Genomic DNA, 115,343 nt, shown 5'->3' with positions numbered 1-115,343 from the left:
CGAAACGATCGCTTCCTATGACAAGGCTGGAGGCGACGATACGCTGGAGAATGGTGAACCTCTCGGCGTGGAGACAGAAGAAGGCGCAACGCTCGATGGGATCTATCGCGGTGATCTGACTCTGAGTACCACATCGCCATCCATCAGTGTTCCTTTGGTGGGAGGGCTTGAAGTTCAGCTTAACCCGGTGGAAGGGGAACTTTACGAAGCATCTGACGGATCATTTTACATGATTTCCGAAGATCCGGTGAATGACGCACGGATAGGGATTACAGCGACCGTGTCGTTGCTTGGCCTCCCGCCTGTTACTTTCGAGGGGGATTTGTCGGAGCTGGACGCGTGGCTGAACGATATTCCAGGAATAGGCCCGATTCTGAATGCCGTTGGTGACACGGGGCAATGGGTGCTGGATACTGCGGTCACGACTCTTGAGTATGATCCCGCTGGTACGCTGGTCGTCTGCTTCGTCCGAGGCACACTGATCGAGACCGAAAGCGGGATGCGTCCGATTGAAGAACTGCATGCTGGCGATCGCGTGATGACGCGAGACAACGGCATCAAGAAAATCCGCTGGATTGGCTCGACGAAGCTTTGCGCAAAAACTCTTGCGGCGAGCCACAATCTCCGTCCAATCCGTATCAAGGTCGGGGCGCTTGGCGAAAATACCCCGTCTGAGGATTTGCTGGTTTCACCGCAGCACCGCGTTCTGGTCCGTTCAAGGATCGCACAGCGTATGTTCGGGGCGATGGAAATCCTGGTGCCTGCCAAGCAGCTTTGCCAGCTGAACGGGATAGATGTTGCCGAGGACCTCGCTGAGGTCGAGTATTTCCATTTCCTCTTCGATCAGCATGAAGTGGTGTATTCGAACGGCGCCGAGACAGAGTCGCTCTATCCTGGTCCTCAGGCGTTGAAATCCGTGGGTATAGCTGCACGTGAAGAGATTTTCGCGCTTTTCCCGGAATTCAGGAGTGAAGGGTTTACCTCGATTTCGGCACGTGAACTGCCTTCGGGACGCAAGGCTCGCAAGCTGGCGATGCGCCACAGAATGAATGGGAAGCCCTTGGTGATGGGAGCCCGCGAAGCTGTGTCTAAAGCCGAATGAGTGAAGACGGGTAAATGGTGGTCAGGGTGGTGCCACACCCTGACCACCGAGCCTTCACTTCGGTGCTATGAAGGATGCAATCGAACACTTGTAGAATCCGTGTTCGTCCGCCGGGAACTTATACTCGATCACGCTCTCGTCAAACAATGGGCCGTGTCGGGCAGTAGCGGTTAACCGCCTGTCGAGCTGATCTGACACTCTGATCACGGACAGTTTTTCAATTAACAAGCGAATGGGAGGTGCGCGTTGGTACGCAGCAGATACATGGACACAACAGCTACACATGGTTTGCCCGAGGATGCCCGCAGGCCAACCATTTCTGCGGCTCACCGCCGTTCCTATGCTGAAGATCACTCGGCTCCCAGGCTGCGAGACAGCCTGGGTATCGTAAAAACCTTCCCGCCGGTCAAGACAGGCATTGTCGTGCTTGCGGGTGCATTGCTGCTTGGTTTCCTGCTGATTTGAATCGCATTTCCTAGCAGAGAAACGCGGCTGGCATGTCCATATATCATGCGGTTGTTGTTGGGCCGAATGCCGCGAAAGCGCCACGGCACCATCGCGGTTTAGCTTGACCGGTTCGATCAGGGCGTTTTTGGCCCGGGTTGTCGCGATCTAGCGTTTGCGCCCGATTTCTTTGCCGACTGTCTTTCGCTTCGATGCGGGTTTGGCCCAACGCGCTTTGCCATGTGCTGCCTTTGATGTCTTGCCTTTTGGGGGTGTGGCGGCTGGTTTTGCTGCATTATGATTCTTGCGGGCGCTCGCGGACCAACGTGCTTTTCGGGGACGTGCCTTATCGCCCTCCACTTCTGCCGGCGAATTTTGCGGGGTCTTGCCCTGCGTGTCAGGAGCCGTGCGTTCAAGGCTGGGCTGGCCGGGCAGGCGCAGCATCGTGAGCCCGGCTTCCAATTCAAGCTGATCGCCAAAGCGCGGGGCCATCTCGGTCGCGATTTGGACATAGGTTTCATTTTCACGCACGCGGATCGCGCCGATAGCATCACGAGTGATGCCACCGGCCTCGCAGATCTTGGGCAGAAGCCAGCGTGCTTCGGCACGACCGGTATAGCCGACCGACAACGAGAACCACGCGGCATCTCCGAAATCTCCACGCTCACGCGGAGCGGTGGGTGCAGGATTGCGATCTCGCAATACGGTCAGCTCCTCAGGCACCGGACGGCCCTCGCGCCACAGTCGGATGAAGGCCGAAGCGAGCCGTTCAGCACCGAATCGATCCAGCAGGGCCGTAGCAAACTCTGCCTCGTCACTAGGGGTTTCTTGCAGCGCCGGGTGATCCAGAACCCTTGCGTCGTCTCTGGCTCGGACTTCATCCGCCGACGGTGCCGGCGCCCAGGTTGCTTCGAGACGCGCGGTTTTCAGCAGGCGTTGTGCCTTCTTTTGATCGGCAGGCGGCACGATGAGCGCGGAGACCCCTTTGGCTCCGGCCCGGCCGGTGCGGCCGGAGCGATGTAGAAGTGTATCTGCGTTGGTCGGCAGATCGGCATGAATCACTAGCTCCAGCCCCGGTAAATCGATGCCACGCGCAGCCACATCGGTCGCAACGCAAACCCGCGCTCGGCCGTCACGCAGTGCAAGCAATGCGTGGCTGCGTTCTTGTTGACTCAACTCTCCGGAAAGAGCGACGGCCTTGAAGCCGCGATTGGCCATCCGTGCAAGAAGATGGTTCACATTGGCACGGGTCTTGCAAAAGACAATTGCTGTCTGCGCCTCGTACAAGCGCAGCAAATTGAAGATTGCCGGTTCGCGATCACGGGGAGCCACGTTCAGGGCGCGGTATTCGATATCACCATGCTGACGTGCTTCGCCCGCCGTGACGATTCTCAGCGAGTCCTTCTGGAAATCCTTCGCCAGTTTCTCGATTGCCGGGGGGACCGTGGCTGAAAACATGAGGGTGCGACGCTCAATCGGGGCGGCCTGAAGAATGAATTCCAGATCTTCGCGAAAGCCCAGGTCCAGCATTTCGTCTGCCTCGTCCAGCACGGCGGCTTGCAGGCCGGACAGATCGAGGCTTCCGCGTTCGATATGATCGCGCAGGCGGCCCGGCGTGCCGACGACGATATGCGCACCGCGTTTCAACGCCCTGTGTTCGTTACGGAAATCCATGCCTCCAACGCAGGTGGCAATATGCGCGCCGGCTTCTGCGTACAGCCAGGCCAGTTCGCGCGCGACCTGCAGCGCCAGTTCCCGTGTTGGCGCAATCGCCAGCGCCAGAGGCCTTTCGGCAGTTTTCAAATTGTCAGCCGCGGACAGGATGTCCGGAGCCATGGCAAGTCCGAAAGCCACCGTCTTGCCCGAGCCTGTCTGTGCCGAAACCAGCATGTCGCGCCCGGAAGCATCCGGTGACAGTACGGCGTCCTGAACAGGGGTGAGGCTGGCATAACCTTTGGCTGCCAGCGCCGCGGCCAATGGCCCAGCAATGTCGTTACGTATCATTTAATCGCCAGAAAAAGGGGGCGCCCTGCACCCGGTCAACGGCGCCTATCCCTGATGACGGCAAAGCCTGTGCCCATCACCGCAGAATCGCGGAGCCAAAGAGGGGTCTCTAAGGGTCAAGGCTCGTAAAGTAAAGCATGAAGGGGGGCTGGACAGAATGAATCCGCCGCCGCCGTCCCCTTCATGGTAAGGCCGAATAGTCCGGCCGGTAAACTTGTTCTGGGCGATGATTTCAGCTTACGACTGCCTGCTGTGATCCGATCAGAGCAGCCACCACCCAGATTTCTTCAGCGGGTTGCGAATCATCTGCTCTTTCGAGGGCAAGGCATCGCGGTCAAACATCACGCGGACCTTGTCGCGACCCTTGCCCTGATAGATCAGTTTGCGGGCTGCGTCCCATTCCTTCAGCCGCTTCTTGACCTTGTTATGCGCGATGGTGGTCTCCAGCGTCTCGACCACCTTGTCGGATTCGCGTGCGTATAGCAGCGGCAGGTTGCGGTAGTGACATGTGATTTCACCATCGAGCCCGGCCAATTCCGGCCCCGGTCGGCCGCCGCCAAATGAATGAATGACCAACGGCAGGATGATCTGGTCCAGCCAGGGATCGAGGCTCTGGCACGCCAGTTCCTCTTGCGGGTCGTCGCGCACGGCGATTGCCCAGTCCAGGAAACGGCGGCCGAATTCCTCCGGGTCGGCTCCGAAAAACCAACCGGCGTTGAAATACAGGTAACGCTCCCAATGCTCATCCGGTTGGCTCGGGTCCAACGTGCCCGCAAAGTCCAGGCCGAACCGGTCGTAGAGGGATTCCCAGATGGTGCTGTATCCTGGGCCGTAAAGCGGCGGAATTGGCCAGGTTCCTTCGCGCCGCATCGATGCGGAAGGGCGCTTGAAGTCGAATTTGATGCTGTCCAATGGGCCGGTGATCAGCGTATCGGTATCGAAAAAGATGAACGGTTCTTTCGGGGGCAGAGCCTGCAGCGCCTCGATCTTGTTGCCATATGGATAATGCGCTCCGAAATGCTGGGCGGTGAATGGACGAATCTCTGCGCCCAGCCATTCCAGCACTTCGCGGGTTTCGGGCGCGATCAGGGTGTCATGACCCGCCCACGCCCCTTCCGGCTGCGGCTCGGCAATAATCAGCCGCCCCGGGTAGTCCGGTGACGAATGGCGCAGGCTGGCGGCAAAGATCAGTGCCTCGAACTGCAAGCGTCCCCCCTGGGCAACGATCAGGAGATTCGCGGCTTTCGTCTTGGCCTTCTTCTCTGCCTTGGCCGGTTTGGGTGCTGCCTCAGCCTGCTTTGACACTGCTTTGGCCTGCTTTGGCGCCGCTTTGGCCCGTTTTGACGCTACTTTCGGACTATTTAATTCTACCATTTCCAAATCCCTTGTCCTTGCTGGGACACTAATCCATGCATGGCTGCAGCAAAAGGACGCTTCTACCATGTCGTTAATTCATGCCTGCCAGCAGTAAAAGCTCACTTTGGTAACGAAATGTGACAACTGCTGTGAAAGTTCGAAAATGCATGATCCGTGCGGAATGGTGCTTGAAGTTCGGGCAGCAGGACAAGTTGTGCGCTTGCAGCCTGTTCGCGGCCTTTCTATAGAAGGCGGCATGGAATTTCCGGTGTTCGGATCACGAATTAGCTGCCCGGTGGTGTGAGGTCTCGCGCCGCCGGGTTAGCTGTTGTCCAACTTACTTCATCCCCGAATGCCCGAGCAAGGAACGTCACGATGAGCGCCGATACACCCCGAGCCGATGCGCCCGACTACCGCGACACTGTTTTTCTGCCGCAAACCGAGTTTCCCATGCGCGCCGGTCTGCCTGCACGCGAGCCGGACTGGTTGGCCCGGTGGGAGCGTATCGGCATCTATGACCGCCTGCGGGAGCGGACAGGGGAACGTGCGCCCTTCATCCTGCATGACGGCCCCCCTTACGCGAACGGGCATCTGCATATCGGGCACGCACTGAACAAGGTGCTGAAGGATTTCATCGTCCGGTCGCAGCAGATGATGGGCCGCGATTCGCGCTATGTGCCAGGATGGGATTGCCACGGCCTGCCGATCGAATGGAAGATCGAAGAGCAATACCGCGCCAAGGGATTGGACAAGGACGCGGTCGACATGGTCGAGTTCCGGCAGGAATGCCGCCGTTTCGCCGATGAATGGATCGACGTGCAGCGCGAGGAGTTCAAGCGTCTTGGCGTGACCGGCAAATGGGACGATCCCTACCTGACCATGAACTATCATGCCGAGGCGGTGATCGCGGCCGAGTTCATGAAGCTCTTGATGAACGGCTCGCTCTATCAGGGATCCAAGCCGGTGATGTGGTCGCCGGTCGAAAAGACCGCGTTGGCCGAGGCCGAGGTCGAGTATCATGACCATACCAGCCACACGATCTGGGTGCGGTTCCCGATTCAAAGGCCGGTTGGAGAGGCCAATAAGAACGGTGTCGTATACGAAGATATTCGATGGGTTGGCGGCGCGTCGGTCGTAATCTGGACCACGACGCCATGGACCATCCCGCAGAACCGGGCAGTCGCCTATCATCCCGACATCACCTATGGGCTTTACGAGATCGGTGAGGTTGCCGAAAATTCGACCGCAAGGCCGGGCGAAAAGCTGATCCTCGCCGATGCCCTGGCCGAGAGCGTGATGACCGCGGCAAAGGTGGAAAGCCATAAGCGCCTGCGCGACGTGTCGGCGGACGAACTTGATGGCCTGACCCTCGCTCATCCGTTCCGCAGCGTCGAGGGTGCGGAAGGCGAATGGGATTACGATGTCCCGATGCTGCCCGGCGATCATGTCACCGACGAGGCTGGGACAGGTTTCGTCCATACCGCACCTAGTCACGGCGATGATGACTATCAGCTTGGCCTGAAGCACGGCCTGCCGATGACCTATAATGTCGAGCCGGATGGCAGCTATCGCGCCGATCTGCCGATTTTCGGCGGGCAGGAGATCGTCGCCGCGGATGGCAAGGACGGCCCTGCCAATGTCAGCGTCATCAAGCAGCTGGCCTATGCCGGGGCGCTTCTTGCCAAGGGCAAGATCAAGCATTCCTATCCGCATAGCTGGCGCTCGAAGGCGCCATTGATCTACCGCAATACTGCGCAATGGTTCGCGGCGATCGACAAACCGCTGGACGATGGCATGGGCGAATATGGCGACACGATCCGCGCACGTGCGCTGACCTCGATCGACAAGCTGGTGCGCTGGACGCCGCAGACCGGGCGCAACCGGATTCATTCGATGGTCGCGAACCGGCCCGACTGGGTGCTTTCGCGGCAGCGGGCATGGGGCGTGCCGCTGACCTGTTTCGTCAGGAAGGGTGCCAAGCCCACTGACCCGGATTTCCTGCTGCGCGATCAGCGCGTCAACGACCGCATCATCGCCGCCTTCGAGGCCGAGGGCGCGGATGTCTGGTATCGCGAGGGCTTCAAGGCGCAGGTGCTGGACGGAGTCGTGAACCCCGAGGAATACGATCAGGTCACAGATGTTCTCGACGTGTGGTTCGATTCCGGCTCGACCCATTCTTTCGTGATCCGCGACCGCGCCGATGGTTCGCCCGACGGAATTGCCGATCTGTATCTGGAGGGTACCGACCAGCATCGCGGCTGGTTCCAGTCCTCGCTCTTGCAGGCCAGCGCCACCAGGGGGCGCGCGCCCTATCGCGGCGTGCTGACGCATGGCTTCACGCTGGATGCCAAGGGCATGAAGATGTCCAAATCGCTTGGCAATACCATCGTTCCAGCCGAGGTCGTCAAGCAATATGGCGCGGATATCCTGCGGCTTTGGGTGGCGCAGGTGGATTATACCGTCGACAGCCGTATCGGTCCCGAGATCCTGAAAGGCACCGCCGACAGCTATCGCCGCCTGCGCAACACGCTACGCTTCATGCTGGGCAACCTGGCCGGTTTCTCGGATGCCGAAAAGCTGGACCCTTCCGAGATGCCCGAACTGGAGCAATGGGTGCTGCATCGCCTGGCGCAACTGGATCACGCGGTGCGCAAGGGCTACGACGCCTATGACTTCCAGGGCGTGTTCCAGAAGCTGTTCCAGTTCTGCACCATCGACCTGTCATCCTTCTATTTCGATATCCGCAAGGATGCGCTTTATTGCGATGCGCCCGGCAGCACCCGCCGCCGTGCCGCACGGACGGTGCTGGACATCCTGTTCCATCGGCTGGTGACATGGCTCGCGCCGATCCTGCCCTTCACGATGGAGGATGTCTGGCTGTCGCGCTTCCCGTCCGAGGAAGATAGCGTGCATCTGCATGATTTCCCGACGACTCCCGCGGATTGGCTGAACGAGCCGCTTGCCGCGAAATGGGACCAGGTGCGCCGGGCTCGTCGGGTCGTCACGGCTGCGCTGGAGATCAAGCGCAGCGACAAGACCATCGGTGCCAGTCTGGAGGCAGCGCCGGTTGTCCATGTCGAGGATCAAGAGGCGCTCACCGCGCTGAGATCGGTGAATTTCGCGGATATGTGCATTGTGTCGGACCTGTCGCTGACCGCCGACCCGGCCCCGAACGAGGCATTCCGCATGGCCGAGATTCCCGGTATCGGCGCGGTCTTCGAACTGGCGGAGGGCGAGAAATGCCAGCGTTGCTGGAAGATCCTGCCCGATGTCGGTAGCCATTCCCATCCGGGAGTTTGTGCCCGCTGTGACGAGGTGCTGAGCGGTGCGTAGATTGAAGCCTGTTCGCTGACCGGCCTTGTCCGGTCAGCTGCGGGGTGCCGCAGCGCGCTGCAGCCTGTCATTGATGGCAAGCCCCAGCCCTCGCTTCGGGATGGGGGCGACTGCAATGCTGTCTGCTCCGGTCGCATCGGCCTTGTGCATCAGGTCGAACAGGCTCCGCGCGGCCTCGTCCAGATCGCCGGAGGGGCTGAGGTTGAATACCTCGGTTGCCGCATCGATCCCCGGGATCAGGGCCGATCCGAAACCCAGCACCGCTTCGCCGGGTTCGATCTGCTCCGCGTTCAGGCGCATCCTGGCGCGTGGCGCGTAATGCGAGTTCATCATGCCCGGCGACAGCTTCTCTGCACCGGGCGTGATTCCGGTCAGCGGTGCATCCGCCACCTCGGCCAGAAGATCGGCGCTCAACGCGCCGGGGCGGAGGATGGCCACGCCCGCGTCAGTTACACGTATCACGGTCGATTCGACACCTAACGTGGTCGGGCCTCCATCCACGATCAGCGGTATCCGTTCGCCCAGATCATCAGCGACATGCTGGGCGGTGGTGGGGCTGATCCGTCCCGATGTGTTCGCGCTCGGGGCGGCAATCGGCTTTCCGAGTTGTGCAATGACGTCATGCGCGAACCCGACAGGCGCGCGAATTGCTGCCGAGTCCTGCCCCGCAGTCGAATTTCGGTCGATACCTTCGCCTGCACGCAACGGCAGGATCAATGTCAGCGGTCCGGGCCAAAAGGCTTCGGCCAGACGTAGTGAAACGGGGTCGAACTCGGCATAGCGCTCTGCCATGGCAATATCCGCGACATGCGATATCAGCGGGTTGCTCTGGGGCCTGTTCTTGGTGGAGTAGATCCTCGCAATCGCTTCGGGCGAGGTCGATAGACCTGCAAGCCCGTATACCGTCTCGGTCGGCAATGCGACCAGCTCATGCCGGGACAGGATATCGACGGCCAATGGCAAGGCATTGGAATCCGAACTGTGAATGATCATCGCACCACCTCTGCAAAGCAGGTCGCGGCTGGCCATAGCCCATGTACCGCTGCTTGCAAATACCCGAGCGATTTAACTCTCTGCCCGAACCGCCTCGACCGCTTCTCGAACCAGCGCACCGCGATGGCGGATTACCTGACGGCTCAATGCGTGCCCGGCCCGGATCGCGGCCTTGATATCGGCGTCTTGCAGTTTCGCGGCAAGATAGCCGGCATTGAAGCTGTCGCCGGCCGAGGTCGTGTCTACCGGTGTTTCACGCTCCAGATCATCGAGAACGCCTTCGCCTTCGCTGCCCCCAAAGCGGATCGCATCGCCGCCGGCCTTGACGATCACCTGACCGGCTCCGCGTTTCAGATAGCGGGACACGGTCGCCTTTGGATCGGAATCGCCGAAATATTCCCGCTCGTCATCAAAGCTGGGCAGGATCAGGTCGGATATCGTGGCGGCGGCCTCGATACGATCGCACATGGTGGTCGTGTCCGGCCACAGCTTTGGCCGAAGGTTTGGGTCGAACACGATTTTCGTTCCCTTCGCACGCGCTTCCCGCAGGGCTTGCAGCAGGGCAGTTCGGGCCTCGTCGGGCAGGATTGCCAGCGTGATCCCCGACAGATAGGCGATGCGGACATCCGCCAAAGCCTCTGCCAGCACAGTCGGATCGTCAGCCAGGCCTTTCGCAGCGGAATTGTCGCGCCAATAACTGAAGCTGCGCTCTCCGTCTTTCAGCGAAATCGCATAGAGGCCGATTTCCCGTCGTGAATCGCGGCCGACATGGGTTGCGTCGATCCCTTCGGCGGTCAGGAAGTCGACCATCTTCTGCGAGAATTCACCGGAACCGACCCGCGTGAAATAGCCCACATGCCAGTCTTTGGGCAGCAGGCGGCGCAGATACCAGGCGGTGTTGAGCGTATCGCCCGCGATTCCCACCTGCCAGAGCCCCTCGGTATCGGCCTGCGACAATTCGACCATGGCTTCGCCGATGGAAAGGATCTTCTGTGCGGGCATCTGGTCGTCTCCGTTATCGCAATGCGTAGCCTGATGCGGAACCCCTGGGCAATGACCGCGATCCGGCGATTGTGAGGACTGCATGGCCTCGAAAGCTGGCAATGACAACCCTGTCGGGCGGAGTTCCGCAGTATGCGGGGTGGTGCTGCTGCGCTCTTAACTGCTGTCTCGCAGGATGAACTTGCCGGGCATGAAGACGTCTTCATTCAGCTTTCCCTCCAGCATGTCGAGAAGTTTCTCGGTCATGCCGGTGATCGGCTGTCGGTAGGTCGTCAGCAGATATGCGGGCGAGGCAGATAGCGGAATGTCGTCGAAACCCGTGATTGCGATATCCTCGGGTACCCGCAGCCCAAGCCGGTAGCGGACTGCGTCCATCGCGCCGATGGCGATGATGTCGTTTTCGCAGACCAGTACATCCGGCCTGGTTTCAGGGGCGGAACCACCAAGCAGTTCCGTCACACCTTGGATCGCCGCACCGAAATCATATTCCGCCACATGGATTACCGGAGCGTTGTTCCCGGTCTGTCTGGCCCAATATTCGCCAAAGGCGGTCTTGCGGTGCAGCTTGGCCGATTGCGTGTCCGGCCCTGCGACGAAGGCCGGGCGGCGATATCCGGCCTCAAGCAGGTGATCGGCGATCTGCCGCATGGCGATGACATCGTCGCAGGCAATGTTCAGCGTGCTCGGGTTCTGGCTATAGCGGGCGAAGACCACCAGCTTCTTGACGCGTCGCGCGCCCAGGGCCGTGTCCAGTATCTTGTCGTCGAAGCGTGTGCCGATGACGACTGCCGCATCCACCCGACGCTGGCTGGCCGCAAGCAATGCGGCCGAGGCATCCTCGCTATCGGACATATGCACCAGCAACGTCCCCCATCCCCGCGACCAGAGAATCCGGGTCAGCCGCTCCAGCAGCACCAGCTTGTGCGGATTGTTGAAATCGTTGGTGATCAGCGCGACCAGATTGGATCGGTCCGACGCCAGTGACGACGCAAGCAGATCCGGTGCGTAGCCAAGACGCTCTGCCGCGGCGATGACTTTTTCGCGGCTCTTGCGCGAGATGGAGGCGTCTTTCTTGAAGGCGCGTGCGACCGTCCACCGTGACACGCCTGCTGCAGCGGCGACATCGTCGGCGGTAACGCTGTCGTCAGATGGTCGAGGAGGCTGCGGCGGTAACGTCATGATGGCAGACTAGCCTAGCTGTGCGGTGGGGCAAAGCAGAATGCACGCGCGTGCAAATTTTTCTTGCACGCGCGTGCAAGAAGTGTCAGCCTGCCGCCAACACATAGTTCTGTAGGCGATTCGGGGGAGTGCGGGATGCTGAAGATTGCCTTGCTGGGGGCGGGCCGGATTGGCCAGGTTCATGCGAAAGCGATGGTCGCGGGAGAGGATTGCCGTTTGGTGGCGATCGCCGATACCAACGCAGAAGCTGCCAGGAATTTGGCCGCTCTCGTCGGGGCCGAACAGAGAGCTGTCGACGAGATCATCGAAGATGACGGCATCGACGCAGTGCTGATCGCCACTTCGACCGATACCCATTCCGACCTGATCGAGCGGGCGACGGCAGCGGGCAAGGCGGTGCTATGTGAAAAGCCGGTGGACCTGTCACTGGAACGTGCCCTGAAGACGCTGGCCAATGCCGGCAAAACAGGCAAGCCGGTGATGATCGGTTTCAATCGCCGCTTCGACCCGAATTTCGCCGCCCTGAAATCTGCTTTCGACGGGGGCGAGATCGGCAGGGGCGAACTTCTGTCGATCACCTCTTTCGATCCGGCGCCGCCGCCGGTTAGCTATATCGAGGTCTCGGGCGGATTGTTCCGCGACATGATGATCCATGATTTCGACATGGCCTGCTGGATCTTCGGCAGCGTGCCTGCGCAGGTGACGGCACATGGCTCCTGCCTCGTGGATGCCGGAATCGGGGCTGCCGGGGATGTCGATACGGCCGTTGTCACCATGATCTGGGAGGATGGGCGGATCGCGGTCGTCAAGAACTCGCGCCGCGCCGGCTATGGCTATGATCAGCGTGTCGAATTGCTGGGATCGGGAGGGCTGCTTGCCGCGAAGAACGTGTTGGAAAACACGGTCGAGAAGAGTACCGCCGAGGGCGTGGTTTCTGCCAAGCCGGTTCATTTCTTCCTGGAGCGCTACATGCGGGCTTACGAGGCTGAATGGTCAGCCTTTGTCGAGGCGCTGAAATCCAATGCGCCGATGCCGGTGACATTGCGCGACGGCGTCGCCGCGCTCGCCTGTGCCGAAGCGGCGACTCTTTCGGCGCGGACCGGAGCGCCCGTGACTATCACACCAGATATGACAGGGGGCTGACATGCGTCTCCTGGGCTGCTGCACATGGATTTTCGGCGGCGAGGACCTGTCGGTCATCGCCGCGCGGGTTCGGCGCGCAGGGCTGGACGGGGTGGAACTGCATGGCGATGTCGATGGCATCGATCCGGCAGAGGCGGGGCGTATTTTCGCCGGGCACGACCTGACGATCTTTTCGATCACCCCGGCGGATGCCGATATCAGCCATCCGAACGGCGAGTCGCGGGAGAGTGCGATCACCTATTACCAGCGCCTGATCGAATGGGCGCTGCGGCTTGACCTGCCAGAAGGAGCGCCACTAATTTCCTGCCACGGGCTGGTGCAGCGGATTCGTCCGGTATCGGATCAAGCCGAAGAGGACAGGCTATTGATCGACAGCACGAAGCGCATTTGTGCAATGGCCGGGAAGGCCGGGCTGTCGGTCGTGTTCGAGATTCTCAACCGTTACGAAAGTCATCAGATCCGCAGCGTGGAGGAGGGGCTCGCCCTGATCGAGGCCGTTTCGGCGCCCAATCTGCGGCTTTTACCGGACGCCTATCACATGAATATCGAAGAGGCCGATCCGGCGGTGGCCCTGCGCAGGGGCGGCAGGCATATCGGTCTTTATCACGCGGCGGATTCGAACCGGGGGGCTATCGGTGACGGCCATACCGACTTTGCCGCGCAGATCAGGGCTCTGGACGAGATCGGCTATGACGGCCCGATCATTCTCGAGCCCGCCGCACCGGGTCCCGATCCTTTCAACACCGACAAGGGACCGGGATATCGTGATATGCTTGGGGACATTCTGGCCCGTTCCGTGCGGGAACTGAGAGCCTTGGGCTGTTGAATTCGGCGCGCTGCGCCGAAGGGCCGGGGGAAGGAGCCCTCGGCAGGAACCAAAACTGGGAGGAAAATCATGAAACACATGTTCAAAGCAATCGCCACCGCTGCGGGACTGACCCTTGCCGGGCAGGCCGGGGCGCAGGATATCGTCGTGGTCGCTCATGGTCAGGCCAATGACCCGTTCTGGTCGGTGGTCAAGAACGGCGTTGCCAAGGCCGGAGAGGATACCGGCGCCAATGTCGAATTCCGCTCGCCTGAAACCTTCGACATGGTCCAGATGAGCCAACTGATCGACGCTGCCGTGAACCAGGAACCCGACGGGCTGGTTGTCTCCATCCCTGATGCCGACGCGCTCGGGCCCTCGATCCAGAGAGCGGTGGAAGCGGGAATCCCGGTGATCTCGATGAATTCCGGTTCGGATGTCGCGCATGAACTGGGTGCGCATCTTCATGTCGGGCAGTCGGAATACGATGCCGGCAAGGCGGCGGGCCAAGAACTGGCCGAGATGGGCGGTACCAAGGCCATCTGCGTCAATCAGGAAGTGGGTAATGTATCGCTGGACCAGCGCTGCGAAGGTTTCGCCGAAGGCTTTGGCAATCCTGTCGACGTGGTTCCGACCCAAAACGACCCGACCGAGGTGCAATCGAAAGTGCGCGCGGCTCTGGAATCCGATCCTGATGTCGATACGGTTCTGGGGCTGGGTGCCAGTCTCGTGGGGGAACCTGCCGTGGCCGCGGCTGAGGCCCTTGGACGCGATGATCTGCTGATTGCCAGCTTCGATCTCTCTGCTGGTTTCCTCGAGGCCATCGCCGATGGCAAGGCGGCCTTTGCCATCGATCAGCAGCAGTTCCTGCAGGGATATCTGCCGGTCACCTTCTTGGCGCTGAACGCTCAATACGGGCTGATGCCGGGCGGCGATGTGCCTTCCGGCCCCAACCTGATCACGCAGGACAAGGCGGCGCAGGTGATCGAACTTTCCGCTCAGGGCATCCGCTGACGATGGAACCGGCCGGGCGCGCGTGACGGCTGCGCGCCCGGTGTCTATCCTAAACATGAGGGGACAAAGCCATGAACACGGACGCCACGCAGATGGCGGACGAGCGGATCAAATCCGAGTCGTTCGCGACCAGGTTGATGAGACGCCCCGAACTGGGCGCGATCGGAGGGGTAATTCTCGTCACAATCTTCTTTCTCATCACCGCCGACCGTACCATGTTCACCCTGTCGGGGATCATGAACTTCCTGACACCGGCGGCACAACTGGGGATTCTGGGGATCGCCGCGGCGATGCTGATGATCGGCGGAGAGTTCGACCTGTCGATCGGTTCCATGGTGGCCTTCACCGGGCTGATCTTTGGTGTGCTGGCGGTGAATATGGAACTGCCGCTGATCCTTGCGATCCCGTTGACCATGGCATGTGCAGCCGCGATGGGGGCGCTGAATGGCTATATCGTCATCCGTACCGGCTTGCCCAGTTTCATCGTTACGCTGGCCTTCCTGTTCATCCTGCGCGGCGCCACGCTGGTCGGCCTCAAGCTATTCTCGGGCGGTTCGACCCAGCTTCGGGGTGTGCGCAGCGCAGTCGAAGGCGATTTTCTGACACCAATTTTCTCGGGAGACGCTTTTGGCGGGTTGTTCCGCTGGCTGGCAGAACTTGGAGTGGTCGAGAAGTTCGGCTCGGGAATGCCCAAGGTTCCCGGCATCCCGGTCGAGATCCTGTGGTTTATCGGTTTCGCGCTGCTGGCCACCTATATTTTGCTGAAGACGCCCTCCGGGAACTGGATTTTTGCTTCAGGCGGAGACAGCAACGCCGCCGAGAATTCGGGTGTGCCGGTCAAGCGCGTCAAGATTTCGCTCTTCATGCTGACCGCCTGTGCTGCCGCCCTGGTTGCCGTGATCACCGTGATTGACGCCGGCTCGACCGATGCCCGTCGCGGCTTTATGAAGGAATTCGAGGCGATCATCACGGCCGTCATAGGTGGCTGTCTGCTGACCGGGGGATACGGTTCGGCCATCGGTGCCTTCTTTGGCGCCATCATTTTCGGCATGGTGACGATCGGGCTGACCTATACCAATTTCGATCAGGACTGGTTCCAGGTTTTCCTGGGTGGGATGCTGTTGCTCGCCGTCATCTTCAACAATGTCATCCGCAAGCGTGTGACGGGGGAGCGTTGAGATGTCCGATCCGATCATCCACATGGAAAACATCAAGAAGCATTTCGGCAATGTCATCGCCCTGAACGGCGTGACCTTCGATGTCCGCGCGGGCGAATGCCATTGCCTGCTGGGCGATAACGGCGCGGGGAAATCCACCTTCATCAAGACCATGTCGGGCGTGCACAAGCCGACCGAGGGAACCATCAGTTTCGAGGGTAGGGAATTGAGTTTCGACAGTCCCCGCGATGCGATGGAGGCCGGCATCGCCACGGTGTTCCAGGATCTGGCGATGATCCCGTTGATGAGCGTGACCCGCAATTTCTTCATGGGGCGGGAGCCGACCAAGGGTTGGGGGCCGTTCAAGCGTTTCGATACAGAGAAGGCGAATGCGACCACCATGGAAGAGATGCGCAAGATGGGGATCAACCTGCGCGCGCCCGATCAGGCCGTCGGTACCCTGTCGGGGGGCGAACGCCAGACCGTCGCGATCGCGCGGGCCGTCCATTTCGGCGCCAAGGTGCTGATCCTGGACGAGCCGACCTCAGCGCTCGGGGTGCGGCAGACCTCGAACGTTCTGGCGACCATCGACCGGGTGCGCAACCAGGGCATCGGCGTGGTCTTCATCTCGCATAACGTGCGCCATGCGCTGGCGGTGGGCGACCGTTTCACGGTGCTGAACCGTGGCCAGACCCTGGGCACCGCGAAAAAGGGCGAGATCGACGCCTCGGAATTGCAGGACATGATGGCAGGCGGCCAGGAAATGGCGCAGCTTGAAGGTTCGCTTGGCGGAACGGTCTGAGGAGGGCGGGATGCTGCAGATGCCGGACAAGCCGCTTGGAGTGGCCCTGATCGGAACGGGCTTCATGGGCAAATGCCACGCCATGGCATGGCGGAACGTCGCCACGGTGTTCGGCGGCGCCCATCCCCGGCTGGAACTGCTCTGCGATGCGCCCGGGGAACGGGCGCAGGCATTTGCCGCGCAGTTCGGCTTTGCCCGCGCGGAAGCCGGCTGGCAGGCGGCAATCGCCGATCCGGCTGTCGATGTGGTCTCGATCACCACGCCCAACGGATTGCATCGCCCGATGGCCGAGGCGGCGCTGCGTGCGGGCAAGCATGTCTGGTTGGAAAAGCCCATGGCGCTGACGCTGTCGGATGCGCTGGCGATGGCCGATCTGGCCGCCGATCATCCCGGCCAGATAACTCTGCTGGGCTATAACTATCTCCGCTCGCCCGCCTTTCAGGCCGCCCGGAACATGATTTCCGAAGGCGTGATCGGTCGCCCCCTGGCGTTCCGCGGCGTCTATGACGAGGATTACTCCGCCGATCCGGAACTGCCGTGGTCCTGGCGGATGACTCACGAGGCCGGGGGGCTGGGCGCGCTTGGCGATCTGGGCTGCCATCTTGTCAGCCAGATGCTGGAGCTGATGGGTCCGGTTTCCGAGGTCACCGCGATGACGCAGATCGCGGTGCCGCAGCGCCCTTCGCCCGAAGGTCCGCGTGCGGTCGAGAACGAGGACAGCGCGCTGGCCCTGATCCGTTTCGCCTCGGGGGCACAGGGCTCCTTTGCGACCTCACGGGTGGCGCGGGGCCGCAAATGCCGCCTGCAATGGGAAGTGCACGGATCGGAAGGCACCTTGGTTTTCGATCAGGAGAACATGAACGAGTTATGGCTTCACCGTGCGGGAGAACAGGGCTTCACCCGCCATCTGACCGGGCCACAACAACCCGATTTTGCGGAGTTCTGTCCTGCGCCGGGCCATAATTTCGGTTTCAACGAGCAGAAGGTGATCGAGGCCCGCGACCTGCTGCGCGCCATATCGGGCGGGCCTGAGGCGGGGCCGGATTTCGCACAGGGCCTGATCATCGAACGGATTATCCATGCCATGGCGGAGTCGAACGGCCGCCCGGTGCGGATCGAGGAGAAGACATATGAAACCGCTTGACGTGATCACGATCGGCCGGAGTTCGGTTGACCTTTACGGCCAGCAGGTTGGCGGTCGCCTGGAGGATATGGGGAGTTTCGCGAAGTATATCGGCGGCTCTCCGACCAATATCGCCTGCGGGACCGCGCGGCTCGGGTTGAAATCGGCGGTGATCACCAAGGTCGGTGATGAGCATATGGGCCGCTTCATCCGCGAGCAGCTTGTCCGTGAGGGCGTCGATGTTCGCGGCGTCGCGAGTGATCCCGAGCGCCTGACGGCGCTGGTGCTGCTGGGCATCCGCGACGAGGACAGTTTCCCGCTGATCTTCTACCGCGAGAATTGCGCCGACATGGCGCTGAGCGAGGACGATATCGACGAGGGATTCATCGGTGAGGCTCGGGCCGTGGTGGCGACGGGGACGCATCTGAGCCATAAGCGCACCGAGGGCGCGGTACTCAAGGCGCTGGAGCTGGCGCGGAAACATGGCGCGAAGACAGCGTTGGATATCGACTATCGCCCGAATCTCTGGGGCGTGGCAGGGCATGGTGAAGGCGAGAGCCGCTTTGTCGAAAGCGCCGAGGTGACGGCCAAGCTGCAATCGGTGCTGCATTTCTTCGACCTGATCGTCGGCACCGAGGAAGAGTTCCATATCGCCGGAGGCACCACCGACACGGTGGCTGCGCTGCGTGCGGTGCGCGGGGTCTCGGAGGCCACGCTGGTCTGCAAGCGCGGGGCGGCCGGGGCGGTGGCCTTCGAGGGCACGATCCCCGACAGTCTGGACGATGGTGAAAGCGGGTCGGGCTTCCCGATCGAGGTGTTCAACGTGCTGGGCGCGGGGGACGGGTTCTTCTCGGGTCTGTTGAAGGGCTGGCTGGATGGTGAGGACTGGCCCACCGCGCTGAAATACGCCAATGCCTGCGGAGCCTTCGCGGTCAGTCGCCATGGCTGCACGCCGGCCTATCCCTCGCTGGCCGAGCTGGAATTCTTCCTCACGCGCGGGGTGATCCGCCCCGATCTGCGCAACGATACCGAGCTGGAGCAGATCCACTGGGCGACCAATCGCAGCGGCGACTGGTCCAGCATGCGGGTATTCGCCTTCGATCACCGGATGCAGCTTGAGGACATGGCCGGTTATACCCCCGAGAAGGGCGAAGCCTTCAAGGAATTGTGCCTGAAGGCGGCGCTGCAGGTGCAAGGCGGGCAACCGGGTTATGGGATCCTTTGCGACAACCGGATCGGGAAGCGGGCGCTCCATGCGGCCTCGGGCACCGGGCTGTGGATCGGGCGGCCCTGCGAATGGCCGGGCTCGAGGCCGCTGACGCTGGAGCCGGAACTGGGGCCGGATTGCGGCGGCTTATCGGAATGGGCACGCAAAAACGTGGTGAAGGTTCTGTGTTTCTGCCATCCCGATGACGATGCGGCGACCCGCGCGGATCAGGAGGCTACGGTGAAACGGCTGTTCACGGCGGCACGGCGGAACGGGCTGGAATTCCTGCTGGAGATCATCCCCTCCAAGGTCGGTCCGGTGGATGACGAGACCACGGCCAGGCTGATCCGGCAGTTCTACGCGGCAGGGATCTGGCCCGATTGGTGGAAGCTGGAGCCGCTGAAGACACGCGCGGCCTGGGCGAATGCCATCACAGCCATCGAGGAGTATGACCGGCATACGCGCGGTATCGTGGTGCTGGGGCTGGACGCGCCGGAGGACGAACTGGCGGCCAGCTTCGAGGTCGCAGCCGGGTTCGATCTGGTGCGGGGCTTTGCCGTGGGCCGGACGATCTTCGGCGAGGTGGCGCGGGACTGGCTTGACGGGCGGGTCGGCGACGAGGATGCCGTGGCGCGAATGGCGGAACGCTATGGGCGGCTTTGCGGGATCTGGGATCAGGCGCGTATTCGGGCGGCAGCGTGAGATTGGCAAGGAAAGGCAGGGGCGCTGCCCCTCTTGGCCTGCGGCCAATTCACCCCGGGATATTTGAATGAAGAAGAAGGGGCTTGAGATGGGGGAAACGGTTCGGCTGACGGCGGCTCAGGCCATGACGCGCTGGCTTTCGGTACAGATGACCGGGGAGGGTGAGCGCTTCATCGAAGGGGTCTGGGCGATTTTCGGGCATGGCAATGTGGCCGGGATCGGTGAGGCACTGCACCGGATCGGCGATGCCCTGCCGACATGGCGCGGGCAGAACGAACAGACGATGGCCCATGCCGCGATTGCCTATGCCAAGGGCAAGTCGCGCAGGCGGGCGATGGCGGTTACGAGTTCCATCGGGCCGGGGGCGACGAATATGGTGACTGCGGCGGCCCTGGCGCATGTAAACCGGCTGCCGGTGCTGTTCATCGCCGGTGATGTCTTTGCGAACCGCAGGCCGGATCCGGTATTGCAGCAGGTGGAGGATTTTGACGACGGGACCGTCAGCGCGAATGATTGTTTCTGCCCGGTGGTGCGTTATTTCGACCGCATCACCCGGCCCGAGCATCTGCTGACCGCGTTGCCGCGCGCGCTGCGAGTGATGACCGACCCGGCCAATTGCGGGCCGGTCTGCCTGTCCTTCTGCCAGGATGTGCAGACCGAGGCCTATGACTGGCCCGAGACGTTCTTTGCGCCGCGCGTCTGGCATATCCGGCGGCCCGAGCCGGATGCGCGTGAGTTGGAAGAGGTTGCGGGGCTGATCCGGGCGGCGAAAGTCCCGGTGATCGTCTGCGGCGGCGGGGTGATCTATTCCGGGGCGGAGGCTGTTCTGGCCGAGTTCGCCGAGCGTCACAATATACCCGTGATCGAGACGCAGGCGGGGAAATCAGCGCTCGCGCAGGCGCATGAGATGAATTACGGCGCGGCGGGGGTCGATGGCTCGGCGGCGGCGAACCGGATGGCGGCGAAGGCCGATCTGGTGATCGGGGTCGGCACGCGGTTGCAGGATTTCACCACCGGATCGCGGACCCTGTTTGGGGAGGCGAAGCTGATCGGCATCAATGTGCAGCCTCATGATGCCGCCAAGCATGGCGCGGTGAGCCTTGTCGCCGATGCGAAAGTGGCGCTGGAGAAGCTGACGGCAGAGCTGGGCGATTACCGGGCCGATGCCGCCGATCCGCAGGCGCGCGCCGAATGGCTGGCGGCGGTGGATGCGCATTGCGCGGCGCCTGCCGGGGAGAACGAGTTGCCGACGGATGCGCAGGTGATCGGGGCGGTGCAGCGGGCCTCGACCCCGGCCAGTATCGCCATGTGTGCAGCGGGCACCATGCCGGGCGCCTTAAAGCTGCTGTGGCAGCCCGCACAGGGCGGCTATCATATGGAATATGGCTATAGCTGCATGGGCTACGAGATCGCGGGCGCGATGGGGCTGAAGCTGGCGCAGCCGGACCGCGAGGTTCTGTGCTTCGTGGGCGATGGCAGTTACATGATGGCGAATTCCGAACTGGCGACGGCGGTGATGCGGCGCATCCCCTTTACCGTGATCCTGACCGACAATCGCGGTTATGGCTGTATCAACCGGCTGCAACAGGGCTGCGGCGGGGAAGAGTTCAACAATCTCTACAAGCACTGCAATGTCGAGGCGCAGCCGCAGATCGACTTTGTTGCACATGCCGCCAGCATGGGCGCTCATGCGGTGAAGGCAACGGGCATCCCCGATCTGGAGGCGCAGATCGCGGCGGCGCGAACCCGCGACATCCCGACCGTGATCGTGATCGACACCACCGCTGCGCCGGGGCCGGGCGACGGTCTGGAAGCGGCGGGCCATTGGTGGGATGTCGCCGTGCCGGAGGTGGCCGGCAGCGAGAAGCTGAAACGGGCCTATGCCGAATATCTGGGCCATGCCGCACGGCAGAGCCTTGCGAATTGAGGGAAACGCGATGATTTTCTATGGCACCAATCCGATTGCCTGGTCGAATGACGACGACCACTCGATCGGCGATCATCTGAGCCTGGATGACTGCCTGTCCGATTGCCGCGAGATCGGTTTCGACGGAATCGAGAAGGGCCACAAGATGCCCTCGGAGGGTGCGGCGTTGAAATCGGCGCTTGGCGCTTACGGGCTGCGCTTTATCGGTGGCTGGCATTCGACCAATATTCTTGCCGATGGTTCGACGCTGGAATCCGAGAAGGCGGCGATGGATGCGCATATCGTCATGTCGAAAGCGGCGGGGACGGATATTCTGATCGTCTGCGAATGCTCGAACACCGTGCATGGCCGACCGGATGTGCCAGTGAATGACCGGCCGGTCCTGTCGGATGGTGAATGGGATCGTTTCATGGCCGGGATCAACGCGCTGGCCCATCACGCCAGCGCGCAGGGGATGCGTTTCTGCTATCATCACCACATGGGGACCTGCGTGGAGAGCGCGGCGGATATCGACCGTTTCATGGCGGCGGCGGGGCCGGAGGTGAAACTGCTGCTGGATACCGGGCATTGCCTGTTCGGCGGCGCGGATCCGGCGGAAGTGGCGCGGAAACATATGGACCGGGTGGGGCATATCCATTGCAAGAATATCCGCCGACCCGTCATGGAGCAGGTGCGCGCCGAGGGGCTGAGCTTTATCGAGGGGGTAAAGCGGGGCGCCTTCACGGTGCCGGGTGATCCCGAGGGCTGTGTCGCCTTCGAGCCGGTGCTGAAGATCGCCGCCGAGCATGGTTACCGGGGCTGGCTGGTGATCGAGGCCGAGCAGGATAGCGCGATCCGCGAGCCTCTGCATTATCAGCGCATGGGGCATGAGGCGCTGCGTCGCATGGCGGTCGAAGCGGGGCTCGACCGGGAAGCCGCCGCGTGACCATGGGCGAGGGGGCGCTCGCGCCCCCTCTTGGCCTGTGGCCAATTCACCCCCGAGGATATTTGGATGAAGAAGAAAGGGACGAGGATGAGTCAGCTACTGCGCAGACCATTCGGCAGCCATGGCAAGATCCACCAGATCACGCCAGCGGATGCGGGCTGGCGATACGTGGGATTTTCCCTTTACCGGTTGCGGCCCGGAGAGAGCGCCGAGGAGGCGACCGGCAGCAACGAGGTGATCCTGGTCATGGTCGAGGGCAAGGCCTCCTTCCAGGCTGCGGACCGGGACTGGGGCGTGCTCGGCGAGCGGATGGATGTGTTCGAGAAGACCCCGCCGCATTGCCTTTATGTGCCCAATGGTGCGGAGTGGCGCGCCGTGGCCGAGAGTGATTGCACCATCGCGGTTTGCGCCGCCCCCGGCCGGGGCGGGCATGAGGCACGGCGGATCGGGCCGGACGGCATCAGCCTGACCGAGCGCGGCAAGGGCGGCAATACCCGCTATATCAACAATATCGCCATGGAGGCCGAGGATTACTGCGACAGCCTGCTGGTGACCGAAGTGTTCACGCCAGCCGGGCATTGGTCCTCCTATCCCAGCCATCGCCATGACGAGGACGATTTCCCGCGCATCACCTATCTGGAAGAGACCTATTACCATCGCCTGAATCCGGGGGATGGCTGGGCGGTGCAGCGGGTCTATACCGATGACGGCAGTCTCGATGAGGTGATGGCGGTGCGGAACCATGACGTGGTGCTGGTGCCGCGTGGCCATCATCCCTGTGGGGCTCCCTATGGGTTTGAGCTGTATTACCTCAATGTCATGGCGGGGCCGCGCAGGAATTGGCGCTTCGTGCCGGCGCCGGAAGTGGAGGGGGTTATTGCTCAGGATGCAGAGTGACGCCGCGGCGTTGATGAGCGGTGTTTTCCCTTGATCCCTTGCGCGCCGGCGTGATCTGTGGCCTCGTAATCCAAAGCCTGAGATGCGTAGGAGCAAGGGAATGACCGTCGAGTTGGAGAAGCTGCAATCGTCGCAGACGCATCCCGTTCCGGCGCGCATGGATTCCGACAAGGAGCCTGCGCGCAATGCGGGGATGCCCCTTGCCACCGAGATGTTCGAGGGCCACGCGGTCAATCGTTCCGCAGCCGAGCGGCGCGCGGCAACGATCGGCACGAGACGCTCGGTCAAGAAGGCTTACCAAGCGGCGTGGCTCGTCAATGCGGTTCGCTGCATCGACCTGACAACGCTTGCGGGCGATGATACCGCCGCACGGGTCCGTAGGCTTTGCGCCAAGGCGCGCAACCCGATTGCCCCGCATGTGCTGGAGGGTTTGGGGCTGGCCGATATGGGGCTGACCACGGGCGCAGTTTGTGTCTATCCGACGATGGTCGCGCATGCGGTAAGCGCGCTGGAGGGCTCGGGCGTGCCGGTGGCCTCGGTCGCGACGGGTTTTCCGGCCGGTTTGATGCCGCTGCATTTGCGTCTCGAAGAAATCCGATATGCGGTGGGGGAAGGTGCGCAGGAGATCGATATCGTCATCACCCGTGAGCACGTGCTGACCGGCAACTGGCAGGCGCTTTACGACGAGATCGCCGCGATGCGCGAGGCCTGTGGCGAGGCGCATATGAAGGCCATTCTTGCCACCGGGGATTTGCAGACTCTGCGCAATGTCTATGCCGCCTCGATGGTGGCAATGCAGGCGGGGGCCGATTTCATCAAGACCTCGACGGGCAAGGAGGGTGTCAACGCGACGCTGCCTGTCAGCCTGGTCATGATCCGTGCGTTGCGCGACTACGGACAGGCGACGGGATACCGCATCGGCTTCAAACCGGCGGGCGGGATAAAATCCGCCAAGGACGCGCTGACATGGCAAATGCTGATGAAAGAGGAACTGGGGCGGGATTGGCTCAATCCCGATCTGTTCCGCTTTGGCGCCTCGTCAATGCTTGGCGATATCGAACGTCAGCTCGAACACCATGTCACCGGGCGTTACGCCTCATCTAGCCGGCACGCCACTGCCTGAAGGAGCACAGGAGCTCATGAACACGATTACCGAGATTCTGGACAGCATGGATTACGGCCCGGCACCCGAGGACAGTTCCGCCGTCAGGACATGGCTGGAAAGCCATGCCGAAGGCTTCGGGCATTTCATCGATGGCAAGTTCACCATGCCGGGTAATGGCTTTGACGTCATCGAGCCAGCAACCGGAGGCAGGATCGCCCATGTCTCCCAAGGCAGTCAGGCGGATGTGGATGCCGCAGTCAAGGCGGCGCGACGGGCTCAGCCCAAATGGGCAGGGCTGTCGGGGCATGACCGGGCCCGCCATCTCTATGCGCTGGCACGGCATGTGCAGCAGCATTCCCGTTTCCTGGCGGTGCTGGAAAGCCTGAACAACGGCAAGCCGATCCGGGAAAGCCGCGATATCGATCTGCCTTTGGTGGCACGGCATTTCTATCACCATGCGGGATGGGCGGAACTGCTGGAGGATGAATTCCCCGGCGCGGGTCCAGTAGGGGTCTGCGGTCAGGTCATCCCGTGGAACTTTCCGTTGCTGATGCTGGCGTGGAAGGTCGCGCCCGCACTGGCGGCAGGCAATACGGTGGTGCTGAAACCGGCGGAATATACGCCGCTGACGGCACTTGCCTTTGCCCAGATCGCGGCGGAATGCGGGCTACCCAAGGGGGTGCTGAACATCGTGACCGGCGATGGACAGACCGGCGCGGCGATTTGCGGACATGCCGGCGTCGACAAGGTGGCTTTCACCGGCTCGACCGAGGTGGGAAGGATCATCCGTCGCCAGATCGCGGGCTCGGGCAAGAAGCTGACGTTGGAGCTGGGCGGTAAATCGCCCTTCGTGGTCTTTGCCGATGCCGATCTGGATGCTGCCGTCGAAGGCGTGGTGGACGCGATCTGGTTCAACCAAGGAGAGGTCTGCTGTGCCGGCGCACGAATCCTCGTGGGCGAAGCGGTTGCCGAGCGGTTCGAGGATCTGCTCAAGGCTAGGATGAAGACACTTCGCGTTGGCGATCCGCTGGACAAATCCACCGATGTGGGCGCGATCGTGCATCCCGTGCAACTGGACCGGATTCGCGAGCTAGTCGAACAGGGCGTCGCGCAAGGAGCCGTACTGCACCAGGGCACAGCACCCGAAGGATGCTTTTACCCGCCGACCGTGGCGACCGGAGTCGAGCCCGCCAGCGTATTGGCGACCGAAGAGGTTTTCGGACCCGTGGTCACCCTGACCTCGTTCCGCACTCCTGACGACGCGGTGGCGCTGGCGAACAATACCCGGTACGGGCTGGCTGCCTCGATCTGGTCCGAGAATGTGAACCTGTGTCTCGACATCGCGGCGAAGATCAAGGCGGGGGTAATCTGGGTCAACTGCACGAATGTCCTCGATGCGGGGGCAGGCTTCGGCGGTTATCGTGAAAGCGGCTTCGGTCGCGAAGGCGGTCGCGAGGGCATGTCGGCCTATTTGACCTATCCCGGGCCCAAGGCGAAAAAAGGCGGCGAGGCCGCGCTGCCCGAGCCGCAGGTGACCCCGCATGGCGACGGGACTGGCGAGGGCATAGATCGTACGGCCAAGCTGTATATCGGCGGCAAGCAGGTCCGGCCCGATAGCGGCTATTCCTATGTCGTCAGCGGATCTAAGACTGCCGTGGGTCTTGCGGGGCTCGGAAACCGCAAGGATATCCGGAATGCGGTCGAGGCGGCGCATAAAGCCAAGGGATGGGGGAAGGCCACAGGCCACAACCGGGCACAGGTTCTCTATTATCTGGCTGAAAACCTGTCGGCACGTCATGTCGAGTTCGCGGACCGGCTGCGCAGTCTCGGCGCATCGAAAGAGGCCGCCCGCAAGGAGGTGGAAACAGCGATACGGCGCTGCTTCTGGTATGCCGCGCAGGCCGACAAGTTCGATGGCGCCGTGCATCAGACGAAAAGCGCGCATGTCACACTTGCCATGCCTGAAGCGCTAGGGGTTATGGGGATCGCCTGTCCGGTGACCCAACCGTTGCTGGGATTCGTTTCGACCGTGTTGCCTGCGATTTCCATGGGCAATGCCGTGATCGCGATCCCCTCGCAAATCCATCCGCTGGCAGCGACAGACTTCTATCAACTACTTGAGACCTCTGACGTGCCGGACGGCGTCGTGAATATCGTGACCGGTCTGCGCGATGAGTTGGCAAAAACGCTCGCCCAACATGACGACGTCGCCGGTGTCTGGTATTTTGGAACATCGCAGGGCTGCGCCATGGTCGAGACGGAAAGCGCCGGAAATCTCAAGCAGACTTGGGTTGAAGATGGCGCTGTTCGAGATTGGATGACCCCGGAGGGGCAGGGGCGCCTGTTCCTTGAGCGCGCCACGCAGGTAAAGAATATCTGGGTGCCTTACGGCGAGTGAGCTCCATTCCGGTGCTGCGGTAGGGCAAGTGTTAACACTAGGTAAATTTACTTGCGTAATCACCCGAATATACGAGCATGATCCGGTTCGCTATAAAAATCTGGTCGTCAAAAGTTGTGTAAGACGACAGTTCACGAGTGATTTTTTACGCAAGCAAATTTGTCTATTCCGGTTATTCGGGTGGTGGGTGACCGCACGGTGCCGGGCAATTTTGAAAGAAACTTTTTAGCACTTGGCCGTCGGGGATTGGCATGTTCTGCTGAACCCCGGCGGCTTTTCACTGCATCGACCTTGTCATCGATGCGCAGGGCTTCATACAATTATGCGCCCGCAAACCCGTGTTTGGTTTTCCTGTGCCGGTCGCTCCGCCTATCGCGTCAATGACACGAGTTCCACCACCGAACCTATTTCCAGTTTTTCCAGGATCCTTGCTCGGTGATTGTCCACGGTTCTTGGGCTGATATTCAGATGCCGACCGATCTCCTTGCTGGAGACCTCGGATGGGCGCGAGAGCATGTGATTGACGATCTCCTTTTCACGCGGTGTCAGTTTGGAGAGACGCTCTTGCAGAATCCGATTCTTTTCGATGGTCGCGTGCATAACCTCTGCCATGCTCAACGCGTTTTGAATACATTCGATCAACTCTGACTGGCGGAATGGCTTTTCCAGGAAATCAACCGCTCCGCCTTTCATGGCCTGAACCGATTCGGGTACGCCTCCATGTCCGGTGATGAAGATGATGGGGATGGCGCAGCCTTTTTCCTTGAGATGCTGCTGCAGCTCCAACCCCGTCATGTCGGGCATGCCTTGATCGAGGATAAGGCAGCCGATCTGGCTACTGTCATAAACCTCTAGAAACTCGGCGGCAGAGGCAAAAGCCTGCGCTTCAAATCCGCGAATGCGAAGGGCGCGCAAGAGCGAAGACCTGATATCCGGATCGTCGTCCACGATGAAAACAATCTGGGTCGTATCAGACATCTCGTCATCCCTCCTGCCATGCGGTTGCCGGATTTGAATTCAGGCAATCGCAGTGGTTCAATACCGTTCGGCGCTATTCCTGTATATCAGCTTCGTTTCTCGGATCCTGCTTCATCTTCAGGGCTATCCTGATGCACTGGCAAGGTGAAGCAAAAACGCGCTCCGCTCGTGTAGGTTGCATCATGCCAGAGTTTTCCACCATTTGCTTCGATCATCGTGCGGCAAATCGAAAGGCCAAGCCCCATGCCATTTGTCTTGGTTGTTTCGAATTCGGTGAACAATTCGATTTCGTCACTGATGCCCGGTCCCGTATCCTCGACAGATATTTCCAGATGAGAAGCGATCTGCTGGACAGTAACAGTGATTTCACGACGGACAAGATCGCTATCGCCAATGGCCTCGACGGCATTTCTCAGAAGGTTGACGATAACCTGCGCGACCTGGATCCGATTTGCACTGACCATCGGGGGGGAACCCTCTGGCGGGGTGATCGTGACGCCGGCTTCGGTTGCTTCGGGCTGGACCAGCCGCTTTGCCTGCCTGCTTAGTGCGACGACATCGAACGAGATTGCGCTGGCTGCGTCCTTCATGATGAAGCCACGCAATGCCCGGATGATGTCACCCGCCCGCAATGATTGCTCTTCGACCTCCGTCAGGATCTCCCGCAATTCGGGTGGGCTGTCCTGAAGAGAGCCGACGATCAGCAATGCAGTATCCGTGTTCTGGGCTATGGCGGCAAGGGGCTGGTTCAGTTCATGGGCAAGACCGGCTGCCATCTGTCCCAATGTATGTCCTCGCGACATGTGGATCAGATCGCGGTTCAGGCGGGCAATCTGGTTTTCCTGGGCTTTGCTTTCGGTAATATCATCCAGGGTCACAACCGCATGCAGCGGGTTGCCATTGTGGTCGCGTATCAGGATGGCGTTCACGGCGACATCGATGCTCTCGCCGTTCTTGCGGATGAAACGGACCTCATGCCGTGTCGCAAAGCTGTCGCCGGCAGCAAAGAAATCCGAGTTGAAAAGGGTGCGATCATCGGGGTGGATCAGGTCGACATAACGCATATCCTTGACGTCGTTCGCGTTGTAACCGGTGATTTCACAGAATTTCGTATTCACCTTTAACAGCTTGCCGGTTTCAGGGGCGGTTTGGGCCATTGCCCGGGATGACAGGTCGAATGTCTGCCCGTATTCGCGCTCAGCTTTCTTGCGTGCGACGATCTGCTGCATCAATGTTTCATTGGCGTGGGCCAATTCCCGGTAGGTGCTGGGCATAGGCTCGGAGGGATCGATTTCACCTTGCGCGACAAGTGCCGATCGAACGGCAAAGGCGCGGACCGGACGATAGATGTAGTTGGCCAAAGCCAGCCCTGCGACTCCGGTTGCAATGGCGACGAGCACAGCGATCCAGATGCTGATCGCCCGGCTGCGCTTTAGCCCGCCGATGAAGTCGATCTCCGGCGCGTATACGGCAATGGTCCAAGGCAAGTTGTCGCTGATGACCGGTGTCAGTGTCGAGATGTAGACTTCGTTGTTGAAGGTGAACTTGGAAAAGGCTTCCTTATGCGTCGGCGGATCGAAACCGTCGCCTAGCCATGAAAATGCCTCCCGCGCGATCTCGTCTTCGAATTCCCGGATGTTCTGAAAGCGCAGGGTGCCGTCGGTATCCTTGGTTTTGAGCAAGTCGCGATTTGGATGCGCGATGACATCGCCGTTGCGATTGATGATCAGCGCCTTGCCGGTATTGCCGATGCTCAGGTTCGACAGGAATTCAGAAATGCTGCTGATCTCGATATCCACCCCGACGACGCCGCGGATGTCCCCGTCATCATTCTCGCGAACCGGCGCTGCCAGCGTGATTCCGGGCTGTTGGGAGGTGAAGAAGATGTAGGGGTCGGTCCAGATTGTATCCAGGGTATCGCGCGCGCGGGTGTACCAGGGGCGAGTTCTTGGATCGAACCTGTCGGTCGGATCCACCTCGCTCTTGATTTCCTCGAAATTCGCGTTCCGCCAGATTTGTTCGCTACGCCGTGTTTCGCCATTCACTGTAATGATCTTTGTCCGAAACGGTATCTGTCCGGGATCGCGCATGACGAAGACGAAACTGCCGTCCTCCGAGCCGTAATAGAGGCTCGAGAATTGCGGCGTGACCTTGAGTTGCTGGAAGAGAAAACGCTCCAGGATCTTGGGATCGTCACTGGCCAGGATGCGATGTTCCGAAAGCCGTGCGGCGAGTTCCGCCGCGCCGCGCGCGGGGCGCAGAAAGCCCTTGGAATGCTCTGTCGCATTTGTCCCCACATCGCCGAGGATCTTTTGCGCATGGCTAAGCATCGCCCGTTCCGACGTGACATAGGATGTGAACACGACGGCAAGGACCGCGACGAGTTGAAGACCCGCCAGGCCAATTGCGAGGAGCGCACCAAGCGAGTTTTTCATCTGTAACATCTTCCAGTCAGGCCGCGCTTGATAATACAGTCATAAAGTCTTCACTCAGTACCGCAAACGGGTGGCAGCGCCAAGAACCGGAGGTTGCAACGGTCAATGCGGTTTCACTGGCGAGTCATATCGCCGACGGAAATATCGAGGTTTTCGAAAGCAACCAGCTTCACAAGGCGAAAAGATTTTTCAGAATATGAAATCATCCTCCGTCAGCCGCATTCGTCCGGTCAGGGTGAAGGCCATGTCTGCCTGCCCATTGCCATCCAGATCCACGCTGACATAGGTCTGTTTATCCCTCAATTCCCATCGTAGCTGCCGATCGCTCGTGAATGCCTTATTTCCGATATAGGCCAGATCCAGCCCTGACAGGTCGATATCATCCCATCCCGGCCTGAAATCGCTGATGGTATCCGGTGCGCCGACCTTGCTGGCCGAGAATGAGTTGAAACGAAAAACATCCCTGCCGACGCCACCGTTCAACCTGTCGGCGCCCAATCCTCCCACGAGCGTATCGTTGCCGTCTCCGCCATTGATGATGTCGTCCCCTCGCTCGCCGATCAGCAAGTCCTTGTGATGGTTTCCCCACAGTTTGTCATTGCCCTTGCCGCCCCGGATGCGGTCATCTCCTGCGTTGCCATGAAGGATGTCGTTTCCATCATGACCCGTGATCCGGTCTGCGCCCTGCTTGCCGGCAACGACGTCATTTCCAGTCCCGGCTTCGACAAGATCCCGTCCGGTTCCGCCGATGATCCGGTCATGCCCTTTCATGCCCCAAAGCCGGTTCACACCCTCGGTGCCGATCAACGTGTCATCGCCGCTTCCGCCATGAAGGGTGTCGTTTCCCTGCCCGCCGACCAGCTTGTCCTTGTGGTGGTTCCCGTGCAGTTTGTCGTTACCTGCGCCGCCCCAGATATGGTCATCCCCTTCGGCGCCGATCAGGAGGTCATCGTCACCTCCGCCATATAGGGTGTCATTGCCCAAGCCGCCGGCCAGCCTATCCTTGTGACGATTTCCGAACAGCTCATCATTTCCCCTGTCGCCGTGCAAATGGTCGCGGCCATCCGAGCCTGTCAGGCTGTCGTAGCCTGCTCCACCGTAAACTGTGTCGTTGCCCCAGCCGCCAATGCCCTTGTCGTTGCCTCTGCCTGCCTTGATCGTATCCACGCCGGAACCACCGTGAAGGAGGTCATTCCCGGAGCCACCGGCCAAACGGTCGTGACCGTCATCTCCATGCAAGCTGTCGTTCCCGGCACCGCCTGAAACAACATCATTGCCGTGACGTGCCACGAGCATGTCCGAGCCGTTCGCGCCCGACAGACGGTCGTTCTTGCTTGTGCCGAAAATATGCCGGCCGACGGTTGTCGGAGGAAGAGCGACATCGATTTCGCTCACATCGAATTTGGGCGCGGTATAGTGAGCGATGGGAAACAGGTCGTTCGAGAAATCCGCTTCGGTAAGAGTCGTACCGTCATTGGTGATAATATCGATGGTGACATCCTGAAACTCCAGTTTGATGCCACCGGCGCGGGGTTTGAACTTGATCTGGTGAAAACTCCGGATCATGCCGAGTTGGCTGAGGTCCAGATGATCCAGTCCGACTTCGAAACCCTTTATCAAGTTTCGACCGCTAGTGTTGGCCGGAACGAAGATATCTGCACCGGGTCCGCCGAACATTTTTACGCTCGAGGTTGTTGCAATGAGAATGTCATCGCCTTCCCCTCCCCAGATCATGGAGGTACCCGGTCGGGCAATCAGAAGGTCATTGTCTGCGGTTCCGGTCGCACGATCCGCCGATGTCGAGCCGGTCATGCCGATCTTGCCGGGATCGAACACGAGTTGTGTGATGCCGGTTTCGCTGGCCGAGCTGACGAAAAGCGCAATCCTGTTCTCAATGACCCTGGCCTCGATGTCGCTTACATCCGCCAAGGTCATGTCATCCCTGTCCGCAAGGGTTTCCAGATGCAGAAGCCGTCCATCGGGCTGCAGGGTGAAAATGCTGATGCCATCATCCACGCCACCGGTGAAAATGAAGGCACGGCCATCGATCCTGACGGTCTCGAGCGCGGTGATCGCTTGAAAGCTGGTATATCCCTCGTCAAGCACATGGTCGGTTGGTTTCAGCCTGCCGTCGGCGAACAGCCGAAACACCGTCAGGGTCGAGGACCCCGCCGAGGCGACAATGACGTAACTGCGCCCCCCGACCTGAACCGCTTCGATATCGGTGGGAACCGTGTAACCCGCTCCCATCGCGCTGACATGCAATCCCGTATGGGCAATATCGCCCGAATTGGTGACGCGATGCGTTGAAATGAAATCGCCTGATTTTGAAATCGCCACCAGGAAACGGTTGCCTCCGGCATGCGTCTCGATGATTTTGTCCAATGAACTGCCTGGGGGAGCATTGCTGGATCGAAGGGAGACGCTGTCTGATTTGGTAAGCTGCCCTTTGGTGCCGATTTTATGCACCGTTATCTTGAGGTCATCCTGATGAGCGAGATACAGGAAACTTCCATTCGGACTGGTGTATTGACCCAGCGCGGAAATGGGCTCAGCGATTCCGCTGCGTGCAAAAATCGGTTCGAAACCATCCAGAACGCCTGTCGGTGCAAGGCGGATACCCAGATGCTCTGCACCTCCCAGGTGGCTGTGATGGATGAAGGTTTCACCCCTCACATTCAGCAAGCTGATATCCGGTTCCCGCTGATAGGTGAATTTCGGAAGGAAGGGCTGGGCATCAATCAGCCTCGGCGGTTTGTCGGGGGCAGAGATCGTATAGGAACTGACCCCGGCCCCCCTGAACTCGGTCGTGGCCAATAGCAGCGTTCGCCCGCCTATCGTGAGGATTTCGAGGTCCGATATATCGGACAGCCATTTCTTGCGTGTGACACCAAAGGTGCCCACATGATGATAGGTCAGCATGGTCGGTCTGTCTGTTGTTTCCTGCCGACGTCATCGGATTCGCGTCGGTCGGGTTATCAAGCCATGAACCGGGCCATGAATGCACCAAATTTGAATGGCGCATTTTAGTAAAAACAGATTGTTACGATGCCGAATTCGGGACATCGGATTGCCCCTTCTGATCTCGGAAGGCCAGCGGACCATAGAGGATCAGCCCCGGTTGAGTGACCTCGGCGTTGCGCATCATCTCTGCTAGCTCGCCGACAGTTGTATGGACAAGCCGTTGATGCGGATGGCCGACCGCCTCTGCGAACAGCGCAGGTGTCGAAGGGGGCAGGCCATGGGCGCGCAAGCCATCGGCCAGTTTCGGAAAACTGCGCTGCCCCATGAAGACGACGGTCGTCACGCCGGGATCGGCGATGGCTGCCCAGTTGATATCTTCGGGCAGATGGCCCGTGACATCGGCACCGGTCACGAATTGCAGGCGGCGCGCGGTCAGGCGGCGGGTCAGCGGCAGACCGGCAGCCGCGGCGGCGGCGCTGGCCGAGGTGACGCCGGGAACGATCTCGAACGGGATGCCCGCCTCGGTCAGGGCGATCAGCTCTTCCTCCAGCCGGCCGAAGATGCCCGCGTCGCCGGATTTCAGCCGGACCACCCGGCGGCCTTGCCGGGCATGCCCGACCAATAGCGCATTCACATGTTCCTGGCGCGCGGACGGGCGCCCAGCACGTTTGCCGACGGCGATCAACTCGGTTTGCGGTCCCGCCTGCTCCAGCACCGGCCCCGAGGCCAGGTCGTCAAACAGGATCACATCGGCCTCGGCCATTCGGCGGGCGGCCTTCAGCGTCAGCAATTCAGGATCGCCGGGGCCCGCCGAGACGAGAGAAACGAAACCAGTCGATTGGGCAGGAGCGGTCACGGGTGGCGGCCTTCCGGTCTGTGGTGAGGGTTTCCAGCTATATCACCGGGGCATGTGGTGACAACGTATTTGATCGTCCGCCGCAAGACAAAGCCCGGCGCGGCAATACTTGACATGTTTAGTCGGAAACATTAGCGCAGTCCCGTCGTTAACCATCTAATAGCCGATCTGGCCGGAGCATATACGTGAAATTCATTCCGAGAAACGCTCTTCCCGCCCGGGTCGGTCGCCGATACCGGAGCCTTCCTGCCTGCCTTGCCGGTAGCCGGCAATCCAACAACACCCCAAGACCAAACGCATTTGGCGGCCCCTTCGATGGCCCCACGTTCTCTTGGCTACGGAGCATGCCATGCCTGAACTCTCCTCGACTCTCTCGACACTGCCGCTGGTGGAAATGATCCGCGATGGCGGTTGGACGATGTGGCTGATCGCGTCCCTGTCCGTCGCCACCCTCGCCATCGTGCTGTGGAAATTGCTCTCGCTGTCGCGCCTGGGGGTCTGGGGTGGCAGCCATTCGCGCCGCGCCATCGCGCTTTGGGCGAAAGGCCGCCGCCGCGAGGCGATGGAAGAGGTGCGCGGACGTCCCTCCGCCCGCGCCCGCGTCGCACAGGCAGCCATCGGCACTTCGCTCGATCCGGCAATCGACGACAAGACCGCGCGCGAGGAAACCGCCCGGATCGCGCGCCAGACCCTCTATCGTGCCCGCGAAGGGCTGCGCGCGCTGGAACTGATCGCGACCATCGCGCCGCTGCTGGGATTGCTGGGCACCGTGCTGGGCATGATCACCGCTTTCCAGGTCTTGCAGGAATCGGGAAATCAGGCCGATCCTTCGGACCTGGCGGGCGGTATCTGGGTGGCCCTGTTGACCACGGCGGCAGGTATGGCGGTGGCGATCCCGGCCGGCGTCGCGCTTAGTTGGTTCGAATCTATCGCCGACCGGCTGCAGGCCGATCTGGAAGACCTGGCGACGCGCATCTTCGTCAAGGCTGACGCTCCGGAGCAGCCCACTCTGCGGCTCGAGGCGGCGGAATGAGCGAGGAAAGCTTCGATCTGGGGCCGCGCCGGCATCCGCGAAGGATGTCGCTGACACCGATGATCGACGTGGTCTTCCTTTTGCTGATCTTCTTCATGCTGGCCTCGCGATTCGGCACGGATGCGGTGCTGCCCATCGCGGGCGGGTCCGAGGGATCGGGCAGCGAATGGCAGGGCGCGCCGCGCCTTGTCGATATCGGGCCTGACAGCATCGCGCTCAACGGCTTAGATACGACCGAGGCCGACCTGCCCGAAGCGCTGGCCGCCCTGATGCCCGAAGAGGGCGCGGCGGTGATCCTGCGCTCACGCGAGCAGGCCGATCTTCAGCGCCTCGTTGCGGTCATGGACGGGCTGCGTGCGGCAGGTTTCAACAACATGATCCTGGTCGAGTAAGCCATGCGTATCGACATGCCTCCCCGTCGCCCGAAAGGCGAATCGATCATCCCGATGATCAACGTGGTCTTCCTGCTGCTGATCTTCTTCCTGCTGACCGCGCAAGTCACGCAGGCCCCGCCCTTCGAACTGGAGCCTCCGGAAAGCGAGGCGGAGATCTCGGCGCGGGATGGCGACGAGGAAAGAGATCGCAACGTGCTCTATGTCTCGACCTCCGGTGAACTCGTCTATAACGAGACACACGGAGAGGATATCTGGGCAGAGATCGGCGCTCGGGACGGGGATGCACCGCTGGAAATCCGCGCCGACAAGGGCGCAGATGCCGCAATGGTCGCAGCCTTGCTGAAACGTCTGCGCGAGATCAGCGACACCGGTGCGCAACTTGTCGTCAGCGGAGGTTGAGATGGCAGCCTGGCAGAAATGGGAAATCGCCGGTTTCGTGACCATCGCCGTCGCGCTGCATGTATCTGCGGCGGCGGTGCTGATGCCAGAGCAGATCGCGATGGGGGCGGATATACCGGCGCCACCCGCGCCGGTAGCGGCAGGATCTGGCAAGATGTCGGATCTGATCGAGCAATGGGAAAATCCGCCTGAGGCGGTGACGGAACCCGAATTGACCGAGCCCGAAGAGATAGCCGAGCCTCAGATCGAGCAGCCCATGCCCGACGCGGCACCCGACAGGGCGCCGGAGGTTTCGCAGGTCCCTTCCGCGCCCCAACTCAGCGCCGCCAAGCCGAACCTGCCCGAAACGCCCGAGCCTCAGCCCGAGGTGGTGGAGCCCGAACTTCCCGAATTGCAAAGCTTCGAGCCACCCGAGATCAAGTCCGAATTGGCGCTCGATACCTCGACGCGCCCCGACCACAAGCCCGCGCGGCCCAAGCCTCAACCCAAGCGTCAGGCCGCCAAGCCGCAGCCCGAGCCGAAACGCCAGGCGGCCCCGCAGCAACAGGCGGCCAAGCCCCAGCCTGCGACGCAAGGGGGAGGTGCCCGGGGCAATTCCTCGGCACGCGCCGCAGGCGGCGGGAGCGGCGGTGTCAGCGCGCAGCAGCGGGCTAGCCTGCAAAGGCAATGGCAAAGTCAGCTCGGCGCCTGTATCGTCAGTGCTTCCCGGCGCGCAAATACATCCCGCAGGGGAAATCTGCAGGTCAGTGTCTCGATTGCGCCCAATGGTGCTATGCAAGGCGTCGGCTTGGACCTTTCATCCGGAAATACCAGGGATGACCGCGCCGTCATGCGAGCCATCCAACGCGTCGGCCGTTGCCCTGCCGCACCAGCTGCGGCGGGAGTCACAGAGTCGATACTCATTCAACTGCCGATAAAGATTCGTTAAGTCCTCTCGGGTTCATGAACTACGCACATAATCTTCGCGGATTATTTGCGAACAATTCATGATATCCCGTGCAACGTACGCTGGCTGTGTATGTTCTGTGTACAGGTTGTGTACGCCCAGTGTATGCTCTGTGAAGCCAAAAACCCAGCATTTGCTGGGTCAAGATTAACTTGCTGTTGTCACCTGTGCCGTTGCAACGCACGCTGCTGTTGCATTCGTGGCTGCGCGGCAACCGGAAAGGCGGTGTTTCAGTGCTGCCCCGCCATCCGGATCAGGCCCGGTCCGCCGTGTCCAGCCAGATCGTCACCGGCCCGTCATTCAGCAGGCGAACCTTCATGTCCGCGCCGAAGCTGCCCGTCTCGACGGATATGCCCAGATCGCGCAGGCTCTCGGCGAAATGCAGATACAGGCGCTCTCCGTCCTCAGGCGGTGCTGCCGTAGAAAAACCCGGGCGATTTCCGCTACTTGTATCGGCGGCCAGCGTGAACTGGCTGACCACCAGCGCCCCGCCCGAGACATCCGCAAGCGAGCGGTTCATCCGTCCCTGATCGTCCCGGAAGATGCGCAGTTTGGTGATGCGGGCGGCAAGCTTCTCGGCGGCGCTTTCGTCATCGCCCCGCATCGCGCAGACCAGCACCACAAGCCCCGGCCCGATCTGACCGATGACCCGCCCCTCGACCTCGACCGACGCCTCGCCAACCCGCTGAACCAGCGCCCTCATCCAAGGATGATCCCCAGCACCACCGCCATCAATCCAAGCGCAGAAATCACCAGCGCGCCCATATTGACGGCCAGAATGCCCTGCATTCGTGCGCGAAAGGCGTTCTCGTCCAGCCCGGCACGCCGGATGCGGATGACGGTGACGATGCACCAGAGCAGCGCGGCAAGCCCTAGCAGCGTCAATGCAGCGCCGCCCCAGACCAGCATATCGAAAATGTCCATCTCGCGCCCTCTTCTGATCGTCTCCGGAACTCGCCGCCGGGCCTAGCCTCGATCTGGGCGCGAGGCAAGCCACGGCTATTGCATTGGAGGGCGATCCCGATGTCGCATGTTACGGCTTGCGGTAGGCGGAAAGTATCCATGCAATTTAGTCGGGAATTGACCCCGAATTCCCGAATGCTTAGGTCGGGCTCGACACGGGACCATGTAAAGAGGATAGCCATGCGTCAGACTGCAGAATTTCCGACGGCCCGCGGCCCGCAATTGCTGGCCACCATGTCCAAGCATTTCGCCAACAAGATCGGCGTTGACATGCAGGATGACCGCTCGCGCTTCCATTTCGAGATGGGCGAGGCAGAGATCGAGACGACAGCCGAGGGCTTGCGCCTGACCGCCGAAGCCCCGGAAGAGGGAGGCATGGACCTGCTTCGCAACGTGCTGGAAAGCCATCTATTGCGCTTTGCACATCGCGAGGACCCGCAACCGCTCGACTGGAGCAGCGCCACCGGTTGACGGGCCGGGTCTGGTGCCACAAACAGGCAGTCCCCGCCAAAGGAGAGCCGAATGAGCGCCGCGAACTGGATTGCCGCCGAATATGACGGTAAACGCCTGCGTATCTGGTCCATGCAAGGGGCCGAGATATCCGCGCGGCAAGAGCTTCCATGCGGTTCGCGATCCGCGCTGATCGAAACCTTGCGGGATCGATCCGATCTTCCGGTGCTCCTAGCCGATCTGACCGGCGAATTTTCTGCCGGTGGGGCTGCCGCCCCCGCTCCGGCAAATCTTCAGGTGACGCGGGATAATGGCAGCGCCCTGCAGATTTGGGTGGCGCAGGGAGTCACTCAGACAACCCCAAATGCTGCGCTGCGCGGTCAGACGGCGGCAATCGCCGGGCTTCTCGCGGCAGAGCCGCAATTCGACGGGGTGATCTGTCTCCCGGGTCGTCAGAGCCACTGGGCGCGGATTTCGGCGGGCGAGATTTGCCATTTCCAAGGGTATCTGACGGGTGAATTGCTGGAACAGCTTTCCGGCACCACGGGCTTGACAGACGCAACCACCGATCCCGATGCGTTCATCGCGGCGCTGGAGGATGCGCTCAGCCGTCCGCATCGCGCCTATGGCCGGTTGCTTGCCCTGCGCGGCGCAGCGGGGGCAGGGATGTCGCAGCTTGCCGGTCTGCTGATCGGCTGCGAACTGGCAGACGCAAAGCCCTACTGGCTCGGCGAGATGGTCGCGGTGACCGGTCACGCGCCACTCGCCGATCTCTATTCTGTCGCGCTGCAGCGTCAGGGTGTTTCCGTCCAGCGTCCGGAGCCCGATGCGGCCTTGCTGGCCGGGCTGCATGGGGCATGGAAGACGCTGGCGGAGGTTCCTCCCAAGGGCAGACTGCACTGATCGGGGGCATGCAGGGGCGATATCCCGGCTTTCCCATCAGCCAATATGCTTGCACACGCGATTATCAGTTGCCGCTTGGGGTGAATTGCGCGATTTTGTGAATGCGCTTTCATGCACGATGAATAGAGCGCAACCGTCGCCGGCGTTGCCGCACCCGCGCCACCAGGAGAGGAAGATGCGAGCCCTCAAGGCTGTCCTTGGATTATTGGTCGTCCTTGCCGCGGCGGCGGGTGGGCTATACGTGACCGATCGGCTGCTGGCTTCGCCCGATGCGACCGGACCGTCCGGCGGCAGGTCGGCTGCGCCGCTTGCCGTGGAAACCATCCCGGTCGAGACTCTGGCCTTCTCGGAGACAGTCAGGGCTGTGGGCACAGCGCGCGCGCGCAAGGCTGTCGATCTGGTGGCAGAAGCCAGCGGCCGCATCACCCGCATCGCATTTCACCCCGGCGCCGAGGTCGCGAAAGGGGATATTCTGCTGGAACTGGACGACAGGGCCGAACAGGCTGATCTCAAGGCCGCAGAAGCGACATTGACCGAAGCTCAGGCCGCATTCGCGCGCCAGGAGCAATTGAACAGGACAGGTAATGCCTCGGATGCTGCATATCAGACCGCCAAGGGGGCGCTCTTGCGGGCCGAGGCAGAGCTTGATCGCGCGGCCGCACTGCTGGATGATCGGCATATCCGTGCACCATTCGCGGGCGTGGTCGGGCTGACCGATCTGGTCGAGGGACAGATGGTGGATGCATCGACCGCGATTGCCACCCTGGACGATCTGTCCGTGATCGAGGTCGATTTCAGCATATCGGAAACCCTGCTGTCGCGGCTGGAAACGGGGCAGCAGGTCAAGCTGACCTCGGCGGCATGGCCCGACCGGATCTTCGAGGGCGAGATCAGCCGGATCGATACACGCGTGGATGCGGCAACCCGGTCCATCGCATTGCGCGCCGAGATTCCCAATGATGATCGCGCCTTGACCGGGGGAATGTTCCTGCAGGTGGAACTGGTGCTGGACGAACGCCGGCAACTCGCGATTCCCGAACAGGTGCTTAGCGTCGATGGTGATCGGAACCTGGTGCTGCTGGCCAGGGACGGTGTTGCGGAACAAGCCGAGATCGAGATTGGCCAGCAATCGAACGGAATGGTCGAGGTGGTCTCGGGACTGGCAGCGGATGCCCGGATCATCGTGACGAACCTGCATCGCGTCTCGCCGGGAATGGAGGTCGAGGCAACAGCCCGCGACCGCCATGCCCAGAGCCCGCTACCCGCCGGTGACGAGGGATGAGCCTGCCCAACCTGTCATTGCGTCGCCCGGTCCTGGTCACGGTGTTGAACCTGTTGATCGTGCTGATCGGTGCAGTGGCGATGACGCGACTGCCCGTGCGGGAACTTCCGCAGGTCGAGGCTGCGCAGGTGACTGTGCGGGTGAATTACACCGGAGCGGCCCCGGATGTCGTGGACAGCCAGGTCGCGACGGTGATCGAAGGCGCGCTGGCCGGAGTGTCCGGGGTCACCTCGATGTCGACCGAATCCGAGCGTGGGAGCATGCGCACGGTGTTGGAATTCAATCCTTCGCGCGACATCGATTCCGCTACCAATGACGTTCGGAACGCGGTGGAACGGGTGGTCAACAATTTGCCTGACGAGGCAGACCGACCCCGGATCGACAAGAATGACAGCGAGGGTGACCCGGTCCTGCGGCTCAGCCTTTCCAGCCCGAACATGACCTCGCTTGAACTGTCGGATTATGCCGATCGCTATATCAAGGACCGTCTGGCGCGGCTGCCGAACGTGGCCAATACCGTGATATATGGCGAGCGCGCGCCCTCCATGCGGATCTGGCTGGACCAGGCGCGCATGGCGGCGCATGGGATCACGACTTCGGACATCATATCCGCCCTGCAGGCCAACAATGTCGAATTGCCCGCCGGAGAGATCGAAACCGGCGCTCGTCAGTTGCAGGTGCTTGCGCAAACGCGCTTCACCTCGCCCGACGCGTTCCGGCAGATGGTCGTCCGCGATGACGGCGTCAGGCCCCTGCGCTTGGGCGATGTCGCGAAAATCGATCAGGGGGCGCAGCAGACCGAGTCGAATTTCCGCACGAACGGGGTGACCGCCCTTGGCATGGGGGTTCAGCCTCAGGCGCAGGCCAACACGGTCGCCATCTCGAACGCCGTCCGGGCCGAGCTGGAGCGTATCCGCCCGACCTTGCCCGACGGAATGGAGCTTGGAATCACCTCCGACGAGGCGGTGTTCATCGAAAGCTCGATCAAGCAGGTGGTCAAGGTGTTCACCGAGGCGGTGCTGCTGGTCACGGCGGTGATCTTCCTGTTCCTGGGATCGGCGCGGCTGTCACTGGTGCCGGTCGTGACGATCCCGATTTCCGCCTTCGGGGCCGGGCTTGCGATGATGCTGCTGGGCTTTTCGATCAACATCCTGACGCTCTTTGCGCTGATCTTGGCCATCGGGCTGGTGGTGGATGACGCCATCGTCGTGCTGGAAAACATCCAGCGCCACCGCGCGATGGGCGCAAGCCGGGCCGAGGCCGCCCGGCGCGGTGCGGGGCAGGTCAGTTTCGCGGTCATCGCGACCACCGCCGTCCTGATCGCGGTTTTCCTGCCGATCAGCTTCATGGAAGGCCAGATCGGCCAGCTATTCGCGGAATTCGGCATCGTTCTGGCCGTTGCCGTGGCCGTGTCGGGCTTCGTCGCATTGACGATTTCCCCGGTGCTGGCATCCAAGGTGATGCCGCGCGAAGATCGTCCGGGCCTGCTGACTCGCGGCGTCGACCGGTTCATTCACTGGCTGGAACGAGGCTACGGCGCGTTGCTTGGCCGGATGATTGCCCGACCCATCCCGATCCTCGCCATCTGCGCCTTCGCCGTCGCCTCTGCCTTCGCGATCTATCAGAACCTGCCACGGCAACTGACCCCGGACGAGGATCGCGGCCAGTTCCGCATCTATGTCTCGGCGCCGCAGGGTTCGAACCTCGCCTATACCGACGCCGCCACAAGACGGATCGAGGCGATGCTGGAGCCGATGCGAGAGGATGGCATCGTCGACAATGTGACCGCCATCGTCGGCACCTGGGGAGAGCTGCGCCGGGCGATCATGTTCGTCACGCTCAGCCCATGGGATCAGCGTACGCGCAGCGTCGAGGACGTGATCTCGGAACTGCGGCCCCAGCTTGAACAGGTCACCGAAGTGGCCACATTCCTCCGGCCATCCGGAGGGCTGGGCATTGGCGGTGCGCAGGGAAGTGTCCGCTGGATGCTGGGTGCCCCCGATATCGAGCGTGGCGTGGATTGGGCCGACCAGTTGGCGAGTTCGCTGGAGGATTATCCGGGACTGGCCGCGGTCGAGGTCAATTATTCGGCCAACCAGCCGGGCGCGACCCTGTCGATAGATCGGGCCCGTGCGCAGGACCTGGGGCTTGCATCCGATACGATCGCCCAGACCCTGCAGGTTCTGTTCGCCTCGCGCAGCGTCGGTGAATACAGCACGGATGGCCGTCAATATCCCGTCGTCCTTCAGGCTGCCCCGGAGGATCGCGATTCCGTCGAGGACATGTTGTCGGTGCTGTTGCGCAATGACCGGGGGGACCTGATCCCGCTCTCGGCCTTCGCGTCGATCCGGACCGGCGCAACCGCCCCCGAGATCAATCGCTATGACCGGCTCATCTCGGTCGAGATGGAGGCCGATCTGAGCGAAGGGACCGATCTCGCGACCGCGATGGAGGCGGTGCGGGACGCGGTCGGGGAATTGCCGGTCGGGGCGACATTGGCATGGCAGGGACAGGCGGCGGATTACCTGGAATCCTCGGGTGGGCTTGCCATGGTCTTCGCGATGGCGCTGGCGATCGTCTTCCTTGTGCTTGCCGCGCAATTCGAAAGCTTCCGGTCGCCCCTGACGATCATGCTGACCGTGCCTCTCGGGCTGGGTGGCGCGGCGGTTACGCTTCTGATCACTGGCGCGTCGGTAAATATCTTTTCGCAGGTGGGGATGATCCTGCTCATCGGGATCATGGCCAAGAACGGCATCCTGATCGTCGAATTCGCAAATCAGTTGCGGGCCGAAGGCCGCTCGATCTCCGATGCCGCCCGCGAAGGCGCAGTCACCCGGCTGCGTCCGGTCATGATGACGACTATTGCCACCGTTCTGGGCGCAGTGCCGTTGGCCCTGGCTTCGGGTGCGGGCGCCGAAAGCCGCCGGGCCATCGGCGCGGTGATCGTGGGCGGCCTCAGCCTGGCCTTCATTCTGACCCTGCTTCTGACCCCGGTCATCTATGTGTTGATCGAGAACCTGCGCCGCAGCCCTGGCGAGCAAGCCGAGGGCGAGGGAAAGCCGACCTCTCTGCCGGCCGAATAGCACATCGCCCGCTTGCCGGGCTTTCGCAGGATCCGCTACCCGATCTTTCCTTGTTTGCCGCCCTTTCGGGTGATGTCGACATTCCCCGTGCCAATGCGAGGGAATGGACCTGGTATTCGTATCCGCTGCGATTGGGAGGCTCTTGTCGCAATAAGATTATCACATTTATAAATCACAAAATCACAGATATAATGTTGATAATTGTGAGCGACTGTTATAATACCATCGCGTCAAAGCGGAATCAGTTGAAGAGGTGCGATGTGAAACGGGATGAACGCAGGCAGGCGATCATGGATCTTGTGATCGAGGCTCGGGCGGTGGATTTGGACGATCTGGCTGGGCGTTTCACGGTTTCGAAAATGACCATCCACCGTGATCTTGACGATCTGGAACAGGCCGGGCTGCTGCGGAAGGTGCGCGGCGGCGCGACCATCGAGACGGGGACCCAGTTTGAAAGCGATTTCCGCATCCGCGAATTGCAGGATTCCGACGCCAAGACCCGGATGGCACGGGCGGCGCTTGATCTGGTCGAGCCGGGCATGACCGTGATGATCAATGACGGCTCCATGGCGGCCCTCCTGGGGGCTTGCCTGCCCGACAAAGCCCCGCTGACGGTCATCACCAACAACGCCGCCGTGATCGAGCGGCTCAAGGATACGCCGCGCGTGACCTTGATCGCGCTTGGCGGCGTGTTCAGCGCCAAGTTCAACGGCTTCTTCGGCGTCGTGACAGAGGCGGCGCTGTCCCGTCTGCGTGCCGATTTGGCCTTCATCTCGACCCCGGCGCTCGCGGGGCTGCAGGCCTTCCACATGGATGATGCCGTGATGCGGGCCAAACGCGCCATGATATCCGCCGCCGAACGCAGCGTGCTGCTGGTCAATCATCACCGCTTCGGTCGCTCGGCCCTGCATGTGCTCGCCGATCTGGCGGAATTTTCCGCGATCATCACCGATGCCGACCCCGCCTCACAGGATCGCGCCGCGATCGACCGGGCAGGAATCAGGCTGACCATTGCCAAGGACTGATAATATGACGAAATTCTGGATCGGCACCAGCTGGAAGATGAACAAGACGCTGGCCGAGGCGCGCAGCTTTGCCGCCGCACTGGCCGCGGCGGATGGCAGCCGCGACCCCCGCATCCAGCGCTTTGTCATCCCGCCCTTCACCGCTATCCGCGAGGTCAAGGCGATGCTGGCGGATACCAGCGTCAAGGTCGGTGCGCAGAACATGCATTGGGCGGATGAGGGCGCATGGACGGGCGAGGTCTCGCCCCCGATGCTGACCGATTGCGGCCTCGATATCGTCGAGCTGGGCCATTCCGAGCGCCGCAAACATTTCGGCGAAACCGACGAGACCGTCGGCCTGAAAACCGAGGCCGCCATCCGCCACGGCCTGATCCCGCTGATCTGCATTGGCGAGACCATGGACGAACGCGAAGCGGGCAGGGCGCAAGAGGTGCTGGAAACGCAGGTCCGGGGCGCGCTCGGGAAACTCTCCGGGGACCAGAAAACTGCCGAGATCCTGCTGGCCTATGAACCTGTCTGGGCCATCGGGGAAAACGGCATCCCGGCGACATCGGACTATGCCGATGCAAGGCAGGCCGAGATCATCGCCGTGGCGCAGGATATGCTGGGGCGGCGCATCCCCTGCCTCTATGGCGGCTCGGTCAATCCGGGGAACTGCGAGGAACTGATCACCTGCCCGCATATCGACGGGCTGTTCATCGGGCGCTCGGCGTGGAAGGTCGAAGGTTATCTCGACATCCTCGCCCGTTGCGCCGCCAAATTGTGAAGGAGAGCGACATGAAACTGGCAATCGCAGGCGACAGCGCGGGCGAAGGGCTGGCCAAGATCCTGGCCGATCATTTGAAGGACAAGCACGAGGTAGCCGAGATTTCACGCACCGATGCGGGGCCGGACACCTTCTATGCCAATCTTTCGGACCGCGTGGCGAGCGAGGTTCTGGCCGGCACCTATGACCGCGCCATCCTGGTCTGCGGCACTGGCATCGGCGTCTGCATCTCGGCCAACAAGGTGCCGGGCATCCGTGCCGCGCTGACCCATGACAGCTATTCCGCTACCCGCGCGGCGCTGTCGAACAATGCGCAGATCATCACCATGGGCGCGCGGGTCATCGGGACCGAGCTGGCCAAGAGCATCGCCGATGCATGGCTGGCCGAGACGATGAATTTCGACGCGAATGGCCGCTCTGCCGGCAATGTCGACGCCATCGATCAGGTCGATGCGAAATATAACAAGGCCTGATCGGATGATGTCATGATGCTGAAACTGCCCGATGACGGCCCCGCGCGGGGTCGCCCGCTGGAAGAGGTGCTGCCGGACGATGGCCCCGGCGCCATCGCCAAGGCGATCTTTCGCGCCCTGCCGCCGCTTGCAGCGCGCCTCGCGGCGGGCAGGCTGCATGGCGATCCCGATGCCATCGTCGGCACCAATGACAGCGGGGACCGGCAGAAGGCGCTCGATGTCGCCGCCCATGACCACATGATCGCCGCCCTGCGCGCGGCGGGCGTGCGGCAGGTCCTGTCCGAAGAGGCCGAGGATGTCGCGCTGCTGAATCCCGATGGTGCCTATGATGTCGCGATGGACCCCATCGACGGCTCGGGCAGCATCGGCATCGGCGCGCCCCTGGGCATGCTGTTCAGCATCCTGCCCGCCGCGCCCGAAGGCTTCCTGCGCCCCGGACGGGCGGCGGTCGCGGCTGGCTATGCGTCTTTCGGCCATTCCGTCGATATCGGCTTCTCACTGGGCCACGGCGTCAGCATCGCCACTTTCGACGCCGAGATCAGCGGCTTCCGCATCGCGCGAGAAAGCGTGACGCTGAAACCCTCCGCCCCTGTGCTGGCCTATAACGCCTCGAACGAGCGCAACTGGCCCGAGGGATTGCAGACATGGCTGCGCGATGTCCGGGCGGGGAAAGACGGCCCGCTGAGACGCGATTTCAACATGCGCTGGCTGGCCGCCGCCGTCGGCGAATTGCACCGCATCCTGCTGCAGGGTGGCGCCTTCCTCTATCCCGCCGATCGCCGCCCCGGCTATCAGGACGGCAGGCTGCGTCTGATCTATGAATGCACCCCCATCGCCTTCCTGATCGAACAGGCGGGCGGAACTGCCTCGGACGGGCAGGGCCCGGTCCTCGACCGCCTCCCCGACAGTCATCACGGCCTGAGCCCGCTGATCTTCGGCAGCCGCGAAGAGGTCGAAACCATCCTCTTCTATCTCTCACGCGAACCCGCGGAAAAAACCTGACCTTGTCCGCCTCCCTTCTTCTTCATGAAAATATCCCGGGGGTCGCCGGCAGGTCGCGCCACTGGTTCGAGAACCAGTCGGCGACGGGGCTGGACCCCGGTTCGGCCGCAGACCTGCCTTCGCTCGAAAGACCCCCCTTCATGTTTCAAGGATAAACCCAATGGCCATGATCACCCTCCGCCAGCTTCTCGATCACGCAGCCGAGCACGGCTACGCGGTTCCCGCCTTCAATATCAATAACATGGAACAGGGGCTGGCGGTGATGACCGCCGCTCAGGCCACCGACTCGCCGGTCATCCTGCAGGCCAGCCGGGGCGCGCGCGCCTATGCCAATGACCTGGTGTTGGCCGGTCTGATCGACGGTTTCGCCCGCGCTTTCCCCGATATCCCGGTCTGCATGCATCTGGATCACGGCAACAACCTGGCGACCTGCGCCACCGCGATCCAGAACGGCTTCACCAGCGTGATGATGGATGGCTCGCTGCGCGAGGATGGCTCGACCCCCGCCGATTACGCCTATAATTCCGGCATCACCGCCGAGGTGGTGCGGATGGCCCATGCCTGCGGCGTCTCGGTCGAGGGGGAACTGGGCGTGCTGGGCAGCCTGGAAACCGGCATGGGCGATCAGGAGGACGGCCATGGTGCCACCGAAAAGCTGGAAGAGGACCAGCTTCTCACCGATCCCGCCGAGGCAGAGCGTTTCGTGACCGATACCGGGGTCGATGCCTTGGCAGTGGCGATGGGCACCAGCCACGGTGCCTACAAGTTCACCCGCCAGCCCGATGGCGATATCCTCGCCATGCATGTGATCGAAGAGATCCATCGCCGCTTGCCGAACACGCATCTGGTCATGCATGGCTCATCCTCGGTCCCCGAGGATTTACAGCGCATCATCAATGATCATGGCGGCGATATCCGCCCGACATGGGGCGTCCCGGTCGAGGAAATCCAGCGCGGCATCAGGTCTGGCGTGCGCAAGGTGAATATCGACACCGATAACCGGCTGGCCATGACCGCCGCGATCCGCAAGACCTTGGCGACGGATCCCTCGGAATTCGACCCGCGCAAATATCTCAAACCGGCGATGGCGATGATGGCAGAGGTCTGCAAGGCCCGGTTCGAGGCCTTTGGCACAGCCGGTCACGCGTCACGCATCCGCCCCCTGCCTCTGGCGGCAATGGCGCGGCGGTATTGAGCTTTCCAGGACATTCTTGCGCCCCGCTCCGGCATCTCCGTTGCTGCAGGAAAAGTTTTACCGGCTCATCACGGTTTCCGCGCAACGCGTACAAGCTGTGTACGGCCTGTGTACAGGCTGTGCACGTTCTGTGTACGGTTTGTGCAGCGGAAAACCCGGCATTTTCAACGTTCTGCCGTGCCCCTGTTGCGGCGGGGCAGGGTGCGGCGTTCGGTGCCGTTGCACGTGCCCTTGACCTATCTTAGTCCAGCAGCGCGCGGGCGGTCATCTCATCCGTGATCAGCCCCGACAGGCGCCCGCTGTTCAGCACCGCCCGGATCGCCGGAACCTTGTCCGTTCCGCCCGCGATGGCGACGATCCGGCTGCCTTTCGGCCCCTCCAACCCGGCGGAAAGGGTACGCAGGCTCAGCGTGGTTTCCAGCACCCGGCCCTTCGCGTCAAAGAAATGTCCCATCATTTCGCCTACGGCGCCGACGGAATTTATCTCTTCGATTTCATGCTGTTCGATCATCCCGGAAGCCACGAGCTGAGCATCCGCATCCGTCGTCCCTATACCCGCGATCTTCAGCGCCGCGCCGTTGGACAGATCGAAGATCTCGCCTACGCCGGGCTGGGCCAGCAGGATCTCGCGGTCCTTCTCGGAATTGGCGAAAAACGGCACCGGAAGCACATGCGCCTGCGCACCGGTCTTGTAGGCGAGGCTATGCATCACGTCATGCGGATTGGCCGCGTAATGCCGGGTCAACCCGCCCAACAGGGACACGAAGCGTATCCCCACCGCACCGAAGCGCGGCAATTGATGCACCGCCGCCGCCAGGGTGCGCCCATGACCAAGCCCGATCACCTCGTTTCCGCCACGCTCGATCTCGCGCCGCAAGAAACCCGCCCCGGCCAGCCCTAGCGCTCGCAGCGGTAGCCCGGCTTCTCCCAAATCGGGTGCGACTTCGCAATAATCCAATTTGTATCTGTCACTTAGCTGGTTTTCCAACATGGCGCATTCGACGATCTCACCGTCGATCGAGACCTTCACCACCCCATCCGCCACGGCCCGTGTGATCAGCCGGTGCGTCTTGACCGAGGTCAGCCCTAGCCGCTTGGCCACTGCCGCCTGCGTCAATCCGCCGACATAATGCAGCCATGCAGCCCGTATCGCGATGCTTTCGTCGGGATCGGTCCCGCCTTGTTTTGGCATGGAGTAAGACTTTCTTTTTGTTATATTTTCAGCTTGTCGGCGCCGCTGTCCAGATGCGGCGTCCAGAAGGCCACGCTTTCGGCGATTTGCCCGATCACCTCGCGGTCATTCGGTTCGCGTTCCTTGAAACTCAGTTCAAGGCAAATCTCGTTATCCACCGCCCCGCCCTCGGCGAATGCCCGCAGCAGCGGTTCGGGCTGGATATTACCCTTGGCGTTGAATTCGGCGGTGAATGGGCGATGCCCGCCCTTGTCCATAAGAGATTGCTTTATATGGATGATCGGAGACACCGGCGGCACCGCCCGAGCCCAGGCATAGGGGTCGTGATCGTCGGGATTGTCGCTGGTGACATTGCCATGATCGATATCGGCCATCATCCACATGGGCACGGCCATCCCGGCGGCACTCAATCGATCCTGCAACTCCATGCTTGCGGCGATGGTCTCGCCGAATTCACGCCCGATGCTCATTGGCTCCCAGAAAACATAATCGAGACCCGCAGCCTTGGCATGTTCTGCCACCTCTGCCCAGCAATCGATGGCGATCCGGATCAGCTCCTCGCGCCGTGCCGGGTCGTCATAGTCGCGATAGGTGAAGATCGCGAATTGCGTGCCGACGGAATGCCCGCCAAGATCCGCGATGATATCGGCAAAACCCTTGAACCAATTCACGTAATAGCGCCGCACATCGCGGTCGGGATGCCCAAAGTGATTGAGCCGCCCATAGGGTCCGGTCATGCCGCTAGTCACGCGGACCCCGGTGCGGTCAAGCGCGCGGCCCATCTGGCGGGTCAGGCGGCGTGTCACCGGGGCGGGCCATGACGGGTTGATGAATTCGTGCGTCAGTTGCAGGTCGCGGATGCGAAGATCGCGGGCGACGGTGTCGATCAGATCATCCGATTCGGCAAAGCGATTGACCAGCGGGTTGGTGTTCAGCGACAGGGTCAGGGACACGGTGATCTCCTTATGCCGCCCGAGACAGGCCGGATTGTTCGAACCATTCGGTGAATGCCGCGCGTTCGGCCTTGCTCAGATGCAGGTAATGCTTGGTCCGCCGCCAGAGGATATCCTCGGCGGTCAGCGCCCATTCCTTGCGGACTAGGTAACGCGCCTCGGCCTCGTAAAGCAGACCGCCAAAGTGCCGGCCCAGATCCTCAACGCTCAGCGCCCCTGCGACCACCTCCTTGGTGCGCGCGCCGTAAAGCCTCCCGTAATGATGCACCAGTTTGCGTGGCATCCACGGGTGCAGTTCGCGTAACAGGTTGGCATAGCTTTCATAATCGGCATTGGCGATCTCGCCGCCCGGCAGCGGTGCGGTTTCGGTCCAGTTCGGTCCCATATCCGGGAAGACCTCTTTCAACCGATGCATGCCGCGCTCTGCCAGTTCGCGGAAGGTGGTGATCTTGCCGCCGAACACGTTCAGAAGCGGTGCGCCACCGTTCCGGTCAAGGTCAAAGACATAATCCCGCGTCACTGCCGAAGGGTTGCCCTGTCCATCGTCAAACAGGGGGCGAACCCCGGAAAATGTTTCCAGAACGTCCGAGCGGCGCAGCTTTTCCTTGAAATAGCGGTTCACGGCGGCCAACAGGTATTCGATCTCGGACTCGTCGGCCTGCACCTCCTCGGCCCGGCCATCATAGGCGATATCGGTGGTGCCGATCAGCGCCTTGTCGCCCTCGTAGGGGTTGATGAAGATCACCCGCCTGTCGTGGTTCTGGACGAGATAGGCGTTACTGCCCTGCCAGAATTTCGGCACGATGATATGGCTGCCCTTGACCAGCCGGACATTGCGGCTGGAATTCGCACCGGCCACGCGCCCGATGACGTCGCTGACCCAGGGGCCTGCGCAGTTCACCACGCAGCGGGCGCGGAAGCTGCGGGTTTCGCCGGTGATCTCGCTGCGGGTCTGCACCGTCCATGCGCCATCCTCGCGCCGGGCCGAGATGCAGGGGCTGCGGGTCAGGATCTCGGCCCCTTTCTCGGCTGCATCGACGGCGTTCAGCACCACAAGGCGGGCATCGTCCACCCAGCAATCGGAATATTCGAAGCCCTTGGCATATCGATCCAGCAGGGGGGCGCCCTCGGGGTCGCGGCGCAGATCCAGCGTGCGGGTGCCCGGCAGTTTCCTGCGCCCGCCCAGGTTGTCGTAAAGGAACAGGCCAAGCCGGACCAGCCATGCCGGGCGGTCCTGCGGGCTGTGGGGCAGCACGAAACGCATCGGCCAGATGATATGCGGGGCAGAGCGCATCAGCACCTCGCGCTCGATCAGGGCTTCGCGGACCAGCCGGAACTCGTAATATTCAAGATAGCGCAGCCCGCCATGCACCAACTTGCCCGAGCGGGACGATGTGCCCTCGGCCAAATCGCCCTTCTCGCACAGCACGACCGTCAGCCCTCGGCCGGCGGCGTCACGGGCCATGCCCGCGCCATTGATCCCGCCGCCGATCACGAAAAGGTCGATCATCTCGCTGTCGGTCGTCATATCAGTCTCCTTTCGGGGTCGTCTGTGCGGCGCGGGCGCTTGCAAGCGCATCCCATGCCGGGGGGAGCGCCTGTCGTGATGCGGTGAATGCGGGAAAGAGCCGCGCATAGGCGGTGACCAGCTCGGGGTCGGGTGGCTCGGCTTCGCCCAGAAGCGGGGTGACCCATTCGCTGATGCAGGCCTCCATGTCGGGGTATGCGCCGATCGCCACTGCGGCCATCATCGCCGCCCCGGCTGCACCCGCCTCGTCGCGATCAGAGACACGCACCGGCGCGTTCAGCGAGGCTGACAGGATGCCGCGCAACCCCGGAGAGCGTGTCGCGCCGCCCGTCAGGCGCAGTTCCGAGGGCAGGGAGCCCATCGCGGCGTAACAGTCGCGCATCGCCATCCCCAATCCTTCGGCCACGGCGCGCAGCAGGTCAGGATAACGGTGATGCTGCGCAAGCCCGACAAAGCTAGCCCGCGCATTGGCATTGACGAAGGGGCCGCGTTCTCCGGCATCAGAGATATAGGGATGATAGACGATCTGGCCGGGACGGCTTGCGGCCAGCCAGCCCTCGATATGATCGACAAGGTCGCGATGGCTGACGGATCGGCCCATATCCGACATGATTCCGGCAGCCATTCCCAATGCCCAATCAAGGTTCAGCGTCGCCGCCATATTGGTCTGGACCTGCGTCACGATTCCGGGGACCGGAAGGCAGATGACGTAACCGGTGCCCTCGACGTTCAGATGCACATCCGAGGCCGCTACCGCACGCAGATGCACGCCGGTCGAGCCGACGGTCGAACAGGCCACGTCACCCGCTCCGCCATGAACCCCGGCGCCGAGCGCGGTCATGACCATGTCGACATAGCCAAGGCTGACAGGCGTTCCGGCGCGCAGCCCGGTCCGGGCGGCGGCTTCTTTGGTCAGCGGATGGGTGATCTGGCTGCCATCCACGATCTCGGGCAACAGGTTGCGGCGGTGGGTCAGGCCAAGCGCGGCAATCACTGTGTCGTCATATCGGCGGTTGCGGAAATTGCCGAAGGTGAAGCTGGCCTCTGATGGGTCGGTCGCCCGGATGCCGGTCAGGTTCAGGTAAAGCCAGTCCTTGCAATGTAGCGCGACCTCGGCCCGGTCCAGCAATTCGGGCGCGTGGAGGTCCATATGCGCCATCTGGCTGCCCTGCTGGCAGGTGTTCAGCCCGGTTCCGGTCGCCTCGAATCGCGCGCGGTTGGCAGCGCTGCCCGCCAGTCGCTCGACTGTGGGCGCGGCACGGGCATCCAGCCAGATCCATGCGTCGCCCACCGGGCCGTCCCGGCCCACCAGCCATGTGCCATCCCCCTGCGCGGTAACCGACAATGCGGCGGTGCGGGCGGCGAGATTGTCGATCCGATCGCCAAGCTGTCGCAAGGCGGCGGCGCAATCCTCCCATGTCTGATCAAGATTCTGCGTGGCCGAGCCGTCCGCTCCCGTCACATAGCGATTCGGAACGGAGGTTGTCGCAAGTTGCCGTCCTTGCAAGTCGAAGCCCACGGCCTTGATGACCGAGGTGCCTGCGTCGATGCCGATCAGAATATCAGTGCCGGGCATGGGATTCCTCTGCCGTTTCCCTGGCTTTGCCATTCATTGCTCTTCCCCTCCGCTTGGGCGTCGCCGAGTTCTTGGCGGCCCGCTAGGCTTGCGGATATTTATATATCATAATTATCTCACAGTGAATGTATTATTTTGCAGACCTAGAAATTAATTTCAGGTAATCTCGTATCAAGGAGGGGTGTGGCGTGATTCGAGGGGAATGCCGCCTGCCCTGGAGGGATAAGGTGCTATGCAAAATTTACCGAATATTGCATTGTATGTGAGGGAGGGGCCGGTGGGTAGCGGTTCCGTGGTTGCCGGTTTTGCGATCGATGGCTGCTTCTCGAGTGCGGCCGATTTCTGGGGTATATTTATCTCTATTGACTGTGATTATATCATTGTTATAGCATGAATGCCGGTTCGCGTGCGCCGAGGAGGGTGCCGCATCCGGCTTGTAGGGAGGAGATCATGCGTATGCCCAGAATATCCCGTGCCAACCGGTTCTGCGCTTGCCGCGCCGTCTCCGCCCCCAATCATTCCGAGGCTGTATCATGACCCAGAGCACCGCCCCGACCTCGTCCACCCCGGCCCCGAAAGCTCCGGCGTCCTCGCGGCGCGGGTTGATCGTCAGCCTTGCGTTCGCCGCTGCTGTAGCCGTTGGCATCGTAGTCGACACAACTGTCGTACAGATCGGTTCCGAAGCCGATGCCCGTCAGCAGGCCTTCTCGCCCGATAGCTATGGAGAAGGGGAGTTCCCGCGCATTCAGGCTTTCGTACAGGAAAATGCCGTCGATGCCGCCACCTTGGCCCCTGCCGTGCTGGCCGACAAGAACGCGGCCGCCGAAGAATACGGCACCCCCGCCTCGACCGGGGCGATCTTGCCAGTCACGGTGACGGGCGTTGTGGGTGAGGGCAAGTCCGGGGTGTATACGCTGACCGCCGAAGGGGTGTCCGAAGAGATCACCGTCCGCGTCCAGACCGGCCCGGCCATCAACGGCACCGAGTTGCGCGACGCGCCGGGCGATATCGCCTTTGGCCAGTTCAAGAACCAGATCGAATACCAGGACGCGGGCTCTGCCATCAACCGCGCCATGAAAGCTGCCGTTCTGGACGGGATCGATACTGCCGGCCTGTCGGGTAAGACCATCACCGTCACCGGTGCATTCCGGTTGATCAACCCAAAGAACTGGATGATCACCCCCGTCGCGCTGGAGGTAAAATGAGCCCCGAAGCCCCCATCCCCGACGCGCGCCCCGACCTGCAGGAGGTCGTGCTTGCCGCCCGCAATGTCGCCAAGTCCTATGGCAATGTCCACGCGCTGAAAGGTGTGAACTTCGACATCCATCGCGGCCAGGTCACCACGCTGTTCGGTGAAAACGGTGCCGGTAAATCGACGCTGATGAAGGTCCTTTCAGGTGTGATCCAGCCGACTTCCGGCGAAATCATCCTTGATGGCCAGCCCGTAACTTTCGGCAATGCAGCCGGTGCCCGCGACCTCGGCATCTCGATCATCCACCAGGAACTGTCGCTGGCTCCGAACATGACGGTGCGCGACAATATCTTCATGGGGCGCGAGATCAGAACCACCACCGGCGTCGATTTCTCCGAGGAAGAACGGCAGACCCGAAAGCTGATGGAAGAGCTTGAAGAGGATATCGACCCGCTGACTCCGGTTGAGGAACTGCGCCTCGGTCAGCAGCAGATCGTCGAGATCGCCCGCGCCCTGTCGGTCAATAGCCGCATCCTGATCATGGACGAGCCGACCTCGGCGCTTTCGGCCAGCGAGGTCGAGGTGCTGTTCAAGGTGATCCGCGATCTGACCGCAAAGGGCGTGTCGATCGTCTATATCTCGCATCACCTGGAAGAAGCGCTGACCATCACCGATCACGCGGTGGTACTGCGCGACGGCAACATGACGGCCTATGCGCCGCGCGCCGAGATCGACCTGGAATGGATCGTTCGCAACATGGTGGGCGAGAATTACGATCTGGGTTCCCCGCCAGAAGGCTATGACAAGGGCGAGGTCGCATTGTCGATCCGCAACCTGTCGGTCCCGGACGCTTCTGGTGTCGATCTGGTGGACGGGATGTCCCTGGATGTCCGCGCGGGCGAGATCGTTTGCATCTATGGACTGATGGGGGCGGGGCGGACCGAATTGCTGGAGGCTGTCGCCGGGCGATTGAAGGCCACCAGCGGCGAGATCGTGCTGGAAGGCCGCGAAGTGTCGCATCTGTCCATCGGCGAGCGGATCGCGCGCGGTCTGGCACTGGTGCCCGAGGATCGCCAGCGCGACGGGCTCGTGCAGACCATGAGCGTCGGGCAGAACCTGTCGCTTGCCTCGATCCGCAGCTTCACCCGTGGGCTGTTCACGCAGACCCGCGCCGAGAAGGCGCTGATCGGCGACAGCATCCGCGAGGTGACCGTCAAGACCGATGGCCCTGACGCGTCTATAGGTTCGCTGTCGGGCGGCAACCAGCAGAAGGTGGTGATCGGCAAGATACTGGCCACGAAACCCCGCGTCATCATGCTGGACGAACCGTCGCGTGGCATCGACATCGGTGCCAAGGCCGAGGTGTTCAGACTGCTGGCCGAGGGGGCGAAACAAGGGCTTGCGGTGCTCTACTCGACCTCGGAGGTCGGCGAGTGCCTGTCGGTCGCGCATCGGATCATCGTCATGCACAAGGGCCATGTCTCGGCCGAATTCGATTCCACCGTCACCAAGGAAGAGATCATGGCCGCCTCGGGCGAGTCCGTGGCCGCCTGAAGAACGAGAGCGAGAGGGAATTACCCCATGTCGGATACCACAACGAACCGCGCCTCGGACGGACAGGCGAAGAAACTCGATATCGCCCGCCTGCTGCTGGAGGGGCGGGCCTTCTTCGCGCTGATCCTGATCATCGCGGTGTTTTCGCTGATGTCGCCGAATTACTTCACCATCGGCAACTTCCTGATCATGTCCAGCCATGTGGCGATCTATGGTCTGCTTGCCATCGGCATGCTTCTGGTCATCCTGAGCGGCGGCATCGACCTGTCCGTGGGCTCGATCCTCGCATTGGCGGGCGTCAGCGCCGGCGCGATGATGCAGGGGATCGAGTTGCAGGCTATGGGCGTGATCTTCTATCCGCCGGTCTGGGCCGTCGTCGTGCTGACCTGCGTGCTGGGGGCGCTGGTCGGGGCGGTCAACGGTGTGCTGGTCTCGATCTTCAAGGTCCCGGCCTTCGTCGCCACGCTTGGCGTCATGTATGTGGCCCGCGGCATCGCGCTGCTGATGACCAACGGCCTGACCTATAACAACCTGTCGGGGCGGCCAGAACTGGGTAATACAGGCTTCGACTGGCTCGGCTTCAACCGCATCGCGGGCATCCCGATTTCGGTGCTGGTGCTGGCGGCGATGGCGATCATCGCCGGGTTGATGCTGTCGCGGTCGTCCTTCGGGCGCTGGCTCTATGCCTCGGGCGGCAATGAACGCGCCGCCGAACTGTCGGGCGTGCCGACCCGCCGGGTCAAGATCACCGTCTATACGCTGTCGGGCGTCCTTTCGGCCATTGCCGGGCTGGTCCTGTCCTCGCAACTTACCTCGGCTGGACCCACTGCGGGCACCACCTATGAGCTGACGGCCATAGCCGCCGTGGTGATCGGGGGTGCGGCCCTGACCGGTGGCCGTGGCACCGTGCGCGGCACCATGCTGGGGGCTTTCGTGATCGGTTTCCTGTCGGACGGGCTCGTGATCATCGGCGTGTCCTCCTATTGGCAGACCGTCTTTACCGGCGCCGTGATCGTGCTGGCCGTGCTGATGAACTCGCTGCAATACGGGCGCGGCGGCCGCAAGAGCTGACGCTCCGGGAATCATCGCCCGGGCAATGGCAAGCCCGGGCGCCACCCCCTGTCCGGTAAAACGGCAGAACCACCAACCCGAAGGGAGAGAGACAATGATGAAGATGACGCGCCGCCTTATGCTGGCCGCCACCGCAAGCCTGCCGCTGATGGCAGGCTCGGCATGGGCCGAAGGACTGATGACGATTATCGTCAACGATCCGGCAAACCCCTATTGGTTCACCGAGGGCGAGGTCGCAAAGGCGACCGCCGAAGAACTGGGCTATGAGGCCAATGTCGCCGCGCATAAAGGCGATACCAATACCGAAAGCACCTTGATCGACACCGCGATCACCAACCAGTCGGCGGCGATCATCCTCGATCCGGCCAATGCCGATGGCTCGGTCGGTGCGGTCAAGAAGGCCGTCGATGCGGGCATCCCTGTCTTCCTCGTCAATGCCGAGATCAACCAGGAAGGTCTCGCCGAGGCGCAGCTTGTCTCGAACAATGCGCAGGGTGCGGCACTTGGCGCGCAGGCATGGGTCGAGGCTGTGGGTGACAGTGGCAGCTATGTCGAACTGTTCGGCGCGCCTTCGGACAACAACGCCGCGACTCGCTCGAACGGTTTCGAGACGGTGCTGACCCAGTATCCGGACCTGGAAAAGGCCGATCAGGAGGTCGCCAACTGGGATCGCACCCAGGGCTATCAGAAGATGCAATCCATGCTGCAGGCTAATCCCGACATCATCGGGGTGATCTCGGGCAATGACGAGATGGCGCTTGGCGCCATCGCCGCGCTGAAAGAGGCGGGCAAGCTGGATCAGGTCAAGGTCGGCGGTTTTGACGGCTCTCCCGATGCGGTCGAGGCGGTCAAGGCCGGCGAGATGCAATATACCGTCCTGCAGCCCGTTGCGGTCTTTTCCGAAGAGGCGGTCCGCCAGGCCGACAATTTCATCAAGAACGGTGAAACCGGCGTCGAGATGGAGAAGCAGCTTTTCGACTGTATCCTGATCACCGCAGACAATGTCGATCAGATGACTTCGCCCTTCGTGCTTGAACAGTGACGGGCAGGGGGCGCGGTTAGCTGCGCCCCTTTCCCTTCCGGCGGGTCAGGCTATCCTGTTATGGCATTGCCACCGGATGACGGGCAGGAGAAAGACGCATGACAGACAGCCCGGATCAGGCCCCGATAGAACGGCTTGTCACTGATGACCTGCCCAGTGACAGCCGCCAGGCCCGCCAGATCGCCCGTCGCCAGATGATCGCCGAGGCGGTCATGGCCGAGGGCACGATGCGGATCGAGGACCTGACCGAGCGTTTCGGCATCAGCCTGATGACCGCCCATCGCGACCTGGACGACCTCGCCAGCCGGGGGCTCTTGCGCAAGACGCGCGGCATCGTCTCTGCCGCCCCCACCAGCCTGATCGAGGCCAGCGACGCCTATCGCGACACGAGGCAGGCCGCCGAGAAATCCGCCATCGCCGCCGCCGCCGCCCGGATCATCGAGCCAGGGCAGGCGGTGTTCTTCGACGATTCCACCACCGTGTTCCGCATGGTCCCGCATCTGGCCGCCAAGGTGCCGCTGACTGCCATCACCAATTCCATCGCCCTGATGAACGCGCTCAAGGATATTCGTGATCTCACCTTGCTGGGGCTGGGCGGACAGTTCCATCATTGGTGCAACGCATTCATGGGGCCCGGCACCACTGCCGAGATCCGCCGCCTGCGGGCCGATCTGGTCTTCCTGTCGATGTCCGCGATTACCGATGGAATGGTTTTCCATCAAAGCCCGGACATGGTCGAAACCAAGCGCGCCATGTTTGACAGCGCCGCCAAGCGCGTGCTGCTGGCCGATCACACGAAATTCGAGCGCCGCGCCCTCCATGCCATGGAGCCGTTGGAAAAATTCGATCTGGTCATCGTGGACGACGGCACGCCCCCGGCGCTGATCGAACAGATGAAATCGCGGGATATCGATGTGATGCTGGCCAGCCCCGAACGCACCGGTTGACCCGGCGCGTTCGACAAGACCGCGTCAGGCGGTCCCCCGATGGGTCAGCGCCGCCTCGACCCCGCGCAGTTCGGCCAGCCCCTTGAGGCGCCCGATGGCCGGGTATCCCGGCTGCCCCCCGCGGCCGATATCGTCAAGAATGTCCTGCCCGTGATCTGGCCGCATCGGGATCGCCGCATCCGCGCGGCCGGTCTTGCGCCGCCGTTCCTCCTCGCGCAGAACCGAGGCGACCAGCGCCACCATGTCGGTCTGACCACCCAGATGTTCGTCCTCGAAGAAAGAGCCGCGGATCGCATCGCCATCGCGCCGGACATTGCGCAGATGCAGGAAATGCACCCGCGCGCCAAAGCGCTCCATCATGCCGGGAAGGTCGTTATCGGGACGCGCGCCCAGTGAACCCGAGCAGAGCGTGATCCCGTTCGCGGACAGATCGACGGCGGCAAGGCGCTCGGCGTAATCGGCCTCGGTGGACATGACGCGGGGCAGGCCGAGCAGGCCGAAGGGCGGATCGTCGGGATGACAGCACAGCCGCACGCCAATCTCTTGCGCGACGGGGGCGACCTGTTCGAGAAAATCATGGAAATTCCGGCGCAGCACCTCGTCGGTTACGGGCGCATAGCTGTCCAGAAGATCACGCACATCCTGCAGGCTGAAATTCTCCGCCGCTCCGGGTAGACCGAAGACCACATTCCCGGCCAATTGCTCGCGCCGCGCTTCGTCCATGGCAGCAAACCGGCGGGCAGCCTCGTCGCGGATATCCTCGGGGAAATCCTCGGCGGCGCCTGCGCGCTTGAGGATATGGATGTCGAAAGCCGCGAAATCGGTGAAATCGAAGCGCATGCAGGTCGCACCATTTGGCCGCCGCCATGCCAGGTCCGTGCGGGTCCAGTCCAGCACCGGCATGAAGTTGTAGCAGATCACCTCGATGCCCGCCGCCTTCAGGTTCCGCATCGAGGCGATCCAGTTCTCGACATGCGCGCGCCAGTCTCCGCTTTGCGTCTTGATCGCCTCGCTGACCGGCAGGCTCTCGACCACCTCCCATTTCAGGCCGGATGGCGTGCCATCCTTCATCGCGGCGATCTGCCCTTGCCGCATTGCGATTTCCTCGGGCGTCCAGAGCGCGCCGCTTTGAACATGATGCAGCGCGGTCACCACGCCCTGCACCCCGGTCTGCATCATGTCATCGATGGATACCCGATCATTCGGTCCGAACCACCGCCAAACATGTCTCATCTCATTCTCCTCAACGCAGCGGATCGCAGATGCCGGATCCGCTCTTCTTCTTTGCCCAAATACCTTCCGGGGTTGCCGTCAGGCGCGCCGCCGGTTCTAGAGAACCACCGGCGACGGGGGCAGACAGCCCCCGGCCGTTTTATGCCGCGAAATCCAGTTGCACCTTGACCGCCCGGGCCCGATCCCCGGCCAGGTCGAAGGCCCGCACAGCCTCGCGCGCGGGCAGTACCTTCGTCACCATCGGCGACAGGTCGATCCTACCCTTGGAGATCATATCGACGGCATCTGCAAATTCTCTGTCGAAACGATGGGTGCCGAAAAACCGCAGTTCCTTGCCGACGATCAGGTTGAGGGGCAGCGGAACCGTCCCGCCGACGCCGATTTGCACCACGCTGCCCTGCGGACGGGTAACGCCGATCGCCTGCGCGATGGCGTGCTGATTGGCGGAACATTCCAGAACCACGTCGATCCGGCCCTTGCCGGTTGCGTATTCGGCCAGCCCGTCGGGTTTCCGCGCCACGTTTACCACCCGGTGGGCTCCCATTTCTTCGGCAATCCCCAATGTGAAATCCTGCACATCGGTCACGATCACCTCTTCCGCCCCTTGCAGGCGGGCCAACGCGGTACAGATCGCCCCGATCGGTCCGGCACCGGTGATCAGCACGCGCTGCCCCTCCAGCGAAGGCGCCAGGGACAGCGCGTGCAGGCAGACCGCCAGAGGTTCCGCTCCTGCCGCGGCCTCTGCCTCGACGTGATCGGGCAAGGGCAGGCACTGCGCCACGGGATGGGCCAGCCGGGTGCGGAACAGTCCGTTTTCATGCGGCAGCCGCATGGCAGAGCCGTTAAACCGCATCTCGATGCAATGCCGCTCCTGTCCTGCCTGGCAGAATGCGCATTCTCCGCAAGGGCGCGAAGGCGACAGCGCGACCAACTGCCCCGGCTTGAGCGGCGAACCCGCAGGTGCAGCCTCGATCACCCCGGCGGCCTCGTGGCCCAGGATGATCGGTTCGCGGACCCGGACGGGGCCAAATCCACCATCGTGATAATAATGCAGGTCCGATCCGCAGATGCCTCCCCGAAGCACGCGGACCACCGCCATGTCGGGCGTGGCATCGGGTTCGGGCAGATCTTCAATGCGCAGATCATGGGCCGCATGCAGGCGGCAGGCGAGGTCGTTCATGTCATTTGTCCATCAGGGAAGGCAGCCAGGTGCTGATTGCCGGGATATAAGAGACCAGCAGCAGCACGAGGATATTGGTTATCAGATAGGGAACCAGCGCCCGGATCACCGGTGCCAGCGGCAGCCGTGCGATATTCGCGCAGACGAACATGCAGACCCCGACCGGAGGCGTGGTCAGCCCGATCATCAGGTTCAGCACCGCGAATACCGCGAAATGCAGCGGATCGACTCCGACAGCCTGCGCCAGTGTCATCAGCGGCACGAACAGGATGATGAGGGCGGCGATGGTCTCCATGAACATGCCGACGATCAGCAGCACGACATTGATCAGCAGGATCACGAGGAACCGGTTGTCTGTCACCGACAATACGCCGTTCGCGATCATCTGCGGAATCTGCTCGCTGACCAGGATCCAGCCAAACACATTGGCCGTGCCCACCAGCGCCAGGATTCCCGCCGAACTGATCGCGCTGTCGATCAGGATTCCCGGCACCCGGACCAGAGGCAATTCGCGATAGATGAAGGCACCCACGACGACGGCATAGATCGAGGCGACGACGGCGGTCTCGGTCGGCGTGACATAGCCCGACAGCATCCCGCCCACGATCAGCGCGGTCATTGCCAGTGCCCAGAAGGCGCCAAGGAAGGATATACCCAATTCTCGCCATCCCTGCCACGCCTGGCGCGGGAAATCGCGGCGCACCGCGATGATATAGGTGGTGATCATCATCGCGCCGCCCAGCATCAGGCCGGGCACCGCCCCGGCGATGAACATCTTGCCGACCGAGATCCCGGCCAGCGAGCCCACGATGATCATCGGCACCGATGGCGGAATGATCGGCCCGACGGTCGAGGATGCCGCCGTCACCGCAGCCGAGAAATCCGCCGGATAGCCCGCCTTCTTCATGCCGGGGATCATCATCCCCCCGATCGAGGCCGCATCCGCGACCGCCGTGCCGGAAATGCCCCCGAACAGCATCGACGAGGCGACATTGGTCTGCGCCAGCCCGCCGCGGATCCAGCCCACCAGCGCCTGTGCGAAACGGATGATCCGCCCGGTGATTCCGCCGCCATTCATCAGGTTGCCCGCAAGGATGAAGCCCGGAATGCACAGCAACACGAAGCTGTCCATCCCCGCATACATCTTTTGCGGGATCACCACCAAAGGCATGCCGTTCCACAACAGGTAAGCCGCCGAGGAAAGTCCAAGTGTGATCGCCACGGGCAGACCGATGACAAGTCCCAGAAGAAATGTCAGTCCAAGGATCGCGAGGCTCATTCGAACTCTCCCTTCAGGTTTTCAGGCCGCCCATCGCTCGCGCCGGTCAGCATCCCGACACCGCGCAGCAAGGCCGCCAGCGCCAGCACCGCCAAAAGCAAAAGCACGCTGCCATGCGCGTAATTCATCGGCATGCCCATGGCCGGAGAGGTCTGCATCGCGCCGATCCGGGTAAAATGCATCGCAGGACCGATCACGAGCAGGCAGAAGACCAGAACCAGTCCCGCCGAGATGAGCCGCGAAAGCCATGACAGACGCCCCGGCAAGCTCTCGCTGACCAGGTCGACATTGACCAGATCGCCGGTCAAAAGCGCCAGCCCGGTCCCGAAGCCCGCCAGATAGAGCAGGGCGAACCGCGTCAGTTCCTCGGTCCAGACCGGCGAGGCGCCGACAAAGCCGCGCCCGACCACCTGCACGGTGACGGCGGTGATCAGCACCATGAAGGAAACCCCGGTGCCCAATCGCAAAAAGGTCCGCATCCAGCGGATCAAGATGGTCATGCTTCCTCCATGGCAAATCTAGCCTTCGGATCGTCAAGCTTGAAAAAATCCGGGCGGCCGGCTCCGATACCGGCCGCCCGCAGGATCAGCTCTGGGCGGCGAACAGCTCTTCGACCACCGGCTTGATCTCGTCGCCGACATTGGCCAGCACGGCGTCCTTGGCCTGAGCCGCAAAAGCTGCCTTGTCGCTGTCGACGAAGGTCATGCCCTTGTCCTGCAAGCTCTTGGTCAGACGATCCTCGTCGGCCAGGAACAGCTCGCGCTCATATTGCTGCGCGGTCTCGGCGGCCTGCGTCACGGCCTCCTGGTCCTCGGCGGACAGGCGGCCCCATGTCATCTCCGAGATGGTCAGGTAGATCCATGACCGCACATGCTCGGTCTTGTTGACGAATTTCTGCACCTCGTTGAAATTCGCCGACTCGATCAGCGCCAGCGGGTTCTCCTGCGCGTCGATCGTGCCGTTCTGCAGCGAAGTGAAGACTTCGCTGAAGGCCATCGGCGTCGGCTGCGCGCCAAGCGCTTCCCATGTTTTCACGAAAAGCGGCACATTCGGCACGCGCAGCTTCAACCCGTTCAGATCCTCGGGCGTCATCACCTCGCGGTTCGAGGTCAGGTTGCGTGGCCCGCGCGCGAAATAGGCGATGGGACGGATCTGGGCCTTGGCAAGGATTTCTTCCTTGATCTGCGTGCCGATATCACCCGCCGCGACCTCGTCCATCTGCTCCAGCGTCAGATAGGCATAGGGAACCGCCAGCAGCGCCGCCATCGGCGCCCAGTTCTGCAGGCTCTCGCCGGTGATCGTCATGTCGGCGGTGCCAAGCTGCATGCCGTTGATCAAGTCGATCTCCTTGCCAAGCGATTCATTGGGGAAAACCTGGACCTCGACGCGGCCTTCGGTCAGCCTGGCGACTTCCTCGCCGAATTTCAGCGACGCCTTGTGCCAGCTGTTTTCCTCGTTCGCCAGGTGACCCAGCTTGATCGTCACATCGGCGGCATGGGCGCGGATCGCCGGCGTGGCCAGCAGGCTGGCCCCGGCCAGGGCGGTGAATTGACGGCGGTTCAGTTTCATGAGGACTCCTCCTGTTTCATTCCGTGAAGAATTCGGGTTTGGCGGCAGCGATCTCGGGCAGGTCGTTCAGCACTTCGCGCAGATGCAGGCGCATCGCCTGCTCCGCGGCATCCGTGTCGCCCTCGCGCAGCGCCTGCACGATGGCCCCGTGCTGCTCGATCAGCTTCTGGTGATCAAAGACCCGCGCGGTGATATAGCGCAACCGGTTCATCTGGGATTTCAGCCCTTCCAGGACATCCCAGACATCGCCATGCCCCGCCGCAACGGCGAGGCTGTGATGGAACCTGTCGTCCAGCGCGATGAAGGCTTCGACATCCTGTTTCTCGCTTGCGTCCCGCTGTGCGGCAAGCTGCTCGTCCAACTGGTCAAGCAGGGCATCGCCGGGATGGGCCGAGACCATGCGGATCAGGTCGCTCTCCACCGCCTCGCGGATCAATCGTGCCGAGAGCACGGCCTTGATCGAGATCCGGTCGATGAAGGTGCCACGCTGTGGGCGCACCTCGGCCAGCCCGGTGGCGGTCAGACGAATAAAGGCTTCGCGCACCGGCTGCCTGCTGACCCCCGCCTGATGCGCGATCTCGGTCTCGCTGAGGCGTGCGACGGGTTCCAGTTCGCCGCGAAGTATGCGGCCATGCAGCCAGGCATAGACCTGCTGCGCCGTCGAGTTCCCCGATGTGACGATGTTGATCTGATCCACGGTGGCCTCCCTGGTGAACATTATTATACCATACTTCCATACAAGTCAATCGGGAGCGATGGGATTGCGTCCCGCGATGGCCGGGGGGCTGTCTGCCCCCCGGCACCCCCCGAGGATATTTGCATGAAGAAGAGAGGGCGCGTCATTTTCATCGCAGTCCGATCTAGTATGTTTTTCGTACTGGATTTGGCGCGCCGGTTCTGGGTTCGGGTCGCCGAGGTCTCTTCTTTCGCGCGAATGCGGGTGAATCGCCGCGCAACGCGCGCTGCCGGTGTACGTTCTGTGTACGAACTGTGCACATTCGGTGTACGGGTTGTGCAGCCAGATTCCCAGCATTTGCTGGGTAAAACGCCTGCGTGTTGTGGGCTGTGCCGATGCAACGCGCGCAAGTGTTGCATCTGCTTCCTGTGGGAGATCACATTGTTCGGATTGTTGCCGGACTATGGCTGCAGTGCCAGTCGAAGCAGAGCCCAACGGGCGGCATCCGCGACCGCCTCATCGGGGTCGTTCACGAGTGGCCTTGCGGCCTCCGCCAATCTCGGCTCTTCGGAATTTCCTATTGCATAAAGGACGTTACGGACAAAGCGATCGCGCCCGATCCGCTTGATCGGACTGCCGGAAAACCGGGCCCGGAACCCGGCATCGTCCAGAAGGGCGAGTTCTTCCAGCGGCGGTGCCTCGACAATGCCGCGATATCGCATCTCGGTTCCGGCCTGCGCGAACTTGTTCCAGGGGCAGACGGCAAGGCAATCGTCGCAGCCATAGATCCGGTTGCCCATCAATTCCCGCAGCTCAAGGTCCACCGGCCCCTTGTGCTCGATCGTCAGGTAAGAGATGCACCTTCGCGCATCCAGTTGAAATGGCGCGGGAAATGCGTTTGTCGGGCAGATGTCCAGGCAGGCGCGGCACGACCCGCAATGCTCGGCTTCCGGCTCGTCCACGGGCAGTTCCAGCGTAGTGAAGATCGCCCCGAGGAAGAACCAGCTTCCCAGGTCCCGCGACAGCAGATTGGTATGCTTGCCCTGCCAACCCAACCCCGCCGCCTCGGCCAGGGGCTTCTCCATCACCGGGGCTGTATCGACGAAGACCTTGATTTCATGGCCTTGTTCTTGCTCCAGAAGCCATCTGCCCAAGCGTTTGAGCCGTTTCTTGACCAGGTCGTGATAGTCCTTGCCCTGCGCGTAGACACTGATCGCGGCCCGGTCCGGCTGCTCCAGGACTGCCAGCGGATCGTGATCCGGCGTGTAAAGCTCTGCCAGCATGATTACCGACCGCGCTTCGGGCCAAAGCGCCGCCGGATCGCCCCGCCAATGCGTGCGTTCGGCCATCCAGTTCATCTGCCCGTGCCTGCCAGCTTCAAGAAACGATTGTAATCGCTGAGCAATTTCCGGCACCGCATCTGGCGCTGTCACCCGCATCCTGGCAAAGCCGATTGCCTCGGCCTCGGCAGCGAGATCGGCCTTGATCTTCGTCTTTGTGGAAGTCACCGGAGGGTCGCCGGTTGGTGCGCTATCGGTCCGGGAACCGGCCGACGACCGGGGCTGCCCCCCGGCCGTCGCGGGGCGCGCCCCGCGTCCCTGGGGCTTATCCGAAGTCCAGCTCGGCATAATGCGGAGACGGATGTATTCCCGGAACTTGATCGGCCAGAACCGGGCGGAAGGCCGGGCGCGACTTGATCGTCGCATACCAGTCCCGCACCATCTCTGAGCGGTCCCAATCCACGTCCGAGATGTAATCCAGGCAGGAAAAATGCGCCGCCGCTGTGAAATCGGCAAGCGAGAGCGTGTTTCCGGCCAGCCAGCGACGCGCTTCCAGCAAGCTGGTCAGGTAATCGATATGCTCCTTGATGGCCCTGAGGCCATCCTTGACCACGCGACTGTCCGGATATCCCGACCGCATGATCTTCTTCCAGACGCGCTCCTCCATGATGGGGCGCGTCACCTCGGCGTTGAACTTGTCGTCGAACCAGGCGCAAAGCCTGCGCACCTCGTGCCGTTCCATCGGGGTCTGCGGCATCAGGGACGGGTTTGGCACCGTTTCGTCCAGGTATTCGATGATTGCCTGACTTTCGGCCAACATGTTGCCGCGATAGCGCAGGACGGGCAGCTTGCCTGCCGGGTTGCGGCGTTTCAGATCGGGGGGGCTTTCCCAATACCGCTCCTCTACCAGTTCCACCTCGATCTTCTTCTCTGCCAGAACCAGCCGCACCTTGCGGCAAAAGGGCGACAGCATCGAATGGTAAAGTCGCGTGGTCTGCGTATTGTTGTTCATTGGCTGCTCGAGACCTCTTTGTTGCGCAACGACATCTTGATAAGGCTGTGGCAGCGTTGTTTCAACCTGATGAGCGTCTAAAGGCAATCGGCGCGCCCGTCCCGGGCAATCGTGGCCGCGCCATCGGCAATCGACCGCGAACGGCGCGACGCCTGATGCGGGTTCCGGGATTTCGGGGCGGGCAGGATCGCGGACAGTCTTGCTGCCTGCACGGGGGTCAGCTTGTCCGGCGTCGTGCCGTAATACTCACGCGCCGCGGCCCCCACGCCGAAGATGCCCGGCCCGAATTCGGCGATGTTCAGATAGACTTCGAGAATCCGCTGCTTGGACCAGAGGGCCTCGATCAGCGGTGTAAAGGCGGTTTCCAGCAGTTTGCGTGCCCAGCTTCGATTTTGCCACAAGAATACGTTCTTGGCCGTCTGCTGGCTAATGGTCGAGGCTCCGCGTGAGCTGCCAGAGGCGACGACTTTGCGAATTTCGGTCATGTCGAAACCCCAATGCCGGCAGAAATTCGCGTCCTCGGCCGCGACGACCGAGCGCCGCATGACAGGCGCGATCTCCCCTATATCCGCCCAGTCACGGGGCTTGATCGGGTGGCTGCGGGACTCGGCCACGATGGTCCATGTGGTCGGCGGGTTCACCAGGCCATAGATCGCCACCAGCACTGCCATCAGCAGGAAAACGCGCAACAGAAACCAGCGAAGCCAGATGGCTAGCCGGCGCAGGGGGCGCCAGCGCGTGCGCTTGGCTCCCGTTTCGGCGGTTTCTGGCGCAGGGGTTTTGAACAGCAGGCGCAGGATCATGATCGGGCTTTGTCACGCTCTTTGCCGTGCAGTCAAGCATCGGGTTCCGGATTGAAGAATGCGGCCGGGAAGGCCGCATTCAGGATTTGCGTTATTTCCGCTATTTACTCTGCCGGAACAGCGTTTGCGTCATCGACCGCTTCGATCGGATGAGGCAGATGCGGAAGCATCTCTTTCGGGCAAACCTGCAGGAAATTCGCCTTTTCGCGATCCCAGTTCTGCAGGATATCCTCTGCCCGGCGAGACATCGTCTCCTGGTGATGACGCTCGATCAGGGCTTTCAGTTCGGCCTCCCAGTGATCCTGCGTGACCGGGCACATCACCAGAGTTTCCGGGTTGATATAATCGCGCGCCAGGCCTTCGGGATCATAGAGATAGGCCATGCCGCCCGTCATGCCCGCCCCGAAATTCGCACCGATCCGGCCAAGAATCACCGCGATGCCGCCGGTCATGTATTCGCAGCCATTGCTGCCGCAACCCTCGATCACCACGCGCGCGCCGCTGTTGCGGACGGCGAAACGCTCTCCGGCGCGGCCGGCGGCGAACAGGTAGCCGTCGGTGGCGCCGTAAAGGACCGTGTTGCCGATGATGGTGTTGTCGGCGGCGGTCAGCGGCGAAGCCATGGGAGGGCGCACCGTGATAGTGCCGCCCGACAGGCCCTTACCGACATAGTCGTTGGCATCGCCCGAGACTTCCAGCTTCAATCCCGGAGCGGCGAATGCGCCCAGGGATTGTCCGGCGCTGCCGGTCAGGCGAACGGTCAGATGATCGGGTTGCAGATTGTTCCGCATCCCGAATTTCTGCACGATCATGCTGGATGTCCGTGTGCCAATCGTCCGCAGCGTGTTCCGCACCGCATAGGAGAGCTGCATCTTCTCGCCATCGGAGAAGAACCGCTCGGCATCGCGGATGATTTCGGCATCCAGCGTGTCCATTACCGCGTTGCGGGGCTTGGACCGGTCATAGACGATCTTGTCCCAGCCATCGACGGTGATCAGCAGCGGGTTGAGGTCGAGATCGTCCAGATGCGCGGCACCACGGCTGACCTGCGTCAGCAGATCGGCGCGGCCGATCACCTCGTCGAGGCTGCGCGCCCCGATGGAGGCCAGGATCTCGCGCACTTCCTGCGCATAGAAGGTGATCAGGTTCACCACCTTGTCGGCGCTGCCAGTGAACATGGCGCGCAGTTTCTCGTCCTGCGTACAGACGCCGACGGGGCAGGTGTTCGACTGGCACTGGCGCACCATGATGCAGCCCATGGCGATCAGGGCGGCGGTGCCGATGCCGTATTCCTCGGCCCCCATCATCGCGGCCATGACGATGTCCCGCCCGGTGCGCAACCCACCATCGGTGCGCAGCGTCACACGTTCGCGCAGCCGGTTCATGGCGAGAACCTGATGCGCCTCGGTTAGGCCCATCTCCCATGGCAGGCCGGCGAATTTCACCGAGGTTGCCGGGCTGGCACCCGTGCCGCCATTATGGCCCGAGATCAGGATGACATCGGCCTTGGCCTTGGCCACGCCCGCCGCGATGGTGCCGACTCCGCTGGACGCCACCAGCTTGACGGTGATCTTGGCGCGCGGGTTGATCTGCTTCAGGTCATAGATAAGCTGCGCCAGATCCTCGATCGAATAGATGTCGTGATGCGGCGGCGGCGAGATCAGCGTCACGCCGGGGGTCGAATGCCGAAGCTTGGCGATAAGCTTGGTCACCTTCATGCCGGGAAGCTGACCGCCTTCGCCGGGTTTGGCACCCTGCGCGACCTTGATTTCCAGCTCTTCGCAGGCGTTCAGGTATTCGGCGGTGACACCGAAACGGCCCGAGGCGACCTGCTTGACCTTGGCACAGGGATTGTCGCCATTCGGCAGCGGATGACTATGCGCTGGATCCTCGCCCCCCTCGCCGGAATCGGATTTCGCGCCGATCCGGTTCATGGCGATGTTCAGCGTCATATGTGCCTCGGGAGACAGGGCGCCCAGGGACATGCCTGGCGTCACGAAGCGCTTGCGGATCGAGGTGATCGATTCGACCTCTTCGATGGGCACCGGCTTGCCGAGCGGCTTCATGTCCAGAAGGTCGCGGATATGGATCGGCGGGTTCGCCCGCATCGCCGCGCTGAACTGTTTCCAGATGTCGTAGGAGGCCTTTTCGCAGGCCATCTGCAACATCTTCATCGTATTGGCTTCCCAGGCATGTTTCTCGCCCGTGCGGCGCAGCTTGTAGAAGCCGCCCACCGGCAGCAATTCGACATTGTCGGCATGCCAGCCCTTGTGGTGGATATCCTCCAGCTTGTCTTGCAGCCCGTGCAGGCCGATACCGCTGATCCGGCTTTGCATGCCAGGGAAATACTCGGCCACCATGGCGCGGGACAGACCCACGGCCTCGAAATTAAGCCCGCCACGATAGGAGGACAGCACCGAGATCCCCATCTTGGCCATGATCTTGAGCAGACCGGCATCTATGGCGTCGCGGTAACGGCGCATGTTGTCGATCAGGCTGCCTTCCAGCAAACCACGCTCGATCCGGTCATTGATCGAATCCTGCGCGAGATAGGGGTTCACCGTTGTCGCCCCGGCACTGATCAGTACCGCGAAATAATGCGGATCGATGCATTCGGCGGAGCGGACATTGATCGAACAGAAGGTGCGCAGGCCCTTGCGCGTCAGCCATGAATGCACCGCGCTTGTGGCAAGGATCATCGGCATGCCGATCCGATCCGAGCCCTGATGCTCATCCGTCAGAACCAGATGGCCGGCACCCGAGCGCACGGCATCCTCGGCCTCGGCCCTGATCCGGGCCAGTCCCTCTCCAAGAGCGTCCTGCCCGGCACCATCGGCGAAGCTGCAGTCGATATAGGTGACGGCATCGCCGAACATCTTGCACAGCTCGGCATATTCGCCATTGGCGATGAACGGGCTTTCGAGGATCAGGATCTCGGTTTGGGACGAGCTTTCGTCAAGCACGTTCTTGAGATTGCCGAACCGGGTCTTGAGGCTCATCACCCGCGTTTCGCGCAGGCTGTCGATGGGCGGGTTCGTCACCTGGCTGAAATTCTGCCGGAAGAAATGGCTCATCGGCCGATATTGTTTGGACAGAACGGCGGGCGGGGTGTCATCGCCCATCGAGGCGATTGCCTCCTTGCCATCCTCGGCCATGGGCGCGAGCACATGCTCCAGCTCTTCCATCGTGTAACCGGCGGCGACCTGGCGGCGGCGCAACTCGTCTCCGGAGTAACGGTGCTCCTCGGGAAGTTCGCGCATGATGTCGTTCAGATCTTCGACCTTTTCGAGCCATTCGCCGAAAGGCTGGCTTGCGGCCAGGCGATCCTTGATCTCGGTATCATGGTAAAGCTTGCCGTCCCACATATCGACGGCGATCATTTGTCCCGGCCCGAGCGCACCCTTTTCGCGAACACTGCCCTCGTTGATCGGCACCATGCCGACCTCGGAGCCCGCAATCAGCAGGTTGTCACCGGTCACGACATAGCGCATCGGCCGCAGCCCGTTGCGATCCAGCCCGCCGCAGACCCAACGGCCATCGGTCATCGCCAGAGCGGCAGGGCCGTCCCACGGTTCCATCACCGAGTTGCAATAGGCATACATGTCGGCCCATGGCTTGGGCATGTCGGTCGTCGCCTTGGACCAGCTTTCCGGGACCAGCATTGTCTTGGTCATCGGCGCGGAACGGCCAGAACGCACCATCACCTCGAACACGGCATCCAGGGCCGCTGAGTCCGACGATCCCGCCGGCACGATCGGCTTGATATCCTCGGCCATCTCGCCGAAGGCAGACGAGGCCATGCGGATTTCATGGCTGCGCAGCCAATTGACATTGCCTTTCAGCGTATTGATCTCGCCATTATGGGCGAGCATGCGGAAAGGCTGCGCCAGCCACCATTGCGGGAAGGTATTGGTCGAATAGCGCTGGTGATAGATCGCGAACGAGGACTCGAAGCGCTCGTCCTTGAGATCGGGATAGAACTCCGCGACCTGCTCGGCCAGCATCATGCCCTTGTAGATGATCGAGCGGCAGGAGAGCGAGCAGAAATAGAGCTGTGGCACCTGCGCCGCGATCGCGGCCTTCTCGATCCGGCGGCGGATGATGTAGAGTTCGCGTTCGAACTGGACGTGATCGATATCCTTTTCGCAGCGGATCAGGATCTGTTCGATCTCGGGGCGGGTGGCATTGGCCTTGTCGCCAAGCACCGCAGTATTTACCGGGACATGCCGCCAGCCATAGATATAGTGGCCCATCCGCAGAACCTCGGATTCCACGATGGTCCGGCAGGATTCCTGGGCGGCGAAATTCGTGCGCGGCAGAAAGACCTGGCCGACGGCGATCAGCTTGTCGTTGTCGGGCTCGTGTCCGGTGCGTCGGATCTGGTCATAGAAGAACGGCACCGGGATCTGCACATGGATGCCTGCGCCGTCACCGGTCTTGCCATCAGCGTCCACTGCGCCGCGATGCCAGATCGCTTTCAATGCGTCGATGCCGTTCTGCACGACCTGGCGGCTTGGCTTGCCGTCGAGATCAACCACGAAACCCACGCCGCAAGAGGAATGCTCGTCTTCCTGCCGGTAAAGGCTGTTCTCGGCCATCCAGTCGCGGCGGGCCTGTTCATCTGCTTGCCAATCCTTGCTCATAGCTGGGCCCTTTCATGATTGATCTGCGCCAATATCTGGCCGCAGTCGAATTGTGGGGTGGTTTCGCCGAAACCTTTCTCCCCCGGGAAACTGAAGAGGGCGGGGCTGTCATTCGTTTCCTGCCGCTGCCCGGTCCAGTCGCTTTGTGTCTCTATGCCGCCGAAAAAGCGGCCCATCGCGCGATTGATGAATTGCTGGCCCGACCGTTCGATCAGCACCTCGCCATTGGCGTCGGTGGTGGTCAATTCGAACCGGGTCTTTTCCAGCTTGATCCCATCGACGGTAACCGTCTCGCCGGTCAGTTCGTCATGGCCGACATGATGCAACCGTTCCCCGGTATTGGATTCTGTCCAGAAGTCGAAATCATCATGGCCAGTCTCGATCAGGGTGCTGAAGCTGGCGTGATCCTTGGCCTCGTCGACCAGCCGGTCTTCGATGCCGGAATCCGGATCGCGGCTTTCGATCCAGCGTGTTTCGGAATCGATCCGCGAGATATGGGTCGGCCCGTCCTCGTTGAAGATCGCGCTGCGCTGATGCCCATCCGGGTCCGCTTCGCAGCGATAGATCTGGCTGACCGTGCAGCCGCGATTTTGCACAGTCACCTCGAGTTTGCAGCCTTGGGGCGGCGTGAAGGTGCCGGCATGGCCGGGCAGGGCACCCAAAGGCAATGCCGCGGCCAATGTCAGAAGGGACAGTATAAGCACCCCTTTCTGGGGCCGCCGCGAGTCTTGTGCGATATCGGCGCAGGCTTTGTGTTCCATGGTCACAGCCTCATTCAGCGGCGACGCGTGCGTCGCCGATCAGGAAGTTGGAAATCGATTCAGCGGCCTCTCGCCCGTCCCGGATCGCCCAGACCACGAGGCTGGCGCCGCGAACGATATCCCCGACCGCATAGACGCCGGGGATAGAGGTGCGATGAGTCTGGAAATCGGCCTTGATCGTGCCCCAACGTGTCACCTCCAGCCCGTCGACGCCCCAGAGGCGCGGCAGCTCCTCGGGTTCGAAGCCAAGAGCCTTGATGACCAGTTCGGCGGGCTCGTCGTAATCGGCGCCCTCGATCAGTTCCGGTGATTGACGGCCGGTGACATCGGGCGCGCCAAGCCGCATCTTCTGCACCCGAACGCCTCCGACTTGGGCGGCACCATCGACATCGCGTTCCTGCGCGGTGGCGGCCTCGCCGGTGACATGACCGGTAAAAGCGCCGGGGGCAGAGAGCCATACGAATTCGACGCCTTCCTCTTCGGCGTTCTGAACTTCGCGCTGAGAACCCGGCATGTTCGAGCGGTCGCGGCGATAGAGGCATTTGACTGATTGCGCGCCCTGCCGGATGGCGGTGCGGACGCAATCCATCGCGGTATCGCCGCCGCCGATGACGACGACGCGTTTGCCCTTGGCGTCCAGCTCGCCATCGTCGAAGTCAGGCACGTCATCGCCGAAATCGACCCTGTTCGATGCGGTCAGGTAGTCGATGGCACGGACCACGCCGCCGGCCTCTGCGTTGTCGATATCCAGATCGCGGGTCTTGTAGACGCCGGTGGCGATCAGCACTGCGTCATGCTTGCCCCGGATCGCGTCGAAGCTGATATCCTCGCCGACATTGCAGTTCAGCACGAATTCGACGCCGCCATCCTCAAGCAGCTTGTTGCGGCGCATGACGATGTCTTTTTCCAGCTTGAAGCCGGGGATGCCATAGGTCATCAGCCCGCCCGCGCGGTCATAACGGTCATAGACGGTGACCTGGAAACCCATCCGGCGCAGCGCGTCCGCCGCCGCCAGACCTCCCGGTCCGGCACCGATGATCCCGACGCTTTCGGCACGTTCCTGACGGGGCGAGACCGGTTGGACCCAACCGTTTTCCCATGCGCTGTCGGTGATGTATTTCTCGACCGCGCCGATGGTGACGGTGCCGTGGCCGGATTGTTCGATGACGCAATTGCCTTCGCATAACCGGTCCTGCGGGCAGATCCGGCCGCAGATTTCCGGGAATGTATTGGTCGATTGGCTGACCTCGTAGGCTTCCTTCAGGCGCCCTTCGGCGGTCAGATGCAGCCAGTCCGGAATGTTGTTGTGCAAAGGACAATGCGTCTGGCAGTAGGGCACGCCGCATTGGCTGCAACGACCAGCCTGTTCTGCCGCCTTTTGCCCGGCGTATTCCCGGTAAATCTCGTGGAAGTCCTCGCTGCGCTCAGCGGCACTGCGCTTCTCCGGCATCTCGCGCGGGGTGGATACGAATTTAAGCATTTTCTGCGTGGCCATGGCTGCGCAACCTTCCGAATGTCAGGAACTCCCGCAATTCGGATAAGCCAAGGCGCTACAAATGAAAAGTCAGCAGTGCTGACCTAAATAGAGATTTTTCAATGCGGCGAAGAAAAAAATTGCCAATTAAGTCCTAAATTAGGTCACTAGTGCTTACATACCTGCTGCGAGAGCCAACAAAACAAGGCTTCCGGCAATGATTCGCCACCAGCCAAACAGCGCGTAGCCCTGCTTCGAGACATATCCCAACAGCCAGCGCACCACGAACACCGCCGTGATCATGGCACAAACAAAGCCGATCGCTATGTTTCCCAGTGCCGCGACGTCCAGAACGTCGCGATTCTTGTACAGGTCATAGGTGAAGGCGCCGAGCATCGTCGGGATTGACAGGAAAAACGAGAACTCCGCCGCCGATCGCTTGTCGGAACCTAGCAGCAATGCCCCGACAATCGTGGCGCCAGATCGGGATACCCCGGGTATCATTGCAAGGCATTGGATGACGCCGATCTTGAAGGCCATTGCGAGGGGAAAATCCTCGGCCCGGTGGTAGACTGGATTCTTCGCCCATCGATCCACATACAGGATGACGATTCCCCCCAGGATCAGCATGACCGCTATCAGCACGGGCGTCTCGAACAGGACCGTCTTGATGATGTCATGGGCCAACACGCCGAGCACGACCGCGGGCATGAAGGCCAGCAATACCGTCATGATAAAGCGTCGTGATTGCGGATCATGGGGGGCGGTGGAAAAAATATGCCACAATCGTTCGGCATAGACTGCCAGGATTGCCAGCACCGCGCCAAGCTGGATGACAACCTCGAATGCCCGGCCGGGCGAGATGAAGCCCATGAAATGACCGGCCAACAGGACATGGCCAGTAGAAGAGACCGGGATGAATTCGGTCAGGCCCTCGAGAATGCCGAGGACAGCGGCGACAATCGTGTTGGTTTCCATCAGGGAGTGCGCAGGTTCTTGGCCGAATTCTTGATGTCGTCATACTGCCCCGATGGGCGGAAGCGCCAGAGATAGTCCTCGATGACGGCCTCGGCCGCGCTCGGATGAATCCCGAATGCCGCAAATCCTTGGGCATCTTCGCTGACGACATTGTCCTGGCGCAGTAGCGCGAGTTGATCGCTGCTCAGGATCTTGTTGGTGAACAATCCGCCCGTCAGGTATTGGGCAGTGTCCAATATCCCTGCGCCGATACTGGCCATCCAGAATGGCATGTTGAGTGCCAGTCGGCGGCGGTAGGTCACCTTCAGCACCTGTCCCACGATTTCCCGCACTGTCAGTACGTCGGGTCCGCCCAGTTCATAGATGCCGGGCGTGACCTGCCCCTCTGCAGCCAGAACGGCGGCCAGCGCCACGTCATCCACATGAACCGGCTGCAACCGGGTGCGACCACCAATGACCGGCATGATAGGGCCGAATCGCGCCAGGCTTGCGAAACGGTTATAGAAGGTGTCGCCTGTCCCGAAGAGCACCGAGGGCCGCAGGACGATCGCGTCGGGACGGTTCTCCAACATCGCGGTTTCGCCCCGCGCTTTAGCGGCGATATACTTGCTGGATGAAGCGGCATCGACGCCGAGACCCGAGATATGCACGACTTGCGGGATGCCCATCTCTTGCGACAGCTGCGCAATATTGCGTGCGCCATCCTCGAAAACCGTCTTGAACGTACTTTTCCCCTGCTTTGTCAGGATATTTACACAATTCACGACGGCATCGGCTTCGGACATGGCCGCCCGAACCGATTCCTCGTCACGGACATTGCAGAGCACCGGAACGACCTGTCCCACAGCGCCATAGGTGCGCGTGAAAAGCGCCTCGTTCGGACGGCGGACAGCGATCCGCACCCTCCAGCCGCGCTTGGCCATCAGCCGTGCCACCTGACGCCCCAGGAATCCCGAGCCGCCAAAGATCGTGACCAGTTTTGCCATGGGCTCTTCGCCTCCTTCGTGCCGCGTCATAGCCTCAATACTCAAGGCGAGGTCGCGCGACAAGCCGCCCCGCCGGGGTCAAACGTCGCAGCGCTGCAATTTTCAGGTAAAATTTGTGCAAATACGGCCGCACATTCGTCGCACCCACGGGCTTTTATTCCGGGAACGAATTTTTTGCAGACATCCCATTGACGCCCCCATCGACTGGTTATAGTTACCCCGCTCACACCACCTGCCCAGGTGGCGGAATTGGTAGACGCGCACGGTTCAGGTCCGTGTGCCGCAAGGCGTGGAGGTTCGAGTCCTCTCCTGGGCACCAAATAGACTCGAAAAGCTGCGCAATTTCGGTAAATTGCGCAGCTTTCGTTTTTTCTGCCCTCGCTATTGCCCCACCCACGCTTTCCGCAACGCGTGGTTGGGAAGGTGACGCGTAGCTTGATCGCTTGCTTCACGCCGCGCATGGCCGACTATACCACTACCACTACCACCACCCTCTGGGCCATCCTCGAAGGTCATCCCGAGATCCGCATAGAGGACCTCAATCCCTGGCGCCTCCTTTCATCCACGCGAATGGATCGCTCCATCTGATCATGGGATCAAGCACCTGGAAGCGCCATGATGAATAAGAGCCGACGAGCAGATCGGGTGGCGGATGCCACCGGTTTTTCCGGAAATCCTCCAGGGAAGCCTGCTCAAAAACTGAAGCCAAGCCGCAGGCCGAGAGACGTGATGTCTGGCACCGAGGAGTCATCACCGAAATCATATTTCACCATTTCAATGCCCGAACTGAGGCGGGGCGTGTACTTGAATTCGATGCCGGCGCCATAGGTGATGCCGGAACGCGCGTTCTCCTCATCGTGCTTCGCAGACCCTGCGAAGACATAAGGGCGGAGGCGTTCCTCGAATTGAAACCCGGCCATGGCCCGCAGGCTGGTGACATCGAAACCCGTGAGTCTTTCACCGCCATTCTTGTGCTTGAGCTGCGCACGGCCGAGTTCCACGCCAATATTTGGGACAACCATCTCGCCACCCAGGGCGTTGAGGTTTTTGACATATCCGAGATAGGCGCCATTGATTTTGTAGCTGCCATGGCCGGTGTCACGGTTCTGATCGTCGCTGATATTCGATCCGAGTCCCCAGCCCACCCCCGCATAGATACCATCCCGAGTGATAGTGCCAGCGGAGGCGAGCTGTGGCGCGACAGCTATCAGCGCTGCGGCGAGAAGAAAGGGTTTTACGTTCATATCAATAAGACCTTGTTGATGTACCAGCAGGTTGAGTGGTCGGAACTTGAGAACCCGAATTTGAACCATCCGAGTTAAGAAGTTCTTGAGATCACCCTGCAGGGGAGGCGGTTCTTCTGCCGAGTGATATCCGCCTTTCTTCGCTGCAATGCGGTCCGCGAGCGCCGTGGTGGCCAAAAGGTCCAAACTGGTCAGCGCCTCGGCTCATTCCTCGCCTTCCGAGGCAATCACCGGAATATCCGCCGGGGCGGCAGCGAGTCGATCCAGGTGGCCGCCACCCGAGTTGTGGCCGCATTGGCAGGTATCTTGCGCTTTTCCGGGGCACGGGGGCGGATACCGCATTGATTGAGGACATGGCGCAGTCAATTGGCATCCCTCCCATGCGTTACCATTTTCACTTGGACCAGTGGCGTTCCAATGGAGACACGCCCAGGGTTCGCTTGGCGGTTAGCAAGTACCGCGGAAACACGAGTACGCCCGATCGCTTGTGGAGAAACCTCCGTCAGGAAAACGATTCCACGGGAACTGTTTTTCCCAACGAATGGCTGAATGCGCCGCATCTGCCGGACACACAGCCGGAAAAATCGCTGGTCTCTGTTGCCCATGGCTAGCATGGATGACTCAACACGCTGCGATTCAATGGAAATTTTAGGACAGGCTCAAAGCTTCTCGCTGCACAAACTGGCGGCCGCATCGGTGTTGCAGTTCATGCCACGCATTGGTCTGGTATCAACGCCGCCGGTTTGATTTGAAACGTTATGCCTCGACCACCTGCAGCTCACCGCCTCCGGCCTGCCATGCGTTCACGAAGCCGGAATCCGGTGAGCAGTCGGTATAGATGGTCCGATCGGGTGCGGGTCCTGCAACGTGATCGAGGTCGTTCCGACCGAGCTTGCTGTGGTCGATCAGGAATACCGTCCGCGTCGCCTGCGCCATCATGGCGCGCTTTACTTCGGCAAATCCGGGCACCGCTTCGCTGATCCCCTGCTCGCTCGCGGCGGAGGCGCCAAGAAAACAGCAATCAACATTGTGCCGGGCGATATATGCCAATGTGTCCGGGCCGGTCACGGCTGCCTCGGGCGCAAGCATGTCACCTGGGCAGAGCCGCAGATACACCTTTGGTACGGGGCCGAGAATCATCGCCACTGGCAGGCTATTGGTGACGACCTTCAGCTTCAGATCCGCGACGGCGAGCCTGAGGGCGAGCGCAATGGTGGATGCGCCCGCGTCGATCATCAGCGAAGTGCCATCGGCGATGCGGCTGGCAGCGAAACGGGCAATGCGCTCGCGTTCTTCGACCTGTGATCTCTGCCGTTCGTCGAGGCTGGGCTGGCTGCCCGGCATGCGGGCCGAGGCACCGCCATGGGCGCGGTCGAGTTCCCGCGCTTCGTTCATCGCATGCAAATCGCGACGGATAGTCTCGGTCGAGACGCCGAATTGTTCGGCCAGTTCCGCGACGCGCACATGCGGCTTCCAGCGCAACTCCATCAGGATCTGCGCCCTGCGCTCCGATTTGCGTATGCGATCAGGCGCTGAAGTCATCCGGTGAGTCCCACTATTGGTGTTTTGTAGCTTGTTTCCAGATTTATGTGACAATTTTGTTGCAATAGCCACATATTCATGTTGGAAATTCCAATAAGAGGCTGTGCAACTCTGGCTTTGCCAGCCCGAGGAGGAGGTTTCATCATGTCCAATCCCGACAAATATTTTGGCGCCGTGATTGCCGTTGCCCTGACTTTCGGCTCTGCGGCGCATGCGCAGGATTGCCCCGATCGCGGCGCCCTGGACCCGAACTATTGCGATGCCAATGGCGATCTGGTGGCTGACGCCCCGGCAGATGCGGGCGAACTGGTCGATCCGGACACGTTGGTCTTCGCCTATACACCGGTCGAGGACCCGGCGGTCTACGAGGATATCTGGGAACCTTTCATCGCCCATCTGTCCGATGTGACCGGCAAGGATGTGCAGTTCTTCGCCGTGCAATCCAATTCGGCGGAGGTGGAGGCAATGCGCTCGGGGCGCCTGCATATCGCGGGCTTTTCCACTGGTCCGACACCCTTTGCCGTCAATCTTGCCGGCGCTGTGCCTTTTGCACTGATGGGCTCGGATGACGGCCGTTTCGGCTACACCTTGCAGGTCTATACACAGGCTGACAGCGAGATCCAGGAGATGCCTGATCTGGCAGGAAAACGCATCGCCCACACGTCGCCAACCTCGAATTCCGGCAATCAGGCACCTCGGGCGCTGTTCCCTGCACTCGGTGTCGTGCCGGACGAGGATTATGAAGTGACCTATTCCGGTTCGCATGACCAGTCCATGCTTGGCGTCGTGGCGGGCGATTATGATGCCGCGCCCGTGGCGTCGGAAGTCGTGGACCGGATGGCCGAGCGCGGACTTTACGAACCCGCCGATGTCCGCATTGTCTGGGAAAGTGAACCGTTCCCGACCACCTCCTATACCTATGCTCACAACTTGGCGCCCGAGTTGAAGGAGAAGATCGAAGAGGCGTTCTTCAGCTTCGATTTCACCGGCACCGCCCTGGGCGAGGAATTCGACGGGGTCAGCAAGTTCATCCCCATCACCTACAAGGACCAATGGGCGGTGATCCGCGAGATTCAGCAGGCCAATGGCGTTTCCTACACGCCCGAGGGGCTCGCGGCGGAATAAGCCCTTTCGTCGGATTTTTCCCCTGTCCGGCCGATTGCCGGGCCTTTCCGGAGGGCTGCCATGCTCAAGATCACCGATCTGGTCAAACGTTACGCAGGCGGTGACCCGGTTCTCAGGAATCTCGACCTGATGGTGGAAGGCGAGAGCGTCGTTTCCATCATCGGCTCGTCCGGGGCCGGCAAAAGCACGCTTTTGCGCTGCATCAATAAGCTGGTCGAGCCAAGCTCGGGCAGCATCGTCCTGAATGGCATGGAACTGACTGCCCTTAAGGGACGCAAATTGCGCGAGGCTCGCCGCAAGATCGGCATGGTGTTTCAGGGCTTCAACCTCGTCGACCGGCTGACGGTGATGGAGAATGTGCAATCCGGGCGGCTTGGCTATATCTCGACCTGGGCGGCGATCACGCGACGATATCCCAAAGAGGATATCCGTCGCGCTTATGAGCTGATGGAACGGGTTGGCATTGCCCACTATGCCGACAAGCGGGCCGACGAACTTTCAGGGGGAGAGCGCCAGCGCGTCGGTGTGGTGCGTGCGTTGATGCAGCAGCCCGAGATCCTGCTGGCCGATGAGCCTACCGCCTCGCTCGATCCCAAGACCTCGGAACAGATCATGCAGTTGCTGCGCGCTCTGGCGCGGGAACTGTCGCTGCCGGTGCTTATCAACATTCATAACGTGACGGAAGCGAGACAGTATACGGATCGCATCGTCGGCATGCGCTATGGCCGGATCATCTTCGACGGCCTCCCCTCGGATCTGGACGAAGAGGCCATGGAGCGGATCTATTCGGGCAGCCCGGCTGCGGACAGGGCCGTTGCCGTTGGAGAGCCGGAGAGCGTCGCATGAGTGACGTGCGGGATAGCTGGCGCAAGCCTCCGATGATTGCCAATCCGGTCCTGCGTTGGGTCACGATCCTGGGGATCGCAGCTTATATCGTCTGGTCCGTCGCAACCCTTCCCATCGACTGGCAACGGGTTGCCGAGGGGCTGGTGCGGGCTCAACGGATTTTCAACGGTGCGATCCCGCCCAGCTTCGAGCGGAGCGGACTGCTGATCGACGGTTTCCTTGAAAGCCTGAAGATCGCCATTCTCGCGACATTCGGCGGTGTATTGCTGTCTATTCCGATTGCCTTCATGGCGGCGGGAAATATCGCCCCGCGCCCGATCTTCTATCTCGGTCGGGCGATCATCATCATCGCCCGTAGTTTCCACCCGGTGATCGTCGCCATCATCTTCGTCAAGGCCGTCGGTTTCGGTCCGCTGGCCGGTGTTCTGACCCTGATCGTCTATTCCATCGGCTTTGTCGCGAAGATGTTGGCCGAACGGATCGAGGAGATCGATTTCGGGCAGGTGGAGGCGATGCGCGCCGCCGGAGCGTCGTTTCTGCCGACATTGTGGTATGCCATCTTTCCGCAGATCCTGCCGCGTCAGATCGGGCTGACAATCTATCAGCTCGACAGCAATCTGCGTGCCTCGGCCGTTGTCGGCATCGTCGGGGCCGGGGGGATCGGCGCAACGTTGGCCAATGCTTTCGGGCGCTATGATTACGATTTCGCACTGGCTATCACCATGGTTATCATCGGCGTGATCCTGGTCAGCGAGGCCGTCAGCGGCCAGATCAGGAAGCGGATATGAATATGCCGGACATGGACCGCGACGACTGGAGTCGATTTACGCCGCGCCAGCGGCTGGCGCGCTATGGCAGCCTGATCGTCACCTTGCTGGTCATTGCATGGTCGGTTACCAGCATCGATGTCATCTGGGCCTGGGTATGGGGCGCGCCGAGTCAGATGGGGGATCTTCTGGCGCGGATGTTTCCGCCCGATCCCTCCAACCTGCCAAGTATCCTCGAGGTCTTGTGGGAAACCGTCAATATCGCCACCATCGCGACCTTCTTCGCGGTGCTGATCTCGCTCCCCGTTGCGTATCTGGCAGCGCAGAACACCACGCCCAACCGGGCCACGCTGTGGTTGGGCCGGTTCATTCTGGTATCGTCCCGGTCGATCAACACCATCATTTGGGCGCTGCTGTTTGTGGCCATTTTCGGTCCCGGCGTAGTGGCGGGCATCGTGGCGATCATGTTCCGTTCGGTCGGCTTCATCGGCAAGCTTCTGGGCGAGGCGATCGAGGAAATCGACCGCCGCCCGGTCGAAGCACTGGAGGCCACGGGCGCGTCGCGCCTCAAGATCATCGTCTATGCTATCGTGCCGCAGATCATGCCGACCTTCTGGGCGGTGAGCATCTTGCGTTGGGACATCAATTTACGCGAGTCCACCGTGCTCGGGCTGGTCGGGGCTGGTGGTATCGGTATCATCCTGCAAGGCGCCATCGATACTTTCAACTGGCCCGAGGCGGCCATGGTCTTGCTGGCCATCCTTGCCCTTGTCATCCTAGGCGAGATCGTTTCGGCCATGTTACGGCGACGTATCCTGTAACTGTCCGCCCACCATTTACTGCTGGCGACGATCTTCCGTATCGGAGACGTATATTTGCCGAACCGTGCGCCGCATGATCAGCTTTGGCTCCAGGAGCACTTCCTCCGCCTCGTTCTTTTGTTCACCCGATATCAGCCAATCCACGCTTTTTGCTGCGATCTCCTCGATAGGTTGGGAAAAGGTAGTCAGGGCATATCCTTCCCATCCTGCCTGTGCGATATCGTCGAAGCCGATCAGTGACAGATCATCCGGGATCGCGATACCGAACCGCCAGCGTGCGACATCGATAATCCCGCAAGCCATCAGGTCCGTCGTACAGAAGATGCCATCGGGCCGGTTGGGCTGCGTGAGCAATGCCATGCCCAGCTCCTGCCCGGTTTCATAGGATGTCGGGCCACGCCGTTCTTCGATGAACTCGGCCCCTGCCGCCGTGGCAGCCTCGCGGAACCCGCGTTCGCGTTCGGTCAGGCTGGGCGTATCGGCGGCGGAACTGGCCAGCCCCAGCCTCTTGCATCCCGCAGCCAGCAACAACGCCACCGCGCGCCGTCCGGCCTCGGCGTCGTCCAGTCGCAGCCTGAGAGAGCCGGGACGTTCCTCGTCACGGTTGATCAATACCAGCCGCATGCCATTGCGCAGGCAAGTCTCGGCCAGGGATCGCGCAGGCATTCCGGACAGGAAGATCGCCGCATCGGTGCGATAACTGATCGCGTGGCGCAATGCCTGTTCGACACTGTCATCCGAGCGGTCTGTATTGATCATCAGCGCCACTTTGCCAGCCTGCTGCAACCTTTCGGTAAGGGCCGACAGCAAATGCGAACGATAAGGCGTCGAGATCTCGGCGGCGATCAGGGCAACGATGCCGGTCTCGTTGCGGATCAATCCGCTGGCCAGGCGGTTGACCTGATAGCCAAGCTGATCGGCCGCCTGCAAGATCCGTTCTCGTGTCTTGGGTGAAAGACTGGCTCCCGGTGTGAAACAGCGCGAAACCGCCGCCCGTGAAACCCCGGCAAGCTCTGCTACATCCTTGGCGCTGGCGGCTTTCCTGGCCAATACTTACCTCATATTGCACAGCCTCTCAAACTGCTTAGCATTATATTATTCAGTGAAAAATAGAAAATATTCTGCTTTCTATTGACAGGTTTCCGATTCGGATCAAGATTTATTGCACAGCTTTGCAAAAGCTATCCCTATGGGGGAATTGGGAGGAGAAGAGATGAATATCAGAACCGCAGCCATTGCGGCTGGCGCTGTCGTGACACTCCCGGCCTGGTCCGCCAGCGCCGCCGAGCTGAACCTGATCTGTTCCGCCGATGTGGTGATCTGTGAACGGCTCGTATCGGAATTCGAGGCATCGCATTCCGATATAGGTGTGAACATGGTCCGCCTGTCGTCCGGCGAGGCTTACGCCAAGGTCCGGGCCGAGGGACGTAACCCGCAGACCGACCTGTGGTGGGGCGGCACCGGCGATCCGCATTTGCAGGCCGCCGCGGATGGGCTGACAGCGGAATACGAATCGCCCATGCTGGCGGAGTTACGGGATTGGGCCGTCAGGCAGGCTGAAATCTCGGAATACCGCACCGTTGGGGTCTATAGCGGCGCGCTTGGCTGGGGTTACAACACCCAGCTTTTCGAGGAGAAGGGATTGGAGGAACCGGCTTGCTGGGCCGATCTGCTGGATCCGGGCCTGAAAGGCGAGATCCAGATCGCCGATCCCAACTCGTCCGGTACGGCCTACACGACGCTGGCCACGCTGGTGCAGCTGATGGGCGAGGATGAGGCGTTCGAATACCTGAAGAAGCTGGATGCCAATGTCTCGCAATACACGAAATCCGGCTCGGCCCCGGTCAAGTCGGCTGCGCGGGGAGAAACGGGGCTGGGTATCGTCTTCATGCATGACGCGGTATCGCAAAGTGTTGAAGGTTTCCCCATCAAGACCATCGCACCCTGCGAGGGCACCGGCTATGAGGTCGGCTCGATGTCCCTGATCGAGGGCGCGATGAACCCCGACGAGGCCAAGATCTTCTACGATTGGGTGCTTGGCGTGGATGTGCAGAACATGATGCCCGATGCGGGTTCCTATCAGATCCCGTCGAACAAGGAGGCGGTGGCGTCGGAACATTCCCCGGACCTGTCGCAGATCAAGCTGATCGATTACGATTTTGCCGAGTTCGGTTCGTCCGAGCGTCGCAAGGCGCTGCTGGCTCGGTGGGATGCCGAAATCGGTGGGCAAGCTTCCGAGTAGAAAAGGGCCGGGATGGCGTATGCCGTCCCGGCGACTTTACGACAGGTGAATGGATGACCTCGGATGAATGCTGACGACAGGCGGCTGGACCGGACCCTTGCGATGGCGTTTCTGTCGTTGCTGGTTCTGCCCTGGTACAAGATCCGAGGCGGTTTCTTCGGTTTCGACTGGCTTGGCGATATCTTCACCAAGCCCGACCTGTGGCCCGGCGCCTATCAGGCCGCCACGGGTCGCTGGCAGCTTTGGCCCGTCCTGTTGCTGGTCGTGGTGGCGGCAGCGTTGCGCTTTTCGATGCCCTCAGGGCCGCATCGAGGGCGCTGGCTGATCCGAATAGGTGTGATCGGCCTGATCTGGCTGAGTGCCGAGGGTCTCGCCTCCGGCATGCGGGGCTGGAACTGGGGCCTGCTAGAGGGGCTCTTTGGCGAGATTGCCGGTCAGCCCGCTTTCGGCGCGGGTGCGGTTGTTCTGGGGCTTGTTTTCACCTGCCTGATCTCGTTTGGAGCCGCCGAGCGGGGCGTGTTGAAGGGCGACGCATTCGTGCTGACCTCGATCGCCGTTCTGATCCTGCTGGTCACGGTCTTCGTCTTTTACCCGATCCTGTCGATCTTCACCGGCGCCTTCCAGGATTTCGACGGCTCTTTCACGACCGAGGGCGTGCTACGCAATATCGATGATCCGAAGATCTGGAGCCTCTCCTGCCTGACCGGCGGGCGATGCGGAGTTGCGTGGCGGACGCTTTTCCTGGCGATCTGTACGGCCAGCGCCACGACCTTGCTGGGGCTGGCCTTCGCATTGGTGGCGACGCGCACCCGCTTTCCTTTCAAGAAAAGTCTCCGCCTGCTGACGATCCTGCCGATCATCACGCCTCCTTTCGTGGTCGGCCTTGCGCTGACCATGCTGTTGGGCCGGTCGGGTACGCTGACGCAGTTGATCGAAGCGGCGACCGGATGGGAGCTGGGCCGGTGGCTCTACGGCCTCGCGGGGATCTGGCTGGCCCAGGTTCTCAGCTTTACGCCGATCTCCTTCCTTGTCCTGATCGGAGTGGTCGAGGGGGTGAGCCCTTCGATGGAGGAAGCCTCGCAAACCCTGCGAGCCGGACGCTGGCGGACATTCCGCAAGGTCTCACTGCCCCTGATGGCACCGGGACTGGCCAATGCCTTTCTGATCGGTTTCATCGAAAGCATGGCCGATTTCGGCAACCCGCTGGTGTTGGGCGGTTCGGGTGGCGTGCTGTCGACCGAGATCTTCTTCTCGGTGGTCGGTGCCCAGAACGATCCGTCTCGTGCCGCCGTGCTGGCCGCGGTCCTGCTGTTCTTCACATTGTCGGCCTTTCTGGCGCAGCGGCTTTGGCTGAGCGGTCGCAACTTCGCGACCGTCGGCGGGAAAGGCGATGGCGGCGCACATGCGCTCTTGCCGGCGCGCGTCGCCTTTCCGGTGATCGGCATCGTGGCGCTCTGGAGCCTGTTTACCGTGATCGTCTACGCGATGATCCTGTTTGGCGGTTTCTTCAAGCTGTGGGGGCTGGATCACACGCTGACGCTGGATCACTACATCCGCGCCTTCGGGGTCAGTTTCGAAGGTGGTTTCCGCTGGTCGGGCGTGGCATGGAACAGCTTCTGGACCACCATGCTGATCGCATTGATCGCGGCACCGCTGACGGCAATAGTCGGGCTGTTGACAGGCTGGCTGATCTCGCGCCAGCGCTTTCCCGGCAAGGCCGTTTTCGAGTTCGTCCTGATGATGAGCTTCGCCATTCCCGGCACGGTTATCGGGATCAGCTATATCATGGCCTTCAACTTGCCGCCGATCCAGATGACCGGCACCGCGCTGATCCTGGTTGCCTGTTTCGTGTTCCGCAACATGCCGGTCGGCGTGCGTGGCAGCGTTGCCGCGATGGCCCAGCTTGACGGGAGTCTAGACGAGGCCTCGCTGATCCTTGGCGCGAATTCCGGTCGCACGCTGAGACGGGTGATCTTGCCGCTTCTGCGCCCGGCGATCATGGCGGCACTTGTCTACAGCTTCGTGCGCGCCATCACCTCGATCTCGGCGGTGATCTTCCTTGTCTCGGCCAAGTACAACATGGCGACCGCCTATATCGTCGGGCTGGTCGAGAATGGCCAATACGGGGTGGCCATCGCCTATTCCTCGGTCCTGATCCTGGTGATGATCACCGTGATCGGCGGCTTTCAACTTCTGGTCGGAGATCGCCGCCTGCGCCGCAGGCCGAGTCTCCCCGTCTCCAAGGAGGCAGCAGCGTGAACAATCCCGAAAGAGGTGCGGTCGAGTTCCGGTCCGTGCGCAAGGATTACGGCGGCTTTACCGCCATCCCCGAACTCGATCTGCGGATCGAGCCCGGCGAACTCGTGACACTTCTTGGTCCGTCCGGCTGCGGTAAGACCACGACCCTGCGAATGCTCGCTGGACTGGAGACGCCGACGAAGGGTTCGGTTCTGATCGGCGGGCAGGATGTGACGCGCATGCCGCCCAATCGCCGTGATGTCACGATGGTGTTCCAAAGCTATGCGCTGTTTCCGCATATGACCGTGGCCGAGAATATCGCCTATGGGCTGGAATCGGGCGGGATGAAACCTGCCGAGGCGCACGATGCGGGAAATGCCGGGCTGGACCTGGTCGGTCTCACCGGTCTTGGCGACCGACTGCCCTCGGAGCTTTCCGGTGGACAACAACAGCGGGTTGCTGTGGCCCGCGCACTGGTTCTGGAACCGCAAGTTCTTTTGCTGGACGAGCCGCTGTCCAATCTGGACGCCCGGCTGCGCCGCCGCGTTCGCACGGAGATCCGCGAGCTTCAGCAAAGATTGGGTTTTACAGCGGTTTACGTCACCCATGATCAGGACGAAGCGCTTGCCGTCTCGGATCGCATCGTAGTCATGAAGGACGGAGAAATTGCCCAGTCAGGCAGTCCGCGGGAACTTTACGAGGCCCCGGCTTCGGAATTCATCGCGGATTTCATCGGCGAGGCGAATGTCATCGATTGCGAGGTTCGGGATCTGGCCGAAGGGCAGGCACGTATCTGGGTGGGCGACGAAGAGTTGACCCTTCCCGCCCGCGGTATCCTCCCTGGCCCCGCCCGGCTGGCCGTCCGCCCCAATGCCTTTACCGTCAATCTCGGCGGCTCGGGCATTGAGGGCCGCGTCGTCAGCGCCGCCTATCTGGGCGATCATATCGAATACGAGATCGAGGGCCCTGCTGGTCGTCTTTTCGTCATCGATGGCAGCAGCACCGACGCGTTTTCACCCGGCACATCGGTGCGGCTACGATTCCATGGCAGCGGAGCGGCGCTGATCGCATGAAGCTGGAAGAGGACACCGCAAGATGACGACCGACATTGATCTGACAGCCCGGTTGGCGCAAACCGAAACCATTGCGCGGCTGGCAGGGGCTCGCGCATGCGACCATTTCCGCAGTCGCGACAGCCTTGCCATCGAAACCAAGCGCAGCCTGACCGACATGGTCTCGATCGCCGATCGCGAGGTCGAAACCCTGATCCGCGAAGAACTGCAATCCGCCTTTCCCGCTGACGCGATGCTGGGGGAGGAATATGGCCACCTAACCGGAGAGAGCGGGCTGACATGGGTGGTCGATCCCATCGACGGAACTGCTCCCTTCCTGAATGGCCTGCCGGGCTGGTGCGTTTCCATTGGTCTGATGGATGATAAAGGGCCACTGCTTGGTGCCATCTTCGCCCCGGTCCTTGGCGAGATGTTCCTCGGCGCGCGTGGAAATGGCGCATCGCTGAACGGACAGCCGATCCAGGTTACGCGACGTTTCGACTTGTCCTCGGGTCTTCTCGGCCTGGGCGGCAACGACCGGGTGCCGCCTGCTCGTCTCGGGCAGCTTCACGGTGAATTGGCCGCCGAGGGGATAGCCTGGGTGCGGTACGGCTCTGGTGCGCTGATGCTGGCTTATGTCGCCGCAGGTCGGCTGGTCGGCTATTGCGAACCCCGGATGAGCCTTTGGGATTGCCTCGCCGCCTATGCTCTGATCGAGGCTGCAGGCGGCAAGGTGCTGCCCATCCCGCCTATGGCACTGCAGGGGGCGCCCTTCGGCGTCATGGGCACGACGGTTGCGGATTACCAGCGGCTCGCGGCACTGACCCGCTTCGAGGCGCGGGATTGGGAAAACCAGGACTGCCTCTGAAGGACGTATCGCTCATTGATTGTAGGTCCGGCCAAGTGGATTTTTTAACTCCATGAGGTGAGGTCGAACTCGAAAGTAAGTGTCAGGCAAGCAGCTCCTTGCGTTTCCATCGCATACCAGGCGACGAAAGCATTTGCCTTCAACCTGCGACATATCGAGCAGTCTTGAAGTAATTCCGGCATTGTTGCGACGAGAACATGTCGCAAACTTCGGAGATGGCATCGAAGACCTGGGTAGAGCTGTCCACGCCGCCCCGACATTACGGTGGGCGGCAAGGTTGTCGAGCATGACAACGGTGCGGGGCGCGAGTTCCGGCACCAGCACGTTGCGGATGCAGGCGGCGAAAGCATCGCCATTCGTGCTCCCGAAAGAATGAAAGCATGAAACCCCTCGTTCGGGAATCCCCCGATTCAGGTTTCGAGGATAGCGCTTTAGCTGTGTTCCTCAGCGGCGGTTTCGGCCAATGCCTGGTTCAGCGCGCGCAGGGCGTCAATATGATACACGACGCCGATGATCTCGGGATCGGGGAGATCGCTTGCCTCTTCCTCGGTTTCCGAAGGTTCCGGAGGGCGGATTACCGGCAGGAATGCGGCACCGGTTCGATCGAATTCGCGCAGCGCCTCGTCGAGCCGGGTTCCCTCGGTCAGGGCCTGACCGGCAGCCAGCAGGTTGCGGACCAAGTCGGGCGAAGGGGCGTTCTCGGCGTCCAACGGGCGCCGGATGGCGGTGATCCGCATCTTGTGCGGCAGCCAGACTTGCGGCCCCTCGGCAACATGGACACCGCGATTTTCAAGCTGTGTCAGGAAGAAGGACCGGTGAACCAGCCGTGACGCCAATGCGGAACTGAGCGAGACGGCGGTCATCACGGCAATGCCTGTCTGCCAGTCTCCGGTCATTTCGAACACGATCAGGGCAGTCGAGATTGGCGCCCCCAGGACTGCGGCTCCGACCGCGCCCATGCCTGCGAAGGCATAGAGATTGACCGATCCGGAGATGTCAGGCAGCAGCGATGTCGCGATGATGCCGAAAGCCAGGCCCGTCAGCGATCCCATGACCAGCGCAGGTGAGAATATGCCGCCGCCCATGCGACCGCCGAAGGTGATTGCCACGGCAATGGCCTTGACCACGGCGAAACTGATCGCGGCCAGCAATCCGATATGCCCGGCTAGCGCCGCCGCGGTCGTTTCATAGCCGACCCCGATGATATGGGGGAACGGGATGGCGATCAGACCCAGTAACAATCCGGCGATGGCCGGGCGTGACCAGCGGGGCCAGCCGATCCGGCCCATGACCCGGTCTCCGATCTTCTCGGCCCGGAAGATTGCCTTCATCATCGCTGCCGCCACCAGTGCCGAGACAAGCCCCAGCAACATGAATGCGGGCAGTTCGACATAGAAGGCAAGGTCGATCTCTTGCTGGAGGTCGAATTCGGTCAGTCCGCCGAATTGCAGGCGGTTGATCACGGTTCCCGCCACGGCGGATATGGCGATGGGGGCAAAGGCGTGCAAGGCGAAATGACGCAGCACGACCTCATGCGCGAAGAGCGCCCCGGCGATGGGGGCGTTGAAGCTGGCGGCGACCGCGCCCGCGACCGCGCAGCCGAGCAGATCGCGCCCGGTCATTGGGCTCGCCTTGATGCGGCGGGCGACCGCGGTCGAGACGACCCCTGCCAGATGCACGACCGGTCCTTCGCGGCCCGAACTTCCGCCCGTTCCGAGGGTGATCAAGGAGGCCGCCGCCGAGGCAAGCCCCTCGCGCGTTTCGACCCGCCCCCCTTCCAGCGCCGCGCCTTCGATGACATCGGCCACGGCGCGGACGCGCCCGTCGGGGGTAAAGCGGTCCAGTATCAGCCCGACGATCAACCCGCCGATGACCGGCACGATCAGCACCCAGTACCAGGGGAGCCGCTCGGCCATGGTCGCCAGGGTCAGATCGTCGGCGCCATAGATCCGCCGTTGCAGCGCGCCGATCCCAAGTCGGAAACCCAAGGCGGCAAACCCCGCGCCGATGCCGATCAGCAGTGCCAGAAGCCAGAATTGCACCTGGCTTGGGCCGCGTTCGCGCATGATTCGGGTGGCCCGGCTGCAGCGGCCATGAAAATAGCGCCAATTCAGTTTCCACCACGCCGGGCGACGCCGTTTCTCGCTGCCGTTTCTGTCGGAAGGCCCGTTATCCATTGCTGTTTAGCCGATCTGCCCCTGTCGGGACAGCGAATCACAAATGCGGGGCCGGGTCCAGCATTGCGGGCAGACTGGCGCGGAGCATGCCGATGCCTCCGGGACGCCAGCCTATCGCGGCAAGCCTGTCGCATCGCATCACTCGCAGCGCGTTGGCATCCGCTCGAGGGGGCAGGGGAGAGTCGCTGCCGGTCAGGCGCTGGACCTCGGCCAGCAGATCATGACGGTCGAGTATCAGGTCACTGGCATTCACGCTTGGTGGTGGCGCGTCCTGATCCAGCAAGAGCAGCATTGCGTGAGCGAGATCGTCGCCATGCAGCTCTGTGCTGACGCGTGGGGCGATTGTCTTTCCGGTCAGGTAATCCGTGAACAGTTCGCGCCATTTATGCGCGGGACCAGGACCATAGATGCCGGTTGCACGGATGGCCGTACCGTGCAGATCGAGGCTGTGCATATGATCTTCGGCCCGCGCCTTGACCTCACCATAGAGATTCGCCGGAGATGCGGGCAGGTCATCGGTCAACTCGATATCCGGGGGATGGCCGTCATAAACGGCGCGGGAGGACAGGAACAGGATGCGCTTTACACCCGAATCCGCGGCCGCATCGAATAACCGGATCGAGCCTTCCAGATTCGTCCGGCGAAAACCTTCGGGATCGTCGCCTTCGCCGCCGCGATAGCGACCGGGCTGATGCGAGAAGGCGCAATGGATCAGGGCATGATGCCCCGACAGGTCGGGCGTATCGCCAAGGGTATAGCCGTTGCGACGGTCCAGAATGGTGACATCATGCCCGGCAGCACGCGCGGCGTGCAATGCGAAGCCGCCGACTACTCCGCTTGCTCCGGTCAGCACGATCCGCATCAGGCGGCAGGGCGGGCCTGGGCGGAAAGATCCGGCATAGGCTGGCCAGAGGCGATTGCGCGCCACAGATCGATCAGGGGACGCAGCAAATGCACTTTGTCGTGATCCTGCCACGGCTTTTCATATTGGAAATGGAGGATGCGAATATCGTCCCAGCTCCACAGCTCGGGCATGTTGAACCAGACATATTGCAGCATGTTGTGATGAATCGACAGCCCGTGCCAGTCGGGGAAGTAGTCCTGCAGGAAAGTCTGGTCGGTCCTGCGCCAGAAGACTCCGGGCTGGTCCAGCCGCGCCAGCATGTCACGATAGGAGCGGATATCCGGATGGGCGGTGAACACGCCGGAATTCATCCTGTGAAACCCGTCCAGTCCGTCATAGACATTGGGTGCGGCGCAGAACTCCGGCAGTTCGAAGAGCTTGTCCACCGGGCGAAGGACCACGGCGTCGGCATCAATGAAGACGCAACGCTCGTAATCAAGCTGCCACAGGCGCAGCTTGACGAAATTGTCCAGCGGGGTGTGAAAATCGGGCTTGCCGCCACGGGTGAAGGCGGCACGCTTGTGCAGGGCATCGCGGGCATGCGTGGCATCGAAGCTGTGGGATGTCGGCAGCAATTCGGCGGCGATCAGCCGTGCCCCATGAACCCTCAGCCGCGCCAGATGCGCTGGGGAAAGGCCACGATGCATTACCACCAGATCGGCCTTTGTTCCGGTCAGCCGCAGGGATCGCAGCAAGGCCTCGGCTCCCGGCAGGTAATCGGGATTGCTGACCAATGTCACATAGGCATGATCGGATTGCCGTGGCGTCTCTGCAACCAGGCCCTCGGGCAGTGTCCGGCTTGCATTTTGCAGGCTGGTCGGGCGAAAAGAAGAGATGCGGGTGGTATCCATGTAGAACTGCGTCCTGCCTTTGATCCTGCAAATGCGAGCGCCATGCTATGGCAATTCCATGACCAGTAGATGACAGAACATATGGGGGTTTGCCAAGTTTCATCATAAGGCTAACCTCCCGGCGACAAGCGGAGGATTGCCGATGACATTACCACCTGACCTCGTCCAGAAGCTGGAATCGCTCTTGGGCTCGCGCCTGTCGCAGGGCGCCGCCGATCGCGATCACCACGCGGAATCGGCGAGCTTCCATCGCGCGCCACCTCCCGATGCGGTCGTCTGGCCTGAGAGCGCGGAAGAAGTGTCCCAAATCGTCCGGGGCTGCGCGGATGCGGGCGTACCGGTGGTCCCGTGGGGCATGGGGACGTCTCTGGAAGGGCACGCGCTGGCGACGCGCGGCGGTGTCACGATCGACCTGACCCGGATGGACAATGTCGTCGAGACGCGGGCCGAGGATATGCAGGTCAGCGTCCAACCCGGTGTCACGCGCGAGGCGCTGAATACCGAATTGCGGGCGACGGGCCTGTTCTTTCCGGTCGATCCGGGTGCCAATGCCAGCCTTGGCGGCATGGCGGCGACCCGTGCCAGCGGCACGACTGCAGTGCGCTATGGAACCATGCGGGACAATGTGCTGGGGTTGCAGGTCGTGCTGGCGGATGGGCGCATCATCCGGACCGGAACAAGGGCGGCAAAATCCAGCGCGGGATATGACCTGACCGGGCTGTTCGTGGGCTCGGAAGGAACCCTTGGCATCATCACCGAACTGACCCTGCGCCTGCATGGCCAGCCCGAGGACGTGGCCGCGGCAGTCTGCGCCTTCGATAGCCTGGAACATGCGGTCGAATGCGTCAGTGCGACGATCCAGTCGGGAATTCCGATGGCGCGGATCGAGTTCGTGGATGCCGCCGCTGCCCGGGCCTTCAATCTTTACGCTGGCACAACTCTGCCCGAGACCCCGCATCTGATGGTGGAGTTCCACGGCTCGCCCTCGTCCGTGCGCGAAGATGCCGAGCGTTTCGGCGAACTGGCCCGCGAATTCGGAGCGCAGGGCTTTGACTGGGCCACCTCGCCCGAGGACCGCACCCGGTTATGGCGTATGCGGCACGGGGCATATCACGCCTGCCTGGCCCTGCGGCCCGGTGCAACCGGCGTTGTCACCGATGTCTGTGTGCCGATGTCGCATCTGCCCGCCGCAGTCAGTGCCGCAGCCGAGGATATCCGCGAGGCCGGGTTGATCGGGCCGATTGTCGGCCATGTCGGGGATGGTAATTTCCATTCGCAACTGCTGGTCGAGCCGGGCAATGAGGTGGAGCTTGCCGCAGCCAAGCGCATCGCCACCCGCATGGCCGAGCGCGCATTGGCAGTCGGGGGCACGATCACCGGCGAGCATGGTATCGGCATCGGCAAGCGCCCGCTTATGGCGGCTGAACATGGCGAGGGCTGGCAGGTGATGGGAGCAATCAAGACAGCGCTCGATCCTGATAACATTCTGAATCCCGGGAAACTGGTCCCGGATCGTAACTGACGCTTTCGTGACCGTCACGGCCCGGTGACTTTATCTCACGGGTTTGCGATAACAGGCAAAAGTCGCGGCAAACGCGGCGTGGTAACAGAGGCAGGAGCGAGGGCAGCAATGCGCCATTTTACCAAGGTACTTTTAGGTCTCATGCTGGTATTGGCAGTGGCCTGTTCGCGGTCGCCGTCAGGTGGCGGATATGGCGCGCGGGGGCCGGGGGCCAATCCGCAGCTGGGTGACAGCGCGCCGCATGACTGGGGTAGCGGACATCCTTACAATCATCAGGTGCATGGCATCGACATCTCCCGCTGGCAGGGTGATATCGACTGGCGGCGCGTGCGTGGCGCGGGGATCAGCTTTGCCTTCATCAAATCGACCGAAGGCGGCGACCATCTCGATCCCAATTTCAACCGTTATTGGCGCGAGGCCGCCGGTGCGAGGATTCCACGCGGCGCCTATCACTATTATTATTTCTGCCGCAGCGGGGCTGAACAAGCGCGCTGGTTCATCCGCAATGTCCCGCGAGAGCGTGGTTCGCTGCCGCCGGTGCTGGATATCGAATGGACCCACTCCAAGACCTGCCCGCGCCGTCCCCCGGCATCCGAGGTCAAGCGCGAGGCGTCGATCTTCCTGGATATCGTCGGGCGTCACTATGGGCAGCGGCCGATCGTCTACACCACCGTCGACTTTTACCGAGATAATAATCTGGGCGATTTGAGGGCCGAATTCTGGTTGCGTTCGGTCGCCGATCATCCGCGCAATATCTATCGGGGCCAGCGTTGGGCTTTCTGGCAGTATACTGGTACGGGAATCGTTCCCGGAATTGACGGGAATGTGGATCTGAACGCCTTTGCAGGCTCTGCTTCGGATTGGTCACGATGGTTGCAGACACGTCTGACGCGGTAAGACCGCGCCTACGGCTGATGGCCGAATTTGCGGCGCTCTATATCGGGGCGCCGCTGGCGATTGCGCTGTTCCTGCCTCCACAGCGGATGTTTACCGCCCTGTTCGTCTTCAGCGTCGCAGGGATGCTTTTGCTCTGGAGGACGGGCGGCTTTCGCTGGCGCAATCTTGCACGCGGTCGGCGTATCCCGTGGTGGGAGGTTCTGGGCATTGCCCTTGCAACCGCGATCTCAGGCATCGCGATCCTGTCACTGGCCCGCCCCGAGGCATTGTTCGCAATCTTGCGGACGAACCCGGAATTCCTGATCGTGATCTGGTGTTTCTACCCGATCCTCTCGGCGCTGCCGCAAGAACTAATCTTTCGCCCGCTGTTCTTTCATCGCTACGGCTCGCTATTGCCCGAGGGTAAGGGCGCAATCGCGATCAATGCACTCATATTTTCCTTTGCGCACCTGATGTACTGGTCCTGGGTGGTGGCTGCGATGACATTCATCGGCGGTTGGGTATTTGCCCGCGCCTATCTCCGTCATGGCTTTCCCGCAGCCTGGATATTGCATGCGGTGGCCGGAAATATCCTCTTCGCGGTCGGAATGGGCTATTATTTCTGGTCCGGCAACGTGGTCCGGCCCTTCTGAACGGTTGACTTCCCCGCCGCCAAAAGGTTCATGCGGGTGCTGAACAACCTGAGGACCGATCATGCACGCCTATCGCAGCCATAACTGCGGCGATCTGACTGCCGCCAATGCCGGGGAAACCGTCCGCCTGTCGGGTTGGGTGCACCGCGTTCGCGATCATGGGGGTGTCCTCTTCGTCGATCTGCGCGACCATTACGGTATGACACAGGTGCTGGCCGACAGTGACAGCCCCGCCTTCGCCGCGATGGAGCGGTTGCGGTCCGAAACCGTCATCCGCATCGATGGCAAGGTGAAGCTGCGTGACGCGTCACTGGTCAACCCCAAGCTGCCCACTGGCGAGATCGAAGTTTATGCGGCGGAACTCGAGGTACTAGGTCCTGCCGAGGAATTGCCGCTGCCGGTCTTCGGCGATCAGGATTATCCAGAGGAAACCCGCCTCGCCTATCGGTTCCTGGACCTGCGCCGCGACAGCTTGCATGAGAATATCATGCTGCGCTCAAAGGTGATCCGCAGCTTGCGCAATCGCATGTGGGACCAGGATTTCAATGAATTCCAGACCCCGATCATCACCGCGTCCAGTCCTGAAGGCGCGCGGGACTTCCTGGTGCCCTCGCGTCTGCATCCGGGCAGGTTCTATGCGCTGCCGCAGGCTCCGCAGCAGTTCAAGCAGCTGATCATGGTTGCCGGCTTCGACAAGTATTTCCAGATCGCCCCCTGTTTCCGCGACGAAGATCCGCGCGCCGACCGTTCGCCGACCGACTTCTACCAGCTCGACCTCGAGATGTCCTTCGTCGAGCAAGAGGATGTCTTCGCCGCCATTCAGCCGGTCATTCAGGGTCTGTTCGAAGAATTCGGCAACGGTCGCCCGGTCGATGCCGACTGGCCGCGCATTCCCTTTGCCGAGGCGATGCTGAAATATGGCAGCGACAAGCCCGACCTGCGCAACCCGATCGAGATGCAGGTGGTGAGTGACCATTTCCGCGGTTCGGGATTTGCGATTTTCGCCAAACTGCTGGAGCAGAACGGCACCGAGGTCCGCGCCATTCCTGCACCGGGTGGCGGCAGCCGTAAATTCGCCGACCGCATGAATGCCTTCGCGCAGCGAGAGGGTCTGCCGGGCATGGGTTATATCTTCTGGCGCAAGGGAGAGGATGGTCAGACCGAGGCCGCCGGCCCGATTGCGAAAAATATCGGTCCCGAACGTACCGAGGCAATCCGGCAGCAGCTTGGATTGGCCGAAGGTGATGCGGCGTTCTTCCTCGGCGGCAAGCCCGATTCCTTCGAGGCGGTGGCGGGCCGGGCCCGGAACGAGATTGGCCGTGAATTGGGGCTGACCGACGAGAACCAGTTCAAATTCGCATGGATCGTCGATTTTCCGATGTATGAGAAGACCGACGAGGGCAAGATCGACTTCAGCCACAACCCGTTCAGCATGCCGCAGGGCGGGATGGAGGCGCTGGAAGGCGATCCTCTGCAGGTCAAGGGCTATCAATATGACCTTGCCTGCAATGGCTACGAACTGGTTTCCGGGGCGATCCGAAACCACAAGCCCGAGATCATGTTCAAGGCGTTTGAACTGGCTGGCTATCCGGCCTCTGAGGTCGAGAACCGTTTCGGCGGCATGGTCAAGGCTTTCCGCTATGGTGCGCCTCCGCATGGCGGCTGCGCGGCAGGGATCGACCGGATCGTGATGTTGCTGGCGGATGAGCAGAATATCCGTGAGGTCATCATGTTCCCGATGAACCAGCGCGCCGAGGACCTGATGATGGGCGCGCCGAGCGAGCCGACGAATGAGCAGTTGCGCGAATTGCGCCTTCGGGTGCTTCCAAGCGAGTGAATAAGAGGGATGGCATGAGCGGCGCAGGAAAGACGATTTCGGGTTTCACGCCGCGGCCCGCGCCGGGCAACCCGGAAATCGATGCGGTCTGGGCGCGGCTTGAACGGCTTGATCCCGGCCGTCATGCCGAGCCGATTTTCGAGGCGGTCCAGGGTGCCGATCATGTCTGGGACTATCTGGCTATCGGTCCGTTTCCCGATCTTGACGCCTATCGTGAGTGGCAGGCGCAGATGGCTGCAGCCTCTGATCCATGCTTCTACGCCGTTGTCGATCCTCGGACGGGGTTGGCGATGGGCGTGGCGTCTTTCATGCGCATAGATCCTGCCAATGGTGTGATCGAGATCGGCAATATCATGTTGAGCCCCGCTCTGCAGCGCAACCGGATCGGCAGCGCTGCCCTGATGGCGATGATCCGGTGGGCATTCGAAGCGGGGTATCGCCGGGTCGAATGGAAATGCAACGCCCTGAACGCCCCGTCACGCCGAGCAGCGCTGCGGTTCGGGTTCCGTTTCGAGGGTGTGTTCCGCCAGCATATGATCGTGAAGGACTGTAACCGGGATACGGCGTGGTTCTCGATCATTGACGGCGAATGGCCTGCCCTGGACGCCGCTTACCGGCAGTGGTTGGCACCGGGTAATTTCGATGCCGAAGGATTGCAGCGTCAAAGCCTGTCCTCGCTGACCGCTCAGGCGTTACCCGGCCGCAGCGGTGACTGAAGCAAACTGGCGGGCGGTTGGTTCCGATATTATGCGGTTCGGGTGAGCCTGTCCTGCACCATGGCGCTTAGTCGCGCCAGTTCGGTCGCAACTGCCCGCCCCGCCCGATGATCTTTGGCCAGTGCGTTGGCTGCCTCCTCCAGGGTTTGGTCATGCGCCGAGCGGGCCACGCCTCCCAGAAAGCGGGCGATATAGTCGATGCGAGACGTGTCGCTGACGGTGGAGAGGATATCTGCTACATGGGTCAGATCTTCACGCAAGGATGTGCCGTCGGGCATGATCAGGTCATTGGGGACTGGGGTCGGGCTCCAGTGTCGCAGGTTCGCGGGCAGGGCCGACATGATCGCCTGCTGAAACATCGCGAGGTTTTCCACAGGTTTTGACAGGAAACCATCCGCCCCGGCCGCGATTGCCTCGTCGCGTAGTTCCGGATCGCCGGAGATGCCGAGAATCACCGGAAGCCGGGGGGTGGCGTTGGCCAGGTTGCGGATCAATCCCGTCCCGTCGCCATCAGGCAGGCCGAGATCGATGATCGCTACGTCCGGACGATAGCTCTGCAAATGCCGGATGGCCGAACGAAGACAGTCCGCCCGCCGGATACGCGCGCCTGATCGCATACAGAGAAGCCGCATGGCCTCGCTCGAATAGCGCGAATCCTCGACCGCAAACACCGTCAATCCGGCGAGAGGGCGTCCAGGCTGCGCCATTATCCGCATCGGTAAAGGAGCGACCGGATCCATCGTGACTTCTGACAACATTTCTTTTACCCCGCGATTCTCTGACGATAGGAAGAGTTTGCTTCCGGGATGCTAACGCCGGGTTAATCACAACGGGTTTTGCTTTTACTCAGGCCGTACAAGGCCTAGAAATACGTGCAAACGGAGGTTGATATGATCGGACGCCTGAACCATGTTGCCATCGCCGTGCCCGACCTGCAGGCGGCGGCGGCCCAATATCGAGACACGCTCGGAGCGAATGTCCGCCCTCCGCAGGACGAGCCCGATCACGGTGTGACCGTCGTTTTCATCGAGCTTCCGAATACCAAGGTCGAGCTGCTTTATCCCTTGGGCGATGACAGTCCGATCCAGGGATTTCTCGAGAAGAATCCATCGGGCGGCATTCATCACATGTGTTACGAGGTTGAGGATATTCTTGCCGCGCGTGACAAACTCAAGGCCGAGGGGGCGCGGGTTCTTGGCAATGGCGAACCAAAGATCGGCGCGCATGGCAAGCCGGTGCTGTTCCTGCACCCCAAGGATTTCAACGGTTGCCTGATCGAGTTGGAGCAAATCTGATGAATCTGACCGGTGGGATCGTTCTATATACCGTGCTGTGGTTTCTGACATTGTTCATCGTCGTGCTGTTCGGTCAGAGGTCGCAAGCCGATGCCGGAGAGATCGTTCCCGGCACGCCAGCGGGCGCCCCCGCGAATTTCGTGATCGGGCGCAAGCTGATCTGGACGACGGTGATCGCGGCGGTGATCTGGGCTCCCATTGCCTGGGTGATCCTCAGCGGCGTGATCAGCCGCGAGGAACTGGAGAGCTTTGACCAGTTCTTCCGCGGATAAGATGGAAGAGGTGGGTAAAGGCCGCAGCCGCCAGAAGCGGGCCTATTATATTCACCACCGGTACCGTCAAAAGCACCGCAATCAGCGCACCTGCCACCGTGATCTTGCCACTGTTTTCTTTGCGCAATGCGGTGGCTTGCAGCCCATGCAGATGCCGTCTTGCGGCCATCTGAAAGAATTCCCTGCCCAGTGACCAGCCGTTCAATCCATAAAACAGGATCGGTGCGAGGGGGCCCAGAAAGGGTGTCAGCGCCAGCGACAGGATTGCTACGCCGATAATGGCAGCCATCAGGACCATCGTTTCCAGTAACCCGTCCAGGAAATCCATGGGCTGGCCCGTGGCCGAGGGATAGTGGATGCGTTCGACCGCCTCTGACACGCGCTCGGCAAAGAGGCCGCAGAAACCCGCGGCAACGGGGGCCATCAGGAAAAAGCCCATCAAGGGAAACAGCGCCAGCGAACTCCATGACAGCGCGTTGCCGATATCGATCGCACCGATCCAGGGCAGGGTGAAGCTACCAGGGGTGAATAGCCGGATCAGCCAGAACGCCCCTGCCTGCAAGGCGACGAACAGCAGGATCGTCAGTCCGATCCCTGCCAGCACCAGCGAGAGGATTCGCGGTCGCAGCAAATCGCTCCAGGCGCGAAACAATGCCTTTGCGACAATCATTCCAGCCAGCTCGCCTTCTTGGTGATGTCAGGGCGGGGACGTTCAGGCGGCGTATTGCCGCGCGTGCCAATATGAACCAGCCCGGCCACCTGTTCATTGTCCTTCAGGCCCAGATGGGTTCGCGCAAACTTTTCGTTGATCGCCGCAAAACCCGTCAGCCACGCCGCTCCCCAGCCCGAGGCAAGCGCGGCATTCACCAGACCCAGGCAGACCGCGCCGGCGGACAGAACCTGCTCCCATCGCGGGATCTTGTCGCTCTCCACGGGCGAGGAAATGACTGCAACGATCACGGGGGAAGCGAAGGTAGAAGCGGCTTTTTCTGCCGCCGCCACATCCTGTCCTTCCGCCAGAACCTCCTGCCGCAGAATCGGCTGCAACCGGTCAAGTGTCGCGCGGCCAAGCACGACGAATCGCCAGGGCTCGAGCTTGCCGTGATCGGGTGCCCGGGCGGCCAATGTCAGCAAATCCGACAACTGATCGCGATCAGGCGCGGGGTGGGTCAGCAACTTTGGTGGATGCGAGCGGCGGGTTGCCAGAAATTCCAGCACCGCTTCGTTGCGATATTCCATGCAGATCTCCTTTGGCCGACCACAGATAGGGCAGCGCAGGTGGTTTTCCCAGAGCCCGTGCGGCTGCGCAAGCGGCAAGGGATTGCAGGCGGACGGTTTGGACGGCATTTTGAGCGGCATGACCGATCTTAGCCATCTTGCCCGTGAGGGTGCTGAAATTCGCTTGCGTGTGACGCCCAAGGCGCGGCGCAATGCGATCAGCCTTGATGACGGTGCGATCCGTGTGCATGTGACAGCCCCGCCCGAGGACGGAAAGGCGAATGCCGCAGTTGTCAAACTGCTTGCGAAATCGATGGGAGTGGCAAAATCACGGTTGACGCTTTTGCGGGGTACAGCTTCGCGCGATAAGGTTTTTCGGCTGGATTAATCCTCTTTTTCTATTCGGTAGTTCCCCTCCGGCAGGTTCAGCGCCAAGCGTAATTCGGCGAGCTGATGCATCGTGAAGGTAACTCGGGCGACCTCTTCGCCATCGGGGTTCATCTGTTCGACAACCACCCGGTCATCGAAAGTCAGGATCACCACATCCTCGTTCAGCGGGCGGGTATGCGGCTTTGTCTCGTCTATGAGGGTTATGACCGTGGCGTCGAAATCATGCTCGATGGTGAACATCTTGGCCTCCTTGGTTCACCCGACAATCGCGTGAAACGATGGGGTGAACAAGGGTCGGGGCTTGCACGGGCGTAGCGTCGGGATAAAGTGGCAATCAAGCGGTGGGGCAACCGCGTCAAATGAGACGAGGGAATACGTAGGGATGAGCAGAGGCTTGGGAAAACCGCAGATTGTTACAGTGGTTCTGGCAGGGCTGATCGCCCTGTCTGCCTGTGCGCCGCTGCCGCCCGAAGTGCAGGAGCCTCCCCGGCCAACCGCGACGCAGCCGCAGTCCGCCCCGGCGACGAACACCAACTCTCCCGATGCGGCTGCCCGAACCTTCGTCGGTGTGATGCGCCGGATGGAACCGGCGGTCGAGCGTGAATGCCTGCAGCGGCGCACTCAGCCGATCAACTGCGATTTCCAGTTTGTCGTCGATGATCGTCCGGGGTTAGAGCCGAATGCTTTCCAGACCATTGATGACAATGGACGCCCGATCATCGGTTTCACCCTTTCCCTGATTGCCGCGACCCGCAACGCGGATGAGATCGCCTTTGTCGTCGGGCATGAAGCCAGCCATCACATCCTGAACCATCTGGATCGCAAGGCTGGGGCGGCAACAGCTGGTGCAGTGATCTTGGGAAGCATTGCCTCGATTTATGGCAGCAACGAATCGGCTATTGCGACGGCGCAGGAAATCGGGGCCTCGGTTGGGGCGAACTACTATTCCAAGGATTGGGAACTTCAGGCGGATTATCTGGGCGCGATCATAACACTGAACGCGGGCTTTGATCCGAGGAACGGTGCCCGATTCTTCGAACGCCTACCCGATCCGGGGAACCGAGTGCTTGGGAGCCACCCGCCCAGAGCAGCGAGGCTCGCGCAGGTTGAGCGGGCGATCTCGGATGTACGTAGCGGAAAGACGCGCTGAACAAGCCTCCTTGCGTGTTGCCACCCTTTGCGATCGCATTGTCGAGTAGGGGTATTTTTAAGGTGAAAAAATCCGAAGCAGCTCATCTTTGGGTTGTGCCGGCGGGATTCACCCCCTATGTGCTGCGATCAGTACGAGGAGCGTGCGACTGTGGTGTTGTTCGATTTCCGTTCAGAACTATTTCAGACCCGGAATGCTATCGTGATCACGAGAAGTGCCCCAGCAGCCCCACATGTCAGGGCTGCAAACGCAGAAAAGAAGGAATGCCAATGATCGGCGTGGTCATCTGGGACAGGGAAGAGAGTGAACGCGCCGTGATCTGGTGCGAAGAACAGGCGTCCCTTGCCTATCTCCAAGGGCGTGGGCAGTTGCGAGATCCGTCCTATTGGCCCAAACTCGGGGATCTGGTCGAGCTCGAGGATGAGCTTGTTGGATCCTTGCGCCATGCCCGACGCGTGTCACATGTTCCGCAGGAGAAAAGCACAACGATCCCGCAAGAGCTGAGATGCCCATACAATCCCAATTGCACGAGCCTTGCATTTCCAGTGTGTGACTACACCTGCCCGCCCTGCAAGACACGCTGCGGATAAAACCCGGCGCTTTCAGCGGCAGCGGGAAACGCCATCGCTGAAATGGCCTCAGATTCCCCGCGCCAATGCCGCGACCCCGGTCCGAGCCAGGTCGGATAATCCAAGCGGACGCATCAAATCGGCAAAGGCGTCGAGTTTCGAGGGCATTCCCACGAGTTCGAAGACAAAGCTTTCGAGTGTCGAATCGACGACATTGGCCCGAAAGATCTCGGCAATGCGCAAGGCTTCGACCCGCTTGTCGCCCTGACCATGGACCTTGAACAGGCCCAACTCACGCTCGACCGACGGCCCTTCGACCGTCAGGTCATGCACGTCATGCACCGGCACGATCCGTCCAAGCTGGGCCTTGATCTGCTCGATCACTTCCGGTGTCCCGCTGGTGACCAGGGTGATCCGCGATTGGTGGCCGGTATGATCGACCTCGGCCACGGTCAGGCTGTCGATATTATAGCCGCGCCCCGAAAAAAGCCCGATCACGCGCGCCAGTACGCCCGGCTCGTTTTCGACCAGCACTGCAAGGGTGTGGCTTTCCTCGACCTGTACATTCGGATCGCGCAGATCATAGGCCGAATGACTCGACGCGCCCTTCTGGATGTTCAACGCATTCATGATTCGCCCCTGTTCTTCTTCATGCAAATATCCCGGGGGTGCGGGGGCTGGCCCCCGCCCGCAACTGGTCAGACCAAGGCCGCTCCGGCACCTTGAATCGCCCCTTGAGTCTCGGCTTCGCCCAACAGCATCTCGTTATGCGGCTTGCCCGAGGGGATCATCGGGAAACAATTTTCATGTTTCTCGACCAATACATCAAGGATGAAGGGTCCGTCATAATCGATCATCTGTTGGATCGCGTCATCCAGATCCTTCGGGTCCCGAACCTGTGCGCCCTTGCAGCCAAAGGCCTCAGCCAGCTTGATGAAATCGGGCAGGCTGTCCGACCAGCTTTGGCTATATCGCTCGCCATGTAGCAATTGTTGCCATTGCCGGACCATGCCAAGCCGCTCGTTGTTCAGGATGAACTGCTTGACCGGCAGACGGAACTGCACTGCGGTCCCCATTTCCTGCATGTTCATCAGCCAGCTCGCATCGCCGGCGACATTGACGACCAGAGCATCCGGATGGGCCATCTGCACGCCGATGGAGGCGGGCAGGCCATAGCCCATCGTCCCGAGCCCGCCCGAGGTCATCCAGCGGTTCGGCTCGTCAAAATGCAGGAATTGGGCGGCCCACATCTGGTGTTGACCGACCTCGGTGGTGACATAGCGGTCGCGCCCCTTGGTCAGCGCCTCCAGCCGTTCCAGGGCGAATTGCGGTTTGATGATCGTGTCGCTGCCGCGATAGAACAGGCAGTTCTTGCTTTTCCAGCCCTCGATCCGTTCCCACCATTTGCCAAGCGCGGCGCTATTCACTTTGCGGCCCCGCGATTTCCAGATCTTCAGCAGATCCTCGAGCACATGACCGACATCGCCGATGATGGGGATGTCAACAGGGATCACCTTGTTGACGCTGGAAGGATCGATATCGATATGCGCCTTGACCGAGCCGGGGCTGAACTCGGCGATCCGGCCTGTGATCCGGTCGTCGAATCGTGCGCCGATATTGATCATCAGGTCGCAGCCATGCATCGCCAGGTTGGCCTCGTAGAGACCATGCATTCCCAGCATCCCGATCCAGTTCTTGCCCGAGGCCGGATAGGCGCCCAGTCCCATCAGAGTCGAGGTGACCGGAATGCCCGTCGCATCGGCCAGCTCGCGCAGCAACTGGCTCGCGCCGGGACCAGAGTTGATGACCCCGCCACCGGTATAAAGAATTGGTCGTTCGGCCTGTTCGATCAACTCGACAAGCCGGGTGATTGCCGTGACATCGCCCTTGCGCACGGGTTGATAGCGCGGTGGATCGATCTGCTTCGGCCCTTGATACGCGTCCTCGGCAAACTGGACATCCTTGGGGATGTCGATCAACACCGGCCCCGGACGACCCGAGGTGGCGACATGAAATGCCTTGTGGATGGTTTCCGACAGCTTGGCCGTGTCCTTCACCAGCCAGTTGTGCTTGGTGCAGGGACGGGTAATGCCGACCGTGTCGGCCTCCTGGAAACCATCGGTGCCGATCAGGAAGGTCGGCACCTGCCCCGACAGGACGACCAGCGGGATCGAATCCATCAGCGCATCGGTCAGTCCGGTGACGGCATTGGTCGCGCCTGGCCCCGATGTGACCAGGACCACCCCCGGCTTGCCGGTCGAGCGGGCATAACCCTCGGCCATATGCACCGCGCCCTGTTCGTGACGGACCAGGACGTGGGTAATGTCGTTCTGTTGGAAAAGCTCGTCGTAAATGGGTAGTACCGCCCCGCCCGGATAGCCGAATACGGTATCGACGCCCTGATCGCGCAGCGCTTCGATGACCATTCTCGCACCCGTCATGATTCGGGACATCTTCTCTACTCCATCTGACAAAATCCCGCGGCGCACGAGCAGGGCCCGCCGCCGCGTCGGCGCAAATTATGGTCGCGGCCGGGAAGGGTCAATGGGATTCGACGGTTAAAATGACGCTATTTGGCCCAAAATTGAAATTTTCTTTCGCGAGTCGCGTAGCTGTTCAGCGATTGAACTGCGGTAAGGAGATACGCGCAACCTGCTCGACGATGGGATCGATGGACAGGGGATGCGCCTCGTTGGAGTGATCCTCTGCCCGTCCGAGCGTTTGCCAGACACCGCCCTTGTAGATCTCGAGCGCCGAAAAGCGGGCCTTGTAATCCATCTTGCGGCTGCCTGGCACCCAGTAACCCAGATAGACATAGGGGAGCCCGCTCGCGCGCGCGATCTCGACATGATCGAGAATGATATAGGTGCCAAGGCTCGCCGATTGCAGCGCGGGATCGTAGAAGCTGTAGACAAGGCTCAGCCCGTCATCCAGCACATCGGTCAGGCAAACCGCCGCCAGATGATCGTCGCCTTTTGCGAGCTTCTCGGGTTCGGCCCCATCGCAGCGATATTCGATGATACGGGTCTGAACCGGTGTTTCCTCGATCATTGCTGCGAATTCGAACACATCCATATCCGCCATGCCGCCATCGGCGTGGCGGCAATCCAGATAGCTGCGGAACAGCTCATATTGCTCTTCGGTCGCCCAAGGGGTCATGTTCACGCGGCTCAAACCGGCGTTGCGCCGCAACAGCCGCCGTTGCGTTCGGGAAGGTTTGAAATCAGCGACCCGTATCCGCGCCGACATGCAGGCCATGCAGCTTTCACAGCTCGGCCGGTAAAGGACATTCTGCGAACGCCGGAAACCCTGCCGCGACAACGCATTGTTCAGTTCAGCCGCGTTTTCGCCCTGAAGAGCGGTGAACAGCTTCCGTTCTGCCCGGCCATGCAGATAGGGGCAGGGCTGCGGAGCAGTCACATAGAACTGGGGTGCATGTGGCAAACTGTGGCGCATCAAGCCTGTCCGATATGGTGAATTTGGGTGTAGGTGCCAATCATGCGCGTGTGGACCGAAAAAAAACGTCAGGATACTGTTACAGGACAAAGCCTAACAACCTTTCCCGGACAGGCCAAGCGCCGAAAGGCATGATCGACGCGATGTTTGCGCGTTGACGAGGCGAGGGCTTTGGATAGTGTGACCGACATGGATTTCGCAGCCCGTATCACTCGCAAGCCATTGCCTCTGGATCGGAACCGCGCAAAGTCGGTGCGTGGATTGTTCCCTGATCTGCCGCGTTCCGTGCAGGAACTGATCGAAGGCGTGGCGGGCACCAGCCCCTATCTTGCCGGCCTGCTGGAACGCGAGGCCGAATGGCTGCCCGAGGCCTTGCAGCATGAAGACGTGGTGGTGCGGGAAACCGACGGGTTTGAGGCGCTCGATGCCGGCGAATTGGCGGCCGCGCTACGCCGCGCGAAGCGCAGGGTCGCGCTATTTGCCGCGCTGGCCGATCTGGGCGGGGTTTGGACGCTGGAGCAGGTCACCGGCGCATTGTCCGATTTGGCTGATTGCGCCGTTGATCTGGCGCTGCGGGTGCATGTCGCCCATGAAATCCGACGCGGCAAGCTGCCCGAGACACAGGCGGATGTGGGGGGCGTTTTTGCCCTGGCCATGGGCAAGGGCGGCGCGCGAGAGCTGAATTACAGTTCGGATATCGACCTGATCGTCTTGTATGACGATGCGGCCTATGCCGATGACGACCAGCACGAGGCCCGCGCCGCACTGATCCGCGCTACCCGCAAGATGGCGGCTACATTGTCGGATGTGAACGAGCACGGCTATGTCTTTCGCACCGATCTGCGGCTGCGTCCGGATGCGTCGGTGACGCCGGTCTGCATTTCGGCCTCTGCCGCGCTGGCATATTACGAGGCGGAGGGACGCACATGGGAGCGTGCCGCCTTCATCAAGGCCCGGTCCGCAGCGGGCGATATCGCGGCAGGCGAGCGCTTCCTGCAAGAGCTGCGACCTTTCGTCTGGCGCAAGCATCTGGACTTCGCTGCCATTCAGGACGCCCATGACATGCGGCTGCGCATCCGCGATCACAAGGGACTGGGCGGACGGCTGGACGTTCCCGGCCACAACATGAAACTGGGGCAGGGCGGGATCCGCGAGATCGAGTTCTTCACCCAGACCCGTCAGTTGATTGCGGGTGGTCGCGATCCCGATCTGCGATCGCGCGATACGGTGGGCGGGTTGGCGGCCTTGGCGGCGAAAGGCTGGATTCCGGAAGATGCTGCGCAGGAACTGACCGAGCATTACCGTGAACATCGCGATATCGAGCATCGTATCCAGATGGTGAATGACGCACAGACCCACAGCCTGCCCAAGGATCGCGACGGGCTGGCGATCGTCGCGGCAATGATGGGCGAGAGCGACGTGGAGGGGTGGATCGCCCGGCTGAAATCACGGCTAGAGCGGGTGCATGAGCTGACCGAATCCTTCTTTGCGCCGGGTGACAGCCGCGAGCGGCCCGAGCTGTCCGAAGAGGCGCAGGCGATCATCGCGCGATGGCCGAGCTATCCCGCGATACGCTCGAACCGTGCGCGCGAGATTTTCAAACGTGTCGAGCCCGAATTACTGTCGCGCATGGCTCGCTCGGGCCATATGGACGAGGCCCTGGTGCGGTTCGACAGCTTTCTCGCCGGGCTGCCTGCCGGGGTGCAGTTATTCTCGTTATTCGATGCCAATCCGCAACTGATCGAGCTGATCGTCGATATCTGTGGTACGGCACCGGGATTGGCCAACTATCTGGCACGTCATTCTGCGGTTCTGGACGCGGTTCTCGGGGGAAGCTTCTTTGCGCCATGGCCGGGGGCGCAGGCCTTGCGCGAAGAGCTGACACAGGCGCTACAGGTGGCGCTGGCCTCTCCGGACGGTGGCTACGAGCGAGCGCTGGATGCGGCCCGGCGATGGGCGCATGAATGGCATTTCCGTATCGGCGTGCATCACCTGCGCGGACTGATCGATGCGGATGAGGCCGGGGGGCAATATGCCGATCTGGCGGATGCCTGCATCGCGGCCATGATGCCGGTGACGGCTGCGGATTTCGCCAGCCGTCATGGCCCACCGCCGGGACGGGGCGCGGTGGTTCTGGGCATGGGCTCATTGGGTGCGCGGCAATTGCATGCGAGTTCGGATCTCGATCTGATCGTGATCTACGACGCTGACGGCGTCGACGGTTCCGACGGTCCGCGCCCGTTGGCGCCCCGACCCTATTATTCGCGACTGACACAGGCGATGATCACCGCGATCTCGGCCCCCACCGCCGAGGGGCGCCTTTACGAGGTAGATATGCGGTTGCGCCCCTCGGGGCGACAGGGCCCGGTGGCGACATCGGTACAGAGTTTCGAGAATTACCAGATGACCGAGGCCTGGACATGGGAGCATCTGGCACTGACCCGTGCCCGGATCGTCGGAATGGCCGGTGAGCAAGCTTCGGGGTTGGCCGAGCAGGTCGAGGCGCTGCGTCTCTCGGTTCTGCGGGAACGTGGACAGGAGCCACGCGTCATGCCCGATCTTGCGACGATGAGGGAAAGGATTTTCGCTGCCAAATCCTCGGGCGGGGCATGGGAGACGAAAATCGGCCCCGGGCGGTTGCAGGATATCGACCTGATCGCGCAATCCTGCGCGTTGCGGGCAGGAGATCCGGCGCGCGGCACCGTCGCCCAGTTGCGGGCAGGCCGTCGCTCGGGGGTAATGGCAAGCGAGTCTGCCGATCAGCTGTCATCGGTCCATCGTTTCTTGTGGCGCCTGCATGCCTCCGTGCGTTTGCTGACCGAGAAAACGATGAATTTCGACGAGATCGGCCAGGGCGGGCAGGAATTCCTGTTGCGGGAATGTGATTGCGCCGATCCGGAAGAACTCACCGCGCGATTGAAGGATGTCACATCCCGGGCCGCCAGCACGATCACGGATGAACTGCCGAATGACGCGGGATCAGACAGTTGATATGCAGGCTACCCGGCGCGTGACATGGGGGGTGGGCGGTTGACTGCCGCACCGGTTCGATCCTCGATCTTGGCCGAGGCAGCCGCTTCCACCGATGTTTCCTTGCCGATATGCCCCAGAACCGGAAGCGTGACCGTCTCTGACGATTCCTCCGCTGCGATCTCCGAATTGGTGGCGGCAAAGATGCCATGCGCGGTCTTGTCCCAATAGAACGGCCGCCTGAGCATTTCGTGGATCGCCTTCCAGCTCGCGATCCACGCCAACGGGAAATATACCTGCATCGTCAGCACCCATGGCCGCAGGTGGCGATGTTTCCGCTTGCGAACCGCGAACATCCCGACAGCGATGTTGAGCATTTCCGAACCGAGCAGCAGCCCGAGAAACAAAGGTATCGCGGCGGCTCCGAACATGGCCTCCAGCGGTTCCCGAAGCGGATAGGATAATCCGATACACAAGAGCCAGAAGCCCCAGACTGCCGGGGCAAGCAGATATTGGGTCAACATGAGCAGGAACTGGACCTGAAACCCGACGAAACGCCACGTTCCGAGATCATGCCACAATTGTCTCGGAAATCGCATATGGACCGCCCATGTCATGGCAAAGCCCTTGAACCAGCGGGACCGCTGCCTGATCCAGGGCAGGGGGCGGCAATTGGCCTCTTCATCGGTGGTGGTATCGATAATTTCCGTCCGCCAGCCGCGCCGGGCAAGGCGCACCCCCAGATCCGCGTCCTCGGTGACATTCCAGGCGTCCCAGGCATCGACATCTTCGAGTGCCTCGCGGCGGAAGAAACAGGTCGTGCCGCCCAAGGGCAGCACGAGGCCCAGGCGTCCGATCGCAGGCAGAAGAACACGGAACCACGCGGCGTATTCAATGGTGAAGCAGCGAGCCAGCCAATTGCTGCGAGGGTTGTAGTAGTCCAGTGCCCCCTGAAGGCAGCCGACCTCTTGAGGCGCGATATGGAAATGCCGCGCGATATGGTGCAGTTGATCGGAATCGGGACGATCTTCGGCGTCCCAGATGCCGATAATGCTTCCTTTGCAAAAATTCAGCGCATAGTTGAGCGCGCGGGGTTTGGTTCGGATGGGCCCGTCCGGCACCTCGATCACCCGGATCCAGCGGGGCAGATGGGCCGCGGCCAAGGCATCCCTGGTGACCTTGTCGTTGCTTTCGACGACCATCAGGATATCCATGAGCTCTCGCGGATATCGGATGCGCGATAAACGCTCGACCAGGGATCTGGCCACGTCGCTTTCCTGAAACAGCGGCACCAGAACCGATATGATCGGCAAGGGCAGGGCCTGATCCCGATGCCGGGCTTCATGCTTGGCAGGTAATTCAAGCTGTCGTCGCTCATGCCGGGCGGCTTGCAATGCGTTTACGAAGCATATCAGCTTAAGCCCGGTCTGTGCGATCAGCCCGAATGTGCAGATGGCCGTCAATGCCAACAGCGTGGACCAGGGGGTTTGCCAGATACCCAGTGCCAATGCCGCCATGACCGCAGTAAAGACCCATCCAAACATCCGGTGATTTCGTGTCCGGCAGCTTTCCCCGGCGGGAACACGGGCTTCGGCCCTGCGGATCAATTCGGTTCGGCGAAGCGAGAGTATGGCGGTCTGTATCTGGTCTTCACGGCATAACAGCATGCGTATCTTGCCGAGTTCCGGGGGCAATTCGGCGATCACCTTCTCGAAACGCTCGGGCTCGCAGGTGGCGATCCACGTCATGTTGCCCATGCGACGCAACGGCAGAATGTTATGGGCAAGGCAATACCCGGCCCCGGCGATGTCGATCAGGCGTGGATCAGGGGGTGTGTCATCCGGATCGACCACATCCACGCGCCACTGCCGGGATTGCGCCCGGGCCAGCGCTTCGGCTGTGACCCAGCCATTGATCAGCAGGATGCGCTCAAGCGACGCATGCTGTCGATGGCGCATCACCGCGGCTTTCATCAGGTGGGCCGGATCAACCGCGCCGTCATTGATGAGGCATTGCCCGAGAGAAATCGCTGGGGTCGGAAAACTTTGCGGTTCTGCCGAGGATATATCCTTCGGGACGGATGAGTCGGCTAACGGGGGCGTATGATGAAGACTGGCCATGAGACGAGATGTCCTTTCGGGAACATCCCGTCGTCGCACGGCTTCAGCTAAGATCGGGTTAAGCCGCTCGTAGCCGCAGATCAGGTTCTGCGGCTACGCATCGAATCGATGAAGCGGCGGAACAGGTACATGCTGTCCTGCGGCCCCGGAGCGGCTTCCGGATGATACTGGACCGAGAAGACCGGCTTGTTGGCGACGCGGACCCCGCAATTGCTGCCGTCGAACAGGCTGACATGGGTTTCGATAACGTTCTTGGGCAGAGTCTGCGAATCGACGGCGAAGCCGTGATTCATCGAGGTAATCTCGACCTTGCCGGTCTCGTTGTCGCGGACCGGATGGTTGGCACCGTGATGGCCATGGCCCATCTTGACCGTCTGCGCGCCCAGCGCCAGTGCCAGCATCTGGTGGCCCAGGCAAATGCCGAAGATCGGCATGTCGCGGTTCAGCAACTCTTGTATCATGGGCACGGCATAGCTGCCGGTGGCGGCAGGATCCCCCGGGCCGTTCGACAGGAAGACCCCCTCGGGCTCATGCGCCAGCACCTCTTCGGCGGTGGCGGTCGCGGGCAAGACCGTGACATCCGCTCCATGCGTGACCAGAGAGCGCAGGATGTTCCGCTTGGCGCCGTAATCCAGTGCCACGACCTTGAAGGGCTTGTCCTCGGGGCTGGTGCCGAAGCCCTCGCCCCATTCCCAGCTGCCTTCATTCCAGTGATAGCTTTGCGCGCAAGTGACATCCTTGGCCAGATCGAGCCCCACCAGTCCCTTCCAGGCGCGGGCCTTGGCGATCATCGCCTCGAGATCGAAATCGCCTTCGGGATCGTGGGCAAGCACCACATGCGGCGCACCCTGCTGCCGGATCGCGCGGGTCAGACGCCTCGTGTCCACGCCGCCAATGCCGATCCGGCCGCGCCGCTCCATCCAGTTCCACAACTCACCGGCCGAACGCCAGTTCGAGGGTGTCGTCGGATCCCAGTGCACGACGATACCGCTTGCGACCGGATCCTGCGCCTCGTCATCCTCGGGCGTGATCCCGGTATTGCCGATATGGGGAAAGGTGAAGGTGACTATCTGACTAGCATAGGACGGATCGGTCATGATCTCCTGATAGCCGGTCATCGCCGTGTTGAAGACGAGTTCTGCCACGACCTCGCCGGTGGCCCCGAAGCCTCGACCGTAGAAAACGGTCCCGTCGGCAAGCACAAGGCAGGCGGTGGGTTTTGTGGCCATGTCGGCACCTCTGTCATGAATCAGCCGGTGAATAGGGGGGGCAGCGCCCGAGGTCAAGCGCTGGCGTCCCTTTTGACGGCGATGACAGCTTGAATTTTGCGCACTCTTTGCCTAGATCGCCATCTTTCCGCCTGCCCCGGCCAGGGGCCAAGGCCTATGGGTTTATCCCGGGAGACGATCATGGACCTGCGAGCCAAATTGCAAGCTGCCACCAAAGAAGCGATGAAGTCCAAGGACAATGCACGGCTGTCGACGCTGCGCCTGATTTCCGCCGCCATCAAGGACAGGGAGATTGCCGCACGCGGAGAAGGCGGCGACGAGGCCGGGTTGAGCGATGCCGATCTGATCGCGATCCTGTCGAAGATGGTCAAGCAAAGCCAGGAATCGGCCAAGGCCTATGAAGAGGGGGGGCGTCTGGAGCTTGCGCAGAAAGAGGAAGACGAGATCAAGGTCGTGCAGGAATTCCTGCCGCGTCAATTGGACGATGCGGAAATCGCGCAGGCCGTGGATGCCGTGGTATCGGACCTGGGCGCATCCAGCATCCGCGACATGGGCCGCGTGATGGCTGAATTGCGTGCGCGCCATGCCGGGCAGATGGACTTCGGAGCGGTCGGCGCAATGGTCAAGAAACGCCTGCTGCATTGATGCCGGAACGGCGCCACCCTGTCTGTGGCCGGATTTTGCGTCCCGCTATGGCTGGGGGTTTCACACCCCGTCGCCGGCAGATCTCTCGAACCAGTGGCGCGACCCGCCGGCGATCCCGTGGGATATTTTCAGGAAGAAGAAGGGCCTAACCCGCCTTGAAGTGGTCTTTGGAGAGGCGAGTACTGCTTCTATGGCATCCGATGCCGTCGGGCTTGGAATGAACGCTACCGGTTAGGGTAGTTCCAGCGGAGTGCGATGCACTTCTCGACGAGACATTCGATGACAATCGATAGATGCGTTCGGGGGCCGATGAACAATCGAGGCGTTGCAAGTCATTCTGGAAAAAAGCAGGCGGCTCGGTCTGCGACTACCCCGAGTTCGGGCCTCTCCTTGCGGCAGCGTTCTTGTGCTTTCCAGCAGCGCGGTGCGAATGCACAGCCCGAGGGAAGGTTCAAAGGCGAAGGCAATTCGCCTTCCAGCTTGATCCGATCGGGTTTTCCCTGAGGATCCGCGACGGGCGTGGCCGAAAGCAGCGCCTTGGTATATGGGTGGCGGGGATGTGCGAATATGGCGTCCTTGCTGCCCATTTCGACTGGCCGGCCCAGATACATCACGATGATGTCGTCGGCCATGTGCTTGACCACCGACAGGTCGTGACTGATGAACAGATAGGCAAGGCCGAGCCGCTCCTGCAGATCTACCAGCAGGTTCAGGATCTGGCTCTGTATCGACAGGTCCAGCGCCGAGACAGGTTCGTCCAGCACCAGCACCTTGGGTTCCAGCATCAGCGCACGGGCAACCGCGATGCGCTGCCGCTGCCCGCCCGAGAACATATGCGGATAGCGGTCGTAATGCTCGGGCCGCAACCCCACCAGCGCTAGCATCTCGCGTGCACGGCGAGAGCGTTCCTCGGCCGTGATGTCGGGGCGGTTTATCTTGAGCGGCTCTGTCAGGACGGCGCCGATCCTCTGGCGTGGGTTCAGCGAGCCATAGGGATTCTGGAACACGATCTGCACATCGGTGCGCAACTGCTTGAGGTTGGCCGGGTTGGCA

The 115,343-nt window shown here is 61.6% G+C and carries 97 protein-coding genes and 1 tRNA gene (2 of these 98 cut by a window edge); 53 read left to right on the top strand and 45 right to left on the bottom strand.

Annotated features, from left to right (window positions below; genetic code table 11):
- Together JHX88_RS17460 and JHX88_RS17455 are read left to right on the top strand one after the other, a co-directional pair.
- Positions 1-1,102, top strand: partial view of a Hint domain-containing protein gene (locus JHX88_RS17460; protein WP_076528716.1) — the 3' portion only. The gene continues 101 nt to the left of window position 1, outside the view; the window shows 1,102 of its 1,203 coding nt (coding positions 102-1,203); its start codon lies beyond the left edge, outside the window; it ends in the stop codon at positions 1,100-1,102.
- A 246-nt stretch (positions 1,103-1,348) separates the two neighbouring features.
- Positions 1,349-1,567: a hypothetical protein gene (locus JHX88_RS17455; RefSeq protein WP_141225944.1), complete on the top strand. Its 219-nt coding sequence runs from the start codon at positions 1,349-1,351 to the stop codon at positions 1,565-1,567.
- 147 nt (positions 1,568-1,714) lie between these two features.
- Here JHX88_RS17455 and JHX88_RS17450 read toward each other — a convergent pair whose 3' ends face one another.
- Both JHX88_RS17450 and JHX88_RS17445 read right to left on the bottom strand, forming a co-directional pair.
- On the bottom strand, positions 1,715-3,550 hold the full coding sequence (locus JHX88_RS17450) for a DEAD/DEAH box helicase (RefSeq protein ID WP_084203320.1): 1,836 nt from the start codon (positions 3,548-3,550) through the stop codon (positions 1,715-1,717).
- A 261-nt stretch (positions 3,551-3,811) separates the two neighbouring features.
- The gene (locus tag JHX88_RS17445; RefSeq protein WP_272848084.1) at positions 3,812-4,855 is read right to left on the bottom strand and encodes a hypothetical protein; all 1,044 of its coding nucleotides are present in this window, start codon (positions 4,853-4,855) and stop codon (positions 3,812-3,814) included.
- A gap of 426 nt (positions 4,856-5,281) precedes the next feature.
- Between JHX88_RS17445 and ileS the strand changes: the two genes are divergently transcribed.
- On the top strand, positions 5,282-8,239 hold the full coding sequence (gene ileS, locus JHX88_RS17440) for an isoleucine--tRNA ligase (RefSeq protein ID WP_076528712.1): 2,958 nt from the start codon (positions 5,282-5,284) through the stop codon (positions 8,237-8,239).
- 33 nt (positions 8,240-8,272) lie between these two features.
- Here the strand turns inward: ileS and JHX88_RS17435 are convergent, their stop codons facing one another.
- The 3 genes from JHX88_RS17435 to JHX88_RS17425 form a co-directional block, all read right to left on the bottom strand.
- Positions 8,273-9,232, bottom strand: coding sequence for an L-threonylcarbamoyladenylate synthase (locus JHX88_RS17435; protein ID WP_076528744.1), 960 nt, complete (start codon positions 9,230-9,232; stop codon positions 8,273-8,275).
- 72 nt (positions 9,233-9,304) lie between these two features.
- Positions 9,305-10,234 carry a sugar kinase gene (locus JHX88_RS17430; protein WP_076528710.1) on the bottom strand — a complete coding sequence of 310 codons (930 nt, stop codon included), beginning with the start codon at positions 10,232-10,234 and terminating at the stop codon, positions 9,305-9,307.
- Positions 10,235-10,390: 156 nt separating this feature from the next.
- Positions 10,391-11,413, bottom strand: a complete 1,023-nt coding sequence (locus JHX88_RS17425; RefSeq protein WP_076528708.1) for a LacI family DNA-binding transcriptional regulator — start codon at positions 11,411-11,413, stop codon at positions 10,391-10,393.
- A 135-nt stretch (positions 11,414-11,548) separates the two neighbouring features.
- On the opposite strand from JHX88_RS17425, the gene iolG reads away from it, so the two are divergent.
- From iolG to JHX88_RS17365, 12 genes are all read left to right on the top strand, one after another.
- Positions 11,549-12,556 carry an inositol 2-dehydrogenase gene (iolG, locus tag JHX88_RS17420; RefSeq protein WP_076528706.1) on the top strand — a complete coding sequence of 336 codons (1,008 nt, stop codon included), beginning with the start codon at positions 11,549-11,551 and terminating at the stop codon, positions 12,554-12,556.
- A gap of 1 nt (position 12,557) precedes the next feature.
- A complete protein-coding gene (locus JHX88_RS17415) occupies positions 12,558-13,382 on the top strand; it encodes a sugar phosphate isomerase/epimerase family protein (protein ID WP_076528704.1) in 825 nt (274 codons plus the stop codon).
- A 69-nt stretch (positions 13,383-13,451) separates the two neighbouring features.
- Positions 13,452-14,375: a sugar ABC transporter substrate-binding protein gene (locus JHX88_RS17410; protein WP_076528703.1), complete on the top strand. Its 924-nt coding sequence runs from the start codon at positions 13,452-13,454 to the stop codon at positions 14,373-14,375.
- Positions 14,376-14,446: 71 nt separating this feature from the next.
- Positions 14,447-15,553: an ABC transporter permease gene (locus JHX88_RS17405; protein WP_076528701.1), complete on the top strand. Its 1,107-nt coding sequence runs from the start codon at positions 14,447-14,449 to the stop codon at positions 15,551-15,553.
- A 1-nt stretch (position 15,554) separates the two neighbouring features.
- Positions 15,555-16,334 (top strand): ATP-binding cassette domain-containing protein, encoded by a 780-nt coding sequence (locus tag JHX88_RS17400; RefSeq protein WP_076528700.1) that lies wholly within the window; start codon positions 15,555-15,557, stop codon positions 16,332-16,334.
- Positions 16,335-16,344: 10 nt separating this feature from the next.
- Positions 16,345-17,478, top strand: coding sequence for a Gfo/Idh/MocA family protein (locus JHX88_RS17395; RefSeq protein WP_076528698.1), 1,134 nt, complete (start codon positions 16,345-16,347; stop codon positions 17,476-17,478).
- Entirely contained in the window at positions 17,465-19,366 is a 1,902-nt protein-coding gene (locus JHX88_RS17390; RefSeq protein ID WP_076528696.1) for a bifunctional 5-dehydro-2-deoxygluconokinase/5-dehydro-2-deoxyphosphogluconate aldolase, read from the top strand. The genes JHX88_RS17395 and JHX88_RS17390 overlap by 14 nt, the downstream gene beginning before the upstream one ends.
- Positions 19,367-19,454: 88 nt before the next feature.
- Positions 19,455-21,293 (top strand): 3D-(3,5/4)-trihydroxycyclohexane-1,2-dione acylhydrolase (decyclizing), encoded by a 1,839-nt coding sequence (gene iolD / locus JHX88_RS17385; protein WP_272848281.1) that lies wholly within the window; start codon positions 19,455-19,457, stop codon positions 21,291-21,293.
- Between the two features lie 10 nt (positions 21,294-21,303).
- Positions 21,304-22,218 carry a myo-inosose-2 dehydratase gene (gene iolE / locus JHX88_RS17380; RefSeq protein ID WP_272848083.1) on the top strand — a complete coding sequence of 305 codons (915 nt, stop codon included), beginning with the start codon at positions 21,304-21,306 and terminating at the stop codon, positions 22,216-22,218.
- Positions 22,219-22,305: 87 nt separating this feature from the next.
- Positions 22,306-23,115, top strand: a complete 810-nt coding sequence (gene iolB, locus JHX88_RS17375; RefSeq protein ID WP_076525034.1) for a 5-deoxy-glucuronate isomerase — start codon at positions 22,306-22,308, stop codon at positions 23,113-23,115.
- 157 nt (positions 23,116-23,272) lie between these two features.
- Positions 23,273-24,238, top strand: coding sequence for a deoxyribose-phosphate aldolase (gene deoC / locus JHX88_RS17370; RefSeq protein ID WP_076525032.1), 966 nt, complete (start codon positions 23,273-23,275; stop codon positions 24,236-24,238).
- A 16-nt stretch (positions 24,239-24,254) separates the two neighbouring features.
- The gene (locus JHX88_RS17365) at positions 24,255-26,618 is read left to right on the top strand and encodes an aldehyde dehydrogenase family protein (RefSeq protein ID WP_076524973.1); all 2,364 of its coding nucleotides are present in this window, start codon (positions 24,255-24,257) and stop codon (positions 26,616-26,618) included.
- A 369-nt stretch (positions 26,619-26,987) separates the two neighbouring features.
- On the opposite strand, the gene JHX88_RS17360 is transcribed toward JHX88_RS17365, so the two are convergent.
- From JHX88_RS17360 to cobA, 4 genes are all read right to left on the bottom strand, one after another.
- Positions 26,988-27,596, bottom strand: coding sequence for a response regulator transcription factor (locus JHX88_RS17360; RefSeq protein WP_076524971.1), 609 nt, complete (start codon positions 27,594-27,596; stop codon positions 26,988-26,990).
- Between the two features lie 86 nt (positions 27,597-27,682).
- Entirely contained in the window at positions 27,683-30,031 is a 2,349-nt protein-coding gene (locus tag JHX88_RS17355; protein ID WP_076524970.1) for a cache domain-containing protein, read from the bottom strand.
- A 189-nt stretch (positions 30,032-30,220) separates the two neighbouring features.
- Positions 30,221-32,953 (bottom strand): calcium-binding protein, encoded by a 2,733-nt coding sequence (locus JHX88_RS17350; protein ID WP_076524968.1) that lies wholly within the window; start codon positions 32,951-32,953, stop codon positions 30,221-30,223.
- Between the two features lie 121 nt (positions 32,954-33,074).
- The gene (gene cobA, locus JHX88_RS17345) at positions 33,075-33,851 is read right to left on the bottom strand and encodes a uroporphyrinogen-III C-methyltransferase (RefSeq protein ID WP_076524966.1); all 777 of its coding nucleotides are present in this window, start codon (positions 33,849-33,851) and stop codon (positions 33,075-33,077) included.
- 349 nt (positions 33,852-34,200) lie between these two features.
- On the opposite strand from cobA, the gene JHX88_RS17340 reads away from it, so the two are divergent.
- From JHX88_RS17340 to JHX88_RS17325, 4 genes are read left to right on the top strand one after another with little or no spacing between them, the layout of a single operon-like run.
- On the top strand, positions 34,201-34,884 hold the full coding sequence (locus JHX88_RS17340; protein ID WP_076524964.1) for a MotA/TolQ/ExbB proton channel family protein: 684 nt from the start codon (positions 34,201-34,203) through the stop codon (positions 34,882-34,884).
- Positions 34,881-35,276: an ExbD/TolR family protein gene (locus JHX88_RS17335; protein WP_076524962.1), complete on the top strand. Its 396-nt coding sequence runs from the start codon at positions 34,881-34,883 to the stop codon at positions 35,274-35,276. The genes JHX88_RS17340 and JHX88_RS17335 overlap by 4 nt, the downstream gene beginning before the upstream one ends.
- A 3-nt stretch (positions 35,277-35,279) precedes the next feature.
- Positions 35,280-35,678 carry a biopolymer transporter ExbD gene (locus tag JHX88_RS17330; protein WP_076524960.1) on the top strand — a complete coding sequence of 133 codons (399 nt, stop codon included), beginning with the start codon at positions 35,280-35,282 and terminating at the stop codon, positions 35,676-35,678.
- A 1-nt stretch (position 35,679) separates the two neighbouring features.
- Positions 35,680-36,606, top strand: a complete 927-nt coding sequence (locus tag JHX88_RS17325) for a TonB C-terminal domain-containing protein (protein WP_076524959.1) — start codon at positions 35,680-35,682, stop codon at positions 36,604-36,606.
- A 271-nt stretch (positions 36,607-36,877) separates the two neighbouring features.
- On the opposite strand, the gene dtd is transcribed toward JHX88_RS17325, so the two are convergent.
- A complete protein-coding gene (dtd, locus tag JHX88_RS17320) occupies positions 36,878-37,327 on the bottom strand; it encodes a D-aminoacyl-tRNA deacylase (protein ID WP_076524957.1) in 450 nt (149 codons plus the stop codon).
- A complete protein-coding gene (locus tag JHX88_RS17315) occupies positions 37,324-37,548 on the bottom strand; it encodes a hypothetical protein (RefSeq protein WP_176011421.1) in 225 nt (74 codons plus the stop codon). The genes dtd and JHX88_RS17315 overlap by 4 nt, the downstream gene beginning before the upstream one ends.
- Positions 37,549-37,767: 219 nt before the next feature.
- Here JHX88_RS17315 and JHX88_RS17310 point away from each other — a divergent pair, with 219 nt between their 5' ends.
- The 9 genes from JHX88_RS17310 (at position 37,768) to fba (ending at position 47,766) form a co-directional block, all read left to right on the top strand.
- Positions 37,768-38,058: a DUF2218 domain-containing protein gene (locus tag JHX88_RS17310; protein ID WP_076524955.1), complete on the top strand. Its 291-nt coding sequence runs from the start codon at positions 37,768-37,770 to the stop codon at positions 38,056-38,058.
- Positions 38,059-38,109: 51 nt separating this feature from the next.
- On the top strand, positions 38,110-38,940 hold the full coding sequence (locus JHX88_RS17305) for a 2-dehydro-3-deoxygalactonokinase (protein WP_076524953.1): 831 nt from the start codon (positions 38,110-38,112) through the stop codon (positions 38,938-38,940).
- 175 nt (positions 38,941-39,115) lie between these two features.
- On the top strand, positions 39,116-40,222 hold the full coding sequence (locus tag JHX88_RS17300; RefSeq protein ID WP_076524951.1) for an efflux RND transporter periplasmic adaptor subunit: 1,107 nt from the start codon (positions 39,116-39,118) through the stop codon (positions 40,220-40,222).
- Positions 40,219-43,305 (top strand): efflux RND transporter permease subunit, encoded by a 3,087-nt coding sequence (locus JHX88_RS17295; protein ID WP_076524949.1) that lies wholly within the window; start codon positions 40,219-40,221, stop codon positions 43,303-43,305. Before JHX88_RS17300 ends, JHX88_RS17295 begins: the two co-directional genes overlap by 4 nt.
- Positions 43,306-43,565: 260 nt before the next feature.
- A complete protein-coding gene (locus JHX88_RS17290) occupies positions 43,566-44,330 on the top strand; it encodes a DeoR/GlpR family DNA-binding transcription regulator (protein WP_076524947.1) in 765 nt (254 codons plus the stop codon).
- 4 nt (positions 44,331-44,334) lie between these two features.
- On the top strand, positions 44,335-45,096 hold the full coding sequence (locus tag JHX88_RS17285) for a triose-phosphate isomerase (protein WP_076524945.1): 762 nt from the start codon (positions 44,335-44,337) through the stop codon (positions 45,094-45,096).
- 11 nt (positions 45,097-45,107) lie between these two features.
- Positions 45,108-45,569: a D-erythrulose-4-phosphate isomerase gene (gene derI, locus JHX88_RS17280; RefSeq protein WP_076524943.1), complete on the top strand. Its 462-nt coding sequence runs from the start codon at positions 45,108-45,110 to the stop codon at positions 45,567-45,569.
- Positions 45,570-45,581: 12 nt separating this feature from the next.
- Positions 45,582-46,571, top strand: a complete 990-nt coding sequence (locus JHX88_RS17275; RefSeq protein WP_272848082.1) for a class 1 fructose-bisphosphatase — start codon at positions 45,582-45,584, stop codon at positions 46,569-46,571.
- Positions 46,572-46,731: 160 nt separating this feature from the next.
- Positions 46,732-47,766, top strand: coding sequence for a class II fructose-bisphosphate aldolase (fba, locus tag JHX88_RS17270; RefSeq protein ID WP_076524941.1), 1,035 nt, complete (start codon positions 46,732-46,734; stop codon positions 47,764-47,766).
- 241 nt (positions 47,767-48,007) lie between these two features.
- Here the strand turns inward: fba and JHX88_RS17265 are convergent, their stop codons facing one another.
- Genes JHX88_RS17265 through JHX88_RS17250 form a run of 4 tightly spaced genes read right to left on the bottom strand, consistent with a single transcriptional unit; the run spans position 48,008 to position 53,015 of the window.
- On the bottom strand, positions 48,008-48,958 hold the full coding sequence (locus tag JHX88_RS17265; protein WP_076524939.1) for a sugar-binding transcriptional regulator: 951 nt from the start codon (positions 48,956-48,958) through the stop codon (positions 48,008-48,010).
- 20 nt (positions 48,959-48,978) lie between these two features.
- On the bottom strand, positions 48,979-49,911 hold the full coding sequence (locus JHX88_RS17260) for a sugar phosphate isomerase/epimerase family protein (RefSeq protein WP_076524937.1): 933 nt from the start codon (positions 49,909-49,911) through the stop codon (positions 48,979-48,981).
- Between the two features lie 10 nt (positions 49,912-49,921).
- A complete protein-coding gene (locus JHX88_RS17255) occupies positions 49,922-51,439 on the bottom strand; it encodes a glycerol-3-phosphate dehydrogenase (RefSeq protein ID WP_076524936.1) in 1,518 nt (505 codons plus the stop codon).
- A gap of 1 nt (position 51,440) precedes the next feature.
- Positions 51,441-53,015, bottom strand: coding sequence for an FGGY-family carbohydrate kinase (locus tag JHX88_RS17250; protein WP_076524935.1), 1,575 nt, complete (start codon positions 53,013-53,015; stop codon positions 51,441-51,443).
- 533 nt (positions 53,016-53,548) lie between these two features.
- On the opposite strand from JHX88_RS17250, the gene JHX88_RS17245 reads away from it, so the two are divergent.
- The 5 genes from JHX88_RS17245 to JHX88_RS17225 all read left to right on the top strand — a co-directional run bounded on the left by JHX88_RS17245 (position 53,549) and on the right by JHX88_RS17225 (position 58,821).
- Complete coding sequence (locus tag JHX88_RS17245; protein WP_076524933.1) at positions 53,549-54,220, top strand: DUF2291 family protein; 672 nt, start codon at positions 53,549-53,551, stop codon at positions 54,218-54,220.
- Positions 54,217-55,761 carry a sugar ABC transporter ATP-binding protein gene (locus JHX88_RS17240; protein ID WP_076524931.1) on the top strand — a complete coding sequence of 515 codons (1,545 nt, stop codon included), beginning with the start codon at positions 54,217-54,219 and terminating at the stop codon, positions 55,759-55,761. Before JHX88_RS17245 ends, JHX88_RS17240 begins: the two co-directional genes overlap by 4 nt.
- A 27-nt stretch (positions 55,762-55,788) precedes the next feature.
- Positions 55,789-56,832 (top strand): ABC transporter permease, encoded by a 1,044-nt coding sequence (locus JHX88_RS17235; RefSeq protein WP_076524929.1) that lies wholly within the window; start codon positions 55,789-55,791, stop codon positions 56,830-56,832.
- Positions 56,833-56,926: 94 nt separating this feature from the next.
- On the top strand, positions 56,927-57,874 hold the full coding sequence (locus JHX88_RS17230) for a D-ribose ABC transporter substrate-binding protein (protein ID WP_076524927.1): 948 nt from the start codon (positions 56,927-56,929) through the stop codon (positions 57,872-57,874).
- Positions 57,875-57,972: 98 nt separating this feature from the next.
- On the top strand, positions 57,973-58,821 hold the full coding sequence (locus JHX88_RS17225) for a DeoR/GlpR family DNA-binding transcription regulator (RefSeq protein ID WP_076524925.1): 849 nt from the start codon (positions 57,973-57,975) through the stop codon (positions 58,819-58,821).
- Positions 58,822-58,845: 24 nt separating this feature from the next.
- Here the strand turns inward: JHX88_RS17225 and uxuA are convergent, their stop codons facing one another.
- The 14 genes from uxuA to JHX88_RS17155 form a co-directional block, all read right to left on the bottom strand.
- Entirely contained in the window at positions 58,846-60,054 is a 1,209-nt protein-coding gene (gene uxuA, locus JHX88_RS17220; protein WP_076524923.1) for a mannonate dehydratase, read from the bottom strand.
- 139 nt (positions 60,055-60,193) lie between these two features.
- The gene (locus JHX88_RS17215) at positions 60,194-61,234 is read right to left on the bottom strand and encodes an L-idonate 5-dehydrogenase (protein ID WP_076524921.1); all 1,041 of its coding nucleotides are present in this window, start codon (positions 61,232-61,234) and stop codon (positions 60,194-60,196) included.
- A 1-nt stretch (position 61,235) separates the two neighbouring features.
- Entirely contained in the window at positions 61,236-62,513 is a 1,278-nt protein-coding gene (locus tag JHX88_RS17210) for a TRAP transporter large permease (RefSeq protein WP_076524918.1), read from the bottom strand.
- Positions 62,510-63,013 carry a TRAP transporter small permease gene (locus tag JHX88_RS17205; protein ID WP_076524916.1) on the bottom strand — a complete coding sequence of 168 codons (504 nt, stop codon included), beginning with the start codon at positions 63,011-63,013 and terminating at the stop codon, positions 62,510-62,512. Before JHX88_RS17205 ends, JHX88_RS17210 begins: the two co-directional genes overlap by 4 nt.
- Positions 63,014-63,098: 85 nt before the next feature.
- Positions 63,099-64,082, bottom strand: a complete 984-nt coding sequence (locus JHX88_RS17200; RefSeq protein WP_076524914.1) for a TRAP transporter substrate-binding protein — start codon at positions 64,080-64,082, stop codon at positions 63,099-63,101.
- Positions 64,083-64,098: 16 nt separating this feature from the next.
- Complete coding sequence (locus JHX88_RS17195) at positions 64,099-64,779, bottom strand: GntR family transcriptional regulator (protein WP_272848081.1); 681 nt, start codon at positions 64,777-64,779, stop codon at positions 64,099-64,101.
- Positions 64,780-65,219: 440 nt separating this feature from the next.
- Positions 65,220-66,197, bottom strand: a complete 978-nt coding sequence (gene queG, locus JHX88_RS17190; RefSeq protein WP_272848279.1) for a tRNA epoxyqueuosine(34) reductase QueG — start codon at positions 66,195-66,197, stop codon at positions 65,220-65,222.
- 166 nt (positions 66,198-66,363) lie between these two features.
- Positions 66,364-67,050, bottom strand: coding sequence for an FtsZ-binding protein FzlA (fzlA, locus tag JHX88_RS17185; RefSeq protein ID WP_076524910.1), 687 nt, complete (start codon positions 67,048-67,050; stop codon positions 66,364-66,366).
- Positions 67,051-67,127: 77 nt separating this feature from the next.
- Positions 67,128-67,853, bottom strand: a complete 726-nt coding sequence (mtgA, locus tag JHX88_RS17180; RefSeq protein ID WP_076524909.1) for a monofunctional biosynthetic peptidoglycan transglycosylase — start codon at positions 67,851-67,853, stop codon at positions 67,128-67,130.
- A gap of 104 nt (positions 67,854-67,957) precedes the next feature.
- Positions 67,958-72,496 (bottom strand): glutamate synthase large subunit, encoded by a 4,539-nt coding sequence (gene gltB, locus JHX88_RS17175; RefSeq protein ID WP_076524907.1) that lies wholly within the window; start codon positions 72,494-72,496, stop codon positions 67,958-67,960.
- On the bottom strand, positions 72,493-73,257 hold the full coding sequence (locus JHX88_RS17170; RefSeq protein WP_084203007.1) for a hypothetical protein: 765 nt from the start codon (positions 73,255-73,257) through the stop codon (positions 72,493-72,495). The genes gltB and JHX88_RS17170 overlap by 4 nt, the downstream gene beginning before the upstream one ends.
- Before the next feature lie 10 nt (positions 73,258-73,267).
- Positions 73,268-74,752, bottom strand: a complete 1,485-nt coding sequence (locus JHX88_RS17165) for an NAD(P)-dependent oxidoreductase (RefSeq protein WP_076524905.1) — start codon at positions 74,750-74,752, stop codon at positions 73,268-73,270.
- Between the two features lie 153 nt (positions 74,753-74,905).
- Positions 74,906-75,709 (bottom strand): undecaprenyl-diphosphate phosphatase, encoded by an 804-nt coding sequence (locus JHX88_RS17160; protein WP_076524903.1) that lies wholly within the window; start codon positions 75,707-75,709, stop codon positions 74,906-74,908.
- Positions 75,709-76,695, bottom strand: coding sequence for a complex I NDUFA9 subunit family protein (locus JHX88_RS17155; protein WP_076524901.1), 987 nt, complete (start codon positions 76,693-76,695; stop codon positions 75,709-75,711). Before JHX88_RS17155 ends, JHX88_RS17160 begins: the two co-directional genes overlap by 1 nt.
- Before the next feature lie 234 nt (positions 76,696-76,929).
- On the opposite strand from JHX88_RS17155, the gene JHX88_RS17150 reads away from it, so the two are divergent.
- Positions 76,930-77,014 (top strand) — tRNA-Leu (locus tag JHX88_RS17150).
- Between the two features lie 373 nt (positions 77,015-77,387).
- Here JHX88_RS17150 and JHX88_RS17145 read toward each other — a convergent pair.
- A complete protein-coding gene (locus JHX88_RS17145; RefSeq protein WP_076524899.1) occupies positions 77,388-78,125 on the bottom strand; it encodes an outer membrane protein in 738 nt (245 codons plus the stop codon).
- Between the two features lie 570 nt (positions 78,126-78,695).
- Positions 78,696-79,481 carry a DeoR/GlpR family DNA-binding transcription regulator gene (locus tag JHX88_RS17140; protein ID WP_076524898.1) on the bottom strand — a complete coding sequence of 262 codons (786 nt, stop codon included), beginning with the start codon at positions 79,479-79,481 and terminating at the stop codon, positions 78,696-78,698.
- Positions 79,482-79,625: 144 nt separating this feature from the next.
- Between JHX88_RS17140 and phnD the strand changes: the two genes are divergently transcribed.
- The 4 genes from phnD to phnE (JHX88_RS17120) are packed head-to-tail and all read left to right on the top strand — an operon-like array spanning position 79,626 to position 83,040.
- Entirely contained in the window at positions 79,626-80,606 is a 981-nt protein-coding gene (gene phnD / locus JHX88_RS17135; protein ID WP_076524896.1) for a phosphate/phosphite/phosphonate ABC transporter substrate-binding protein, read from the top strand.
- 60 nt (positions 80,607-80,666) lie between these two features.
- Positions 80,667-81,452, top strand: a complete 786-nt coding sequence (phnC, locus tag JHX88_RS17130; RefSeq protein ID WP_076524894.1) for a phosphonate ABC transporter ATP-binding protein — start codon at positions 80,667-80,669, stop codon at positions 81,450-81,452.
- A complete protein-coding gene (gene phnE / locus JHX88_RS17125; RefSeq protein WP_076524892.1) occupies positions 81,449-82,240 on the top strand; it encodes a phosphonate ABC transporter, permease protein PhnE in 792 nt (263 codons plus the stop codon). Before phnC ends, phnE (JHX88_RS17125) begins: the two co-directional genes overlap by 4 nt.
- The gene (phnE, locus tag JHX88_RS17120; RefSeq protein WP_076524890.1) at positions 82,237-83,040 is read left to right on the top strand and encodes a phosphonate ABC transporter, permease protein PhnE; all 804 of its coding nucleotides are present in this window, start codon (positions 82,237-82,239) and stop codon (positions 83,038-83,040) included. Before phnE (JHX88_RS17125) ends, phnE (JHX88_RS17120) begins: the two co-directional genes overlap by 4 nt.
- A gap of 15 nt (positions 83,041-83,055) precedes the next feature.
- On the opposite strand, the gene JHX88_RS17115 is transcribed toward phnE (JHX88_RS17120), so the two are convergent.
- Complete coding sequence (locus tag JHX88_RS17115; protein WP_076524888.1) at positions 83,056-84,090, bottom strand: LacI family DNA-binding transcriptional regulator; 1,035 nt, start codon at positions 84,088-84,090, stop codon at positions 83,056-83,058.
- Between the two features lie 163 nt (positions 84,091-84,253).
- On the opposite strand from JHX88_RS17115, the gene JHX88_RS17110 reads away from it, so the two are divergent.
- The 4 genes from JHX88_RS17110 to JHX88_RS17095 all read left to right on the top strand — a co-directional run bounded on the left by JHX88_RS17110 (position 84,254) and on the right by JHX88_RS17095 (position 89,440).
- On the top strand, positions 84,254-85,282 hold the full coding sequence (locus JHX88_RS17110; protein WP_084203005.1) for an ABC transporter substrate-binding protein: 1,029 nt from the start codon (positions 84,254-84,256) through the stop codon (positions 85,280-85,282).
- Positions 85,283-85,345: 63 nt separating this feature from the next.
- Positions 85,346-87,541 carry an ABC transporter permease gene (locus tag JHX88_RS17105; protein ID WP_076524886.1) on the top strand — a complete coding sequence of 732 codons (2,196 nt, stop codon included), beginning with the start codon at positions 85,346-85,348 and terminating at the stop codon, positions 87,539-87,541.
- A complete protein-coding gene (locus tag JHX88_RS17100; protein ID WP_076524884.1) occupies positions 87,538-88,593 on the top strand; it encodes an ABC transporter ATP-binding protein in 1,056 nt (351 codons plus the stop codon). Before JHX88_RS17105 ends, JHX88_RS17100 begins: the two co-directional genes overlap by 4 nt.
- A 22-nt stretch (positions 88,594-88,615) precedes the next feature.
- Positions 88,616-89,440, top strand: a complete 825-nt coding sequence (locus JHX88_RS17095) for an inositol monophosphatase family protein (RefSeq protein ID WP_076524882.1) — start codon at positions 88,616-88,618, stop codon at positions 89,438-89,440.
- A gap of 431 nt (positions 89,441-89,871) precedes the next feature.
- Here the strand turns inward: JHX88_RS17095 and JHX88_RS17090 are convergent, their stop codons facing one another.
- The 3 genes from JHX88_RS17090 to JHX88_RS17080 form a co-directional block, all read right to left on the bottom strand.
- Complete coding sequence (locus JHX88_RS17090; protein WP_272848080.1) at positions 89,872-91,506, bottom strand: chloride channel protein; 1,635 nt, start codon at positions 91,504-91,506, stop codon at positions 89,872-89,874.
- Between the two features lie 148 nt (positions 91,507-91,654).
- Positions 91,655-92,479 carry an NAD-dependent epimerase/dehydratase family protein gene (locus JHX88_RS17085; RefSeq protein WP_076524878.1) on the bottom strand — a complete coding sequence of 275 codons (825 nt, stop codon included), beginning with the start codon at positions 92,477-92,479 and terminating at the stop codon, positions 91,655-91,657.
- Positions 92,479-93,372, bottom strand: coding sequence for a glycosyltransferase (locus tag JHX88_RS17080; protein WP_141225794.1), 894 nt, complete (start codon positions 93,370-93,372; stop codon positions 92,479-92,481). The genes JHX88_RS17085 and JHX88_RS17080 overlap by 1 nt, the downstream gene beginning before the upstream one ends.
- A gap of 142 nt (positions 93,373-93,514) precedes the next feature.
- On the opposite strand from JHX88_RS17080, the gene JHX88_RS17075 reads away from it, so the two are divergent.
- The 5 genes from JHX88_RS17075 to JHX88_RS17055 all read left to right on the top strand — a co-directional run bounded on the left by JHX88_RS17075 (position 93,515) and on the right by JHX88_RS17055 (position 98,976).
- On the top strand, positions 93,515-94,894 hold the full coding sequence (locus tag JHX88_RS17075) for an FAD-binding oxidoreductase (protein WP_076524876.1): 1,380 nt from the start codon (positions 93,515-93,517) through the stop codon (positions 94,892-94,894).
- A gap of 108 nt (positions 94,895-95,002) precedes the next feature.
- Complete coding sequence (locus JHX88_RS17070; RefSeq protein WP_076524874.1) at positions 95,003-95,791, top strand: glycoside hydrolase family 25 protein; 789 nt, start codon at positions 95,003-95,005, stop codon at positions 95,789-95,791.
- A complete protein-coding gene (locus tag JHX88_RS17065; protein WP_076524872.1) occupies positions 95,764-96,423 on the top strand; it encodes a CPBP family intramembrane glutamic endopeptidase in 660 nt (219 codons plus the stop codon). The genes JHX88_RS17070 and JHX88_RS17065 overlap by 28 nt, the downstream gene beginning before the upstream one ends.
- 61 nt (positions 96,424-96,484) lie before the next feature.
- The gene (gene aspS, locus JHX88_RS17060) at positions 96,485-98,260 is read left to right on the top strand and encodes an aspartate--tRNA ligase (RefSeq protein ID WP_076524870.1); all 1,776 of its coding nucleotides are present in this window, start codon (positions 96,485-96,487) and stop codon (positions 98,258-98,260) included.
- Between the two features lie 14 nt (positions 98,261-98,274).
- Positions 98,275-98,976, top strand: coding sequence for a GNAT family N-acetyltransferase (locus tag JHX88_RS17055; RefSeq protein WP_076524868.1), 702 nt, complete (start codon positions 98,275-98,277; stop codon positions 98,974-98,976).
- 29 nt (positions 98,977-99,005) lie between these two features.
- Here the strand turns inward: JHX88_RS17055 and JHX88_RS17050 are convergent, their stop codons facing one another.
- Complete coding sequence (locus JHX88_RS17050) at positions 99,006-99,683, bottom strand: response regulator (RefSeq protein WP_272848079.1); 678 nt, start codon at positions 99,681-99,683, stop codon at positions 99,006-99,008.
- 183 nt (positions 99,684-99,866) lie between these two features.
- Here JHX88_RS17050 and mce point away from each other — a divergent pair, with 183 nt between their 5' ends.
- Positions 99,867-100,271: a methylmalonyl-CoA epimerase gene (gene mce, locus JHX88_RS17045; RefSeq protein ID WP_076524864.1), complete on the top strand. Its 405-nt coding sequence runs from the start codon at positions 99,867-99,869 to the stop codon at positions 100,269-100,271.
- A complete protein-coding gene (locus JHX88_RS17040; RefSeq protein WP_076524862.1) occupies positions 100,271-100,543 on the top strand; it encodes a DUF1467 family protein in 273 nt (90 codons plus the stop codon). Before mce ends, JHX88_RS17040 begins: the two co-directional genes overlap by 1 nt.
- On the opposite strand, the gene JHX88_RS17035 is transcribed toward JHX88_RS17040, so the two are convergent.
- Positions 100,497-101,213, bottom strand: coding sequence for an EI24 domain-containing protein (locus JHX88_RS17035; RefSeq protein WP_272848078.1), 717 nt, complete (start codon positions 101,211-101,213; stop codon positions 100,497-100,499). The genes JHX88_RS17040 and JHX88_RS17035 overlap by 47 nt on opposite strands.
- Complete coding sequence (locus JHX88_RS17030) at positions 101,210-101,782, bottom strand: nitroreductase family protein (RefSeq protein WP_076524860.1); 573 nt, start codon at positions 101,780-101,782, stop codon at positions 101,210-101,212. Before JHX88_RS17030 ends, JHX88_RS17035 begins: the two co-directional genes overlap by 4 nt.
- 118 nt (positions 101,783-101,900) lie before the next feature.
- Between JHX88_RS17030 and JHX88_RS17025 the strand changes: the two genes are divergently transcribed.
- Positions 101,901-102,149: a DUF167 domain-containing protein gene (locus JHX88_RS17025; RefSeq protein ID WP_076525017.1), complete on the top strand. Its 249-nt coding sequence runs from the start codon at positions 101,901-101,903 to the stop codon at positions 102,147-102,149.
- Here the strand turns inward: JHX88_RS17025 and JHX88_RS17020 are convergent.
- On the bottom strand, positions 102,146-102,391 hold the full coding sequence (locus tag JHX88_RS17020) for a hypothetical protein (protein WP_076524858.1): 246 nt from the start codon (positions 102,389-102,391) through the stop codon (positions 102,146-102,148). The two genes, JHX88_RS17025 and JHX88_RS17020, sit on opposite strands and share 4 nt — an antisense overlap.
- 142 nt (positions 102,392-102,533) lie before the next feature.
- Between JHX88_RS17020 and JHX88_RS17015 the strand changes: the two genes are divergently transcribed.
- Entirely contained in the window at positions 102,534-103,301 is a 768-nt protein-coding gene (locus tag JHX88_RS17015; protein ID WP_076524856.1) for a M48 family metalloprotease, read from the top strand.
- 638 nt (positions 103,302-103,939) lie between these two features.
- Here the strand turns inward: JHX88_RS17015 and ilvN are convergent.
- The 3 genes from ilvN to JHX88_RS17000 all read right to left on the bottom strand — a co-directional run bounded on the left by ilvN (position 103,940) and on the right by JHX88_RS17000 (position 107,326).
- Positions 103,940-104,500, bottom strand: coding sequence for an acetolactate synthase small subunit (gene ilvN, locus JHX88_RS17010; RefSeq protein ID WP_076524852.1), 561 nt, complete (start codon positions 104,498-104,500; stop codon positions 103,940-103,942).
- A gap of 68 nt (positions 104,501-104,568) precedes the next feature.
- Positions 104,569-106,323, bottom strand: a complete 1,755-nt coding sequence (locus tag JHX88_RS17005; protein WP_076524850.1) for an acetolactate synthase 3 large subunit — start codon at positions 106,321-106,323, stop codon at positions 104,569-104,571.
- A 163-nt stretch (positions 106,324-106,486) separates the two neighbouring features.
- Complete coding sequence (locus JHX88_RS17000) at positions 106,487-107,326, bottom strand: arginyltransferase (protein ID WP_076524848.1); 840 nt, start codon at positions 107,324-107,326, stop codon at positions 106,487-106,489.
- Between the two features lie 189 nt (positions 107,327-107,515).
- Between JHX88_RS17000 and JHX88_RS16995 the strand changes: the two genes are divergently transcribed.
- A complete protein-coding gene (locus tag JHX88_RS16995) occupies positions 107,516-110,317 on the top strand; it encodes a [protein-PII] uridylyltransferase family protein (protein ID WP_076524846.1) in 2,802 nt (933 codons plus the stop codon).
- Between the two features lie 8 nt (positions 110,318-110,325).
- Here JHX88_RS16995 and JHX88_RS16990 read toward each other — a convergent pair whose 3' ends face one another.
- Together JHX88_RS16990 and carA are read right to left on the bottom strand one after the other, a co-directional pair.
- Positions 110,326-112,254: a glycosyltransferase gene (locus tag JHX88_RS16990; protein WP_272848077.1), complete on the bottom strand. Its 1,929-nt coding sequence runs from the start codon at positions 112,252-112,254 to the stop codon at positions 110,326-110,328.
- A 242-nt stretch (positions 112,255-112,496) separates the two neighbouring features.
- Positions 112,497-113,645: a glutamine-hydrolyzing carbamoyl-phosphate synthase small subunit gene (gene carA, locus JHX88_RS16985; protein WP_076524842.1), complete on the bottom strand. Its 1,149-nt coding sequence runs from the start codon at positions 113,643-113,645 to the stop codon at positions 112,497-112,499.
- Between the two features lie 180 nt (positions 113,646-113,825).
- On the opposite strand from carA, the gene JHX88_RS16980 reads away from it, so the two are divergent.
- Positions 113,826-114,290, top strand: coding sequence for a GatB/YqeY domain-containing protein (locus JHX88_RS16980; protein WP_076524840.1), 465 nt, complete (start codon positions 113,826-113,828; stop codon positions 114,288-114,290).
- Positions 114,291-114,622: 332 nt separating this feature from the next.
- Here the strand turns inward: JHX88_RS16980 and JHX88_RS16975 are convergent, their stop codons facing one another.
- A protein-coding gene (locus JHX88_RS16975) for an ABC transporter ATP-binding protein (RefSeq protein WP_076524838.1) crosses the window boundary here: on the bottom strand, positions 114,623-115,343 show its 3' portion. The gene runs 233 nt beyond the window's last position; 721 of the gene's 954 nt are visible here — the last part of the coding sequence; its start codon lies off the right edge, out of view; it ends in the stop codon at positions 114,623-114,625.

Origin of the sequence: Paracoccus saliphilus, assembly GCF_028553805.1 — a bacterium.
GTDB classification, from domain to species: domain Bacteria; phylum Pseudomonadota; class Alphaproteobacteria; order Rhodobacterales; family Rhodobacteraceae; genus Paracoccus; species Paracoccus saliphilus.
This window is presented reverse-complemented; position numbering and strand designations above follow the sequence as displayed.

What these genes read in the sequence shown, in the direction of transcription:
- JHX88_RS17450 (WP_084203320.1), bottom strand. Translation starts at nt 3,550, where the DNA reads ATGATACGTAACGACATTGCTGGGCCATTGGCCGCGGCGCTGGCAGCC.
- ileS (WP_076528712.1), top strand. Translation starts at nt 5,282, where the DNA reads ATGAGCGCCGATACACCCCGAGCCGATGCGCCCGACTACCGCGACACT.
- JHX88_RS17435 (WP_076528744.1), bottom strand. Translation starts at nt 9,232, where the DNA reads ATGATCATTCACAGTTCGGATTCCAATGCCTTGCCATTGGCCGTCGAT.
- JHX88_RS17430 (WP_076528710.1), bottom strand. Translation starts at nt 10,234, where the DNA reads ATGCCCGCACAGAAGATCCTTTCCATCGGCGAAGCCATGGTCGAATTG.
- JHX88_RS17425 (WP_076528708.1), bottom strand. Translation starts at nt 11,413, where the DNA reads ATGACGTTACCGCCGCAGCCTCCTCGACCATCTGACGACAGCGTTACC.
- iolG (WP_076528706.1), top strand. Translation starts at nt 11,549, where the DNA reads ATGCTGAAGATTGCCTTGCTGGGGGCGGGCCGGATTGGCCAGGTTCAT.
- JHX88_RS17415 (WP_076528704.1), top strand. Translation starts at nt 12,558, where the DNA reads ATGCGTCTCCTGGGCTGCTGCACATGGATTTTCGGCGGCGAGGACCTG.
- JHX88_RS17410 (WP_076528703.1), top strand. Translation starts at nt 13,452, where the DNA reads ATGAAACACATGTTCAAAGCAATCGCCACCGCTGCGGGACTGACCCTT.
- JHX88_RS17405 (WP_076528701.1), top strand. Translation starts at nt 14,447, where the DNA reads ATGAACACGGACGCCACGCAGATGGCGGACGAGCGGATCAAATCCGAG.
- JHX88_RS17400 (WP_076528700.1), top strand. Translation starts at nt 15,555, where the DNA reads ATGTCCGATCCGATCATCCACATGGAAAACATCAAGAAGCATTTCGGC.
- JHX88_RS17395 (WP_076528698.1), top strand. Translation starts at nt 16,345, where the DNA reads ATGCTGCAGATGCCGGACAAGCCGCTTGGAGTGGCCCTGATCGGAACG.
- JHX88_RS17390 (WP_076528696.1), top strand. Translation starts at nt 17,465, where the DNA reads ATGAAACCGCTTGACGTGATCACGATCGGCCGGAGTTCGGTTGACCTT.
- iolD (WP_272848281.1), top strand. Translation starts at nt 19,455, where the DNA reads ATGGGGGAAACGGTTCGGCTGACGGCGGCTCAGGCCATGACGCGCTGG.
- iolE (WP_272848083.1), top strand. Translation starts at nt 21,304, where the DNA reads ATGATTTTCTATGGCACCAATCCGATTGCCTGGTCGAATGACGACGAC.
- iolB (WP_076525034.1), top strand. Translation starts at nt 22,306, where the DNA reads ATGAGTCAGCTACTGCGCAGACCATTCGGCAGCCATGGCAAGATCCAC.
- deoC (WP_076525032.1), top strand. Translation starts at nt 23,273, where the DNA reads ATGGATTCCGACAAGGAGCCTGCGCGCAATGCGGGGATGCCCCTTGCC.
- JHX88_RS17365 (WP_076524973.1), top strand. Translation starts at nt 24,255, where the DNA reads ATGAACACGATTACCGAGATTCTGGACAGCATGGATTACGGCCCGGCA.
- JHX88_RS17360 (WP_076524971.1), bottom strand. Translation starts at nt 27,596, where the DNA reads ATGTCTGATACGACCCAGATTGTTTTCATCGTGGACGACGATCCGGAT.
- JHX88_RS17355 (WP_076524970.1), bottom strand. Translation starts at nt 30,031, where the DNA reads ATGAAAAACTCGCTTGGTGCGCTCCTCGCAATTGGCCTGGCGGGTCTT.
- JHX88_RS17350 (WP_076524968.1), bottom strand. Translation starts at nt 32,953, where the DNA reads ATGCTGACCTATCATCATGTGGGCACCTTTGGTGTCACACGCAAGAAA.
- JHX88_RS17340 (WP_076524964.1), top strand. Translation starts at nt 34,201, where the DNA reads ATGCCTGAACTCTCCTCGACTCTCTCGACACTGCCGCTGGTGGAAATG.
- JHX88_RS17335 (WP_076524962.1), top strand. Translation starts at nt 34,881, where the DNA reads ATGAGCGAGGAAAGCTTCGATCTGGGGCCGCGCCGGCATCCGCGAAGG.
- JHX88_RS17330 (WP_076524960.1), top strand. Translation starts at nt 35,280, where the DNA reads ATGCGTATCGACATGCCTCCCCGTCGCCCGAAAGGCGAATCGATCATC.
- JHX88_RS17325 (WP_076524959.1), top strand. Translation starts at nt 35,680, where the DNA reads ATGGCAGCCTGGCAGAAATGGGAAATCGCCGGTTTCGTGACCATCGCC.
- dtd (WP_076524957.1), bottom strand. Translation starts at nt 37,327, where the DNA reads ATGAGGGCGCTGGTTCAGCGGGTTGGCGAGGCGTCGGTCGAGGTCGAG.
- JHX88_RS17315 (WP_176011421.1), bottom strand. Translation starts at nt 37,548, where the DNA reads ATGGACATTTTCGATATGCTGGTCTGGGGCGGCGCTGCATTGACGCTG.
- JHX88_RS17310 (WP_076524955.1), top strand. Translation starts at nt 37,768, where the DNA reads ATGCGTCAGACTGCAGAATTTCCGACGGCCCGCGGCCCGCAATTGCTG.
- JHX88_RS17305 (WP_076524953.1), top strand. Translation starts at nt 38,110, where the DNA reads ATGAGCGCCGCGAACTGGATTGCCGCCGAATATGACGGTAAACGCCTG.
- JHX88_RS17300 (WP_076524951.1), top strand. Translation starts at nt 39,116, where the DNA reads ATGCGAGCCCTCAAGGCTGTCCTTGGATTATTGGTCGTCCTTGCCGCG.
- JHX88_RS17295 (WP_076524949.1), top strand. Translation starts at nt 40,219, where the DNA reads ATGAGCCTGCCCAACCTGTCATTGCGTCGCCCGGTCCTGGTCACGGTG.
- JHX88_RS17285 (WP_076524945.1), top strand. Translation starts at nt 44,335, where the DNA reads ATGACGAAATTCTGGATCGGCACCAGCTGGAAGATGAACAAGACGCTG.
- derI (WP_076524943.1), top strand. Translation starts at nt 45,108, where the DNA reads ATGAAACTGGCAATCGCAGGCGACAGCGCGGGCGAAGGGCTGGCCAAG.
- JHX88_RS17275 (WP_272848082.1), top strand. Translation starts at nt 45,582, where the DNA reads ATGATGCTGAAACTGCCCGATGACGGCCCCGCGCGGGGTCGCCCGCTG.
- fba (WP_076524941.1), top strand. Translation starts at nt 46,732, where the DNA reads ATGGCCATGATCACCCTCCGCCAGCTTCTCGATCACGCAGCCGAGCAC.
- JHX88_RS17265 (WP_076524939.1), bottom strand. Translation starts at nt 48,958, where the DNA reads ATGCCAAAACAAGGCGGGACCGATCCCGACGAAAGCATCGCGATACGG.
- JHX88_RS17255 (WP_076524936.1), bottom strand. Translation starts at nt 51,439, where the DNA reads ATGACGACCGACAGCGAGATGATCGACCTTTTCGTGATCGGCGGCGGG.
- JHX88_RS17250 (WP_076524935.1), bottom strand. Translation starts at nt 53,015, where the DNA reads ATGCCCGGCACTGATATTCTGATCGGCATCGACGCAGGCACCTCGGTC.
- JHX88_RS17245 (WP_076524933.1), top strand. Translation starts at nt 53,549, where the DNA reads ATGACCCAGAGCACCGCCCCGACCTCGTCCACCCCGGCCCCGAAAGCT.
- JHX88_RS17240 (WP_076524931.1), top strand. Translation starts at nt 54,217, where the DNA reads ATGAGCCCCGAAGCCCCCATCCCCGACGCGCGCCCCGACCTGCAGGAG.
- JHX88_RS17235 (WP_076524929.1), top strand. Translation starts at nt 55,789, where the DNA reads ATGTCGGATACCACAACGAACCGCGCCTCGGACGGACAGGCGAAGAAA.
- JHX88_RS17230 (WP_076524927.1), top strand. Translation starts at nt 56,927, where the DNA reads ATGATGAAGATGACGCGCCGCCTTATGCTGGCCGCCACCGCAAGCCTG.
- JHX88_RS17225 (WP_076524925.1), top strand. Translation starts at nt 57,973, where the DNA reads ATGACAGACAGCCCGGATCAGGCCCCGATAGAACGGCTTGTCACTGAT.
- uxuA (WP_076524923.1), bottom strand. Translation starts at nt 60,054, where the DNA reads ATGAGACATGTTTGGCGGTGGTTCGGACCGAATGATCGGGTATCCATC.
- JHX88_RS17215 (WP_076524921.1), bottom strand. Translation starts at nt 61,234, where the DNA reads ATGAACGACCTCGCCTGCCGCCTGCATGCGGCCCATGATCTGCGCATT.
- JHX88_RS17210 (WP_076524918.1), bottom strand. Translation starts at nt 62,513, where the DNA reads ATGAGCCTCGCGATCCTTGGACTGACATTTCTTCTGGGACTTGTCATC.
- JHX88_RS17205 (WP_076524916.1), bottom strand. Translation starts at nt 63,013, where the DNA reads ATGACCATCTTGATCCGCTGGATGCGGACCTTTTTGCGATTGGGCACC.
- JHX88_RS17200 (WP_076524914.1), bottom strand. Translation starts at nt 64,082, where the DNA reads ATGAAACTGAACCGCCGTCAATTCACCGCCCTGGCCGGGGCCAGCCTG.
- queG (WP_272848279.1), bottom strand. Translation starts at nt 66,197, where the DNA reads ATGCGGGTGACAGCGCCAGATGCGGTGCCGGAAATTGCTCAGCGATTA.
- fzlA (WP_076524910.1), bottom strand. Translation starts at nt 67,050, where the DNA reads ATGAACAACAATACGCAGACCACGCGACTTTACCATTCGATGCTGTCG.
- mtgA (WP_076524909.1), bottom strand. Translation starts at nt 67,853, where the DNA reads ATGATCCTGCGCCTGCTGTTCAAAACCCCTGCGCCAGAAACCGCCGAA.
- gltB (WP_076524907.1), bottom strand. Translation starts at nt 72,496, where the DNA reads ATGAGCAAGGATTGGCAAGCAGATGAACAGGCCCGCCGCGACTGGATG.
- JHX88_RS17170 (WP_084203007.1), bottom strand. Translation starts at nt 73,257, where the DNA reads ATGGAACACAAAGCCTGCGCCGATATCGCACAAGACTCGCGGCGGCCC.
- JHX88_RS17165 (WP_076524905.1), bottom strand. Translation starts at nt 74,752, where the DNA reads ATGGCCACGCAGAAAATGCTTAAATTCGTATCCACCCCGCGCGAGATG.
- JHX88_RS17160 (WP_076524903.1), bottom strand. Translation starts at nt 75,709, where the DNA reads ATGGAAACCAACACGATTGTCGCCGCTGTCCTCGGCATTCTCGAGGGC.
- JHX88_RS17155 (WP_076524901.1), bottom strand. Translation starts at nt 76,695, where the DNA reads ATGGCAAAACTGGTCACGATCTTTGGCGGCTCGGGATTCCTGGGGCGT.
- JHX88_RS17140 (WP_076524898.1), bottom strand. Translation starts at nt 79,481, where the DNA reads ATGACTTCAGCGCCTGATCGCATACGCAAATCGGAGCGCAGGGCGCAG.
- phnD (WP_076524896.1), top strand. Translation starts at nt 79,626, where the DNA reads ATGTCCAATCCCGACAAATATTTTGGCGCCGTGATTGCCGTTGCCCTG.
- phnC (WP_076524894.1), top strand. Translation starts at nt 80,667, where the DNA reads ATGCTCAAGATCACCGATCTGGTCAAACGTTACGCAGGCGGTGACCCG.
- phnE (WP_076524892.1), top strand. Translation starts at nt 81,449, where the DNA reads ATGAGTGACGTGCGGGATAGCTGGCGCAAGCCTCCGATGATTGCCAAT.
- phnE (WP_076524890.1), top strand. Translation starts at nt 82,237, where the DNA reads ATGAATATGCCGGACATGGACCGCGACGACTGGAGTCGATTTACGCCG.
- JHX88_RS17110 (WP_084203005.1), top strand. Translation starts at nt 84,254, where the DNA reads ATGAATATCAGAACCGCAGCCATTGCGGCTGGCGCTGTCGTGACACTC.
- JHX88_RS17105 (WP_076524886.1), top strand. Translation starts at nt 85,346, where the DNA reads ATGAATGCTGACGACAGGCGGCTGGACCGGACCCTTGCGATGGCGTTT.
- JHX88_RS17095 (WP_076524882.1), top strand. Translation starts at nt 88,616, where the DNA reads ATGACGACCGACATTGATCTGACAGCCCGGTTGGCGCAAACCGAAACC.
- JHX88_RS17090 (WP_272848080.1), bottom strand. Translation starts at nt 91,506, where the DNA reads ATGCGCGAACGCGGCCCAAGCCAGGTGCAATTCTGGCTTCTGGCACTG.
- JHX88_RS17085 (WP_076524878.1), bottom strand. Translation starts at nt 92,479, where the DNA reads ATGCGGATCGTGCTGACCGGAGCAAGCGGAGTAGTCGGCGGCTTCGCA.
- JHX88_RS17080 (WP_141225794.1), bottom strand. Translation starts at nt 93,372, where the DNA reads ATGGATACCACCCGCATCTCTTCTTTTCGCCCGACCAGCCTGCAAAAT.
- JHX88_RS17075 (WP_076524876.1), top strand. Translation starts at nt 93,515, where the DNA reads ATGACATTACCACCTGACCTCGTCCAGAAGCTGGAATCGCTCTTGGGC.
- JHX88_RS17070 (WP_076524874.1), top strand. Translation starts at nt 95,003, where the DNA reads ATGCGCCATTTTACCAAGGTACTTTTAGGTCTCATGCTGGTATTGGCA.
- JHX88_RS17065 (WP_076524872.1), top strand. Translation starts at nt 95,764, where the DNA reads ATGGTTGCAGACACGTCTGACGCGGTAAGACCGCGCCTACGGCTGATG.
- aspS (WP_076524870.1), top strand. Translation starts at nt 96,485, where the DNA reads ATGCACGCCTATCGCAGCCATAACTGCGGCGATCTGACTGCCGCCAAT.
- JHX88_RS17055 (WP_076524868.1), top strand. Translation starts at nt 98,275, where the DNA reads ATGAGCGGCGCAGGAAAGACGATTTCGGGTTTCACGCCGCGGCCCGCG.
- JHX88_RS17050 (WP_272848079.1), bottom strand. Translation starts at nt 99,683, where the DNA reads ATGGCGCAGCCTGGACGCCCTCTCGCCGGATTGACGGTGTTTGCGGTC.
- mce (WP_076524864.1), top strand. Translation starts at nt 99,867, where the DNA reads ATGATCGGACGCCTGAACCATGTTGCCATCGCCGTGCCCGACCTGCAG.
- JHX88_RS17040 (WP_076524862.1), top strand. Translation starts at nt 100,271, where the DNA reads ATGAATCTGACCGGTGGGATCGTTCTATATACCGTGCTGTGGTTTCTG.
- JHX88_RS17035 (WP_272848078.1), bottom strand. Translation starts at nt 101,213, where the DNA reads ATGATTGTCGCAAAGGCATTGTTTCGCGCCTGGAGCGATTTGCTGCGA.
- JHX88_RS17030 (WP_076524860.1), bottom strand. Translation starts at nt 101,782, where the DNA reads ATGGAATATCGCAACGAAGCGGTGCTGGAATTTCTGGCAACCCGCCGC.
- JHX88_RS17025 (WP_076525017.1), top strand. Translation starts at nt 101,901, where the DNA reads ATGACCGATCTTAGCCATCTTGCCCGTGAGGGTGCTGAAATTCGCTTG.
- JHX88_RS17020 (WP_076524858.1), bottom strand. Translation starts at nt 102,391, where the DNA reads ATGTTCACCATCGAGCATGATTTCGACGCCACGGTCATAACCCTCATA.
- JHX88_RS17015 (WP_076524856.1), top strand. Translation starts at nt 102,534, where the DNA reads ATGAGCAGAGGCTTGGGAAAACCGCAGATTGTTACAGTGGTTCTGGCA.
- ilvN (WP_076524852.1), bottom strand. Translation starts at nt 104,500, where the DNA reads ATGAATGCGTTGAACATCCAGAAGGGCGCGTCGAGTCATTCGGCCTAT.
- JHX88_RS17005 (WP_076524850.1), bottom strand. Translation starts at nt 106,323, where the DNA reads ATGTCCCGAATCATGACGGGTGCGAGAATGGTCATCGAAGCGCTGCGC.
- JHX88_RS17000 (WP_076524848.1), bottom strand. Translation starts at nt 107,326, where the DNA reads ATGCGCCACAGTTTGCCACATGCACCCCAGTTCTATGTGACTGCTCCG.
- JHX88_RS16995 (WP_076524846.1), top strand. Translation starts at nt 107,516, where the DNA reads ATGGATTTCGCAGCCCGTATCACTCGCAAGCCATTGCCTCTGGATCGG.
- JHX88_RS16990 (WP_272848077.1), bottom strand. Translation starts at nt 112,254, where the DNA reads ATGCGCCATCGACAGCATGCGTCGCTTGAGCGCATCCTGCTGATCAAT.
- carA (WP_076524842.1), bottom strand. Translation starts at nt 113,645, where the DNA reads ATGGCCACAAAACCCACCGCCTGCCTTGTGCTTGCCGACGGGACCGTT.
- JHX88_RS16980 (WP_076524840.1), top strand. Translation starts at nt 113,826, where the DNA reads ATGGACCTGCGAGCCAAATTGCAAGCTGCCACCAAAGAAGCGATGAAG.